This window comes from Cytobacillus citreus (genome assembly GCF_018343665.1).
Lineage (GTDB): Bacteria > Bacillota > Bacilli > Bacillales > Cytobacillaceae > Cytobacillus > Cytobacillus citreus.
In genome coordinates this window covers 92,910-208,252 of the sequence record NZ_JAGYPM010000001.1, presented here as the reverse complement: position 1 = coordinate 208,252, position 115,343 = coordinate 92,910, and the positions used below count along the sequence as shown (strand labels likewise).

106 protein-coding genes, 1 pseudogene and 1 riboswitch (2 of these 108 cut by a window edge) are annotated in these 115,343 nt (G+C 36.3%); of the genes and pseudogenes, 33 read left to right on the top strand and 74 right to left on the bottom strand.

Features of this window, described 5'->3' with window-relative positions; all coding sequences use genetic code 11:
• From addA to KHA94_RS01065, 17 genes are all read right to left on the bottom strand, one after another.
• Positions 1-1,474 carry the 5' end (the start) of a helicase-exonuclease AddAB subunit AddA gene (gene addA / locus KHA94_RS01145; RefSeq protein WP_213100334.1) on the bottom strand. 2,285 nt of this gene lie to the left of the window's left edge, so the window shows 1,474 of its 3,759 coding nt (coding positions 1-1,474); the start codon lies at positions 1,472-1,474; its stop codon lies beyond the left edge, outside the window.
• Complete coding sequence (gene addB / locus KHA94_RS01140; RefSeq protein WP_213100333.1) at positions 1,452-4,967, bottom strand: helicase-exonuclease AddAB subunit AddB; 3,516 nt, start codon at positions 4,965-4,967, stop codon at positions 1,452-1,454. Before addB ends, addA begins: the two co-directional genes overlap by 23 nt.
• Before the next feature lie 303 nt (positions 4,968-5,270).
• Entirely contained in the window at positions 5,271-6,782 is a 1,512-nt protein-coding gene (locus KHA94_RS01135) for an acyl-CoA synthetase (protein ID WP_213100332.1), read from the bottom strand.
• Positions 6,783-7,505: 723 nt separating this feature from the next.
• A complete protein-coding gene (gene fabG, locus KHA94_RS01130) occupies positions 7,506-8,246 on the bottom strand; it encodes a 3-oxoacyl-ACP reductase FabG (protein ID WP_213100331.1) in 741 nt (246 codons plus the stop codon).
• Positions 8,247-8,311: 65 nt separating this feature from the next.
• Entirely contained in the window at positions 8,312-9,208 is an 897-nt protein-coding gene (phaZ, locus tag KHA94_RS01125; protein ID WP_213100330.1) for an intracellular short-chain-length polyhydroxyalkanoate depolymerase, read from the bottom strand.
• Complete coding sequence (locus KHA94_RS01120) at positions 9,205-10,224, bottom strand: 3-oxoacyl-ACP synthase (protein WP_213100329.1); 1,020 nt, start codon at positions 10,222-10,224, stop codon at positions 9,205-9,207. The genes phaZ and KHA94_RS01120 overlap by 4 nt, the downstream gene beginning before the upstream one ends.
• A 57-nt stretch (positions 10,225-10,281) precedes the next feature.
• Positions 10,282-10,458 carry a hypothetical protein gene (locus KHA94_RS01115; RefSeq protein ID WP_213100328.1) on the bottom strand — a complete coding sequence of 59 codons (177 nt, stop codon included), beginning with the start codon at positions 10,456-10,458 and terminating at the stop codon, positions 10,282-10,284.
• Between the two features lie 10 nt (positions 10,459-10,468).
• The gene (locus KHA94_RS01110; RefSeq protein ID WP_213100327.1) at positions 10,469-11,467 is read right to left on the bottom strand and encodes a branched-chain amino acid ABC transporter permease; all 999 of its coding nucleotides are present in this window, start codon (positions 11,465-11,467) and stop codon (positions 10,469-10,471) included.
• Between the two features lie 4 nt (positions 11,468-11,471).
• Entirely contained in the window at positions 11,472-12,332 is an 861-nt protein-coding gene (locus KHA94_RS01105) for a branched-chain amino acid ABC transporter permease (protein ID WP_213100326.1), read from the bottom strand.
• A gap of 17 nt (positions 12,333-12,349) precedes the next feature.
• Positions 12,350-13,057 (bottom strand): ABC transporter ATP-binding protein, encoded by a 708-nt coding sequence (locus tag KHA94_RS01100; RefSeq protein WP_213100325.1) that lies wholly within the window; start codon positions 13,055-13,057, stop codon positions 12,350-12,352.
• On the bottom strand, positions 13,035-13,808 hold the full coding sequence (locus KHA94_RS01095; RefSeq protein ID WP_213100324.1) for an ABC transporter ATP-binding protein: 774 nt from the start codon (positions 13,806-13,808) through the stop codon (positions 13,035-13,037). The genes KHA94_RS01100 and KHA94_RS01095 overlap by 23 nt, the downstream gene beginning before the upstream one ends.
• Before the next feature lie 96 nt (positions 13,809-13,904).
• Positions 13,905-15,143 carry a substrate-binding domain-containing protein gene (locus KHA94_RS01090; RefSeq protein WP_213100323.1) on the bottom strand — a complete coding sequence of 413 codons (1,239 nt, stop codon included), beginning with the start codon at positions 15,141-15,143 and terminating at the stop codon, positions 13,905-13,907.
• Positions 15,144-15,380: 237 nt separating this feature from the next.
• Positions 15,381-18,632 carry an AfsR/SARP family transcriptional regulator gene (locus tag KHA94_RS01085; protein WP_249365260.1) on the bottom strand — a complete coding sequence of 1,084 codons (3,252 nt, stop codon included), beginning with the start codon at positions 18,630-18,632 and terminating at the stop codon, positions 15,381-15,383.
• Between the two features lie 399 nt (positions 18,633-19,031).
• Entirely contained in the window at positions 19,032-19,598 is a 567-nt protein-coding gene (lepB, locus tag KHA94_RS01080) for a signal peptidase I (RefSeq protein WP_213100322.1), read from the bottom strand.
• Between the two features lie 34 nt (positions 19,599-19,632).
• On the bottom strand, positions 19,633-20,253 hold the full coding sequence (locus KHA94_RS01075; RefSeq protein ID WP_213100321.1) for a TVP38/TMEM64 family protein: 621 nt from the start codon (positions 20,251-20,253) through the stop codon (positions 19,633-19,635).
• 117 nt (positions 20,254-20,370) lie between these two features.
• Positions 20,371-21,309, bottom strand: a complete 939-nt coding sequence (locus tag KHA94_RS01070; RefSeq protein WP_213100320.1) for an LCP family protein — start codon at positions 21,307-21,309, stop codon at positions 20,371-20,373.
• Positions 21,310-21,993: 684 nt separating this feature from the next.
• A complete protein-coding gene (locus KHA94_RS01065; RefSeq protein WP_213100319.1) occupies positions 21,994-23,985 on the bottom strand; it encodes a S9 family peptidase in 1,992 nt (663 codons plus the stop codon).
• A 629-nt stretch (positions 23,986-24,614) separates the two neighbouring features.
• On the opposite strand from KHA94_RS01065, the gene KHA94_RS01060 reads away from it, so the two are divergent.
• Positions 24,615-24,986 carry a YhjD family protein gene (locus KHA94_RS01060; protein WP_213100318.1) on the top strand — a complete coding sequence of 124 codons (372 nt, stop codon included), beginning with the start codon at positions 24,615-24,617 and terminating at the stop codon, positions 24,984-24,986.
• Between the two features lie 171 nt (positions 24,987-25,157).
• Here KHA94_RS01060 and KHA94_RS01055 read toward each other — a convergent pair whose 3' ends face one another.
• Positions 25,158-25,733: a competence protein ComK gene (locus KHA94_RS01055; protein ID WP_249365259.1), complete on the bottom strand. Its 576-nt coding sequence runs from the start codon at positions 25,731-25,733 to the stop codon at positions 25,158-25,160.
• A 195-nt stretch (positions 25,734-25,928) separates the two neighbouring features.
• Between KHA94_RS01055 and KHA94_RS01050 the strand changes: the two genes are divergently transcribed.
• A complete protein-coding gene (locus KHA94_RS01050) occupies positions 25,929-26,165 on the top strand; it encodes an IDEAL domain-containing protein (protein WP_213100317.1) in 237 nt (78 codons plus the stop codon).
• An 86-nt stretch (positions 26,166-26,251) separates the two neighbouring features.
• On the opposite strand, the gene KHA94_RS01045 is transcribed toward KHA94_RS01050, so the two are convergent.
• The 3 genes from KHA94_RS01045 to KHA94_RS01035 all read right to left on the bottom strand — a co-directional run bounded on the left by KHA94_RS01045 (position 26,252) and on the right by KHA94_RS01035 (position 28,849).
• Positions 26,252-27,523 carry a M48 family metallopeptidase gene (locus KHA94_RS01045; protein WP_213100316.1) on the bottom strand — a complete coding sequence of 424 codons (1,272 nt, stop codon included), beginning with the start codon at positions 27,521-27,523 and terminating at the stop codon, positions 26,252-26,254.
• A 299-nt stretch (positions 27,524-27,822) separates the two neighbouring features.
• Positions 27,823-28,128, bottom strand: a complete 306-nt coding sequence (locus tag KHA94_RS01040) for an AzlD domain-containing protein (protein WP_213100315.1) — start codon at positions 28,126-28,128, stop codon at positions 27,823-27,825.
• Positions 28,118-28,849: an AzlC family ABC transporter permease gene (locus KHA94_RS01035; protein WP_249365258.1), complete on the bottom strand. Its 732-nt coding sequence runs from the start codon at positions 28,847-28,849 to the stop codon at positions 28,118-28,120. Before KHA94_RS01035 ends, KHA94_RS01040 begins: the two co-directional genes overlap by 11 nt.
• A gap of 141 nt (positions 28,850-28,990) precedes the next feature.
• Between KHA94_RS01035 and KHA94_RS01030 the strand changes: the two genes are divergently transcribed.
• Positions 28,991-29,542, top strand: a complete 552-nt coding sequence (locus KHA94_RS01030; RefSeq protein ID WP_213100314.1) for a helix-turn-helix domain-containing protein — start codon at positions 28,991-28,993, stop codon at positions 29,540-29,542.
• A 79-nt stretch (positions 29,543-29,621) separates the two neighbouring features.
• Here the strand turns inward: KHA94_RS01030 and KHA94_RS01025 are convergent, their stop codons facing one another.
• From KHA94_RS01025 to KHA94_RS00985, 9 genes are all read right to left on the bottom strand, one after another.
• Positions 29,622-30,416, bottom strand: a complete 795-nt coding sequence (locus KHA94_RS01025; RefSeq protein ID WP_213100313.1) for an ABC transporter ATP-binding protein — start codon at positions 30,414-30,416, stop codon at positions 29,622-29,624.
• Positions 30,391-31,401, bottom strand: coding sequence for an ABC transporter permease (locus tag KHA94_RS01020; protein ID WP_213100312.1), 1,011 nt, complete (start codon positions 31,399-31,401; stop codon positions 30,391-30,393). The genes KHA94_RS01025 and KHA94_RS01020 overlap by 26 nt, the downstream gene beginning before the upstream one ends.
• 84 nt (positions 31,402-31,485) lie before the next feature.
• The gene (locus KHA94_RS01015) at positions 31,486-32,505 is read right to left on the bottom strand and encodes an ABC transporter substrate-binding protein (protein WP_213100311.1); all 1,020 of its coding nucleotides are present in this window, start codon (positions 32,503-32,505) and stop codon (positions 31,486-31,488) included.
• A gap of 423 nt (positions 32,506-32,928) precedes the next feature.
• Positions 32,929-33,705 (bottom strand): enoyl-CoA hydratase-related protein, encoded by a 777-nt coding sequence (locus tag KHA94_RS01010; RefSeq protein WP_213100310.1) that lies wholly within the window; start codon positions 33,703-33,705, stop codon positions 32,929-32,931.
• Between the two features lie 106 nt (positions 33,706-33,811).
• Positions 33,812-35,368, bottom strand: a complete 1,557-nt coding sequence (locus KHA94_RS01005; protein WP_213100309.1) for a fatty acid--CoA ligase family protein — start codon at positions 35,366-35,368, stop codon at positions 33,812-33,814.
• Positions 35,369-35,761: 393 nt separating this feature from the next.
• Entirely contained in the window at positions 35,762-36,640 is an 879-nt protein-coding gene (gene rsiV, locus KHA94_RS01000; RefSeq protein ID WP_213100308.1) for an anti-sigma-V factor RsiV, read from the bottom strand.
• 1 nt (position 36,641) lies between these two features.
• Complete coding sequence (locus tag KHA94_RS00995; RefSeq protein WP_213100307.1) at positions 36,642-37,157, bottom strand: RNA polymerase sigma factor; 516 nt, start codon at positions 37,155-37,157, stop codon at positions 36,642-36,644.
• 258 nt (positions 37,158-37,415) lie between these two features.
• Complete coding sequence (locus tag KHA94_RS00990; protein WP_213100306.1) at positions 37,416-38,402, bottom strand: lipoate--protein ligase; 987 nt, start codon at positions 38,400-38,402, stop codon at positions 37,416-37,418.
• An 88-nt stretch (positions 38,403-38,490) separates the two neighbouring features.
• Positions 38,491-39,240: an MBL fold metallo-hydrolase gene (locus KHA94_RS00985; protein WP_213100305.1), complete on the bottom strand. Its 750-nt coding sequence runs from the start codon at positions 39,238-39,240 to the stop codon at positions 38,491-38,493.
• 173 nt (positions 39,241-39,413) lie between these two features.
• Here KHA94_RS00985 and yhfH point away from each other — a divergent pair, with 173 nt between their 5' ends.
• Positions 39,414-39,548: a protein YhfH gene (yhfH, locus tag KHA94_RS00980; RefSeq protein ID WP_213100304.1), complete on the top strand. Its 135-nt coding sequence runs from the start codon at positions 39,414-39,416 to the stop codon at positions 39,546-39,548.
• A 57-nt stretch (positions 39,549-39,605) separates the two neighbouring features.
• Here yhfH and KHA94_RS00975 read toward each other — a convergent pair whose 3' ends face one another.
• From KHA94_RS00975 to hemE, 6 genes are all read right to left on the bottom strand, one after another.
• Positions 39,606-41,765 (bottom strand): YhgE/Pip domain-containing protein, encoded by a 2,160-nt coding sequence (locus KHA94_RS00975; protein WP_213100303.1) that lies wholly within the window; start codon positions 41,763-41,765, stop codon positions 39,606-39,608.
• Between the two features lie 67 nt (positions 41,766-41,832).
• Positions 41,833-42,408, bottom strand: coding sequence for a TetR/AcrR family transcriptional regulator (locus KHA94_RS00970; RefSeq protein ID WP_213100302.1), 576 nt, complete (start codon positions 42,406-42,408; stop codon positions 41,833-41,835).
• Positions 42,409-42,743: 335 nt separating this feature from the next.
• A complete protein-coding gene (locus tag KHA94_RS00965) occupies positions 42,744-44,207 on the bottom strand; it encodes a transposase (RefSeq protein WP_213100301.1) in 1,464 nt (487 codons plus the stop codon).
• A 486-nt stretch (positions 44,208-44,693) separates the two neighbouring features.
• The gene (hemY, locus tag KHA94_RS00960; protein WP_213100300.1) at positions 44,694-46,106 is read right to left on the bottom strand and encodes a protoporphyrinogen oxidase; all 1,413 of its coding nucleotides are present in this window, start codon (positions 46,104-46,106) and stop codon (positions 44,694-44,696) included.
• A 20-nt stretch (positions 46,107-46,126) separates the two neighbouring features.
• A complete protein-coding gene (gene hemH / locus KHA94_RS00955; protein WP_213100299.1) occupies positions 46,127-47,068 on the bottom strand; it encodes a ferrochelatase in 942 nt (313 codons plus the stop codon).
• Between the two features lie 95 nt (positions 47,069-47,163).
• Entirely contained in the window at positions 47,164-48,210 is a 1,047-nt protein-coding gene (gene hemE / locus KHA94_RS00950) for a uroporphyrinogen decarboxylase (protein ID WP_213100298.1), read from the bottom strand.
• Between the two features lie 228 nt (positions 48,211-48,438).
• Here hemE and KHA94_RS00945 point away from each other — a divergent pair, with 228 nt between their 5' ends.
• Positions 48,439-48,945 carry an antibiotic biosynthesis monooxygenase family protein gene (locus tag KHA94_RS00945; protein ID WP_213100297.1) on the top strand — a complete coding sequence of 169 codons (507 nt, stop codon included), beginning with the start codon at positions 48,439-48,441 and terminating at the stop codon, positions 48,943-48,945.
• A gap of 34 nt (positions 48,946-48,979) precedes the next feature.
• On the opposite strand, the gene KHA94_RS00940 is transcribed toward KHA94_RS00945, so the two are convergent.
• Positions 48,980-51,226 carry an AAA domain-containing protein gene (locus KHA94_RS00940; RefSeq protein ID WP_213100296.1) on the bottom strand — a complete coding sequence of 749 codons (2,247 nt, stop codon included), beginning with the start codon at positions 51,224-51,226 and terminating at the stop codon, positions 48,980-48,982.
• Positions 51,227-51,465: 239 nt separating this feature from the next.
• On the opposite strand from KHA94_RS00940, the gene KHA94_RS00935 reads away from it, so the two are divergent.
• Positions 51,466-52,872, top strand: coding sequence for a hypothetical protein (locus KHA94_RS00935; RefSeq protein ID WP_213100295.1), 1,407 nt, complete (start codon positions 51,466-51,468; stop codon positions 52,870-52,872).
• A gap of 109 nt (positions 52,873-52,981) precedes the next feature.
• Here the strand turns inward: KHA94_RS00935 and KHA94_RS00930 are convergent, their stop codons facing one another.
• Positions 52,982-53,623, bottom strand: a complete 642-nt coding sequence (locus KHA94_RS00930) for a phosphatase PAP2 family protein (protein ID WP_213100294.1) — start codon at positions 53,621-53,623, stop codon at positions 52,982-52,984.
• Positions 53,624-53,748: 125 nt separating this feature from the next.
• Here KHA94_RS00930 and KHA94_RS00925 point away from each other — a divergent pair, with 125 nt between their 5' ends.
• Entirely contained in the window at positions 53,749-54,963 is a 1,215-nt protein-coding gene (locus tag KHA94_RS00925; protein ID WP_213100293.1) for a M20 family metallopeptidase, read from the top strand.
• A gap of 23 nt (positions 54,964-54,986) precedes the next feature.
• Here KHA94_RS00925 and KHA94_RS00920 read toward each other — a convergent pair whose 3' ends face one another.
• From KHA94_RS00920 to KHA94_RS00910, 3 genes are all read right to left on the bottom strand, one after another.
• Positions 54,987-55,712: an EcsC family protein gene (locus tag KHA94_RS00920; protein WP_213100292.1), complete on the bottom strand. Its 726-nt coding sequence runs from the start codon at positions 55,710-55,712 to the stop codon at positions 54,987-54,989.
• A 229-nt stretch (positions 55,713-55,941) separates the two neighbouring features.
• Positions 55,942-57,153 carry an ABC transporter permease gene (locus KHA94_RS00915; protein ID WP_213100291.1) on the bottom strand — a complete coding sequence of 404 codons (1,212 nt, stop codon included), beginning with the start codon at positions 57,151-57,153 and terminating at the stop codon, positions 55,942-55,944.
• Complete coding sequence (locus KHA94_RS00910) at positions 57,146-57,886, bottom strand: ABC transporter ATP-binding protein (RefSeq protein WP_213100290.1); 741 nt, start codon at positions 57,884-57,886, stop codon at positions 57,146-57,148. The genes KHA94_RS00915 and KHA94_RS00910 overlap by 8 nt, the downstream gene beginning before the upstream one ends.
• 660 nt (positions 57,887-58,546) lie before the next feature.
• On the opposite strand from KHA94_RS00910, the gene KHA94_RS00905 reads away from it, so the two are divergent.
• From KHA94_RS00905 to KHA94_RS00895, 3 genes are all read left to right on the top strand, one after another.
• A complete protein-coding gene (locus tag KHA94_RS00905) occupies positions 58,547-58,969 on the top strand; it encodes an HIT family protein (RefSeq protein ID WP_213101236.1) in 423 nt (140 codons plus the stop codon).
• A gap of 345 nt (positions 58,970-59,314) precedes the next feature.
• Positions 59,315-60,391, top strand: coding sequence for a 3-phosphoserine/phosphohydroxythreonine transaminase (serC, locus tag KHA94_RS00900; RefSeq protein WP_213101235.1), 1,077 nt, complete (start codon positions 59,315-59,317; stop codon positions 60,389-60,391).
• Positions 60,392-60,520: 129 nt separating this feature from the next.
• Entirely contained in the window at positions 60,521-61,084 is a 564-nt protein-coding gene (locus KHA94_RS00895; RefSeq protein WP_213100289.1) for a tryptophan transporter, read from the top strand.
• A 37-nt stretch (positions 61,085-61,121) separates the two neighbouring features.
• Here KHA94_RS00895 and yhzF read toward each other — a convergent pair whose 3' ends face one another.
• Positions 61,122-61,313, bottom strand: a complete 192-nt coding sequence (gene yhzF, locus KHA94_RS00890; RefSeq protein WP_213100288.1) for a membrane protein YhzF — start codon at positions 61,311-61,313, stop codon at positions 61,122-61,124.
• A 214-nt stretch (positions 61,314-61,527) separates the two neighbouring features.
• Between yhzF and KHA94_RS00885 the strand changes: the two genes are divergently transcribed.
• Together KHA94_RS00885 and KHA94_RS00880 are read left to right on the top strand one after the other, a co-directional pair.
• Positions 61,528-61,896 (top strand): YtxH domain-containing protein, encoded by a 369-nt coding sequence (locus tag KHA94_RS00885; protein ID WP_213100287.1) that lies wholly within the window; start codon positions 61,528-61,530, stop codon positions 61,894-61,896.
• A 379-nt stretch (positions 61,897-62,275) separates the two neighbouring features.
• Complete coding sequence (locus KHA94_RS00880) at positions 62,276-62,851, top strand: HTH-type transcriptional regulator Hpr (protein WP_213100286.1); 576 nt, start codon at positions 62,276-62,278, stop codon at positions 62,849-62,851.
• A 3-nt stretch (positions 62,852-62,854) separates the two neighbouring features.
• Here KHA94_RS00880 and KHA94_RS00875 read toward each other — a convergent pair whose 3' ends face one another.
• Entirely contained in the window at positions 62,855-63,190 is a 336-nt protein-coding gene (locus tag KHA94_RS00875) for a DUF1878 family protein (RefSeq protein WP_338030672.1), read from the bottom strand.
• 206 nt (positions 63,191-63,396) lie between these two features.
• Between KHA94_RS00875 and KHA94_RS00870 the strand changes: the two genes are divergently transcribed.
• Together KHA94_RS00870 and KHA94_RS25805 are read left to right on the top strand one after the other, a co-directional pair.
• Positions 63,397-63,945 (top strand): DUF3267 domain-containing protein, encoded by a 549-nt coding sequence (locus KHA94_RS00870; RefSeq protein WP_213100285.1) that lies wholly within the window; start codon positions 63,397-63,399, stop codon positions 63,943-63,945.
• Positions 63,946-64,165: 220 nt separating this feature from the next.
• Complete coding sequence (locus KHA94_RS25805; protein WP_057774520.1) at positions 64,166-64,348, top strand: hypothetical protein; 183 nt, start codon at positions 64,166-64,168, stop codon at positions 64,346-64,348.
• 315 nt (positions 64,349-64,663) lie between these two features.
• Here KHA94_RS25805 and KHA94_RS00865 read toward each other — a convergent pair whose 3' ends face one another.
• A complete protein-coding gene (locus KHA94_RS00865; RefSeq protein WP_213100284.1) occupies positions 64,664-64,771 on the bottom strand; it encodes a YjcZ family sporulation protein in 108 nt (35 codons plus the stop codon).
• A 255-nt stretch (positions 64,772-65,026) separates the two neighbouring features.
• Between KHA94_RS00865 and KHA94_RS00860 the strand changes: the two genes are divergently transcribed.
• Positions 65,027-65,899, top strand: a complete 873-nt coding sequence (locus KHA94_RS00860) for a peptidylprolyl isomerase (RefSeq protein WP_213100283.1) — start codon at positions 65,027-65,029, stop codon at positions 65,897-65,899.
• Positions 65,900-66,003: 104 nt separating this feature from the next.
• On the opposite strand, the gene KHA94_RS00855 is transcribed toward KHA94_RS00860, so the two are convergent.
• From KHA94_RS00855 to KHA94_RS00830, 6 genes are all read right to left on the bottom strand, one after another.
• The gene (locus KHA94_RS00855; RefSeq protein WP_213100282.1) at positions 66,004-66,192 is read right to left on the bottom strand and encodes a sporulation YhaL family protein; all 189 of its coding nucleotides are present in this window, start codon (positions 66,190-66,192) and stop codon (positions 66,004-66,006) included.
• A gap of 137 nt (positions 66,193-66,329) precedes the next feature.
• Positions 66,330-67,274 carry a 3'-5' exoribonuclease YhaM gene (gene yhaM / locus KHA94_RS00850; protein WP_213100281.1) on the bottom strand — a complete coding sequence of 315 codons (945 nt, stop codon included), beginning with the start codon at positions 67,272-67,274 and terminating at the stop codon, positions 66,330-66,332.
• Positions 67,275-67,392: 118 nt separating this feature from the next.
• A complete protein-coding gene (locus KHA94_RS00845; protein WP_213100280.1) occupies positions 67,393-70,392 on the bottom strand; it encodes an ATP-binding protein in 3,000 nt (999 codons plus the stop codon).
• Between the two features lie 33 nt (positions 70,393-70,425).
• Positions 70,426-71,646 (bottom strand): metallophosphoesterase family protein, encoded by a 1,221-nt coding sequence (locus tag KHA94_RS00840; protein WP_213100279.1) that lies wholly within the window; start codon positions 71,644-71,646, stop codon positions 70,426-70,428.
• 121 nt (positions 71,647-71,767) lie between these two features.
• Positions 71,768-73,024, bottom strand: a complete 1,257-nt coding sequence (locus KHA94_RS00835; protein ID WP_213100278.1) for an ABC transporter permease — start codon at positions 73,022-73,024, stop codon at positions 71,768-71,770.
• Positions 73,017-73,916: an ABC transporter ATP-binding protein gene (locus KHA94_RS00830; RefSeq protein WP_213100277.1), complete on the bottom strand. Its 900-nt coding sequence runs from the start codon at positions 73,914-73,916 to the stop codon at positions 73,017-73,019. Before KHA94_RS00830 ends, KHA94_RS00835 begins: the two co-directional genes overlap by 8 nt.
• Before the next feature lie 172 nt (positions 73,917-74,088).
• Between KHA94_RS00830 and KHA94_RS00825 the strand changes: the two genes are divergently transcribed.
• Positions 74,089-74,274, top strand: coding sequence for a YhzD family protein (locus tag KHA94_RS00825; protein WP_213100276.1), 186 nt, complete (start codon positions 74,089-74,091; stop codon positions 74,272-74,274).
• Positions 74,275-74,441: 167 nt separating this feature from the next.
• Here KHA94_RS00825 and KHA94_RS00820 read toward each other — a convergent pair whose 3' ends face one another.
• The 4 genes from KHA94_RS00820 to KHA94_RS00805 all read right to left on the bottom strand — a co-directional run bounded on the left by KHA94_RS00820 (position 74,442) and on the right by KHA94_RS00805 (position 80,222).
• Positions 74,442-75,233 carry an enoyl-CoA hydratase gene (locus tag KHA94_RS00820; protein WP_213100275.1) on the bottom strand — a complete coding sequence of 264 codons (792 nt, stop codon included), beginning with the start codon at positions 75,231-75,233 and terminating at the stop codon, positions 74,442-74,444.
• A gap of 158 nt (positions 75,234-75,391) precedes the next feature.
• A complete protein-coding gene (locus KHA94_RS00815; RefSeq protein WP_213100274.1) occupies positions 75,392-77,017 on the bottom strand; it encodes a long-chain fatty acid--CoA ligase in 1,626 nt (541 codons plus the stop codon).
• A gap of 421 nt (positions 77,018-77,438) precedes the next feature.
• The gene (locus KHA94_RS00810; protein ID WP_213100273.1) at positions 77,439-78,935 is read right to left on the bottom strand and encodes a coproporphyrinogen III oxidase; all 1,497 of its coding nucleotides are present in this window, start codon (positions 78,933-78,935) and stop codon (positions 77,439-77,441) included.
• 417 nt (positions 78,936-79,352) lie between these two features.
• Positions 79,353-80,222 (bottom strand): Cof-type HAD-IIB family hydrolase, encoded by an 870-nt coding sequence (locus KHA94_RS00805; protein WP_213100272.1) that lies wholly within the window; start codon positions 80,220-80,222, stop codon positions 79,353-79,355.
• 331 nt (positions 80,223-80,553) lie between these two features.
• Here KHA94_RS00805 and KHA94_RS00800 point away from each other — a divergent pair, with 331 nt between their 5' ends.
• Positions 80,554-80,757, top strand: coding sequence for an alpha/beta-type small acid-soluble spore protein (locus KHA94_RS00800; protein WP_213100271.1), 204 nt, complete (start codon positions 80,554-80,556; stop codon positions 80,755-80,757).
• 86 nt (positions 80,758-80,843) lie between these two features.
• Here the strand turns inward: KHA94_RS00800 and KHA94_RS00795 are convergent, their stop codons facing one another.
• Positions 80,844-81,194, bottom strand: coding sequence for a YlbF/YmcA family competence regulator (locus tag KHA94_RS00795; protein WP_213100270.1), 351 nt, complete (start codon positions 81,192-81,194; stop codon positions 80,844-80,846).
• 94 nt (positions 81,195-81,288) lie between these two features.
• Positions 81,289-82,437, bottom strand: coding sequence for a DUF445 domain-containing protein (locus tag KHA94_RS00790; protein WP_249365256.1), 1,149 nt, complete (start codon positions 82,435-82,437; stop codon positions 81,289-81,291).
• Positions 82,438-82,573: 136 nt separating this feature from the next.
• Here KHA94_RS00790 and KHA94_RS00785 point away from each other — a divergent pair, with 136 nt between their 5' ends.
• The 6 genes from KHA94_RS00785 (at position 82,574) to KHA94_RS00760 (ending at position 88,121) form a co-directional block, all read left to right on the top strand.
• The gene (locus tag KHA94_RS00785; protein ID WP_249365255.1) at positions 82,574-83,938 is read left to right on the top strand and encodes a YheC/YheD family endospore coat-associated protein; all 1,365 of its coding nucleotides are present in this window, start codon (positions 82,574-82,576) and stop codon (positions 83,936-83,938) included.
• The gene (locus KHA94_RS00780) at positions 83,935-84,993 is read left to right on the top strand and encodes a YheC/YheD family endospore coat-associated protein (RefSeq protein ID WP_249365254.1); all 1,059 of its coding nucleotides are present in this window, start codon (positions 83,935-83,937) and stop codon (positions 84,991-84,993) included. The genes KHA94_RS00785 and KHA94_RS00780 overlap by 4 nt, the downstream gene beginning before the upstream one ends.
• A 14-nt stretch (positions 84,994-85,007) precedes the next feature.
• Positions 85,008-86,375 carry a YheC/YheD family endospore coat-associated protein gene (locus KHA94_RS00775; protein ID WP_213100269.1) on the top strand — a complete coding sequence of 456 codons (1,368 nt, stop codon included), beginning with the start codon at positions 85,008-85,010 and terminating at the stop codon, positions 86,373-86,375.
• Positions 86,372-87,547, top strand: a complete 1,176-nt coding sequence (locus tag KHA94_RS00770) for a YheC/YheD family endospore coat-associated protein (protein WP_213100268.1) — start codon at positions 86,372-86,374, stop codon at positions 87,545-87,547. The genes KHA94_RS00775 and KHA94_RS00770 overlap by 4 nt, the downstream gene beginning before the upstream one ends.
• A 113-nt stretch (positions 87,548-87,660) precedes the next feature.
• Complete coding sequence (locus KHA94_RS00765; RefSeq protein ID WP_213100267.1) at positions 87,661-87,873, top strand: YheE family protein; 213 nt, start codon at positions 87,661-87,663, stop codon at positions 87,871-87,873.
• Positions 87,874-87,935: 62 nt separating this feature from the next.
• Positions 87,936-88,121: a hypothetical protein gene (locus KHA94_RS00760; protein WP_213100266.1), complete on the top strand. Its 186-nt coding sequence runs from the start codon at positions 87,936-87,938 to the stop codon at positions 88,119-88,121.
• Between the two features lie 60 nt (positions 88,122-88,181).
• Here KHA94_RS00760 and KHA94_RS00755 read toward each other — a convergent pair whose 3' ends face one another.
• On the bottom strand, positions 88,182-88,424 hold the full coding sequence (locus KHA94_RS00755) for a hypothetical protein (RefSeq protein ID WP_213100265.1): 243 nt from the start codon (positions 88,422-88,424) through the stop codon (positions 88,182-88,184).
• Positions 88,425-88,741: 317 nt separating this feature from the next.
• On the opposite strand from KHA94_RS00755, the gene KHA94_RS00750 reads away from it, so the two are divergent.
• A complete protein-coding gene (locus KHA94_RS00750) occupies positions 88,742-88,963 on the top strand; it encodes an alpha/beta-type small acid-soluble spore protein (protein WP_213100264.1) in 222 nt (73 codons plus the stop codon).
• Between the two features lie 104 nt (positions 88,964-89,067).
• On the opposite strand, the gene fumC is transcribed toward KHA94_RS00750, so the two are convergent.
• The 9 genes from fumC to KHA94_RS00705 all read right to left on the bottom strand — a co-directional run bounded on the left by fumC (position 89,068) and on the right by KHA94_RS00705 (position 98,752).
• Positions 89,068-90,441, bottom strand: coding sequence for a class II fumarate hydratase (fumC, locus tag KHA94_RS00745; protein WP_213100263.1), 1,374 nt, complete (start codon positions 90,439-90,441; stop codon positions 89,068-89,070).
• Positions 90,442-90,795: 354 nt separating this feature from the next.
• Positions 90,796-91,110 (bottom strand): YbjQ family protein, encoded by a 315-nt coding sequence (locus tag KHA94_RS00740; protein ID WP_213100262.1) that lies wholly within the window; start codon positions 91,108-91,110, stop codon positions 90,796-90,798.
• 197 nt (positions 91,111-91,307) lie between these two features.
• Positions 91,308-91,517 (bottom strand): sigma-Y antisigma factor component, encoded by a 210-nt coding sequence (locus tag KHA94_RS00735; RefSeq protein ID WP_213100261.1) that lies wholly within the window; start codon positions 91,515-91,517, stop codon positions 91,308-91,310.
• On the bottom strand, positions 91,514-91,861 hold the full coding sequence (locus tag KHA94_RS00730) for a YxlC family protein (RefSeq protein ID WP_213100260.1): 348 nt from the start codon (positions 91,859-91,861) through the stop codon (positions 91,514-91,516). Before KHA94_RS00730 ends, KHA94_RS00735 begins: the two co-directional genes overlap by 4 nt.
• Positions 91,833-92,378, bottom strand: a complete 546-nt coding sequence (gene sigY / locus KHA94_RS00725; RefSeq protein ID WP_213100259.1) for an RNA polymerase sigma factor SigY — start codon at positions 92,376-92,378, stop codon at positions 91,833-91,835. The genes KHA94_RS00730 and sigY overlap by 29 nt, the downstream gene beginning before the upstream one ends.
• Positions 92,379-92,801: 423 nt before the next feature.
• On the bottom strand, positions 92,802-94,838 hold the full coding sequence (locus KHA94_RS00720) for a transglycosylase domain-containing protein (protein ID WP_213100258.1): 2,037 nt from the start codon (positions 94,836-94,838) through the stop codon (positions 92,802-92,804).
• A 550-nt stretch (positions 94,839-95,388) separates the two neighbouring features.
• On the bottom strand, positions 95,389-95,856 hold the full coding sequence (locus KHA94_RS00715; protein WP_213100257.1) for a helix-turn-helix transcriptional regulator: 468 nt from the start codon (positions 95,854-95,856) through the stop codon (positions 95,389-95,391).
• A gap of 671 nt (positions 95,857-96,527) precedes the next feature.
• Positions 96,528-98,531, bottom strand: a complete 2,004-nt coding sequence (gene feoB, locus KHA94_RS00710; protein WP_213100256.1) for a ferrous iron transport protein B — start codon at positions 98,529-98,531, stop codon at positions 96,528-96,530.
• Positions 98,531-98,752: a FeoA family protein gene (locus KHA94_RS00705; RefSeq protein WP_420828137.1), complete on the bottom strand. Its 222-nt coding sequence runs from the start codon at positions 98,750-98,752 to the stop codon at positions 98,531-98,533. Before KHA94_RS00705 ends, feoB begins: the two co-directional genes overlap by 1 nt.
• 333 nt (positions 98,753-99,085) lie before the next feature.
• Between KHA94_RS00705 and KHA94_RS00700 the strand changes: the two genes are divergently transcribed.
• The 5 genes from KHA94_RS00700 to KHA94_RS00680 all read left to right on the top strand — a co-directional run bounded on the left by KHA94_RS00700 (position 99,086) and on the right by KHA94_RS00680 (position 104,817).
• Positions 99,086-100,240 carry a histidine kinase N-terminal domain-containing protein gene (locus KHA94_RS00700; RefSeq protein ID WP_213100255.1) on the top strand — a complete coding sequence of 385 codons (1,155 nt, stop codon included), beginning with the start codon at positions 99,086-99,088 and terminating at the stop codon, positions 100,238-100,240.
• A gap of 160 nt (positions 100,241-100,400) precedes the next feature.
• Entirely contained in the window at positions 100,401-100,943 is a 543-nt protein-coding gene (locus KHA94_RS00695) for a GNAT family N-acetyltransferase (protein ID WP_213100254.1), read from the top strand.
• Between the two features lie 497 nt (positions 100,944-101,440).
• Complete coding sequence (locus tag KHA94_RS00690) at positions 101,441-102,763, top strand: hemolysin family protein (RefSeq protein WP_213101230.1); 1,323 nt, start codon at positions 101,441-101,443, stop codon at positions 102,761-102,763.
• A gap of 246 nt (positions 102,764-103,009) precedes the next feature.
• A complete protein-coding gene (locus tag KHA94_RS26180; RefSeq protein ID WP_213101229.1) occupies positions 103,010-103,411 on the top strand; it encodes a MerR family transcriptional regulator in 402 nt (133 codons plus the stop codon).
• Positions 103,412-103,473: 62 nt separating this feature from the next.
• On the top strand, positions 103,474-104,817 hold the full coding sequence (locus KHA94_RS00680; RefSeq protein ID WP_213100253.1) for a hemolysin family protein: 1,344 nt from the start codon (positions 103,474-103,476) through the stop codon (positions 104,815-104,817).
• Positions 104,818-104,884: 67 nt separating this feature from the next.
• Here KHA94_RS00680 and KHA94_RS00675 read toward each other — a convergent pair whose 3' ends face one another.
• Together KHA94_RS00675 and KHA94_RS00670 are read right to left on the bottom strand one after the other, a co-directional pair.
• The gene (locus tag KHA94_RS00675; RefSeq protein WP_213100252.1) at positions 104,885-106,291 is read right to left on the bottom strand and encodes a sensor histidine kinase; all 1,407 of its coding nucleotides are present in this window, start codon (positions 106,289-106,291) and stop codon (positions 104,885-104,887) included.
• Positions 106,281-106,982 (bottom strand): response regulator transcription factor, encoded by a 702-nt coding sequence (locus KHA94_RS00670; protein WP_213100251.1) that lies wholly within the window; start codon positions 106,980-106,982, stop codon positions 106,281-106,283. The genes KHA94_RS00675 and KHA94_RS00670 overlap by 11 nt, the downstream gene beginning before the upstream one ends.
• A 186-nt stretch (positions 106,983-107,168) precedes the next feature.
• On the opposite strand from KHA94_RS00670, the gene KHA94_RS00665 reads away from it, so the two are divergent.
• Positions 107,169-107,795, top strand: a complete 627-nt coding sequence (locus tag KHA94_RS00665; protein ID WP_213100250.1) for a hypothetical protein — start codon at positions 107,169-107,171, stop codon at positions 107,793-107,795.
• Positions 107,796-107,926: 131 nt separating this feature from the next.
• On the opposite strand, the gene KHA94_RS00660 is transcribed toward KHA94_RS00665, so the two are convergent.
• The 3 genes from KHA94_RS00660 to KHA94_RS00650 all read right to left on the bottom strand — a co-directional run bounded on the left by KHA94_RS00660 (position 107,927) and on the right by KHA94_RS00650 (position 110,849).
• A complete protein-coding gene (locus tag KHA94_RS00660) occupies positions 107,927-109,222 on the bottom strand; it encodes an NCS2 family permease (protein WP_213100249.1) in 1,296 nt (431 codons plus the stop codon).
• A gap of 95 nt (positions 109,223-109,317) precedes the next feature.
• A riboswitch (purine riboswitch) is annotated at positions 109,318-109,419 on the bottom strand.
• A 112-nt stretch (positions 109,420-109,531) separates the two neighbouring features.
• Complete coding sequence (locus KHA94_RS00655) at positions 109,532-110,461, bottom strand: cyclic di-GMP-binding domain-containing protein, MshE-related (protein ID WP_213100248.1); 930 nt, start codon at positions 110,459-110,461, stop codon at positions 109,532-109,534.
• Positions 110,454-110,849 (bottom strand): response regulator, encoded by a 396-nt coding sequence (locus KHA94_RS00650; protein ID WP_213100247.1) that lies wholly within the window; start codon positions 110,847-110,849, stop codon positions 110,454-110,456. Before KHA94_RS00650 ends, KHA94_RS00655 begins: the two co-directional genes overlap by 8 nt.
• Positions 110,850-111,128: 279 nt before the next feature.
• On the opposite strand from KHA94_RS00650, the gene KHA94_RS00645 reads away from it, so the two are divergent.
• Together KHA94_RS00645 and KHA94_RS00640 are read left to right on the top strand one after the other, a co-directional pair.
• Complete coding sequence (locus KHA94_RS00645) at positions 111,129-112,022, top strand: YitT family protein (protein ID WP_213100246.1); 894 nt, start codon at positions 111,129-111,131, stop codon at positions 112,020-112,022.
• Positions 112,023-112,180: 158 nt separating this feature from the next.
• Positions 112,181-113,047, top strand: a complete 867-nt coding sequence (locus KHA94_RS00640) for a YitT family protein (RefSeq protein WP_213100245.1) — start codon at positions 112,181-112,183, stop codon at positions 113,045-113,047.
• Between the two features lie 51 nt (positions 113,048-113,098).
• Here KHA94_RS00640 and KHA94_RS00635 read toward each other — a convergent pair.
• Positions 113,099-113,737: pseudogene (locus tag KHA94_RS00635) on the bottom strand (SpoVR family protein); the annotation flags it as partial.
• Between the two features lie 203 nt (positions 113,738-113,940).
• Here KHA94_RS00635 and KHA94_RS00630 point away from each other — a divergent pair.
• The gene (locus KHA94_RS00630) at positions 113,941-114,537 is read left to right on the top strand and encodes a S26 family signal peptidase (RefSeq protein WP_213100243.1); all 597 of its coding nucleotides are present in this window, start codon (positions 113,941-113,943) and stop codon (positions 114,535-114,537) included.
• Positions 114,538-114,650: 113 nt separating this feature from the next.
• On the opposite strand, the gene KHA94_RS00625 is transcribed toward KHA94_RS00630, so the two are convergent.
• Both KHA94_RS00625 and KHA94_RS25790 read right to left on the bottom strand, forming a co-directional pair.
• On the bottom strand, positions 114,651-115,058 hold the full coding sequence (locus KHA94_RS00625) for a hypothetical protein (RefSeq protein WP_213100242.1): 408 nt from the start codon (positions 115,056-115,058) through the stop codon (positions 114,651-114,653).
• A gap of 139 nt (positions 115,059-115,197) precedes the next feature.
• Positions 115,198-115,343 carry the 3' portion of a hypothetical protein gene (locus KHA94_RS25790; RefSeq protein ID WP_249365250.1) on the bottom strand. The gene runs 61 nt beyond the window's last position, so 146 of the gene's 207 nt are visible here — the last part of the coding sequence; its start codon lies beyond the right edge, outside the window; it ends in the stop codon at positions 115,198-115,200.

Sequence of the window (115,343 nt, the reverse complement as noted above, 5' to 3'; positions counted from 1 at the left end):
CATGAAGCACTTCTTTACGGCTTCTGAAATTTTTAGCGAGGTCTATTCGCAAGCCAGCTTCTTCGCCATCTTTTGTAAACCGGTTATACTTCCCTAAAAATAAATTCGGTTCTGCAAGCCTAAAGCGGTAAATGGACTGCTTCACATCACCAACCATGAAAAGATTGCCCACTTGCTCTGAATCATTTATAACAAGCTTTAATATGGTTTCTTGAACCATATTGGTATCTTGATACTCATCAACAAGTACTTCTTTAAACTGTCTTTTGCAAGCGAAGGCAGCTGCTGATGGTAATAATGCACCATCCTCTTGAATCGTTGATAGTATATTTAGGCAATAATGTTCGAGATCGGCAAAATCGACAATTCCCTTTTCAGATTTAACTTGCTCAAATCGGAGTGAAAATGACTTTACAATTGAAACAAGTGACTCGATATGCTGCTTCATCTCACTCATATCTCGAATAAAGCTCTCAGGCTTACGTGAGAACAGCTCGTCTTGGATATCCTGAATGATTTTTTTAGCTTTATCTCTAAGCTTTTTCGCCTTTTCAATTAATTCGCTGTCATATTCCTCGCCTTTGCAATTCTTTGCTCTTCCTAAGGACCATGATTGCATTGCTTGATAAAGTGTTGACCACGAATCGGTCTTAGCTTGGATAAGCGTATTAACAACATGCAGGTCATCGATGAAATTTTCGGCTCTTGGTGCAGGACCACCAGGAAGCCTTGTCAGCTCAAGTCCATATTCGAGCAATTGTTTTGCTCCATTTAGCTGCAAATCGATATCGTGCAACAGAGATTGAACAAATGGGAGCTCCTCAATTTCTGTTTGTTTATCTATATTATACATCTCTATGATTGAGTCTAAATATTGATCAGGCGAAGGATTTGCCCGTGCAAAATCATACAAATCCCTAATTATTTCCTGTAGAGCAATGTCACTGCGATCATTTGTGAAAGTATCAACTAAGGCAAAGAAGGCCTCATTTCCTTCCTTCCCATACTCCTCTTCAAAAAGCTCTTCAAGCACTTCATCCCTTAAAAGCTGGGCTTCTGTTTCATCAGCAATCCGAAAACCTGGATCAATATCGATCATATAATAATACTTCCTAATCATTTCCAGACAGAAAGAATGAAGGGTAGAGATCGAAGCTTTATTTAATAAACTTAACTGTTTTCGTAAATGAATAGATTTCGGATTTTCGTTAATGGCTTTTTCCAAAGCCTCTCCAATTCTATGTCTCATTTCTGCAGCCGAAGCATTTGTGAAGGTTACAACGAGCAATTCATCCACATTGATTGGATCTTCTTCAGAAATAATTTTATTAATGATACGTTCAACAAGAACAGCCGTTTTCCCGGAGCCAGCCGCAGCAGCAACTAAAATATCCTGTCCTTTGGCCATAATGGCTTTCCACTGATCATCTGTCCAAGTAGCATCAGCCGGCTTAGATGGTATTCGTGTTTTCATTTTCCTCTACCTCCCTTCTCATACTTTCAAGTACCTCATCCTTAGGCTGTGGAACAAGTAAACGATAGTCGTTGCCATCAAGGGATTCATCAAATTGGCAGACAGACTTAAAGGAACAAAATGTACAAGGCGTTTTCTCCTTAAGTTTATAAGGGGAAATATCCACGTTGCCTCCAATAATTTGGTTACCTGTTTTTGTATACATTCCCCGCACATATTTGCGTAAATGATCGAATTCCTCTTTACTAGCAATTTTTGAGCGTTTTGAAAGACTGCCATCCTTCTTTATTCCTGCAGAGATGATGGATGAATCTCCTGTCACCAGTGTCTGATCCATGAGCTTAACGACATTTTCTTCTCCGAGCAAAAGGCCATTCATTTTATACTTTTTAAAGATTTCCTGTTCGATTTCTTCAAGTGTCAGCATTTTTGAAGTGTTAATGATTGGGTTATGAACATGGAAATATAGGACACCAGCCGGATTAGCCTCTGTTCCAATAAGTGCTTTTGAATGGGAGATAATGATGTCTAAATAAGTGAGCATTTGCAGGGCAAGACCGTAATATACCTCGTTGATATTTAAATCTTTTGAACTGGATTTATAGTCTATCACCCGAAGGAACACATCATTTCCATCCTGTGCCTTGTCGATACGGTCAATTCTGCCGACAAGCTCCATTTTAGTCCCATTTTTAAGCGGGAAGGAAAGTGGAGGAAGATCAGCTTTTGGCCCGGGCCCGAATCCAAGCTCTAGCCCAACCGGTGAAAAGCCGCTTGCCTTTGCATGCTCGCTTAAAATAAATGATGCTCTGCTAATAATTTGCTCAAGCTTCCTTTTAATATAGTAATGGCGATTGGAGCTTAACAAAATTTCATTTTGTAGTTTTGGTGCGAGCATTTCAACTGCTTCTTGTGCGAGAATTTCACATTGCTGCCTTGTTAAATCTGTCCATGACAGCCTTTTATTCATAACAGTTTCTGCAATGTATTTAAGTGCAGCATGGAATAATTCACCGATATCAGGAGCTTCCAGACGGAAAATCTGCCGCTCCCTAAGTTTCAGTCCATGCTGGACAAAATGTGAAAACGGACAGCCATGGAATAATTCCATTCGGGAAACACTAGCCTGAATGGTATCTCCATAAAGATCTTGACTAATTTCTTCATTTAATTTTCGTGTTTGATTCTCATAGTTAAGGCTAGAAAGAACCTTTTGGACATTTCTTTTCCAGCTCTCATTATTAAGGTAGAAATTATAAATATCCCACCAGAAATCAAAAATTGGATAATTTCTCTTTTTAAGCTGCAGTTGTGATGTTAAATAGGCGAGTGTCGTATTTAAGTTGGAAACATACTCCAGCTGTTCGATTTCAGGCAACTCAGCGAGGTCTGCTAAATAATGATGCCGATTACATTCCGGCAGCAAATCTTGTATTCTTTTAATATAGGATGAAGGCATTAATGCCTTCCCTTCCTCATTCGCAAGCGGATAGCTTATAAAAAGCCATTCCGATGGAGTTACAAATGCTTTATAAGCGATAAAATCCTCATCGAGAAGACGAGTTCTGCCTGATGGAGCAATTCTCATTCCATTTGAAAGGAGCTTCTCTCTATCATCATCTGCAAATACTCCGTCCTCTGAAAACTTAGATGGAAGAATTCCTTCATTCATCCCAATAATAAAGGCAGCCCTAATATCTGAAAGCCGAGAATTTACCAAATCAGCTGCTACAACTTGATCTAGAGAAGGAGGGACAAGTGAAAAGCGAAGAGTCTCCATTCCAGCATCAAGGATTGAAGCAAACTGCTTAAGTGCCACCTTATCTTCTCCAAGCATTTCTACATATTGATCTAGAAGCTCCATGATGGCATTCCATACTTGTCCATGTTCTCTTGATTTTACTAGATTCCCTTTTTCCTCTTCCGAATTCTTCCATTGTTCTATTTTAGCCGGAACATCCAATTCCTCAAGATATAAATAAACAGCTTCACAAAATTGACGGCCGTATTTTGCTTTGTTTAAGCGCCGTGACAATCTTAGAATTGGACCAGTAATCATATCCCTTAAATCATTAAGCTCCTGCTCAATTTCTTTTTCGGCATCCGTTTGAACGAAGGAATCAAATTCTAATCCCATGATTCTCCGGTAAATCCATCTTTTCTTATTCGTCCATTTATCTCCTTGAATCCCCTTGGCCAAAACATAATTTTCGAGCCTATCCATTTGTTCTCGCAATAAAGTGGCATTTAATTTTACTGGATAAATTAATTCTGTTTTTACTGCTCTAAAAATCGGCTCGTAGCGCCAGTTTCCGTTAATGACCTCAAGCGTGGAACGGATTAATTCAACTAGAGGATGATTCAGCATCGTCCTTTTTTGGTCAATAAAGACAGGGATTTGATAGTCTTGGAAAACCGTTTCGATTAGGTCATGATAGTCTTGTCCATTTCGTAAAAGGATAGCTATATTTCGATATCTCATCCCTTCTTTACGGACAAGCTGATTAATTTTCCTAGCGATTCCTTCGATTTCAGCTCGGCGATTAACAGCTTGGCCAATGTGAACAGCTGTTTCTCCTTTGTAGCGGGCAGCAGGCCTTGTATCAAAATTTGCTTCAAGATGCTGTAGGGACGGCTTTTTCCATCGTTTCTGATCGGAAAGCAATATTTCCTTTATTTGCAGTCCATTTGCTGTAGCAATTTCATAGATTGTCTGACAATTCTCACCAGACATTCTAAATAAATGAAGTTCATCAGGTGAATTTTGCTTAAATGGCCGATCAAGCGTCAGGGTAATGGTTACTTTTTTGCATAGCTTCATTAACTGCTCAACAATCATATATTCCTGAGGGGTAAAGCTATAAAATCCATCAATATATACTTCTGCGTCTTTTAAATAAGCTGATTCTGAAGCTTTTTCAGACAGAAGACGAAAATAATCCTCAGAATCTAAATATTTATTAATAATCGATTCTTCAAATGTTTTATAGATGAGTTCAAGGTCGTGAAGCTTATCCTGAAGGGCATTATTTGATTGCTCCTCTGTTGATAATTGGTCGTGTCTTTCTGCCAGCTCTTCCGGTTTAACACAATACCTTTTGAATTCTGTAATAATTTGTTCAATCTGCTGGATGAAGCCATTTTTATCTGCAGCACGTTGAAATAGCTTTAGCTCTTCCTTTTTTTCATCGATAATTTTTCGAATTAGCATACTAATGCCAACGCTATTAATATGATAACGGTTCATGCCGCCGGTTTCCTGTAAAATTCTCCATGCTAGACGGGTTAATGAATAGACCTGGCAACGGATCATCCCGCCAAGGTCAGGTGTTGTAATCAGCTTGTATTCTGATAAAAAAGTCATTTGTTCTGGCACTAAATAAATGATGGGCGTGCTTCCATCTGGTTTTCTTTTTAGCTCATCACGAATTTCATTCAGACAGTACTCCGTTTTGCCGCTGCCAGAACGGCCGATCAATAATCGCACCGACATACTCAGTCTCTCATCCTTTCTTAGAAAAACTTGGCGTTCGCCAAGTCCTTTTTGGCGAATGCCTTAGTTTTTCTTATGGGATCTTATTAGCAGATATTTAATTGTACACACACTTTACTTTAGTACGTTAATAAACTTAAACTTTCCTATTAGCTAAAAAAAACGAACTTATTCTATGAATATATTATCACAGAAGCCGTAGAGTTTATTAAATTGAGTTCTGTAAGATTAATGGAAACTCTCGACTACACGTAAAAAAGAAAAGCACGAAGAAAAAAATTAATTACTTCATGCTTTTCTTATCTATTTTTCTAATTCAATTTGAATACCAATCCTTTTTAATTCTTTTTTATCCACCTTGCCTACATGAGTCTTGGGCAATTCCCTTAGAATGATTATTGTTCTTGGAATCTTAAATCCTCCTAGTTTAGAACGGCAATACTCTTGAATTTCCTTTTCTGTTAAAGCACCATCACCTTTTAAACTAATAAATGCTGAAACCCGCTCACCCCATTTTTCGTCTGGAAGGCCAATAACTGCAGCTTCATTTACGTCTGGGTGTGCTGATAACCATTGCTCTATTTCTAATGGGTACACATTTTCCCCACCGGTAATGATGATCTCTTTTTTTCTTCCTACGATGTAATAATAGCCCTCTGAATCCTTTTTAGCTAAATCTCCAGTATGAAGCCAATCATTTTTTTTCGTATCCTTCGTAGCTTCTTCATTATTCCAGTAATGGCTGAATGTATGCTTTCCTTTAATCAGCAGCTCACCTGTTTCATTTTCTCTTGCCTCTGTTCCATCTTCTTTTACAATCTTTACTTCATTAATAATCATCGGCTTGCCAACAGAACCTCTTTTCATATCCGCATCCTCTAAAGCAATAAAAAAGTTATTCGGTCCTGCCTCTGTTAGTCCATATCCTTCTTTAAACTGGAGCCCCTTGTTTTTAAATTTTGCATAGATTTCTAGAGGACATGGCGCTCCCCCAGATAAAAAAGTTTTAGTAAAAGGGAAATAAGCATGGCTAAATTCTGGAGTTTCGCTGATCATATGGTACATAGTAGGCACGAATAAGACAATTGTACATTTATAAGAATTTAAATAATCCATTGCTTGGACGGGATCAAATTGATCTGCAATAACTACTTTTCCCCCACTCATGAGTAGTGGAATAGAAAGCGCATTTAATCCACCTGTATGAAATAATGGCAAATAAGTTAATGTAACATCCTTATCATTTAAGTTCCAGCTAATAATTGTATTTATCGCATTCCATATAATGGATTGGTGTGAAAGAACGACTCCTTTTGGTTTTCCAGTTGTACCTCCAGTGTAAATGATAAGAAGAGGATCTGTTTCTAGGAATGCTGTTTTTTCCATTCCTTCTATTTTGTTTTTTACTATTTGCTCATATCGTTCACTATTTGTTTGAATCATTTTAGAATGCTTATTGGTGACTTTCATAACAATATTAGAAAAATCTGAATGGCATCCAATTATTTTAGGTGTGCAATCTTGAAGAATATATTTAATTTCCTCACTAGATAAGCGCCAATTTACTGGTACAAAAATCGCACCTAGCTTTCCGCAAGCAAATAACAAATCAAAATGACTAATATGATTTGGTGATAGTAAGGCCACACGGTCTTCTTTTCCTATCCCTTGATCGGCTAACCAACCTGCTAATCCATTTGCCCGGTTATTAATTTCTTTATATGTAAGCATTTGATTTTTTTCGGCTTCAATAATGGCAATAGAATTCGGTGTTAATCTCGCTCTATTCTCCAGCCAATCAAGTTCCCACCCCACAACAATCGCTCCTTCTTCCAAGATAATTTTATTGTAGGATAGAAGAGTTACATCTTAGTTACACGGAAAAGCGGAAGTGCCTTGCAAAGGAACGTCGACTAAAGACCGCCACGGCGTCCCAAAAGCTCCCCTTTTGGTCGTGCGATGTGTCGCTGACGAAGCTTTCCTTGTGCTGTGGCAAAAATCGACGTCAGTATATCCTGTGCAAGTCCGCCAAGCATATATCTTCTTTTTATAATAGTTTTCTCTTTTTGATTACCGTTAGCTCGGTTTTTCTTCGTTGGCGGGCATCAATCTATCGCTTTGATTACCGCTTGCTCGGGTTTTCTTCGTTGGCGGGCACCAATCTATCGCTTTGATTACCGTTAGCTCGGTTTTTCTTCGTTGGCGGGCATCAATCTATCGCTTTGATTACCGCTTGCTCGGGTTTTCTTCGTTGGCGGGCACCAATCTATCGCTTTGATTACCGCTTGCTCGGGTTTTCTTCGTTGGCGGGCACCAATCTATCGCTTTGATTACCGCTTGCTCGGGTTTTCTTCGTTGGCGGGCACCAATCTACCCAACCAAATTAAATCAATAAAAATATCGCATACAAAAAGAGCACCCCTCGATGCTCTTTTCCGAAATTCCCCCAAACATTCAAATGCATATTTCACGATAATAATTATTACTAAAACACAATTGCCCTAATGGAACCCGTTCAATAGGAGCCTTATTTTTTACTTACATCATGATCCCGCCATCGACATGCAAGACGGTGCCGTTGACATAATCTGATTCGTTTGATGCGAGGAAAAGGTAGGCATTAGCAATATCCTCCGGGTTACCTAGTCGTCCTAAAGGGATCATCATTTGCATTTGTCCAATTACCTTTTCGGGAACTTTAGCTGTCATTCCCGTATGAATAAACCCTGGAGCAACTGCATTTACATTAATTCCTTTACGACCCAACTCCTTTGCCCACGTCTTGGTCATCCCAACTACCCCTGCTTTCGTTGCAGCATAATTCGTTTGCCCAATATTGCCATACACTCCTGAAACAGATGAGGTGTTTATAATTTTTCCTTTTCCCTGTTCGATCATGGCAGGGAGTACCGCTTGGGTGCAATGGAAAACTCCAGTTAGATTTACATCAAGCACGGACTGAAAATCTTCACTTGATAATTTCGAGAGCATTCCATCTCTTGTAATCCCTGCATTATTAACTAAAATATCAATTTTTCCAAATGAATCTTTTACAGCCGTAACCATTTGATCAATACTTTCTCTTTCAGCAACATTTACCTCGAAGAACTCCACATTATATCCCTTGTCTTGCAGCTCCCCAGCTCTTGCCTTACCTAATTCTGCATCATAATCAGCCAGTGCTACAGACGCTCCTTCGCGTGCAAACGTCTCTGCTGCTGCAAAACCAATCCCATTCGCAGCACCTGTAATAATGGCTACTTTTTCTTTAAGTCTCATGTATTTCCCTCCTCAATGTCTAGCTTCAGCGCCTAGGGGCTCGAGGTCAAGGCGCTTCCGCATATCTAACTATCCAAAAATTCCGACATTACTTGAAGCAGCTGCTCCAAATCATCGATGAGTGGTGAATGTCCGCAATCTTTTAATTCGACGAAGAAAGCATTCTCTCCTATGTCATCCACAATTTCTTCATTCATTTCCTTCGTAATCACCAAATCACGATCTCCATAAAGGACGAGTGTCGGAATTTTAATTTTTTCTGCTTCCCCTGTTCCTTCTGTTAGGCCATTGAATTCCTTACTAATGTTAAATGTATTCAATGCATGCAGGATTTCAGCATAATTCCTTTGTGTGAGCATATCATCGATATATTTTTCATATCTCTCAGGATCTGGTTTGTTTTTTGTATAAATGACGGCATCGTAAACCATTCTTAAAAATTCACGATTTTTCGTTGCATATACTTGCTCAGTTGTTACTACCTTGGTTTTCTCGCGTTTTGTTTGATCATACGATTGGACACGCTTCGTTAAATCCGGAAGTCCATTTTCATTTGATTCATAGAGAGGATATCCCCGTGTAGATCCAGATGCAAGCAAAATCATTTTATCGCAAACATCGGGATTATCAGCTACATACTGCATACAAACAGCTCCGCCTAAAGACCACCCAACAATTGTAAAGTTTTTAAGTCCAATTGCTTCTATAAAATACTTAAGATCTTCAGCAAGCTCTTTAATTGAGTAGAATGGTTTATGATAACTTGAAAGGCCAAAACCTCTCTGATCCAAAGCATAAAGTTTATATTTTGGGTCCATTTTTTCTAGAACAACATCCCAATGCTTAGAGGAATTCATATTTCCATGAACAAGAAGAATTTTTTGACTCCCCCCTAATCTTTCCCGATAGCTAATCATTTCCCCATTAGGCAGTTCAACTTCTTTTATCATGATTTCATTCATTCTACTATCTCCTCTCCCCATTTTATTGTGGTAGCACCCCAGGCATAACCTATGCCTGCACTTACTAGAACTGCGACATCACCGTTATTTAATTTTCCCGATTTTTCAGCAAGCTCCAGCGACAATATTTGATCAATTTGACCGATATGGCCATAATCTTCTAAATAGATTGAAGCATCTTCAGAAAGACCTAACTCCTTTAATACATAATCATGTGCTGACTTTTTCATATGGAGCATCCCAACATAGGAAATACCTTTTTCGGAATATCCGCTTTTGTGGACAGATTTACGAATAACATTCAAAAAGTTGCCCATAGATTTTTGCTCTAAACGCGCCTTCATACCTGCAGGATCAAGAACATCTAATTGATAGCGACCTTCCTCCAACGCAGTACTAGTTAAAGGATATTTCGTTCCACCTGCTACAACGACAACATCCTCGGAAAAAGAACCATCTGTCATGATCTCAGTTTCTAAGAGACGATTTTTTTTAAGTCCTTTTTGTAAAATAATCGCGCCACCGCCAGCACCAAGATTATACATAAATCTTGTCCTTGGATTTTTGTAATCTATAAAATCACCATTCCTGTATCCGCCAGCAAGAAGCACTGTGTTAATCTCCTGGTCTGCAATCATAAGGCTTTTCGCTACCTTTAAAGCCATGACAGTCGTTCCACAGCGAAGGGCTGTATCAAAAGCCCATGCATTAAGAGCTCCTATTTCCTCCTGAAGCTTAATTCCAGCTGTCCAAAGTGGATATTCTTTATGTTCTTCCCCAATATAAATGACCACGTCAATATTTAGTGGATCTATATTAGCCTTCTTGATTGCCTGCTTTGCAGCTCTTATACCCATTTCACATGTGTGATCCTCTACACCTGGAATAGTCTTCTTTTTTATCCCCATTTTACCTTCCACAATTTCTTTCGGAATTCCTGCCTCTATAGCAATTTCTTCGCCAGTTATATATTGATCAGGCAAATAGATTCCAGTACTTAGAATACCAATCTCCAATACTTCAGCTCCTTTCTTATCTAATTTCGTCCATCATGGCAAGGCGCCTCCGCTTTTCTATGAATCTCCAATAATATTTTTCATGTAGGACATGGCTTCATCTATGGTTTCAAATAATATTTCTATATCTTCCTGAACATGGGTTACCTTTATTCGCCATTTTTTCTTTCCTGTTTCATCGATGTCTGCTAAATGAAATCGGACAACAAATGAGGCAATCTGTTTTTGCTCCATCCTTCTCCCCCTAACTGGCGATTTTCTCTTCAGCTTTTTTCTCCTCTTTTTTCGTACGATTCAGTTTTATCTTTTTTAATGTACCGACAATTCCCATTGGAAAGAACATAACGGCTAAAATATAAATGATGCCGAAAAAGATTATCCAGCGCTCAAAGATCCAATGGACCTTTGCCAATTCAGTTAGCCAATGATGGGCAAATTCGATGAGACCAGCTCCAATAATCGCCCCAACTAAAGTACCGACTCCACCGATGATTGTCATTAGCAAGGCATCTAATGTTATATCCATTGTGAAAACACTTGTATTAACAAAACGCAGTGACATTGAATATAGAAGCCCAGCAAGCCCGGCCATAACACCAGAAATGACACTCGCAATCACCTTATAATGAAGAATGCTATACCCAAGAGATTCTGTTCTCTGTTCATTTTCACGAATCGCTTGCAGAACTCTTCCTAAAGGAGAACTTGTAAACCTTCTTAAAATTGCAAACACGACTATCATCGTTACAAGACAAATAAGATAAAAATCAGTACGATCCTTAAAAAGATCAGGAATTCGAAATGTAAAACCATCATTCCCATACGTGACAGTTCGCCACTTCTCAGCTAAAACAAGAAATAGACCTGAGAAAGCAAGTGTTAGCATCGCATAAAAATGACTCTTAAGCCGTAATGTTAATAATCCGAGAACAAAGCTTACGATCGCAGTTAAAACAATTGTTACCAAAACTGCTAGAAGAAAGTACGGAATAGTTGGCTCGAATTGCTTCATAAACACACCGATTGTGTATGCACCTATACCAAAAAACATTGCATGCCCAAATGAAACAATTCCGGTATAGCCAAGCAGAATGTCATAGCTCATGGCAAAAATGGCAAATATAAATACCTGTGTTAATAAAATTAGAAGTGTTCTAGATTCATATACAAATGGCAAGACGAGGAGAAAGACCGCTGTTATCACGTACAAAATGTTCATTCTATTGTTCATTGATTTTCTCATCTCCTCACCCCTTCAATCCAAACAAGCCTTGTGGTCTAAAAATCAGTACGACTGCCATTAAAAGCATATTCACTGCTAAAGAAAGTGACGGAACATAATATGCCATAAAGGAGCCTGATACACCTACTAAAATGGCTGCTAAAATAGAGCCTGGAAAACTGCCCATTCCTCCAATTACAACAACGATGAAGGCCAGGATTGCAAATTCTAGGCCCATTTCTGCATAGATAACTCCTGAATAAGGCCCAAGCATAGCGCCGCCAAGTGCCGCCATCCCTGCTCCAATCATAAAGACAAGCATAAATACCTTCTGAATATTAATACCGAGAGCCTGAACCATTTCTTTGTCCATAACCCCCGCTCTTACAATCAACCCTATTTTTGTGTTTTTCAAAATGTATTGAACTAGACCAAACACGAGAATACCAACTGCAATAATAAATACTCTATACTTGATAATAATGACATTGCCAAGCTCCCAGCTGCCTGCTAAATAACTTGGAGGTGAGGCGGATATTTGATTAGGACCCCAGACCACTTTAAGTAGTTCTGACAAAACAAGCATTAATCCTAGAGTGATTAAAATTTGCTGAACATGATTTCCATAGACTGGTTTTATTATCCATCGTTCTGTAAGCAATCCAAGGATAAGCCCTGTCAAAATAGCTCCAGCAATTGCAATCAAAAAGCTTCCTGTTGTTGCGTATATCCATGTCCCGCTATATGCTCCCCATGCAAAAAGCCCTCCATGAGCAAAATTTAGAACATCCATTAAACCAAAGATTAGTGTTAACCCTGCAGCAAGAAGAAAGATTAACATTCCAGTCGCAAGGCCGTTCAATGACAAATTGATTAATACATCCATGACTTCTCCTCCTTCCCTTACGCAATCCCTAAATATTTTCTCCTCATTTCTTCATCTTCTTTTAAAAGATTCATTGATCCTTCGCTTACTGTTTTTCCGTCATCAATAATATAAAACTTGTCTCCAATCGTGCTTGCCATCATGAAATTCTGTTCCACGAGAACGATTGTTGTCTTTTCCTTCATTTGCAATATCGTTTCCATTACCTTTTCAACGACAATTGGAGCCAGCCCCTTACTTGGTTCATCAATTAATAAAAGATCATTTTCATTGATATATGCCCTTGCAATGGACAGCATTTGTTTTTGCCCTCCACTTAAGAGCCCTCCTTGTTTTTTCCAGAATTTTTTTAAATCTGGAAATAGCTCTAGTATCCAATCTAATCTTTCCTTTGTTGCATCATCATTATTTTTCATAGCTACTTTCATATTTTCTTCAACTGTTAAACCTGAAAAAATCCCCTGATCTTCTGGAACATAGCCGATGCCTTTCTGTGCGACCGTGTACGTCGGTAAGCCTTGTATCACTTCCCCCTTATAAATGACCTCTCCCTTTGATGGAGGATTCAGCCCCATAATCGTGCGAAGTGTTGTTGTCTTTCCAGCTCCATTTCTGCCAAGCAGGACAGTTACCTCACCTTCTCGCACTTCAAAAGAAACCCCTTGCAAAATATGATACTGTCCTATATACGTTTCAACTTCACTAAGCTTTAACTGAGTTGACATCGTACAACCCTCCTAAATACGCGGACTGAACAATCTCATTTTTCATGATTTCATTTGGTGTTCCATCAGCAAGCAATTTGCCATTGAATAAAACCATGACGGAGTCTGATAAATCCATAATCATATCCATTTTGTGTTCAATTAATAAAATCGTTCGATCATTTCCACGCTTGATTTTTCTAATAACATCCAAAATTGCCGGCACTTCTTCAACTGACATTCCTGCTGTCGGTTCATCAAGAAGAAGAACCTCCGTATTTAGTGCTAAGAGCATGGCAATTTCAAGCTTTCGTTTCTCACCATGTGCTAAGTTTCTTGCAACAATCTCCTTCTTATTGTCAAGAAGCACGAGTTCTAACCATTCTGCAGCCTTTTCTTCAAATATTCGATATTTCTTATAATGCGCAAGCATTTGAAAACGGGTACCAGCTTGTGATTGGACTGCTAGTCTTACATTTTCTAATACAGTTAAGTTCGGGAAAACATTTGTAATCTGAAAGGAGCGCCCTAGCCCAAGACATGTTCTTTCTGTTGGTGACATTTTTGTAATTTCTTTATTTCTGAAGAAAATTTGCCCTTTGGTCGGTAATAATTGACCACTTAATAAATTAAAAAAGGTCGTTTTTCCAGCACCATTAGGACCAATGATTGATTTAAAGTGATTTTTTGGCACTGATATATTTACACCATCTACGGCAGTATGACCACCGAAAGAAATGGATAGTCCTTTTGTTTCTATGATAGGTTCCACTTTCTTCACCGCCTACTTTTCAAAAATTTATTAATAGAAAGAATGAACTTCGGTAACATAACCGAAGTTCATTCTAAGGAATAATTCCGAAGACCATTAGTTTCTAATCGGCGGTTCTGTCTCTTCTGGGCTCAGTTCACGCATTAATATTGGAACAGGATAGGGTACGCCATCCTTCTTCTCGAGCTTAATTGCATATAGGGTTTGAAGCGCCTGATGATCTTCAGGACGGAAAGTCATCTTGCCTTTAGGTGTTTCAAAGCTCATCCCTTCCATTGCTTTAATTAATGTATCTGTTTTTGCGTCTCCTTCTGTTTTCTTTAATGCCTCAACAATAGCGATTGCTGCACTCATCCCTCCTGGGGTGAATAGATCTGGGACCTCCCCATTAAAGCGTTTTTTATGCTCTTCAACTAGCCATTTGTTGATATCATTACTTGGTAAATCATGATAATAAACAGTGAATCCTTCCATTCCAATAAGCGGCTCCATTGTTGCTAAAGCAGCAATATCTGGTGCACCAGTGGAAATTTTTATTCCTTTTTCCTGAACCTTCATATCTGCAATTTGATTCCATGGAGAGTTTGCACCAGCCCAGATGACAAATAAATAGTCAGGCTTAGAATCGATAATTTTTTGAATATTTGATGTAAAATCCGTTGCAGCCGGATCTGCGTATTCTTCATGAACAATTTCTGCGCCAAGCTTTAATGCAGCTTCCTTAAATGCTTGTACTCCATCCCGTCCAAAGGAATAATCTGGTGCTAGCGTAGCAATCTTAACTCCTTTATCGGCAATTGCCGCAGCACCCGCAACAGCATCCTGTGAGGAGTTTCGAGCTGTCCGGAAAATATATTTATTAAATTCTGATCCTGTAATCGAATCCGCTACGGCTGGTTCTACCACCATTATCTTTTCATACTCTTCAGCAAGCGGCAGTACGGCAAGTGTGTCTCCTGAGCTGGAGGAGCCTACTAAGAAATCTACCCCATTTTCCTCAAGAAGCTTTGTTGCTTTCTGAACAGCGACTTCAGGCTTAGTTTCTGTATCCTCTACAAATACTTCAATCTTTCGGCCTGCTACTTCTCTTGTACCGTTTGTTGCGTAATCAAGTCCTAGTTCGAATCCTTGTAAAGTTTGCTTTCCATAGGATTCCAACCCTCCAGTCTGTGATGCAAGAACACCGATTTTGATCGGCTCACTGTTTTTTGCTTCACCCGGTTCTTTTGAATTATTCTCCTCATTTCCAGCTTTTTCTGAGTTGCATGCACTAGTGAATACCATCACTAGAATCAGAAAGCAAATAAAACCCATTTTACGAGACAGTGCTCTCATCCTCTTTCCCCCTAATGTTTAGTTAAATAAAAGCCTCTCAACTCTAAAGCAATCATATTGAATGAGGGTTACAAATGAGTTACAAATAAAGAAAAGCGGAAGCGACTTGGTCAGCCCCGACAAGCATAAGACAAGCCTCACAGGGGCTAGTCGCTGGAGCTAGACAAAGAAAAGCGCAAGCGACTTTTCAGCCCCGACAAGCATAAGCAAAAAGAAAAAGCAGCCTTTAAGGGCTGCTCAGAATGAGTTCAAAGTATTTCCGGCTTCTATTATCATTTCATACATGTGGCGTGTCGGATCAAGTGGAGAAACTCCAAGTTCCTCTTTTAGAGTTTCACAGCATTTCTGATACCACTTTAGAGCAAATGGGCGATTATTTTTCCTATAATAGCAATACATCATGAGTCTGTATGCTTCCTCCCATGTTCGATCCTTTTCAAGTATTTTTCCGCACCAGTGTACGGCTTTATCATATTCTTCATTTCTTACATAAAGCTGTGCAAGCTTTTCTGCTGCTCTTATAAAATAGACGGCTAACCTTTCTTTTTCATTAATACACCAATCTTCGAATCTTCGTTCTGGCAGATAATCCCCCTTGTATAATTTAAGCCCCTTTTCCAAGTAATCCTTTGCCTTTTCCTGCTCATTTTCTTGTAATCCTGAGGCAATCCATTGTTCAAAGCTATGACTATCTAACTCTAGAACTGCATGTGGATTTAATCCATAAGCAGTCCCATCTCTAATAATAAAAAACGGAGTACCTCTTGCCTTCCTATTTGGTTCAAGTACATTATTTAAAGCATTCAAAGCAACTTTAAAGTCACGAGCAGCACTTTTTTCATCCTGATCAATCCATAGAAGCTGAAAAATTTCATCTTTTGGAATTAATTTATCGTGATTGGTAATAAATAATTGCAGCAATTCTTTTGCTTTCCCTCGCTGCCAGTCCTTTTCTTCTACTTCCTTCTCTCCCAGCCATACTTGAAATTTTCCCAGGGTATGGATTCTTAATGTGTATCCGGGATGAGAATCAAGCTTTGATAAATTCATTTCCTGAAGCAGTTTTGCTACATATCGCGTCATGATGTTCTTCTTCTCTGCCTCAATGAGAATAGGGGCAAATATTTGTAAATCCCTTGGTCCTAAAAACGTCCTTTTATTAAATATATATTCATATTCCCCAGTTTGAACTTCTTTTAATAGAAGAGGGAGATATTCAAGAAATGATGAAGAATCATTTTGACAATAATAAGTGTATGTTTTCCAAAATAGACAGAGCATGTATCCATATTGATCCCCGCACTGATTGAAAATTTTTGTTGATTGATCGATATATGCCAAACCATTTGTGAAGTGTCCGCTATAAACAGATGCTATTCCCATTGATAGCTGAATGAGAGCCGATAACCAAATGTCTTTTACCTTTTCCGTTTCAACTAGAGCTTCTTCCCCAGCAGCGATCGCTCTTTCATATTCTCCTTTATTTCCATATAGAATACATAGTCCCATCAATGGCTCTGCTTTTCCTCTTTCTATTCTTAGCCTATTCATGATTTCAAGAGCTGTTTCATAACACTGTTTGGCTAAATTTTTATCATAGTCATTCACAATTTGAATGGCGTGTCCCATTCTAATCCAGCCACAAGCCTCTACATACAGTGACTTTGTGCTAATCCCATTCTGTATTCCTTCCTGTGCATAGGATTTAGCTTGAATACCATTACCACAAAAAGCCTCTATTAGTGATAGCAGAAGCTCAGTTTCCCTATGAGATTGAGGCAATAATGATTTCTCTGCAGTTACTGTTTCCTTTTTATCATGAACCAATATTTTTTTAGCTTTCTCAAATCTTCCGGTTCTTAAATATAATCTAGCCTCTAAATTGCCATTAAATTGTGGAATGTTCAAAAGCTGTGCTCTTTTAATCCATTTTTCTGCCTTTAAATACTGTCCCGAGTTTAATAGATTCTCTGCAAGAAGCTGATAAAGCTTACCCGTTTCTCCCTCTGATTCAATTTTATTATTTTCTCTTATTTTAATTGCCTGATAAAGAATTCTTTCCGCTTTATTCGGCTGAGTCGTATCAAGATAAATTCTTGCCTGCCCTTCTAGTGCTCTACTTATTTCTAATAAATTATTTTTATCAGCAGCTATTTTGGCAGCTTTGCCGTAACATTCCTCCGCTTCATTGTACATAGAGCGGTAACGAAGAACCTCTCCCTGCAAAAACCAGAGGGAATAGAACCTATTCTTATCATTATCAGAAATGGATATTAAGCGGTCATAAAGATTTTCTAACTTTCCATTTTCTAACATCATTGGTCCCACTTCATTTAGGACAGAAGCGACAGCATCTTTTAAATTGATTTTTTCATAATGGAGCAAAGCTTCTTCCCACCGCTTCCTCCGTTCAAAATATCTCGCAGTAAGTTCATGCAATGCCCGAAAGGCTTCGGGATTCTTTTCTTTTAATTGGCTCTCCAAAAACTCTTTGAATAGGGCATGATACTTAAATTGTTTATCTCCAATTCGATAGATGAACAGATTTTTTTCTACAATTTGCTCAAGTATGGCTAAAGAGCCATTCAAGCCTAATACTGAATCACAAATCTCTTCGTTTAATTCATCGAAAATACTTGTTTGTTCTAAAAACTGCTGCAGAATTGGTGGCTGCTTCGCAAAGACCTCTAGCGCTAAATATTGAAATAAATCCTGAAGGGACTGGGACGGCTGTGCACAAAGACCTGATAGATTTTCATGCTCGGGAAATTGTTGTGCAATCATTCCAATGGCAATAACCCATCCCTCTGTTAACAAATAAATTTGTTCTAATTCTTTTTCTCCAACCTTTACATCATAATAATCACTAAGCAGGAGTTCCGCTTCTTCCATTGTCATAATTAGATCATCTTTCGTCATTTCAAGCAGCTGATTACATACCTTCATTTTTGTAAGCCTCTTCCATGCAGGGCGGCTACGGCTTGATATGATCATATGTATATTTGCTGGAATATGCTCAAGGAGAAGTTCCATCCATCTATTAACTGTATAAGATTGTTCAATCTGATGGAAATCATCAAGAATGAGATATAATTCATCTTCTATCGTAAGCAGTTCATTGATAAATAGTGAAGAAAGCATACTTATTTCTTCTTCCCTTATGTATCTGTCCATATCCTTCATTATCAAAGCCAGATCTCTTCCAAACTCAGTGAAAGAAGCTTGAACCGTGTAAATTAAATAAGATAGGAAAGGAAGAATATCATCATCTGCTGCCGTTATCGAATACCAGCAGCAGGTCTTTTTTTCGTCCTTTACAAAGAGAGCAAGCGCTGTACTTTTTCCATAGCCAGCACTAGAATGAATAATTGTTAACGGATATTTGGAAATCGTTTTCATTTTTTTCGATAGGGCCGCTCTTCTAATAGATTCTTCCTTCACATTTGGAACGATAAGCTTTGTTTTAATTATAGGCATAGATTTATACAAAGTATTCCCTCCCCTCTGGTCATATTTTCCAATATCAATATTTACATTAATTCTCCAATTAGTTTCCTTTTTCCTTCTAATAAAAAGGCGGTGTTAAACTTCCCTGTTGATTTCCGCTGCAGGCACTTAGCGATCGCGGGCGGTCCGGAAGTCTCCTCGTCGCTATCGCTCCTGCGGGGCCTCCCTTTGACTCGCTTCTCCCGCAGGACATTGAATAATCTTCCCCGAATTATCACCGCACGAAGGAAATGCGAATGCATTTTCGAGGATCTCGCGCCTTCCGCTCCAATCAACAACCAAATAGCATTTTCAACACTAAGCTTTAACACAGCCAATAAAAAAGGACCCGATTATACGAGTCCTTGCGAAAATGGAAGTCAATTATATTTATGGTCTAAATTAGAATGAAATATCCATCTCATTTATCGGCCAATATCTTAAATTAACCTTTCCGACTACTTGATCCATAGAGATGAAGCCATAGTGACGGCTATCCCAGCTTTTAGGGCGGTTATCCCCAAGGACAAACAGCTTTCCTTCTGGAACAGTTTCCTCTCCAGTAGCCTCCATTAAAGTGAAGTCAGCTGTGAGCATGCTTCCAAATGCTTCTTCTTGATAGTTTTCACGATACTTTTCAAGATATGGTTCATTTACTTTTTCACCATTAATATAAAGTTCATCATTGCGATATTCAATTTTATCTCCAGGAAGTCCAATGATTCTTTTCACAAAATCTTCTTCCTTATTATGATGAAAAACAATGACATCAAATCGCTGCAGATCTCCAATTTGATTTCCAATCTTATTGACAATTAACTTATTCCCGCTTTCGAGGGTTGGCTCCATTGATACACCTTCAACAACATAATTGGAAAAGAAAAATGTACGAATAAAAATAAAGATGATCATCCCTATCGCAAAGGCCTTTATCCACTCGATACCCTCTTTTTTAATGCTCTCTTTCAACTCTGCTCTCCCTCCTTGTTGAGCTAGAATGTTCTTACTTTTGAAACTTCCTTTCTCTTTCCATTTTAATATTCATTTTTATTTCTATTCTCTTTCCAACATACCAAAGAATAAAAATAATAACACCAACCATTGCGGATCGGATTGGCTGTGTAATGAGTGATTTTATGTCATATCCAACGAAGCTGACTGTAAAAATCATGACCATTTTACCTGTTAATACAGCGAGCAAATATTGGGCTATGCTAATTTTGGATAGACCCGCTACAATATTTACAACTGCGGATGGTGTAAATGGAAAACATATTAGAATAAATAAGGGGCCAAACCCATGTCTTTCCACCCAGGCCATTAGCTTCTGAACCTTTGGATGCTTTTTAAGTACTTGCAGCATCCGCTTTTGACCAAATTTCCGTACAATTAAAAAAACTAACATTGCACCAAGGACGGCCCCTATCCATGATAATAAAAAGCCCAACCATAATCCAAATGCATTAGCATTTGCGATTACAAATAAAAATAGAGGTAGAAATGGCAAGAAAGCTTCAAGCATAGGAAGCAAAATTCCCGGCAGCGGGCCGAATGATCGATACTTTTCTATTAGTTCCATTATATGATCTAGTGTTAACCAGTCCTTAAGTACCTCGAATTCCATTCATGATCTCCTTGTTTATCACTAACTGCTTTTTATTCTTCTAATTAAAGATTGTGCCTCATTACATATTTTTACCTCTTTCTATTTAATTGTACACCCATTTTGGTAAAAAGAATGCTAATTGGCTAAAAATTCATGAATTGCTTGCTTATTTTTTTCAAAGTCGATATCTAAGACTGATCCAATGCCTCCACCTATTCTCTTATTTTGGTAAGTAGAATCCAATGGAATGCGTAAAGTTTCAATATCACGATTATTTTTTGAAATAAGGTCTTTTCCAATATAGAGTATATCCGTTGGATCCATGTTTGTATTTACAAACGGTGTCATAACCCCTACTAATTTAGGCAGCTTTGTGATCGTTTGGAAGCTGGCAAACTGGTTAGCCACCTCTTTTATAACCTTTTGCTGGCGTTCAACCCTGCCAAAATCTCCTTCTGCATCATGGCGGAAACGAGCATAAGCGAGGAGATGCTCACCATCAAGCCTTTGCAGTCCTGGTTGTAATGTAACTCCGATGTTTTCAGACATTGCCTTTTCAACTTCAATTTCAACTCCCTGTGGAAAAGCTTCATCGATTAGATTAACAAAGCCTTCAAAGTCGACGATTGAATAATATTGGAGATCAATATCAAAGTTTTCTTTGATCGTTTGTCTTACTAATTCTGGACCTCCAAAAGCAAAAGCTGCATTAATTTTATTTTTTCCATGTCCAGGTATATTCACATACGTGTCCCTCATGATAGAAATTAATTTGTATGAGTCTTTATCTGGATGATATTGCGCTATCATTATAGTATCTGAACGTGAAGTTCTCTCTCCACGTTTATCGATTCCCAGAAGAAGAATGTTTGTTTCTCCGTTCTTGCCTTTATTGCCATGAAACTCAAATTCTTGCTCAGCAACTCCTGTCTTTTCTTTCGATTGTAATACTCCCTGCTTATATTGAAAATAAGAATAGCCTATTGTACCGAAAAATAGCAGAAAAAGAATAAGAACGAATATTTTCCACTTCTTCTTTTTAGGCTTTTTTTCTTTATATCTTTCTGATCTCATTTTAATTATCCTTTCTTCTATCATTAATAGAAAATTAACCTTCAAATATATATGACTACTTATCTTCTAAAAAAGTTTCCTTCCTTCTAATGGTATTTCTTGGCTAAAAGGAAAATTAAGTTTATTAACTATTAAAGTAATCTAATAATATCAATAAAGTTTCTGCTTTGAAGATACCAAGTTTTTTCAATACTTTATCATTTTCTATAATAATTTGTCCTTTAAAAATAATCATTTCCGTTAGAGGTTACAATTCTTATTTGCTAAAGAAAACTCGCCGATTGGCGAGCCTTGAAAAGGCGAAGACAGAGGCGTAGTTGCACTTATCGCGCTCATACATGCCACGTCCTGTGGCATTCGCCCGACTAGGACATCCTGTCCGTCGTACTTAATTCCTAAAATTGGAAACTACATCGAATCATCTTCTGCACTGGCAATTTATACTTTCTTAACGTGTTAGAAAAACTTGGCGTTCGCCAAGTCCTTTTTGGTGAATGCCTTAGTTTTTCTTATGCGATCTTATTAGCAGATATTTAATTGTACACACACTTTACTTTAGTACGTTAATAAACTTAAACTTTCCTTTTAGCCAAAAAAACCTGTATGGTGTGCGTTCAGAATATGATCTAATAGATAGATCAAAAATCTGACCGCATACCCCACAGGCATGATATTAACAGAGCTTTACTTTAAATAATTATTAAACCAGCCGGTAATATAATTTAGACGGCAAATTCTTAAATTTGGTTTCCCGCTTCTTGATAATTCATGATTTTCTTCTGGAAAACGGATAAATTTTGTTTCTTTCTTACGATGCTTTAATGCAATAAATAATTGTTCTGCTTGCTCAATTGGACAGCGATAATCCTTTTCACTGTGAAGAATGAGGAGCGGTGTTTCCATCTGATCTACATAAGCAAGCGGGGAATGCTTCCAAAGTGTTTCGATATCATGCAGACCGCTCTTTATTTGCCAATCTGTAAAATAATAGCCGATATCACTTACTCCGTAAAAACTGATCCAGTTTGAAATGGACCGCTGTGTTACAGCTGCTTTGAAGCGATCTGTATGTCCGACTATCCAGTTTGTCATGAATCCGCCGTAGCTTCCCCCAGTTACACCTAAACGATCCTTATCAATAAAATCATAGTTAGCTAATGCATAATCAACGGCATCCATAATATCCTCGTAATCTTTGCCGCCATAGTCACCTCGAACTGCATCGACAAATGCCTGACCGTATCCATGGCTTCCACGTGGGTTTATAAATAGAACTGCATACCCGAGAGCCGCCAGACATTGAAATTCATGAAAATATGAATTGGCATACATAGCATGTGGTCCACCGTGAATTTCGAGAACTAGCGGGTATTTGTTCCCTTCTTCGAAATGTACCGGCTTCATGATCCAGCCGTGCATATCCCATTCATCAGAAGTTTTAAAACGGGTAGGCTCTGAATCAGCAAGAACAATCTCAGCTAAGATTTCTTCATTCACATTTGTCAGTTGCTCTAATTCGCCTGTAGAGACATTTAACAGGAATAAATCCCCTGGGTATGATGGCTTGCTGATAGCGACTACAGCACGATCTACTTTTCCACCAGTTGAAAGTCCATATACATGCTGACGATCCAATAATGCTGGATACATTTCACCAGCTAAAGAACCATAGTATACAACGGTATTGCCGTGATCGGTTGCTATGAAATAAAAACTATGACTATCTTCTCCCCATAGTATACCAGGTGTCACTGCACCTTGCTGAAAATCTCCGATTGCATAATCTCCAATTAATAAATCTGAATCACGAGTTAAACATTGGATTTTTTCTGTTTCCATATTATATATCCAAATCTTTGAAAGAGTTGCATTTTCGAATTCTCTTTCATGGCCAACCATTCCCATATATTTTCCATTTGGTGACCAAGTTACATTTCCAAAGTAGCCCGTTCCCTCAGTAAGCTTTTTTAATTCTTTCGTATCTGTATGAATCACGTAAACATTACTGATAAAGCTCGCATCTTTATCCTTACTTAAATCAGCTGTAATAGCGATATATTTTCCATCCGGTGACCAGCTTTGCAGCTGATAATCATGATCCCCTGATGTCAGTAGCTCTACCTCTCCTTTTTGAACATCTACGATTGCAACTTGATTGTATTTCCCAGCCCAAAAACCGTGAGCATCAGATTTATATTTCATTTTATCTACTTCTAGTGGGACTGGCTTTTTATCCTCTTTCTTGTCCTTATCATCAGTTGAAGATAATGATTCACCGTTTTTAATTGCCATATTAAACGCTATTTTTGTGCCATCTGGTGACCACACTGGATTCGATGCACCGTTTGGGCAAGTCGTTAATTGACGTGCCTCTCCTCCTGTTACATCCATCACATAGATTTGACCTTTGCCACTTCTGTCTGAGACAAATGCCAACCTTTTTCCATCAGCAGACCAACAAGGAGAAGAATTCCTGTTTTCCCCAAAAGTCCATTGAACTGGACTATTCTTTTCGTCTACATTTATGTAATACAAATTAGAGCAATATTTATTTTCCTTCTCTAGCATTGTTGTTACAACATAGACACAATCCTTGCCATTTGCAGCTAGCTGCGGGTCAGCAACTGATTTCAGCTGATAAAGATCCTCTGCTCTTATCTTTCTTTTTTCTTTCATCTTTTTTCTCCTTCCTAATTTTAGTTCTTAATTATTTCGACACTAGAAACAATTTTCCTGCTCTTTTTTTATCTTTAACTATGTTAAACTTCCCTGTTGATTTCCGCTGCAGGCACTCGCTTTCCTCTCCAATCAAAAACAAATTCGCATGATCAACACTCAGCTTTAACACAGCCTAATCTTTTGATAATACGGTTCAAGCATGTTTTTGCAATAATAGGAAAAGCTGAGTTCATAATAAATTCGACAAAGAATGTCTCTTGCATTAAAAACACTTTAGCTATAAAATAAAAACAGAACAAATGTTCTGTTTTGGGATATAAATAATTTTTTTCGAGTTAGAGAAATATGTAGCTCCACCGTACAAGAGAGGACGAGGTAAGCTGCGTCAGCGATACAGCACACGACCAAAAGGGAAGCCTTTGGGAGAACGTCGCGTTTTTGTCGACATCTCAGGTCGTAAGCTTGTCTAGTTGCGGCTCCTAAGCAGTCTCCTCCACATTTCGGTCAGTCCGCCAAGAAGGTTACAGAAAATCCTTCTTGGCAGCCTGATTTATGCTATACCTAAGGGTGAGCGGGGCGCTTACGATTTGCTTAATTCATTTCACTTTATAGGGGGAATGGCAATTATGACGAGAATCCCTGAGAAGGATCGAAATATTATAGAACAGGCTATCTATTTGCCAATGGTGCTAACTATTTTAAATCGTGATCTTATCGTTATTAACAAGAGCCCTTTTAAGCTCAAACAGCCTTATTTAAATTTGATTGAGGAAACACTGAAAATTGTTCAAAAAGAACTGGCCGATGTAAAGCGATATATGAACAGAAATAAATTTAAAGTTGAGGAGCTAAAACGGGATGAAGCTTTTACAATGTTTATGTTCTTATATAAAGGCTACGAAGAGCATCATAACTACTTCAATCCCCGCATCCGCAACAAGGTGCAAGAGTTATTGGAATTTTATTTATATAAGCGGCACTCAAAAGCTGAACTTTAGTAAAACTTGGCGTTCGCCACGTCCTTTTTAGCGAATGCCTTAGTTTTACTTATGCGATCTTATTAGCAGATAATTAATTGAAAACGCATTTTACTTTAGTACATTAATAAACTTAAACAATCTTATTAGCTAAAAAAACAGAAGCATGACTATCATGCTTCTGAGACTAGCTTACTCAATTCCTCTCGAAGTATACTTTCCTAATCTTTCCGAAGCATTAATATTCCTGCTGCCATTAATGAAATACCAGCCCTTTCTTTCCGATTCACCAATTCTGCTGGAGAGTGTTGTTTTTAACAATGCAGTCCGTAAAAGCTGATTATTAAATGAATTATAGGAGATCGGAATAGTCAAAGATTGTTTATTTTTAAATATAACATTTGTATTAGCTGTATCTGTAGGACGATGAAAATGAATATGCTCTTGTGAAATCCAAATACATTGTGGGTTGCTCGCTGAAGTAGTTGGAAAAAAATAAATGAAGTTAGTGGAGTCTATCGTAATAGGTGCTTTGTGGGTAATTCCAGTTAATTGTTTTGTGGCTTCTTTTCTTCCTTCATAGCTGCTTCCGAAGAAAAGACAGCTTTTCTTAATAATGTCAAAAGGTTTAAATGGAGACACAAGTTCATCCTCAAACTCCATAATTCTCGAATAAATCTTGCTGCCATATGTGACAGGCATAATAATCATTGTATTCGGATTAATTTCATATTCTTCTATTAATGGCGGGACAATTGGCATATTCATTTTTTCTACATCTCCTCAAAATAGTATTTTCTACCTAATCATACCAGATATTTACCATCAAAATTCAATATTTTCAAAATGTTACTAAATTGTTCATAATTTTACCACTAAAAAATATTTTCTTAAAATTTAAAAAAATCAGTTGAATAAAGAAGAAAAAAACATATAATAGTAAAAAGCGTTGAGGTGATTTTCATGAATGAAAAATCATACACAGAGCTGATGAAAAAAAACGCAATGAAAAAGAAGAAGTTAAAAGAATCCTATGTATTAGACCTTTACATTGACATGCTGCTTTCTGAAGTGCTGTTAACTAGCGAGAAAAAGAAGCTACAAAAGGAAATCGATCATGCTATCGATGAAGGAAACAAAAATAAGTTTAATCATTTATCCAAACAATATATTGAACTAACCAAACGATTCGGAACATAGCTACCAGAGAGCCTAAGCCCTCGTTATCTTAAAACGAGGGTTTTTTATCTGAATAAAGAAAAACAAGCAGGTTCAGACTTCCCTGCTCATTTGGATCGATTCTCAATCTCATATTCTTCAAGGTAGGAAATTCTTTCAAGCATGGTCGGATGACCATATCGGAATATTTTTACAAGTAACGGCGGGTTTACCTGACTTCGTCCTGCACGGGTTAATTCCTGAAATGTTTGTATAGCTGCTTCAGTATCCTTTGTAAGCTCAATGGCATATTTATCTGCTCGGGATTCCTGATAGCGGGAAACAAAATTTGAAAATGGACTTGAGATAAATAAAAGCATGGAGATAATCATTAAAAATAACGGCAATGAGCGAATATCATTAACTGCAGGAATTTTAAACACATTTCCCCATCTGCTAATAACTTGCTCCATTATCCTTGCAGCTAAGTAAAGACCTACTAAGGATAAAAGCAAATAGCCTGCTATTCCGAAATAAATATGCTTCTCTACATAATGGCCCATTTCATGCGCCATAATAAATAAAATTTCATTTTCATTTAACTGATTTAAGGTTGTGTCCCAGAGTACAATTCTCGAATTCGACCCAATTCCGTTAACGTAAGCATTAAGAGCATTTGTTTTTTCTGACATATTTACTTCAAAAACATGTTCAGCAGGGATATTGGCTTTGTCTGCCAGATCCAAAATTTTGGCTTCCAGTTCTTTATTTTTTAACGGATAAAAATCATTGTATAAAGGATCAATGACAACTGGCTGTAAAAACATCATAAATAGTGTGAAGGGAATAGATATTAGCCACGCATAAAGCCACCATCTTTTTCGACTCTTATTAATGAGCCAATAAAGAATAGGTACAATGATTAACATCGTCCCATAATTAATCCAAAAATCAATGAGTTCATCTTTCATCCACCCGCCAAAGCTTTGAGTAGAAATATTATAGCTTTTAGATAAGGAATAGCTAATATAACTCAATGGAAATGTTGCGATAAAAGAAAAGAACGAAAGCCAAATTAGGTATATGGATATTTGAATAAACTTGAATTTTGAAGACTGCTTTGCCCATTTTTTGAAAGCATTCGAAAAACCAAGCAGCATAATGAATAAATAAAAAAGCCATTCAAATGGTGTAGATAGGAAAAATAATAAATTTCTAATTTTAGAATATCCTTCACTTAGCATAAGCTCTCTGCTATTTAAGAATGTTGCAGGATCTGCCCTTGATCCCTCATATTCAAATGCCAAGCTTGTATCCGCAAAATAAAATAAATACCAATAAAAGAATAATCCATATAAACAATAGGCAATCACACCATAAAAGCCTATTTTTCTTGCCATTTCACTCCCCCCTCTTTGTACAACCCTTCATATAGTTAGTTTAGTATAAAAATCAATATTTAGAACATTTTCTTAAGTCCTATCCAAATCCCATATTGTATAGCTTAGACAAAAAGAGCAATAGAAAAACCGATTCTTTTATGAACCGGCTTTTTTCACACATTAAGAAATTATAAATTGCCAGCGCAGAAGATGATTCGACGTAGTTGCCAATTTTAGGAATTAAGTGTAAGTGCAACTACGCCTCTGTCTTCGCCTTTCCAAGGCTCGCCAATCGGCGAGTTTTCTTTAAATATCAGCTACATAATAAATGAATAAAGAGATAAAAAGGCAATAGAACCTAGGACAACAATAATGACATTCGCTCCAAAGTAGGCTGCAATGAAAGCAATTGCTGCTCCCAATATACCAAACCATATATCTTCATTAATATAAAAAATCCCAGGGAAAATGAGTGCCCCTAAAGTAGCAGATGGGACATTCTTCAAAACTCCTTGTACAAATGATGGTAATTCTTTTCCTTTAAAAAGGAAAAAAGGGAGCACTCTAGGTACATAAGTGACAAGTCCCATCCCGACTATCATCCAAACGATCTCACTTCTCACCTTTACTCCCCCTTTGTTTATTCTTTACTCCTTCCATTAGCTCAATAATGACTGCAGATAGAAGTGTAGCAATAACAATTGCCCATCCTGTGGAAAGGGCATTCGTTAAGGAGAAAATTGTATTAAAACATGCGGCTAAAGCGGCCAAACATACAACTTTAACACTTTTTTTCATAGATGGTACTAATAACCCTATAAACATAGCGTAAAGTGCGATTGACATGCTTTCCTGTAACGTTTGCGGAAGGCTAGCACCAAGTAAAAAACCAATTCCGGAACAAATTACCCAGCTCATATAGGATATTAGGTTAAGCCCAAACATATATCCAGTCGTAACAGTGTCATCCCGCATTGCTGCAACAGAAAAGGTTTCATCCGTAATCCCAAAGGAATAGACAGCTTTATTTACAAGTTGATCCTCTTCGCATTTTTCATTTAATGCTGCGGACATTAAAAAATGCCTAATATTCACAATAAAAGTAGTTAAAATGATTTCAAATATTCCAGTCCCAAGCGTCAGCAAGCTGAGTGAGATATACTGTGAAGCACCAGCATAAACGATTAAACTCATTAATACCGTTTCACCAAATGACAGCCCCGTTGTTTTGGCAAGGAGTCCGAAGGTTAAGGCAACAGGTGCATATCCGATTGCAATGCTTACACCTGATTGAAACCCCTTCCTAAATTCTGATTGTGTTTTATTCATTGCCAGCTCCGCCAATGATTGCACCACCCTATTTTATAAATTAGAAATTTCATTCGGAAGTTTACTATAATAGATATAAGGTATGCTATAATAAATTATTAATAAAACATATTATACATATGCATGCTATAGCGCACAACTATTTTGGAGGAAAAAATGGATAATATTCAAAAAAATATTGGAGAAAATTTAAGAAACATACGTAAAACAAGAGGATACAGTCTTGATGCTGCATCTGAAATTACGGGTGTAAGCAAAGCGATGCTCGGGCAAATTGAACGAGGAGAATCGAACCCTACCGTCACGACTTTATGGAAAATTGCAAGCGGACTTCAAGTTTCATTTTCTTCTTTAATAAAGGAGGAACCATCTGATGTTCTCTTAGTAGACTTAAAGTCGATCTCACCGGTTATGGAAAGTAACAGAGACTACCGGGTCTACCCTATTTTCCCCTTCGATCCTCGAAAAAAGTTCGAAATATATATAGTAGAAATTGAACCAGGCTGCAAGCATTCTTCTGATAAGCATACTGAAGGAGTCGAAGAATTCATAACTGTAATGACAGGATTCCTAGAGGTTCACATAGGAAATCAGCAAATCCAAATTCAAACAGGAAATTCCATTCGTTTTTTAGCAAATAAAATGCATACCTATAAAAATATCGGATCAGATATGGTTAGATGCCAAGTTGTTATGTACTATCCATAAGAAAATTTGGAAAGGCATATCACTTTGAGTGATATGCCTTATTAATCGGCAAAATATCAACGTTAACAGTCTTCGATAGTTAGATTAGTACTGCCTTATCACTGCTCATTTTTTCCCCGCGAATTCGCTGGAATTCTTCTAGCAGCTTATCCACCGATAATTTTTGCTTTTGCTCCTCATTTGCTTCGAAAATAATCTGACCTTTGTCCATCATAATTAGCCTGTTTCCAAGATCTAGGGCTTGCTGCATATTATGCGTAACCATTAAGGTAGTAAGATTATATGCTTCTACGATTTCTTTAGTAAGAGCCGTAATAAGCTCGGCCCGAGAAGGATCAAGCGCAGCAGTATGCTCATCAAGCAGGAGAATTTTCGGTTCCGTAAATGTTACCATTAACAGCGATAATGCCTGCCTTTCTCCGCCAGATAATAAACCAACCTTTGCTTGCAGACGATTTTCTAAACCGAGATGAAGTGTTTCAAGCTTCTCTTTGAAAAAATCCCTTCTTGCTTTCGTTACTCCTCTTTTTAAACCACGGGAAGTTGTTCGTGAATAAGCAATAGCTAGGTTCTCTTCAATTGTCATTGCTGGTGCAGTTCCTGCCATTGGATCCTGAAAAACACGTCCAATCAATCTTGACCTTTTAAACTCCTTCACTGTCGTAACGTCTTTTTCATCAATAATGACTTCACCTAAATCAGGGATTAATTTTCCTGAAATAAGGTTCATAAGTGTCGATTTTCCCGCACCATTACTGCCAATTACGGTCATAAAATCTCCTGGCTTTAAATGCAGATTCATACGCTCGAGAGCTATTTTTTCATCAGGTGTCCCTTCATTAAAGACTTTATGAATTTGTTTTAATTGCAGCAAACTGCTCACCACTCTCATTTGCTTTTTGTTTAGATTGAACTAATCGCCGCTTTTTACGCTGATTTTCTCGCTGCCTTTCAACAATTTTTGGCACAACTAAAGCGCAAACAACGATAAATGCTGTTATGAGCTTCATGTCTCCTGTTTCAAGAAAATCAACCCTTAGTGCAAGTGTAACAATAAGTCGATATAAAATCGCTCCACCTATAACAGCTAAAGTGGCTCTTACGATTGTTTTTGCCCCAAAAATGGCCTCTCCGATTATGACAGAGGCTAGACCAATGACAATCATGCCGATTCCCATACCAACATCACTAAAACCGTTATATTGAGCAATAAGTGCACCAGATAGTGCGACAAGAGCATTTGAAATACCCAGACCAATAATTTTTAATAAATCAGTATCTGCCGAAAAGCTGCGAATCATCGTTTCATTATTACCTGTCGCACGAATAGCTAATCCAAAATCCGTTTTCAAAAAACTGTCAATCATGACTTTTACGACAAGAGCTAATAATAGCATGAGAATAAGGATTCCCCATGTTTTGGGCGCAAATCCGGTACCCGCTAACAAGGCATCAAGCCCATTATCAAGTCCTAAACTTTGCCAAAATCCACTTAATTTTGTTATCACTGTTTCTTCTGATAAAAGGGGAACATTTGACTTCCCCATAATCCTTAAATTTATTGAATACAAGGCTATCATCATTAGAATTCCAGATAATAATGGGTTAATTTTCCCCTTTGTATGAAGCAGCCCCGTCATACAGCCTGCCGCAAATCCGCAAAATAAAGCAATAAGCGTTGCTAGAAATGGATTCGTTCCTCCAACAATAAGGACTGCAGCTACTGCAGCACCTGTCACAAAGCTCCCATCCACAGTAAGATCAGGGAAATCTAGTATTCTAAATGATAAGTAAACTCCTAATGCCATTAAAGCATAGATCGCACCTGCCTCAATTGAACCAAAGATAGCTGTGGGCATATAACTCTTCCTTTCTGTCTGATGTGGCAGTAACATGTAGACTGTTTTTGCAATCTTTGCAGAACAAAGATTGCAGCAGTTTACTTATTCTCCTTCATAAAATTCAGCGATTTTCTCCCACTCCTGCTTCACTTCAAGACCTTGTTCTTCAGCAGCTTTCTTATTAATGACTAGCTTCAAGCTGCTTGGAAGCTCAACTGGAATTTCAGATGGTTTTTTATTGCCTTTTAAAATCTCTGCAGCCATTTTGCCAGTTTGGTAACCAAGGTCAAAGTAATTGAAACCGCTCGCTGCAATTGCTCCGCGTTTCATTGAATCTAGTTCACCAACAAAAAGAGGAATTTTCTTGCTATTTGCAACGGAAATGACCGATTCTAACGCAGAAACAACTGTATTATCTGTTGGAATATATATCGCATCCACACGTCCGACTAAAGATTCAGCAGCTTGTTTTACCTCAGCTGAAGTAGAGATTGTAGCTTCGACAACATTTGCCCCCTGCTTCTTGGCAAGTTCTCTAACTTTATCTACTTGTACCTCCGAATTTTGTTCCCCTGCATTGAAAATGACACCGATATTTTTTGCTCCTACCTCTTCAGCAATAAAATTGATTGTTTTTGCTGTTCCTTCTGGGTGATTATCTGTAGTTCCAGTGATATTGTCACCTGGTTTATCAAATGCTTCCACTAATCCTGCTCCGACTGGGTCGGTTACAGAAGTGAAAAGAATAGGGATCTCCTTTGTAGCATTTAGAGCACTAACAGCACTTGGTGTAGCATTAGCGAAAATGAGATCAACTTTATCACCAACAAAGTTATTAGCAATGGTTAGTGTATTATTCATATCTGCTTGCGCATTTTGAATCATATATTCAGTGTTTTCTCCGTCCTTAAATCCTTCATCCTCTAAAGCTTTAATGAATCCTTCTGTAGCTGCGTCAAGAGATGGGTGTTCAGCAAATTGCGTTACGCCTATTTTATAAGTCTTCTTCGCTTCTTTATCTGAAGAATTATCTGTCCCGTTTGTATTTTCGCTTCCACAGCCGCTCAATAAAGCAATTCCTACTAAACTAGCAGCAGTTAACCACTTAATTTTCTTTATCATTTTTTATCCCCCTTTTTTACATGAACGCTTTTACGCTTTGGTGCTTTTATTCACTAAATTATAAATCTATTAATAGCCAAAATTCAAGTACTTTTTACTATTTTCAAAAAATTTTATTAAATAAAAGGCTATGTTAAACTTCCCTGTTGATTTACGCTGCAGGCGCTCGCTTTCCGCGGGCGGTCGCTTTCCGCGGGCGGTCCGGGAGCCTCCTCGTCGCTATCGCTCCTGCGGGGTCTCCCTTTGACTCGCTTCTCCCGCAGGACATTGAATAAGCTTCCTAGAATAATCACCGCACGAAGGAAATGCGAATGCATTTTCGAGGATCTCGCGCCTTCCGCTCCAATCAACAGCAAAATAGCATTATCAACATTGAGCTTTAATTCAGCCAAATAAAAAAGAATACAGCAAAAGCTGTATTCTCTATTTCCCTTTAAAATTTGGTTTTCGCTTTTCTACAAAAGCTGAAAGTGCTTCTATTCGATCTTCTGTAGGAATAATAACTTCGTATGCTTTTCTTTCAATATGCAAACCAGTCTGTAAATCTACACTCATTCCTTGTTTAATAGCAAACTTTGCCTGTTGAAGGGCTAGCGGACCATTTGCAAGCATTTGTCCTGCTAGTTCAAAGCAAGCATTTAAGAGATTTTCTCTATCTGTAACTCGATTTAATAGGCCAATGCTTAAAGCTTCCTCAGAGCTTAGACGTTTCGCAGTTAAAATTAACTCCAACGCCTTTGCTTGACCAATTAATCTTGGCAATCTTTGTGTCCCTCCAGCCCCAGGGATAATAGCAAGACTTGTTTCAGTTAGCCCCATCAATGTTCCTGAAACAGCAATCCGAAAATCGCATGATAACGCTAATTCCATGCCCCCGCCAAAGGCAAATCCATTTAATGCTGCAATCGTCGGCTGTGGAAGCTGATCAATTAATGTAAAAACCTCACCGATTTTATAAATATTTCTTCGTACTTCAACTTCAGATAATGTTTTCCGTTCTTTCAAATCAGCCCCTACACTGAACGCTTTCTCACCAGAACCAGTAAATATAACAACCCGAACAGCAGGATCGGTCCGCAATTCCTCCGTTACTGCTTGAAGCTCTAGTAGAGTATTATAATTAAAAGCATTCATTGCTTCAGGGCGATTAATTGTAACAACTGCAATATGCTCCTTCAATTCAACCATGATAGAACTCATATGCTCACTCCTTTTCGTTTACTCCCTGTTCCAATTCTATATATTTCATGAAAACCCTTTCAAGAATTTTAAAAAAGCCAGACATTTTTCTGCCTGGCCCTACCAATTAATTATTTTGCAAAACTTGAGCTTTCAAAGCTCTCCTTAATATTTTCCCTGTTGTATTCTTTGGAAGTTCTTCTATAAACTCAATGGAAGATGGATTTTTATATTTCGCTAAATGCTCACTGCAATATTCGAGAAGCTGAGCTTCAGTTAAGTCAGGATTTTTCTTGACTACATAGCATTTAACCGCTTCTCCTTGATTCGGATCTGGTACACCGATAGCAGCTGCCTCAACTACATCTGGATGATCATATAATACCTCTTCTATTTCTCTAGGATATACATTATAGCCTCCAACGATAATTAATTCCTTTTTGCGATCAACTATATAAAAATAGCCTTCATCATCCATTCTCGCCATATCACCTGTGTATAGCCAGCCATCTCTGATTGTCGCAGCCGTTTCTTCAGGCATCTTATAATATCCCTTCATCACATTAGGACCTCGGACAATCAATTCTCCTACCTCTCCAACTGGAACCTCCTCCCCAAGTTCGTCAACTACTTTATTTTCTACATTTAGGATTGAAGTTCCAATAGATCCAGGCTTTCTCGGTCTATCAAGCGGATTAAAGCATGTGACTGGTGAAGCCTCAGAAAGGCCGTATCCTTCAGAGATCATGACATTGAATTTTTTTTCAAAGCCATTTAGTAACGCTACAGGCAATGAAGCTCCGCCTGAAATACAAAGTCGAAGGGTGCTTAAGTTTCCACCGTATGCTTCTGCATACTGAAGAAGAAAATTATACATCGTTGGAACACCAGCAAAGACTGTTGCATCATATTTATCAACCATTCGGAAAATTTCCTTCGGGCTGAATTTAGGATCAATGATGATTGTTGCGCCATTCATTAGTGGTGCATTTAAAGCCACCGTTAAACAAAATACGTGGAACATAGGAAGAGTAGTAATGACGCGATCATTCTCGCTCATATTCAAGTAATCACCAATATCCTTCGCATTACTATAAAGATTTTTATGTGTAAGCATTGCTCCTTTTGGTTTTCCAGTTGTACCAGAAGTGTAAAGAATAACAGCAACATCATCATGATCTAGCTCAGGACCTTTATAGCTTAAGCTTCCCGAAGCTACAACATGTGAAAACGATTTCAACTTTGGATAAACGGAAAGGCTTGTTATATCAACATCTGAGCTCTTTCCTTGGGGTGTCTCGCAAATAATATAATTCTCTACTTTTGGTAATGCAAGGTGTATTTTCTCTGCTAAAGGCAGAAGTAAATCAAGCATTACAACAGCTTTCACATCCCCATTTTTAATGATATATCCGATTTCATCAGATGTATAAATGGGGTTGATTGGTATAACAGTTGCGCCAAGACGAAGTGCCCCATAAAAGCAAATTACAAAATGCGGAGAGTTTCCTAACAATAATGCAATATGGTCTCCTTTTTTTACCCCTAATTGTTCTAAACCAGCAGCAAATTTAGTTACAGCCCCATCAAGCTCTGCATATGTACTCATTTGGTCCATAAAATAATAAGCTGGTTTATTTGCCTTATTTTTTGCCGTTTCGTGGAGTTGTTGAGTTAAATTCATTGACCCTTCCCCCTTAATACGAATGAATGATCATTCACTTTATTGGAAAAATATAGCATTCGCTATGTTTTTCCGCGAAAGCTTAGTTTTTCTAATGCAATATTCTTAGCAGATTCTTAATGAATTTCAATTTTACTTTAGTAGGCTAACAAACTTAAACATGACTATTAGCTAATAAAAAATTTTCTAAATATATTATATTGAAAGAAATTTATGAATTCAAGCATAATGGACAAAATAAAGTGAATTCTCTTTTTTATTAAAGTTTATTTTATTGCAGTATAAAGTCCTTGAAAAAAATAGGCATTCACCAAGTACTTTCGATAAATGCCTTAATTTTTCTTCCACTTTAGCCAAAAAAAATGAGAAGAGGACCGCTCTTCTCTTTTACGACTATTTAATATATTCATTGCTGACTAACACATCAGAAATAATCTCTGTAGGAATGACAAACTCTACAATCCCCATAAATCCCGGAGAAACCTCATATTTATCAAAAGAAATAACTAATTTTCCGTCCTTATTAATATAGAAATTCTGATCTTTTTTAATCAATTCAAAGTCCTCAAAATTATCCTCGATACCAGAATCAGCAACCCAGTATATTTTTTCAAAATTAGATTCTTTCATTTGCTCTCGCATTTGTTCTTGAATATTCTCGCTAATGATCTTCACATAGCTATCATCCTTAAACAACATTGGCAAGCTTAATAAGATATCGTTTTTCTTATCAATTGTATCATACTTCATGACTGTAGAAGACGAACCAACTGTATTCACAACATATCGTCCGATTGATAAAATCCGATCGTTATCCGTTTTAACCTCATAACCGCTGTCAACGCCTACATGCCCGCCACCTTCTTTTTCTATCTCCTCTATCTCATCCTTGAATTGCTCATATAGTTCCTGTCCTTCTTTTAAATATTTTTCGTTCAGGCTTTGAGCTAAATCTCCATTTTCTGAATCCGATATTGCTGGTACTTTTATATCTGCCTTGTATTTATCTTCGTCAACCTTAAATTCTGTAAATGTCAGTACTTTTACGATACTTCCAACAATCGGTACTTCTGATAAAGTGTTAGCCATAGCTGGACTTATGTTAATGCCCCCGATAAAAAGAATAGCAGCTGCAGCCGTTCCAGCCATCCATTTATAACCTCTTTTATTTGTCTTCCCTTTCTTTAATGCCCTTTCGACAACGAAATCTAGTTCATCTGGAATTGGGATATTTTTATACTCAGTTTTAAGTTCCTCTAATTTCTTGTCCATACTAATTAGCCCCCTTGATCATTTCGTCCTTCATTTCAATGCGTAATAATTTCAATGCTCTATACAGTCGTGTTTTAATCGTGTTGACATTTTCATTCAGGACATCTGCAACTTCTTCAATTTTCAAATCTTCAAAAAATCGTAAAACAATAATGCTTTTATATTCTGGAGCTAATTGATCCAATGCCCTCTCTAAATCAATATTTTCATAATGGTCCTCTTTTCCTGAACTAATAAACTCCATCGTTTCAGCATCCATAATACTGACTCTTTTGTGCTTCCTTAGAAAATCTAAGGAAGTATTAACCACTATTCTGAAAAACCAGCTTTTCAGCATGTTTAAATCTTGAAGAGAATCATATGATAGAATCGCTTTATGAATCGCATCTTGTACAATATCTAATGCATCCTCAGAATTTCTCACATAGCTGTAGGCCAGCCGATAACAATTCTCTTTGTTATCTCTTATAAATTCAGTAAATAAATCATCATCATTAAATCTTCGTCTCTTTCCCATATCGCAAAAAGGCTCCTTTATTGCTAGTAATTTGTATACACCTATAAGACGCATAATCTATAGTAAAAAGTTTTTTCTTTTTAATTAAGCTACGTTAAACTTCCCTGTTGAGCTCCTGCGGGGTCTCCCTTTGACTCGCGCCTGCAGCGAGAATCAACAACAAAATAGCATTTTCAACACTGAGCTTTAACAAAGCCTGTGATTAAGATTTTTCCCATTATAAAGAGCGTTCCCCGTAAGAAACGCTCCCATGAATGGTTAGTAGATTAAATTAAAAAAATCCTCTTTTGTAATATTTCCGAAATAGCGCTTAATATCAATGTCTGCTAGAGACTTTTCTATTTCAGATTTATCATAACGCAAGCCTGTGAGTCTATTTTCAATATCACCTACATCGAGAACTCCAAAAAAGTCACCGAAAATTTTACAATTTTCAATATTTCCTTTTTCTACATCAAGCCGAACATCAATTTGTCCAACAGGGAAGCGGTGGGAATGCTGCAAATTAAACTTTGGTGATTTCCCATAATTCCATTCCCAATTTTGGTACCTCTCTTTAGATAGCTGATGGATATTTTCCCAATCTTCCTCCGTTAGCTTATACTCTTGAATATCTTCTCCACCAAATATATTTTTTAGAATTAAAGAACGAAACTCTTCGATTGTGATTTTATCCTTTAAGAACTCAGAAATATTCGCTACACGGCTGCGAATGGACTTAATGCCTTTTGACTCAATTTTATCTTTTTTCACTCTTAAAGCCGAAACTACACTATCGATTTCGGAATCAAAAAGAAGAGTTCCATGGCTAAACATTCTTCCCTTTGTAGAAAATTGCGCATTTCCTGAAATTTTTCTTCCTTCTGCTGTTAGATCATTTCGTCCGCTTAATTCTGCATTGACTCCTAGCTTTTGCAAAGCGTGAACAACAGGTTCGGTGAATTTACGGAAATTATGAAAGCTTTCCCCGTCATCCTTTGTAATAAAGCTGAAATTCAAATTGCCTAGATCATGATACACAGCGCCCCCGCCAGACAATCGTCGTACAACGTGAATGCCATTACCTTCAACATATTCCGTATTAATTTCTTCTATTGTATTTTGGTTTTTTCCAATAATTATGGATGGCTCATTTATGTAAAAAAGCAAATAGGTTTCATTAATATCTAAATTTTTTAATGCATATTCTTCAATAGCTAGGTTGATTCTTGGATCTGTTATCCCTTTGTTATCGATAAATAACATTTCTTTCACTCCTTATTAGAAACACTTCATAATTGCATTTTCGTTGTGATTCATATGCAACTTTATTATCAAGATTTAACACATTAATCTAGTTATTCTTTTCTGCTAATGTTATAGACCATTGAAAGGAAGCAATAGAGATAGGCCCATTGTATACTTGTGAAGCCTCTTCCTTAAGCTGTTCTATACTGCCAAAATGAGGTAAATGCGTGAGGAGCATGTGCTTCACCTTCGCCTTGTTTGCCAATTTTCCAGCATCAAAGCTTGTCATATGTCCCACGCTTTTCCCATTCTGATTCCCATAAAAGTTACATTCACACACTAATAAATCTGTACCTTCACTAAATGGGATAAATTCCTCCTTATAAGATGTATCAGATGTATAAACGATTGATTTGCCTTCAGCTTCAATTCTCATTGCATAGCATGGAACAGGATGGTCTGTCTGTAAAAATTGTACCTCAAAAGGACCGATTGTTAAAGTTTGATCAGGCTGATATGCCATACCTTTTGTAATATTTTTATAAGATAGCTTTGAAAATTCAATTTCATCCTGAGAATGTCCATAAATTGGCAGGGACTCTATTTCCTTTCCTAGAATTCCTTGAATTAGCCGAGCATGCTGTAATACCCCGATATCAGCAATATGGTCTGGATGATAATGAGAAACGATTACAGCGTCTATTTCCTCGGGCTGTAAAATTTTTTGCATTTTGGAAAGCACTCCGCTTCCAAAATCAATTAATAAACGATATCCATTATGCTCAAGTAAATATCCAGAGCTTGCCTCATCTGGCTTTGGAAACCCTCCCCAGCATCCAATTACTGTTAATTTCATTAGCATTCCCCCTATGAAGCATAGATCTTTACACTAATTCTAATATACCCAAAGGAGCCTATCTTTTCATTTTTTTATTTTTGTATTGAAACAGATATTGACATACACAATCTGTTATAATACAATAAAATCAAATAATCTTACTAATTAAACAATTTACAGGAGGCTTCAAAATGATTAAAAACATTTTAGATTTCTTTAGAAATTTACCAGCAAAACAATGTGTTGAGTGTGGGAAGCCAATTGAAGAGCAGCATGAATGCTATGGAAATAAATGTGATCATTGTTTAGGTGTAAAAGATCTTTAATACTAGATTCATATAATTAGAAAAACCAGCCGCAATTTTTTTCGGCTGGTTTTAATATTATTCAGTGACAGCAGCAAAGCGTTTTTTATGCATTGCTGAGAAATATACAATTGTTCCAGTGATAAATATCAGCATAAAGATACCTAATATCGCTGCATTTTGCCACATAAAGCTATAGTCCCCGCTCGAAATCACTGCTTTAAATCCAGAAACAGAATAAGTCATTGGCAGGATTGCATTAAATGGCTGTAAGAAATCCGGAATTAACTCAAGTGGGAATGTTCCCGCACTTGTTGTTAATTGTAGGATTAAGATAATGATCGCGATAAAACGTCCTGGATCACCAAATATTGTAACAAAGAATTGAATTAAGGTAATAAAGGTCAGACTCGTAATAATCGCAAATAGGATAAATAAAGGTATACTTTGAACCTCTATATTTAGGCCTACAAGAAGAATAAATACCGAAATTAAAGCCTGAATGACTCCAACTCCCATTAAGATAAGGAATTTACTTGTAAACCAATTTATGCCACTACGCGGTACTCCTGCTGGTTCACGTAATGGGAATACGATGGATAATAATAATGCTCCAACAAATAGTCCAAGTGATAAGAAATATGGTGCAAATCCGGTTCCATAGTTTGGTACCTCATTAATTTTTTCATTATCAACTTCGACTGGGCCAGCCATCATATCATATGTCTTATCATTTGCGTGTACGGATGATGCTTTATCAGCACCTTCAGCAAGTTTACTTGATAATTCTTCTGAGCCATCATATAAAGCTGTGTTTCCACCTGCAAGTTTTCCGGCACCGTCCTTCAACTGCCCTGTTCCATCTTTAATTGCAAGCGAACCGTCTTGTAATTGATCTAGTCCTCCTGCCAGTACAGTAGTTCCACTTGCTAATTTATCTGCACCAGCCTTCGCTTCTGCGAATTTTTGTCCAAAGGTATCCATTCCTGCTTGGAACTCATTTTGTCCCTTTGTAACTTCCTGGGCTCCACTCTCAAGCTTCTGGCTCCCTTGAGCAAGTTGACTAACACCTTGCTGCAGCTGTTTCTGTCCTTCATTTAACGTACCAACATTATTAGCAAGCTCTGAACTACTATTTGCTATCTGTCCAGCAGCACCCGCAAGCTTGCTTGTTCCAGTTTTTAACTGGTTTAATGTAGCTTCTAATTCCAAGCGCTGTGGGGAATTTTCAGGAAGCTGACCGATTAAAACCTGAAGATTTTCTTGTAATTTAGAAAAGCCACCGCTCACTTTTTCTGCTTCTGATTGCCATTGTTGTAAAGATGTTGATAGTGTTTTTGCCCCAGCACCAATCTGTTCTGTTCCAGAAACGATGGCTGGAATCTGTTCATTCACTTTATTTAATCCCTCTTTAGATTGAGAGATTCCCGCAGCCACTTGCTCATTGCCATCTTTTAATTGCTTAGAGGCTGTTTCTAGATTTTCTTGGCCTTCTTGCAACTGACCAAGTCCATCAGCAAGCGCTTTGGAACCAGTTACTAATTCTTTAGAGCCATTATTGATTTGTCCTATACCATCACTAAATTCGATTGAATTCTTAGCTAAGATAGAAAGATTTTCATACAATGCTGAAGAGCCATCCTTTAATTCAGCTGCTCCCTCATTAATCTGTGAAGCTCCATCACTGGCTTGCTCCATTCCATCAGCAAGTTCACTAACTTGATCGAACATTGTTTCGGCAAATGTTTCCATAATATTTTCAGAAAGTGATGCTTTTATTTGTTCTACAGCTGAACTGCCTATTTGAGAGAATAGGAAATTATAGCTTTCATTCGGTACATATTTAAGCTTTAACTTTTCAGGATTTTCATCAAGAAGAGTTGTTGCATTTTCGGAAAAATCCTTTGGTATTTCTATAAGCATATAATATTTTTGTTTTTCGAGGTCCTTATAAGCTTCCTCTTTATCTACAAACTTATAATCAAAATCTTTGCTTTCCTTTAAATTATCAACAAGCTCGTCCCCGAGATGCAGCTCTTTTCCACCAACGGATGCGCCTTCATCCTCATTCACAATCGCAACTGGAAGATCTTCTAACTTGTCGTAAGGGTCCAAAAATGCCCAAAGAAACATCCCGCTGTATAATACTGGAATAAAAAGAATTGCAATAATTGGAATAAGAAGCTTTTTATTCCGAAAAACAGCGAGCAATTCTTTTTTAAATAGATTGTTTTTCAATCTGGTTGCCTCCTTATATAAAATGACCATTTTGTTCATTTAGTCAATCTTTTGCAAAAAATGAGGACTATCCCTTTGATAATCCTTTAAAAATATACTGTTCAAAAAGACTCGCAATTTCTTCCTTCTCTAACGGCCTATGCTGTTTCTCCCAGTCAAAAATAAGAGAAATATAAAGCTTTAGCATAATAAAAGCAGTCAGCTCTGGATCACAGTCTTGAATCTCACCTTTTTCAATCGCATATAAGATCTGATCCTTTAAGTACTTAATGATAGCATCCTCTAATTTTGTCATAACCTCTATAACTGCAGGTGTCCCCATTTCTTTTTCCTCTTGAAAAAGCTTAATGGTTAGCTGATGCTTTTTACGAAATTCTAAAATCTTATAGAGACCACGATGAACTTTTTCATGAAATGAAGGAGTAGAGTTAGTTGCTTCATCTGCAGCAAGCTTCATTTCATTGATAAGTGAGCTAATTATTTCATCGAAAAGCTCTTCTTTATTTTTAAAAAAGGTATAAATGGTTCCTTTTCCAACATTTGCAATCTTAGCAACTTGATCCATGGTAGTCGCCTTGTAACCAAATAATGAAAAAGATTTAGTTGCTGCTTCAATGATCAATTGCCTACGATCGATTGCCATTCCCTCACCTCTAAAAAGCATATTTGACTAAATGAACATTTTGGTCAATTTGTATGTAAAATACTTTAACATAGAAAAAAAGAAAAATCAATACTTAATTATGATATTTTTTCACCTCTATGTAGTATACTTCAACTTTACTTACTGAAACTCCCATAGCTAAAGCAATGGGGTTCTTGAGCGACTAGCTTGTTTCTTCTATACTCTCCTCTATTTTAATACACAAATAGAGTACAACATACAGACACTACAAAGCGTTTGCTCAAGACTTCTACAGCCAAACACCTCAGCGGTGCTTATCGACTGCATGGGCTCGTTTCTAACCCAACATTCCTTTAAATTCCAAAACTACTTATTTTGTTTTGATTACTTGATTTTATTCGTATGATTTCTATGTCATGTAGTTTCTTAAAATGATCATATGCATCTACACATAAATACCTATTAATGCTATCAAGAGATTCCGTTACATTTTTAATGAGATAAGCAGAGTACAAATCACGTTGGACACGTTCATTTCTTATAAGATTCCATCTTTCAGACAATGATTTCTTTTGAAAGGTGTTCGTCTCGTGATGATACTGACTAGCTTTTGCCTTCGAGGTGTTGATCTTTTTCAGTTCTATGCCAAAGATAGATCGCTTTTGTTCTAAGATGGTTATAAGCATAGAGGGAGCTTTCCTAGCTATAGATTTCCCAAACCGTTTCTTTCGGTTGAAACGTCCGTTCTTGTTTCTAGTAGTTTCTTTTGCCCGTTTTTGAAGGGCTTGAAAATTCATGGTTTCAATGAAGAATTCATCACCTTGTTCTATTATTTGATTCGCTAAACAACAATGGTCCTGTTTTCGATAGACGGAATGAAGTCGATTTATTTCTTGAAATGCTGCCTTTAGCTTTCCGTATCGTTTGGATTGCACCCATCTCTTTGAGGAGCGATTAATGGTTCCGTCTTTATTAAACTTCTCTGGATTCATGGCCCTTCGGCTTCGGTCCATGGCCCGTTGAATTAGTCGGATTTCTTTTTGAATATGTATGACACTGGGGGCTAGTTCAACTAAAGATGCTTTAGAATCTGACACAATCGCGGCTGTTTGTGTACCAATGTCAATGCCAACTCTGCCTTTTCCAAGTTTGCCCTTTATTCCAACTTGATTATATTTTTGAGGAGGTGTACCTTCCAAGATCAGTTGAATTTGATATCGAATGGTTCCTTTCATAAAGGTTCGCAGAATCCGTGAATATTTTACTCTACTTTCTAGAGCAAGAAACACATAGTCATCCTTTGGTTTTATTCGAACAGGCAGCTCTAATCCCAGCCAATAAATCTTTCTGTCTTTATAACGAATCCCAGCGGCGTTCGTTTTTCCCTCTACAGAATTCAACTTTCCGAATCCTTTAAAAGACACTTTTGTCGCCATCCCTATTTGTTTCTTTTTAACTGCATGGTGTGCACGAGATGCGAGTTTTTGAGCTGTATGAGAATCAATTAAATGTTTAAATCTAGTTTGCATAGACTTTACATATGTATGGAGTGCGTATTCCTCTAATTTAAATCGTTTGTTCAATTGACGGAATGTAGTGGATCGTAGTTTGCGTTCTGATGGGGTCGATGAAGGAAGTTTACGGGCTTTCTGATAATCCTTAGATTCTTGCATGACTCGCAATCGTTTATCCGCTTCTGCTAAACATGCGTTATAGATTTTTCGAGCAATCTCAAACCTTTTTTCAAGAATATTGGCCTCATGATGTCGAGTTTGAAGAGGAAGTGTTAATACATAACTGGACGTAGAAGAAGCCATGAAGCAGCCTCCTTTCCTTCTCTTGCCTATTATTATATGAAAATCGTTTAATGGATTTTATTGATTATTCACCGCAGTTGGAACCTAAAGACCATTTCTAACATAGTATATCAGATTTACAGATTAAAGAACATATGTTTCTATATAAATCTTCAGATATTTTAAGTACCGCTAACGATTTTGACCTTTTAGCGGTACTCTGTATCTGACCTCACTTTCATCCCACGTCTAAAGACGGGCTATGCCCGGTGTGGGCTTTCTCGTTCGGGAAATCTGTAATAAAGGCTTGAAGTAGCAGATTAAGCCGCTAGCTGATTTTTCGTGTTAGAAAAACTCGGAGTTCGCCAAGCCCTTTTTGGCGAATGCCTTAGTTTTTTTTTATGCGATCTTATTAGCAGAAAATTAATTGAAAACACTCTTTACTTTAGTACGTTAATAAACTTAAACTTTCCTATTAGAAAAAAAAGCTGTCATTCGACAGCTTTTTTAGATATTTAAAAATGATAAAACCTTTTCAACTGCTGCTTCACCTTGATCAATGCAATCTGGTAAACCTAAACCCTCGAAAGAGCTTCCAGCAATAAATACACCAGGAAGTTCGGAATCTATATGTTTTTTGACCTTTTCAATCCGCTCTTTGTGGCTGACGGTATATTGTGGCATTGAATCCTTCCATCTAGAAATGATTGCAAATTCAGGAGCTATTGTAATATTCATTGTTTTATTAAGATCTTCAAGAACAATTTTTATCATCTCATCGTCTGATAAATCGACAACCGCTTCATCTCCAGGCCTTCCAACATAACAACGAATAAGGACTTTTCCTTTTGGAGTGGAATGAGGCCATTTTTTATGTGTCCATGTGCAGGCGGTAATGGTATAATCACTATTTCTTGATACAACAAATCCCGTACCTTCAATATCCTTTTCAATTGCTTCTATTGGAAAGGCAAGAGCAACTGTTGCCACAGAAGTGGATGACATCTCTTTAAATGGTTCGAAAAAACTAAATTGGAAAAAAAGCGATTGCGTTATATGATGAGGAACAGATATCACGATACTATCAGCTTGAAGTATTTCTCCACCATTTAATTCAATCTCATATCCATTATCCTTTTTATGAATTTTTTCAGCCTTACAGCCTTTTAAAACTGATTTTGGGTCCAAGTTCATTTCAATTGCATCCACAAATGATTGAAGACCAGACTTAAATGTCAGAAAAATGCCTTTATCTTTTTTCTCTCTAGCACTTTTTGGCTGACTAGGAGTAGATTTTTTCATACCGAGTATTAAGCTTCGATATTTTTGCTCTACCTGATAAAACTGAGGAAAAGTTGACATTAGGCTTAGCTGATCAATATCTCCAGCATATATTCCTGAAAGAAGCGGTTCAATTAAGTTTTCAACCACTTCGTCTCCGAGTCTTCTCCTAAAGAACTTTCCAAGAGACTGGTCTTTTGCGGGATTTGAACGGGGCAATACAAAGTCTGCAGCTGCCCTCATTTTCCCTTTTAAAGAAAACAATCCGGTAGTAACAAAAGGAGCCATCTGAGTTGGGATGCCCATAATGGATCCACCAGGCATCGGATGGAGACTTTCTTGTACTAATACGTATGATTTACCAGCCGTATTGCTAATAAGTTTATCTTCCATTCCGACTTCCTTAGCCAGACGGGACGCACTAAGTTTACGGGCTAGAAAAGAGTCTGGACCTCTTTCAATTACAAAACCATCCTTTACAACGGTTTGCATTTTACCCCCAAGACGGTGAGTAGCCTCAATTAGCTTGACCTCAAGAGGCAGCCCCTTTTCTCTTGCTTCCTTTTGCAAGTAGAAAGCAGTTGTTAAGCCTGTAATTCCTCCCCCAATGATGACTACCTTTTGCTTTAGCTCCGACACGGTTATTCGCCTTCTTTACTTTAGTTTCTTAATTTGGATAATTTATCTAGAACGACAGTTGCCATTGCATCAATAAATTCCGACTGATCATTAGGCATAGGAGGACGATAGTAGCTAGCGCCTATCTCTTCCGTTACGATTTTACACTCATAATCATTGTCATATAGTACTTCAAGATGGTCAGATACGAATCCAACAGGCGTATAAACAAATGCTTTATAGCCGCCTTTTTCATGCAGCTCTCTTGTTAAATCTTGAACATCAGGTCCAAGCCATGGCTCAGGTGTATTTCCAGCACTTTGCCAGCCAACAGCATAGTTTTTAACTCCTGCTTGATTTGCGATCATTTGAGCTGTTTCTTCAAGCTGATGCGGGTATGGATCTCCCAATTGCAATATTTTTTCTGGAAGACTATGAGCAGACACAATTAAAACTGCCTTTTCCTTTTCATCAGCTGGCATGCTTTCAAAGGTTGCTTTTACTCGATCAGCCCAATACTTAATAAATTTTGGCTCATCGTACCAGCTTTCCACTGAATGGATGACAGGCCCTCCAAGCTTTTCAGCCTCTTCCTTTGCTCTGCCGTTATATGACTTTACACTGAAAGTGGAAAAATGAGGAGCAAGAACGATACTAACCGCCTCTTTTATTCCATCTTCATTCATTTGCTTTACTGCATCTTCAACAAACGGTTCAATATGCTTTAATCCAAGATACATTTGGAAAACATACTCATCTTGTATGTCATTTAAATAAGCTTCAAGACTTCTAGCCTGATTCATCGTAATTTCTGCCAGAGGAGATATTCCTCCTATTGCTTCATATCTTCCTCTTAAATCTTCAAGCATTTCTGGAGAAGGCTTTCTCCCTCTGCGAATATGAGTATAATATCGCTCGATATCTTCTTCCTTGTATGGTGTTCCATAAGCCATTACTAGTAATCCCATTTTCTTTCTTGTCATGTTGTTCACCTCATATAAAACAGTTTCTAGTTTATTATTGCGCCAAAAATTCGCCTGTTTCCAATTTATTTGCTTCCTTAATTAGTAAATAGGGATTACTTGCTTAATTTAGAAGCGGAATATTCATGAACAAATCCCGTTAATCTTCTTAAAGTATCTGGATTAACATCTGGGAATACACCGTGCCCAAGGTTAAAAATGTATCCAGACGATTCCATTCCTTGATCTAAAATAGCCTTAGCCTTTTGCTCTATTATTTCCCATGGGGCTAATAGAATAGCAGGGTCAAGATTTCCTTGAACTGCTTTCGTAATTCCTCTTTCTCTCGCCTCTTTAATTGGAAGCCTCCAGTCTAATCCAACAACGTCCAATGGCAGATCATGCCATTCCATTGCAAGATGGCTGGCACCTACTCCAAACATAATGAGTGGTACATTTTCTTCTCTTAATGCAGTAAATATTTTGTTCATAGTCGGTTTAATGAATACACGATAATCTTCAATATTTAAGGCTCCAACCCATGAATCAAAAATTTGAACTGCTTTTGCTCCAGCTTTAATTTGAGCCTTCACATATGTAATGGTCATTTCGCTAAGTTTGTCCATTAAAGCAAACCAAGCTTTCGGTTCAGCATACATAAATGCTTTTGTTTTATTGTAATTTTTTGAAGGGCCGCCTTCGATCATATAACTGGCCAATGTAAATGGTGCACCAGCAAATCCAATGAGTGGTACATTTAACTGCTCTTGTGTCAAAATTTTTATTGTTTCTAAAACGTAAGGAACATCTTCCTCAGGATTAATTTCACCTAATTTTTCAACATCAGCTGATGAACGAATCGGATTAGAAATGACTGGACCAATTCCAGATTTAATTTCTACATCAACTCCAAGCGCTGGAAGCGGTGACATAATGTCCTTATATAAAATTGCAGCATCATTGTTATACTGATCCACCGGCAATTTTGTCACATAAGCACATAGTTCAGGCTGATGGGTAATTTCAAATAATGAATACTTTTCTTTTATTGCTCTATATTCTGGCTGGGAACGCCCTGCCTGACGCATATACCATACTGGTACATAGTCCGTTTTCTCTCCCTTAGCTGCTCTCAAAAATGTATCATTTATTTTTCTTTCCATTAATATTATCCACCTTTCAAGACTGTCTGCTTAACATTGTAATATATTTATAGTGTAAATTGAAATTTAGACAATTATCCATTCTTACTAACTTTAGCTTTTTCAAAAATGATTGTATAGACAATGAGTGCAAATGTCGGAAATTTGACGAAAATTTGTTTTTCTGGCAAGGATAATTGATTTAAGAGAGAATAAAGTAAAGGTTAAATATACGAAAGGGTGATTAGTATGAATATTTATATGACAAGTGGAACCTTTGACTTTTTAGAAAAAATAAAGGACAAACACCCGGGCGAAACAATTCTTTTAATGCAAAATAACGAAAATGCTTTATTATTACATGAAACACCAAGGAAAACGATTTTCAGCATGCCTCGTTCATTTCAAGTGCTTGAATCTTTAGGTAACCTCGGAGAAGCTAAGTTTGTTGTTATGAATCATTTCCCAATAGTAGAAGAAGATAGACCTTTATTTGAACATCATTTTAAAAATAAAGAAAAACGATTCGAAAGACTTCCAGGCTTAATTGCTAATAGAGTTTTACGCCCTCTAAAATCGGATACATATGTCATTTTAACCTTATGGAAAAATGAACAATCATATAAAGATTGGGAGAGCTCTCAATCTTTCAAAGAATACTTCAATGAAAAAAATTCATCATCAAAACAAGCGGCTTTATTTATTGGCGCACCCTACATCAAAAAATATTTTATTCCCGAAACAAAAACGTTATAGATAGAAAAGGATGAGGTAAAGAGCCCATCCTTTTCTATTGTCCTTCATTTATTTGAGACATCATATACTCTGTCAAAATTTTGGATTGCAGTCTTGCTGCAACAAAAGGCGGTAAAGCTTTTCTGTTTGCTTCAATCGGAACGCCAAGCCACAAATATTGTTTGTCAACAATAATAAAAGGAAAAGGAAACGTCTCTATTATGACTTTATCTGGCTTTAAACTTGGAGGTCGTTCTGATGCGACTAATGTTAAGCCTACTCCATTTCCTCGTCGATTAAAGGCTGAAATCCATTCTTTTGTCAAAGTTCCCCCTATTGGAAGCGATAAAATGATGGAACTTTTTGCTGCAAGAATATCTCCTATTACCATTTCAAGTTTTCTAGCATACATCCACTGTAATCTGGGATGCTGATTCTTAATCCAGTCACCAACCTCATTTGGAAGAACCATCTTATTATTCAAACTCTGGTGCTTAGCAAGCATGCTCCATGTTTTATTATTGTAGACTTTGTTTTGTACAAATGTATAATCGCATACATGTATAAACTTGCCCTTCGTTCTTGTAACCGCTACATTCAACAACCTTGTACTTTCCTTACCAGTTAATAGCATCCCTGCCCTTTCCTGTGGATCACTATCGACCGTATCAAAAATCATGACATCACGTTCACTCCCCTGGAATCGGTGAACTGTCGCAGCAATGATACCTGCTTCCTTAAGATCTTCCCCATATATTTCCTCAAGTAATTGTTCCATAAGAATAGCCTGTGTACGATATGGGGTTACATACCCAATTGACCTCGTACCACCAATATAAGCTTCATGTATGAGCTGAAAGGATAGAAGTAGGTGCCATAAATTCATGCGAGATTTTGAAAATCGATCTGTCATACAATACTCACCTGCACCTGATGAATCTAACATTACAGAAGCTTCGTTCTCGAAAGGCGCTCTTTTCGCAATGTCCCTTTTTAATTGCAATACACTTTTATGATCTCCTACTAGCGAGTGGTAAATATATTTATTCGTGAAGGAAGAAATATCAGGGTGCATTCTGCGCTGTTCTTTAAGAAGAAATAAATGAGGGTGTAGCTTCCCTTCTTCAACCCATTTTGACACACCAGATTTATGGAATATATCCTCTCGAAGCCATTCATTAACAAGAGGGTGTCTTGCAGAAGCAATCGGGGGAAGTTGCTTAAAATCTCCGCATATGATAGCTCGTTTTGCAAGCGTAACAGCAAAGGCTGCTTGTGGAATATAAGCCATACTCGCTTCATCCACGATAACAAGATCAAATTCTTTATCATATATAGCTGAGTCACTCGCTGCTTTCGCTAATGTCGTTCCAATAACCTTAGCTTCTTTTAAAAATTCAAGTTCTTTTTGATGAATTTTTTCTAAAATACTTGCAAGCTTTTTTTCTACATGCAGTAATCTTTCTGTATCTTTTTTACTGAATGAACTTGATAAATCTATTTTCAATAATCGACGTTCCTCTGTAAAACTTAACTTATCTTCTGCTAATCCCGCATGATGTTTTTCAATTAATTGTGTTGCAGTCATAAAGGGGCGATTTTTAATAGCATCTCCTAATTGAGAACCATACCTAAGAAGCTCCCCTCTATTCTTGTATCCCTTTTTCTCTAAAAATAACGATACTTCAGACAGTAATACATCAACTGCCTGATTACTGTGAGATAGAACAAGCACCCTTAAGCCTTTCATATATTTATTTGCGGCAACTCTGGCAAGTGTATAAGTCTTCCCTGTACCTGGCGGACCCCATACATATGTAACAGGATTATACTTAGAACGCAGGATGAGCTCATGGACATTAGATTTAATTTTATCCTCAGGGTGCTTAGCCTTTATTGACGATGCTAATAGCATTTTAATCCTGCTTCTTTTCCGTTTGCTTTCTTTCATTTCTTCCAATCGCTGAAAAAGCTCATGAAGGAGTTCCCATGGATCATAAACTAAAAAGGCTTCTGATAAAGAAACGCCTAAATTCTCTTCAATCTCGATGATGACACTTTTTCCTTCTGATGAAAGAATGCGTCCTTCCGACTTCTTGCTCCCCCATTCAATTTTTACCGAAGAACCAACCGGGATCATTATTGAAGAAACACTTTCGAAAAAATAAGTAAAAGTATTTTTGTTTGAAAGAAGTCTTCCATTGAATAAACGGTATTTCGTACTTCCATCCTTTTTTAAATGCATGATTTCAGCTTTTAATGCCTTTTGCCAATTTTTTATATATTCGTATGTTGTTGTCATTGCAAACTTCCTTTTCCTTAAAAGAAAATGTTTAGAAAGAAAATATAGCATCTTTTTTAATAAAAATCGAATCGACCTATTATGTCTGGTTAATGAATTGATTTCTCCAAAAACAAAACTAATTATTTATGGAAATGTATGATCACAATTTCTAATCTTTTTCATATTCTGTAATACATTTTGGGTCTAGTTATATGCCTAGAATTTAATATAGAAATTGGTGACAAGGAGGAGAATTAATGGGAGTAGAATTAACGGCACTTCACTGGATATATGTACTTTTCATTGTATTTATTATTGGATTCATGGTTATGAGAAGAGATACTACTCTTGTATGTATACTCGGTATTTTCTTAATCGCCATAACTGCAACAGGATCTTTAAGCTCGTCTGTTAGCAGCATTTTCAATAGCTTTATTTTCGCCATTTCAGAACTGCTTCCTACAATTCTCATTATTTCAATCATTGTTGCCATGAGCAGAATACTAACAGTAACTGAAATAAATGATATTATGATTTCGCCCTTTGCGAAGTTAATAAAAACCCCTGCGCTTGCCTACTGGACGATCGGAATAGTAATGATGATGATTTCCTGGTTCTTCTGGCCATCTCCCGCAGTCGCTTTAATGGGAGCTGTCTTACTTCCTGTAGCTATTCGCGTTGGACTCCCTGCTCTTGGGGTAGCTATCGCAATGAATCTATTTGGTCATGGCATTGCCCTATCAGGTGACTTTGTTATTCAAGCCGCCCCAAAATTAACTGCGGATGCAGCTGGATTGTCGGTTGGAGATGTATTAACTGCCAGTATCCCACTTGTAATCGTCATGGGAGCTGTCACAACAATCACTGCATTTTATCTATTAAAACGAGATATGAAACTTGGAAAATTAAATGCTAGTACAGGGCTAGCGCCATATGCTAACGATAACACTTCAGAGAAAAAAGAAAATCAGCAATTTCTCTCCCGCGGTCAAAAGCGTTTCTTCGCCCTCTTAATTCCTTTATTGTTTGCTGTCAATGTCGCCGCAATGTTTATATTAGATTTACAAGGTGGAGATGCTACTGCTTTAGTTGGCGGGACATCCATTTTTATCCTATTAATCATTGCACTTCTGGCTCACAAAAACAAAGGGCTGGAAAAAACAACGAGCTATCTCATTGATGGCTTCCAATTCGGATTTAAGGTTTTTGGCCCGGTCTTCCCAATCGCTGCCTTCTTCTATTTAGGTGATTCAGGTTTCTCAACAATCATTGGCGACTTTTTACCTGAAAGCTCTCACGGAATCGTAAATGACCTTGGGGTTGGATTAGCTGCACTAGTTCCTTTGAGTAAAGAAATCAGCGCCATCACACTGACTGTTGTTGGATCTATTACTGGTTTGGATGGCTCAGGCTTCTCAGGAATTTCGCTTGCAGGGTCTATTGCAAAGCTATTTGCCGCTGCAATTGGATCAGGTGCTGCTACTCTAACCGCATTAGGGCAAATTGCAGGCATCTGGGTAGGCGGTGGTACGCTTGTCCCATGGGCGCTCATTCCAGCAGCAGCCATTTGTAACGTAGACCCTTTCGAACTTGCCCGCAGAAATATTCTGCCAGTTACGATCGGATTAGTTGTAACAACCATTGTGGCGATGTTTTTGATTTAGATTAAAAGGAAGCTGCTTGACAGTGTTATTACACTTTCTTAGCAACTTCTCCGTCTACTATGTAATATTCAATTATGGGTAAAAAACAAATATTTACAATAATTTCCATTTACCTGCTAATTAATTTCCCTTTTACAATTTCATATATAGTTATCCAGATATATGCCCATACAAAGCCTAAAGATAAGCCTGCTGCTACATCTGATGGATAATGGACTTGTAGAACAATCCGGCTTATTCCCATGGCAAGAATGATAATTCCCGCCAAAATTACCACAATCCACTTTGTTCCGTTTGATTTTACAGAGTTCATAATAAAATAAGCAATCAGCATATAGAGGATCATCCCCATCATGGCATGTCCACTCGGAAAGCTTAGGCTTTTTACATTTACTAAGTGTTCCGTTTCAGGACGAGGGCGCCCAACGTAATCCTTTAGCCACATATTTAACAAATTCCCAAGCGAGATTGTTATAGCAAGCACAGCCATACCAGCATAGTCCCTCTTTATTGCCCAAAGTAATCCAATAACGATAAGAGAAATAATTCCGGTTCCAATCGTTGATCCCATAACATTTAATATCTTAAAGAACGGGTAAGATGATTCAGTAAAAAAATTAGTTAGATAGGAACTAATAATGCTATCAAATAGCAGAGGCTCTCCTTCTCTTACAGCAAGAAAAAAATACAAAAAAACGACTATTGCGATCACAAATAATAAATATGCTATTTTAGATTTTCTCATTTCCATTTCTGTAAATTCCTCATTTCTATTACAGGAATTTGCCCTATTCGTGTTCTTATTTTAGATTAACATTTACTCAAAATAAAATGTTATAATAGTCTAAAAATACAAAATAATCGGAGTGAGAAAATATGATGAGTAATTTGTTTGCAAAATTGGAAAAATATTATGATGAAATGGTTTCTATAAGACGATTCCTTCATCAGCATCCAGAGCTCTCATTTAAGGAAGTTAAAACAGCCAATTACATACAAACATATTATGAAAAATTGGGAATTGAAGTTAGAGGCAATGTTGGAGGCAATGGGGTAGTTGCTAAGATTTATGGCAGCAAACCAGGAAAAACAGTTGCACTAAGAGCCGATTTTGATGCATTACCGATCCAAGATGAAAAAGACGTTCCCTATAAATCATTGGTGCCTGGTGTCATGCATGCTTGCGGCCACGATGGACATACCGCTACTTTACTTGTTCTCGCAAAATCACTGCATGAAATGAGAGATGAGCTTGAAGGAACATATGTCATGATCCACCAGCATGCTGAGGAGTACGCACCAGGCGGAGCTATTTCAATGATTGAGGATGGATGCCTTAACGGTGTAGATGTTATTTTTGGCACTCATTTATGGGCATCAGTGCCAACTGGTACTATTCAATATCGCGTTGGCCCGATAATGGCAGCAGCTGATCGCTTCGAAATTACTATTCAAGGAAGAGGCGGCCATGGAGCACAGCCGCACAAAACAAAGGATGCTATTGTTACAGCTTCTCAAGCAGTAGTTAATTTACAGCAAATTGTCAGCAGAAAAGTCAACCCTATCGATTCTGCCGTCGTCTCAGTTGGTTCATTTGTAGCGGATAATGCCTTTAATGTCATTGCCGATAAAGCAAAAATAGGTGGAACTGTACGTACTTTCAGCGAAGACATTCGTGCTAATATCGAAAAAGAGATTGAACGGATTGTAAAAGGAACATGCTACACAGCAGACAGCACCTATCAATACTTATACGAAAGAGGTTACCCCGCTGTTGTTAACCATCGAAATGAAACTGAGTACTTAATAGAGTGTGCAAAAAATATTGATGATGTTACCACTGTCGAGGAGACAGAGCCTCACATGGGAGGAGAGGATTTTGCCTACTATCTTCAGCATGTTAAGGGCACATTCTTCTTTACAGGAGCCAAGCCGGAAAATACAACAGAAAATTATCCGCATCATCATCCTAAATTTGATATCGATGAAAAAGCGATGTTGATTGCTGCAAAAACGCTAGGCTCAGCGGCTCTTCAATATCATACTTATGCAATAAATAATAAAGAAAACGAAGCGCTTAAAATAAATTAAGAAAAGCGTAACAGCCCCCAAGCTCAATCTGGCTTAGGGGCTGTTTTTAATACTCTCATCCGATAGGCATTTTTTGCAGTTTTTCCAAGATGCTCCATTAGATTATTATTTGCATATGCGCCAACCGCCGCTCCAATTCCCGGTAAAAGCTGGAGCATCTTTACGAAATCGATATAGTCACGATATTCTTGTTGAAATTCTCTCCAGTCCATGTCTAAAATTCTGGATTTTCTTTCCTCCCAATTCTCTACTATTAGGAGTGTTTCTCTTCTTTTATCATCACTTGAAAAGGCAAGCTTAAATACATGGAGAATAAATAATCGTTCTTCGTATTCATTTGTATCAAAGCCATATATTGTCGCGGCCTCGAAAAGAAATTTCATTTTGATCGATAAGAGTAAAGGAAAATCAGCTAATCCAAGGAATAATCCTCCTGAGCCTGTTCCAGCCCCTTCAATTACAGCTGTTTTCTTGTGGGAAGACAATTTTTCATAAAACTTAGTGTCTTTTTCTTCTAATGTTCTTCCAACCTCTTGTTTCTTCTTTGTTATGATATTTGAACCAACAAGTGTTGCTTTTACCATGTTTTTAATGCTATCAGTGATAATTTGATGAGCCTTTTCCGGTATAAGACTATTTACTTTTGTCTGTGCTTTTTTTGAAAGACGATTTAGAAAACCAGATTTCTTTATCAATGAAAACTTCCACTCTTCTAATTCACGTAAGGCTCTTAATTCATATTCATTCATAAGCTAACCACCCTTTTTTATTCATAATATTTATCGCAGATTAACGGGCAGTAAGACCCCCACTACAAGGTTGCGAGAGAATCAAAGAAACCTAAGTGGGGGATCAACTGCCCGTAAAGGCCCGATTGGTTCAACTAACCATCAGTGGGGGCTGAAAGAACCGCCCCCACTGATGGAAGTTTCACTTTATTACGTTTTTTCAGATGATTAGATTCATTTCATACGTATTTTATTTCAAAAGCTTTTTTTGAATATATACATTTGAAAAGAAGTACGAAAGTCCAAATCCAGCTGTAAGGGAGATGATCGCCATCTTCCAATCACCTTTAATAAAAATGGTGATCGTTAATAATACAGTCTGACAGTATAATACAGTTGTAAGAAGTCGCTTAAATGACTGTAATTTTAGTTGCTTATTTACAGGGTATAGCTCAATCCATAGCTTGTTTGAATGGTGATTCCACAAAGGCACTAGCTGAAAGCCAGTTAGGTAGACAATCAGCAGTACAACTAAGACTTGACCCAAACCAAAGGAAAAGAAATATACAATTCCTGCACCAATAAGTGTTAAACGAATAAATAAACCAAAATAATCACCAGCCCGCAAGAATGTTCTAGTATACAGATGGCTGAATGTTACATTCTGTGCAAACGGCAGCTTACTAAATACCCAATCGAGCCATTTCCGTCTTTTCACACGTTGTCTTAACTTCGGGACATCAGTAAATAAATTGGCTAGCCTGTAAAAAGAAGTCATTCTTCTTTCTTCCACTTCAATTAAAAACTCCCATTTCATCCCTTTTTCTTTTGTATTCTTATCATAATAGATCAGCATAATTAGTAATAACGCTGCTTCAGGAAGAAGGTATATTAATCCCACACCTGAGAAAAGAAAGTATAGAAAAACAGCATTGACTGCATATCTTATAAATGAATCGAATACATGCACTTTTGTTTCGACATAATATTGAACCTTCCAGCGAATGAGGAGATTTAATACCTTCATTAGTAGAATGGCAATCAGAAACGGGACATATTTTTTAAAATCGCCATCATTTACTCTTGCATACAAAGGCATAAAAACACCAAGCCCAATAAAAAGCAAATATGCATGTATGATAAAGCTTACAATTATAGAGCGCGTAAAATAGCCTTTAAGCCTGCTCTCAAGCGGGAGAAGGTAAATCTTATCTGCTTCAGTGAGGAAGGTATTGATCGGACTATAGGTTAATATTAATGCAATAGCCGTCGCCATAATAATAGCAGCTGGAAATTGTTCTGGAATGGTTTTTAACCACTCCTGATAATAAAAAGCAGCTGTTCCAAGTAAAAAAATCATTGCAATAACAATATGCCCATTAAAAATATAGCGTGAGTAACGCGCGATCTCTTTCAGCCACGAGTTAAAACGCTCTTTCCAAAGCTTCTTCTCATCAAACATAATCTTCTTCCTTTGTCAGCTGGATATAAATATCATCAAGTGTTGCATCCGGCATTGTAAATTGTTCCCTTAGATCAGATAAAGTCCCCTTTGCCCTCACCTTTCCTTCATGCAAAATGACAAATCGATCACAATACCTTTCAGCGGTTGCTAAAATATGAGTGGACATCAAAATCCCTGCCCCGCTCTCCTTCATTTTTTTCATCATATCAAGTAAAGACTGGATTCCAAGAGGATCAAGTCCTACAAATGGCTCGTCAACAATATAAAGGGAAGGTTGAACTAAAAAAGCACACATAATCATTACTTTTTGTTTCATTCCTTTTGAAAAGTGTGCTGGAAACCATTTCAGCCTTTTTTCCATCCGAAACTCTTTTAGTAGCTTTTCAATCCTTTCTTTATATTCATCCTCTTTTAAACCATATGCCATTGCCGTTATTTTTAAATGCTCTTCAAGTGTAAGTTCATCATATAAAATTGGCGTTTCGGGAACAAATGTAAATTGTCTTCGATATTCTTCTTTATCTTTATGAAATATTTTCTTATTTATTGTTATTTCCCCACTATGAGGTTCCATTAATCCAATTACATGCTTTATCGTTGTACTTTTCCCTGCACCATTTAGACCGATTAATCCCACGATTTCCTTAGAATTAACCTCGAAAGAGATATCCTTTAGCACTGGATTCCTCGTATATCCGCCCGTAACATTATTTAATTGCAAAAGCGTCATAATCAACGTCCTTCCTTATTTACTAATTCTATTGTAAAAAACGAGCTAGCAACTTGTCCAATTTTTGAAAAACTTAATATTCTTCTTGCCATATATAGGCGAATGAAAAGGGTGAAATTTCTTTTAAAAAAATGCATATGAAATTCTGCAACGGGTATTCTATTCTATGAAGGGGAAACAAGCCATTTGATAACTTAAAGAATTATCAAAATTGAAATGAGGTGTCTATCGCAGACAATAACATTTCAATATAAGCTGATAGCTTCCAACGTTCCTAATGATAAGGGGATGGTTACATTGGGCAAAGTACTAATTAACCAAAAAGATCTAAAGCATCTGATCGCCTAAAAGGCGCTCTAAACATACACTTTGAAATGAGGTGTTTGTTAAAGACAATTGCCTGCTTTATACGTTGAAAAACATATAAAGAAACAAGGGGATGGTCAGCTTGAACAAAGATCACAACTCTCTAGAAGTAAACACAATCATAAATAAATGAGGTGTTTATCAAAGGGAAAGACCTGAAATAGAAACGTATATATAGAAGCATTCCCCTTCACGAAGGCGGGATTCCACGCGAATCCTGCCTTTTATCCTTTTATCAATTATGTTAGTATAGGGAAAAATATGAATTATTTCTTTGGAGAAGGAGTGTTTATGGTGAGCGATTGTATTTTTTGCAAAATTGTTAATGGGGAAATACCATCAGCAAAGGTATTTGAAAATGAGCATGTATTGGCTTTTCTTGACATAAGTCAAGTGACAAAAGGACATACCTTAGTCATCCCTAAATTACATAACGAAAACATTTTTGATTTGCATGCTGAAACAGCACAAAACATCTTTAAAGTAGTTCCTCAAATTGCCAATGCAATAAAAAAAGAATTAAAGCCACTTGGAATGAACATCCTACAAAACAGCGGCAAACACGCTGGACAAGAGGTTTTTCATTTTCATATGCATTTAATCCCGCGCTACGAAAGTGGTGATGGCTTTGGTGCCGTATGGAAAACACACAATTCTGATTATACCCAGCAAGATTTACAAAACATGGCAAAAGAAATAAGCAAACAAGTAAATTGAAAAAGCTGAAGTGACTTCAAACAATCAAAAGAACGGATTGTTCCTATGATGATGATTCTAGAGCAAGACAGGCCCACGAGAAAGATGTTTTTTGAAGCGATTGGTTAAAAATTTTTACTTAATTTCAAAAATGACTTTTCTAATCTTTATTGGAAAGGTCTTTTTTTCATTACAGGCCCTTCTACCCCATTTTTCAGCAGGCAATATTAAACGATCATTAATATATTTTCAGAAAGTTCATAAATGCTTCTGTACAAATCTATATTTTTTGATACCATTATAATATCTTTTATCTCATTACAGCGTTAAGGTGAAATTAGCTAGAAACTATTAGGAGGAATTATGATGCAAAGAGCTCTTAATTTTAATGCAGGACCTGCTGCTCTGCCAGTATCAGTGTTAAAAGAAGCTGAAAAAAATTGGCTGAATTATAACAACAGTGGAATGGCGGTTATGGAATTAAGTCACAGAAGCAAAGATTATGAGGCTATTCATCAAAAGGCTCAAGATTTATTAAGAAACATCCTTTCAATTCCTAACAACTATGAAATTCTCTTTCTTCAGGGTGGAGCAAGCTTGCAGTTTTCCATGGTTCCAATGAATCTCTTAACTGAAGGAAAAACAGGCAACTATGTATTGACTGGAGTTTGGTCTGAAAAAGCATTACAAGAAGCTGAAAAAATCGGATCTACCTATATTGCTGCTACAAGTAAGGAACAAAAATATCGTTCAATTCCTGATGAAATTTCAATATCTAAAAATGCAGCCTATCTTCATATCACTAGTAATAACACGATATATGGCACTCAGTGGAATCAATTCCCTTCCAATGAATTCATCCCTTTAATAGCCGATATGTCTAGTGATATTTTAAGTAAACCATTGGATATTGAAAACTTTGACCTAATCTATGCAGGTGCACAAAAAAATCTCGGTCCTTCAGGGGTAACAGTTGTCATTATAAATAAGAAGCTATTATCAAATTCGATCGATCGTTTACCGACCATGCTGAATTACAATACATACGCAAAACATAATTCACTTTATAACACTCCTCCAACACTTGCGATTTACTTGTTAAAGCTTGTTCTTGAATGGGTGGAGCAAGAAGGCGGATTAAATATCATTGAGAAAAGAAACGAAGAAAAGGCAAAGATACTATATGATTGTATTGATGAAAGTGAAGGCTTCTATATTGGTCATGCTGAAAAAGAAAGCAGATCTAAAATGAATGTTACCTTCAATCTTAATAATGACGACGTTTCACAGAAGTTTCTTCAACAAGCAAAAGAAGCAGGATTCATCGGACTTAACGGCCATCGATCTGTCGGAGGGTGCAGAGCCTCCATTTATAATGCCATTCCTGTTGATCAAGTTTGCCAGCTAGCCGAATTCATGAAAGCTTTCAAGAACAATAATTAGCAGAAAATAAATTCTTCATTTTTTTTTATGTATGCTATAATAATTAAAAGTTTCTCGCTGTAGGCACTAAAGAGCACTACAGGGGAAATGAAAGTAAGAGATGAGAAAAGCAGAGGAGAGATGAGAAAAATGAATACAAAAAACCTTGTAGCCCTATCCCTATTGGTGGGAATGGGTGCAGTTTTACACGCAGTTGTTCCAGGCTTTTTCCTTGGAATGAAACCTGACATGATGTTAACGATGATGTTTTTGGGAATTGTGCTTTTTCCAGATAAAAAGAGCGTCATGCTACTTAGCTTGGTAACGGGGCTAATTTCAGGATTAACTACGACATTTCCAGGTGGTCTAATTCCAAATATCATTGATAAACCGATTACTGCATTTGCATTCTTAGGTTTATTCTTAGCCTTAAAGAAGTTCCAAAAATCAATCGTGAGTGTAGCAGCGTTAACAGCAGTGGGAACGATTATTTCTGGAATCGTATTTTTGACTTCAGCCTTTTTGATTGTTGGTCTTCCTGGCCCATTCACTGCTCTATTTGCAGCAGTTGTGTTACCTGCAGCAGCAGTCAATACAATCGCAATGGTAGTTCTTTACCCAGTTGCTTTAACAATTGTAAAGAGAACTAAACTTAATAAGCCAACAGGCACCATTTCTCAAAATAACAGTTCAGACCATAAGCATATGGATTAATAGTAAATAAAAACCCGCATTTTGCGGGTTTTTTTGTTTATTGGAAACTAGACATGATGATACCAATTAACAAAAAAGCTATACCTCCTGCAGCAAGGGAAACAGCTCTCTTTTTTAAAATATATTTAGGCGGGTATACTCCTGGTTTCGTTATCGCTAGTATGAAGTAAATGCCTCCGGCAATCAGTACGGCCCCAATCGTAAAAACTCCTGCTGTTAGACCTGCCATATGGGACCCCCTCCCCTCTCTTTCAAAAATGAAATAGCCGCGATATATCCCTATTATTTAACTTTATGCTTTCGTTTCTATACATATGTAAATAGAAGGTACTCTAAATTTTTGGTAATATGAGTGAATATTATTAATATCTTCACAATCATAAGAAGAAATTATTTTGTACATATTGTAAAATAAATATATATGCATAATTGAGGTGAGTTTAATGAAGGGAAAATCATGGATATTAGGATTTTTTATTGGGGGAGCAGCAGCAGGAATTAGCGCCTTATTAACAGCACCTAATTCTGGTAAAGAAACAAGGCAATATGTTAGAGAGCAAAAAGAAAGTATTCAAAAACAAATACTTGATTTAAATAAACAATTAATTGAATTGAAAAACTCAACAATTAAAGCTTCTAAGGAAGGGAAAAATACCATTTCAGCCTTTTCTTCAGAAGTAAAAACCTCCATTCAAAAATGGAAAGATGATATTTTACCTCACCAACAGGATCTTCAAAAGGAATTACATTCCATTGAACTTGCAATATTAGATCTTGAAAAAAATATAGAAGCCAAGATTATCAAAAAATAACTTGGCGTATGCCTTAGTTTCACTTATGAGATCTTTTTTAGCAGAGACTTTATCGAAACTTTAATATGCTAATAAACTCAAAATTTCCAATTAGACTAAAAAACTCCTTCTTTTATGATAAAAAAGAAGGAATTTTTCTTTTTTAGCAGAAAATAAATATATTAATAAAGCGACATTAATTTTTTATTGTAATGATAATAATCGTTGCTTTTTGTCTAAAAGACTTCTTTAAACATAAAAAAGATACTCAGCATTCCAAGATGAGCATAAAATAATGAACTCGCCAAATAATTTCTAAAAATTTAGTAAATTTTTTCTTTATTAATTTTTATTTTATTGGCATAATGAAATTAGAGAATTAGAAAAGTAGGTGAATAGAATGTCAGATAAATTGTACACAATGAAGGAAGCGATGCTTTTTAGCCAAAGAATCGCACAATTAAGTAAAGCACTTTGGAAGTCTATTGAAAAGGATTGGCAGCAGTGGATAAAACCTTATGATTTAAATATTAATGAACATCATATATTATGGATTGCCTATCATTTAAAGGGGGCTTCGATATCTGATGTTGCAAAATTTGGAGTGATGCATGTCTCAACCGCTTTTAATTTTTCCAAAAAGCTAGAAGAGCGGGGATTTTTGCAATTTTCTAAAAAGGAAAATGACAAGAGAAATACTTACATTCAACTTACTGCTGAAGGTGAAGAAGTATTATTAAAATTAATGGAGATCTATGATCCTGACAAACACGCTGCCTTTTCAGGAGCAAAACCTCTAAGAGAGCTGTATGGAAAATTCCCAGATATTATTGAAATCATGGCCATCGTAAGAAATATTTACGGGGATGACTTCATGGAAATATTTGAAAAATCCTTTGCGAACATTGAAAATGATTTTATTGAAGACGAAGGAAAACTTTATAAAAAAGATATTTCCCTTCAAGAATCTGTCTAGCCCTTATAGATAATTTTGGAATTCCTTCATAAGAGGCAAATATAAGCTTTGCTTTATACAAGCTTTTACAACCTCCTTAGGTTCAAGTCTTGGATGCAAATGTTGTGTAAATTTATTAAAAAGCGGATGAAAATATACAAACCCTTCCGCTTTCTGTTCTTCTAATTTTTTGCTCAAATCTTCACAAAGGTAAATGAATGCGCTAACTTCTTTTTCAGCTAACGAATTTTTTATAACCAGTTTATAAAATTCTTGATTGTTATTTTCTATTATCTTCAAAAGCAGCTTGTTCTGATATTCTAATCTATCTATTTTTTCTAATAAATAATGTATGTCCACGATTTAATCCCCCACAAATGCATCAAATTTAATTAAAATCCAATTTATTATTGGTAAATTGGATTACTAATGCAACCACTTTTATTCTTAATGATCTTTCGACAAAATCTATGTTTTTTTCCTATTGATTTTTTTATTCTTTCGTCGTAAAGTAACTTAGTAAGTTTGAAGAAAGAATAAAAATTTCTCCTTTTGGAGGTAGGGATATGATGAATTCTTGGAAGACGATTAACTTTTCAAAACAATATGGGTCTCAAAGACTTTTTATTTTGTCTTCCTTAACAATGCTGCTCACATTTATTCTTGCTTATGTACCAGCACAATTTTTATTTAAAGCTAAAACATTACAAGACAATTATTTTATTTTATTGCTATTCGGTCTATGGTTAATCTATCCGCTTCATAAACTGTTTCATTATTTGCCAATTGCGCATCATTCAAAAAAAATTAAAAAAATGTTAACCATTCGATATGGAATTTTTCCAATCATACAGATAAAGGTTTTTGAGCCAATTTCAAAATGGCAATTCATCATTGCTTTATTTATGCCATTTGTCGTTATCAATTCTCTAATAGCTTGGGCATGTTTTATATTTCCCCATTACGTACATTATTTTACCATTTTGCTTGCCTTTCATGTGGGTATTTGTTTATCTGATATTATATGTGTTAAAAATGTACTTTTCGCACCAAAAAGCTCATATATCGAAGAAAATGATGATGGATTCGAAATATTACTTCACAAAAACCATTAATTTTTATGAAAAGGTATCCTAAGTGGATACCTTTTTCACCCCAAATAAAGATAATCTAGAATATAATAAATTTTAAATGAATCTGAAAGACTATCTTTTTTAATAGAATTTTGTTATTGTAAATAACATACAATCGTATTAGGCTGTCTGAAATGCTATTTCCAAAATATGCTCAGACCCTATCCTTTTTCTTCACAACTGTTAAAGGAGGGAATCTTCGGTGATCTCCATTTTCTTTATTATTTTTGCCATTTTTATTTTATTTAATATTAACAAGATGACATATTCTCTATGTCTTCAAAAGGATATCCCTGAGGAGCGGCAGCCTAAGGTTTACAGAACCATTAATATTTTAGTGACTATCCTTTTAATATCCTCATTTGTTGAAAATCTTTATCGTTAAATAGATAAGCGAAAGCGCGACGTCTTCCCAAAAGCTCCCCTTTTGGTCGTGAGAGGTGTCGCTGACGAAGCTTTCCTTGTCCTGTCGCATTGTCAGTACGTCCTGTACATCGGGGGCAGGCGTTCCTCCTAAAAGAACTCCACTTTTAGTTGAGCGACGTATACGCTGACGAAGAATTCCTTGTGAAGCTAGACATTTCTTTAACTCGAAAAAGATATACTTACTTATACTTGAACAAAAGCGACGAGAAGCTATTTCCCGTCGCTTTTTTACATTTTCATTTTAAGGATGGATAAACCTTTATGTCGCAGTTTTTTAACACCAAGAAGCACCGATAATGATTAATAGGATAAACAATACTACAACTAAGGCAAATCCTCCACCGAAACCAAAGCCAGCACCCATGAGGCCCCCTCCTTTCATGTAGCTAACGCATACTATTCATCAAATACTTTATTCGAATGGGCAAATACCACGACTATTCCCAAATCTAGACAAATGACTTTCATTGCAATGAAAATGCTTCAATGTATAATATGTTTTTTAAAAAAAATGGAAATAGGTATTTACACACTTTTTCATTTGATAAAATAGATATCATTTTTGTTCTCTAATCCATTTGTGGTATAGTAAGTTTTGTGAATCTAATATTGAAAAATATTTTTAGGAGTGTTCAATATGAAGAAATGGATTATTACCCTAACTCTAACTGCTGGGGTTCTAGGTTTAAGTGCATGTAGTGGGAACAACGGAAACGGATCAGACGTAGTTGCTGAGTCAAAAGCTGGTAATATTACAAAGGACGAGCTTTACGATGCAATGAAAGAAAAATATGGCGAAGCCACACTTCGTGAACTTGTCTATGAAAAAGTTCTATCTGAAAAATATAAGGTGTCTGATAAAGAGGTAAATGAAAAAGTAGATCAGCTTAAGGAACAGCTTGGTGACAATTTCGAAATGGCTCTAATGCAGTACGGGTATACTGAAGAGGAATTTAAAGAAGTGATGAGAACCGGCTTAATGCAAGAAAAAGCGGCCATTAAAGATATTAAGGTGACCGATAAAGAAGTTAAAGAATACTACGATAACTATAAGCCTCAAATCAAGGCTAGACATATTCTAGTTGAGGATGAAAAAACAGCAAATGAAGTTAAGAAAAAACTTGACGAAGGTGCTAAGTTTGAGGATTTAGCAAAGGAATATTCTAAAGATCCTGGTTCTGCAACAAATGGCGGTGACCTTGGCTGGTTTGGACCTGGAAAAATGGTTCCTGAATTTGAAAAAGCTGCATACGCTTTAGATGTTAATGAAATCAGCGCTCCAGTCAAATCTGAGCATGGCTATCATATTATTCAGGTAACAGAGAAAAAAGAGAAAAAATCATTTGAAGACATGAAAAAACAAATGGAATATGAAGTTAAGGTTTCAAAGCTTGACCCAGAAAAAATTCAAAAAGCGATGGAACGTGAATTAAAAGATGCCAATGTAAAAATTAATGACAAAGATTTAAAAGGCATTATTGAAACTTCTAATGACACTGAGTCTAAGTAGTTAGAAAATCTTAGGGGCACCAAGTCCTTTCAGTGGTTATTCTTAACACTCAATAAACATTGAAAACAGGTTCCATTAATCGGAACCTGTTTTTCAATTAATCATTAACCTATTGAATGCTCACCAGATTTTCTTACTTCCCTTTCCTTTTCAATCCTTTCCATGTAAACCCTGCCTTCAAGCTCGATACTCTCATTTTCAACTTGACGTTCCTCTCTCCCCGCCCGTATCGCCATATAAGCACTAAGAAGAATTCCTGCAGCCACAAAGTATACCCAAATAGGGATCAACATTTTTTATCCTCCTCCTTCAGAATGTTTGTCCATTCTTTACTAAAATATTTTATGCCTCCGCAATAGAATTATGAATCTGCTTTAGAAAACAACAAAAAAATCACCATCCTAAATGGAATGGCGATTTTTTCATAAGGTTATTTATGAAATATAGGTTTATAAAATGATCTATTCTCCAATGCAAAGACTCTTTCTGTGAATTCACCTGGTTTCACACGTTCAAGAGCACGGTCAAGCATATTCATCTTCGCATCCAGATTATCAATATAATGAAGAATTTCAGCCTCTTTAATTAGAGGAGGTTTAGGGCTTCCCCATTCAGCTTTCCCGTGGTGGGAAAGGACTAAATGCTCGAGGATAATCACTTCCTCTCCCATAATCGAAAGCTCTTCAGCAGCTTTACCAATTTCATTAACCATGATTGTTATATGTCCAAGTAAATTTCCCTCTACTGTATAAGTAGTCGAGATTGGCCCTGAAAGTTCGATTACTTTTCCCAAATCATGTAAAATGACGCCTGCATATAAAAGATCAGTATCAAGACTTGGATAAAGGCCTGCGATTGCCTTTGCGAGATCAAGCATTGAAACGACATGGAAGGCAAGTCCTGAAACGAATTCATGATGATTTTTCGTTGCAGCTGGATATTCAATGAATGATTCCTGATGCTTTTTTAATAAATGACGTGTAATTCTTTGTATATTTGGATTCTTCATTTCAAAAATATATTGAGTAATTTTACTCATCATTTCTTCCGTACTGAGAGGTGCTGTTTCAAGAAAATCTGAAAGCTTAACAGAGTCACTTGAGGACGCCGGTCGTATTTGTCTAATTCTGAGCTGGTTACGTCCGCGATAATTCAATATATCACCAGAAACTTTAACAATCGTTTCTGGAATAAAATTCTTTTCATCACCATCAGAGACATCCCAGAGCTTTGCTTCAATTTCTCCACTCTGATCTTGAAAAATAAGTGTTAAAAAGGGCTTTCCATTGCTTGCTATTCCTTTAACAGCATTTTTTATTAGGAGAAACTGTTCAATATGTTCTCCCACTTCATAATAGACTATACCTTTTGACATATATGTGCCGACGCTCCCTTCTATTAAAATAGTATATCACACTGGGCGAGTAATTCCGAAGGTAAAAGGGTGGTATTCCCTCCTCTTTTTTCACGTTAATTAGCTCTTTATCTCCCTTTTAAATAGGCAAACCTTCCTTGTTGTTAACGAAAGCAACTTGATTTTCTTTAAAATATGGAAGCATATGCTTATGGCACGTAAAGAATATGATTTGGCGGCCAGATAAGCTTTTTAATAGATTGACTACTTTCTCTGTTCTTACATGGTCAAAATTGACAAAACTATCATCAATAATGATTGGGAAAGGAAACCTTCCATAAACAGTAACAGCAAGTGCTAGTCTAAGTGCTAAAAACAATTGTTCAGTAGTTGCTTGACTTAGTTCATTTGCTTCAAATACCAATCCATGATCATTTTCAAGCAGAAAACCAATGCCTTCCTTTTTTGGATATATTCGAACATATTTATTGTCTGTTAAAAACTGAAGGTACTCCTCGGCTTTTTTCAGCATTTGGGGTAATCTCTCGTTTTTAAAGCTTTCAATTGTTCGATCAAGGATATCCTTCGCTAGGGCAAATTTAGCCCATTCCCTTGCCTCCCCTTCAAGCTCTGATTTCCTTTGCTTATATAAGTGTAAAAGCTCTGCAAAGGTTCCACCTTCTTCTAGCAGTTGAACTTCATATTTTTTCTCGGCAAGTCGATTTTGTAATAACGGAATCGTTTCTTTGAGGTCAGCGCACACCTGTGATTGTTTGCTTATTAATAGGCCCAAATCTGCTATATTCATATATTCTTTAAGCTCTGCATCAGTAAAAGGCGATAGCTTTAGTTGTCTGCGTATGCCTTCGATATGTTCATCCAGCTTGGCCTTTTTATCTGCCAGCTTACCTTGTTCCCTATATTGCTCTTCAGATTCTGAATTTGCAGACTGAAAAAGCTTTTCTCGCTCTATTTGAAAATGCTCGTATTCCAGCTTATTTCTTTGAAGCTCCTCTTCAAGCTCAGAAAGCTTTGCTTTTCTTCCTTCTAGCTTAATTTTTTTCTCTGATTCCTCCTTAAAACGATTTCTTAACAAGTATGCCATTTCTTGAATATTTGCAGGGATTGTATCTAATACGGAATGAGATAAATCCACTATGCTATTTTGTATTTCTGTAATTCTTATTGAAATCGAATTGAGACGTTCAAATGTTACTTTCCGCTCACGATAAAGTTTTTTTAGCTGTTCAATATACAAAAAGGCATCCTCAATATGGGAAAGGGCTAAATCACGTGGCAAAAAGAGATTATCGCCGAGTTCAACTAATACATTTTCATGTTTAAGTATTTCTTTTTCCCAAGATTCAAAATCGATAATGACCTTTTCATATTGTTCATTTCTTTGTTCCCACAGGATTTTTAATTGATGTGTCCGCTCTAATACCGTATTATCTTTTTCGAGTCTATCTTCAACTTTTGCCGCATTAAACATACTTGGCTCATTTAACTTTTGTAAAATATGCTTTTTTCTATTTTTTAATGAAGTTATTTCTTCATAAACGAAACTATTTTTTGCTTCAGTCGATTTCTTAAAAAACATACTTACTGCGTAGATAATCCCTAGTATGCCAATGGCAATTATAGGCCAGCTTGCTTCCATTACTCCCCAGGCAATTAGTGCGAAAAAAAGGATACAAAATATAGATGATTGAAATTTCTCTTGGATTCTTTTTCTTCGTAATCTTTCTTTTTCACTATTTTGTGTTTTATAAAGAAAATCAAGCCTTGTATCAATCTGTTTAAGCTCTTGTTCTAAATCTTGCATTTTTTCAGTAGATCGTAATTCTTCTTCAAGCTCCTTCCTTTCTGGTTCAGGAAGTTGCTGACTTTCTAATAATTTCAGTTGTTCTTCAGTTTCCTCAAGCCTTTGTTTCTCTTCATGAAATCTTTCATCAAGGTCAAGCTTCCTTGACTTTAGTCGTTTAGATTTTTCATGAGCAGCAATAACCTTTTCCTTCATAAAAACACTCGTATTTATAGATAAGAGCTGCTCCTCATTAAGGTTTAAATGGAGCTTTTCTCGAAGAACAACCTCATCTTGTTGAATCTCATAAAGCTTATCTTGAAGCTCTTTCTCCTCTTGCTTGAGTTTTTCTAATAAAGATAGACTTTCGACGGCAGCTTGAATCTCATGCTCCTTATTTAGTAGACGGACATCAGGAAGGTTAATTTGAATTTCTTCCTCAATCATATTAATCCCTTTTGTTATACTGTTGATCTGTCCTTCAAGCGGCTTCATTAACTCTTCAAGACGATCTAATCTTGAAATACCATCAATCGGGAAATATATATCTTTATACTGGATCAATTCTTCTTTTATTGCATGTTCCTCTATAATTAATGGATGAATTTTTCTCCAAGTTTCTAATTTCGAAAGCTGATTCTGAAGCAGTAATTGCTCTCTTTGTTTTTCATTAATCTCTTTTTCTAAACTTTCTTTTTCATTAAGAAGAACCCAGTATTGCTCATTTTGCAGTTCAGCTTTTTTTAATTCATTGTGCAGCTGTTTAAGTTCTTTAAGCTTTACATTAATATTTGGCTTTTTGCCATTGGGTTTGAAGCGGATCTCCAGTTCTTTTTGCAAAGTATTTTCCGCACGGAGCAGCTGATCTGTTCCTAAAGCACCAGTAGAAAACAAAAATCTTCCTAAATCCTCGCTTCTCATCTGATGAACATTTTGCAGCCCATGAATATTAAAAGAAAATATCGATTGAAAAAGTGATTTATCCACATGGAATAATAGATTCTTTAGAAGCTCCTCTTCTCCCCTTGTCCCATCTTCTAGAATAACACTTACATCACCAGCTGCCTTTCCCTTTATACGTTCAATCACAGCTCTCCCTTCTTCTGGGAAGTAAGCAGTTATCTGCCCACCGTACTTTGTTCCTTCTTTCGGTTCATATCTAAGCTCTGATTGCTGCTTAGTTGGAAAGCCAAATAAAATACTATGGATAAACGACATAATCGTTGACTTTCCTGCTTCATTTTCTCCAAATATAACTTGGAGTTCATGCAAATTAGAAATCTTTAAATTAGAGAGCTTACCATACCCATATATATGAATATCTGTTATTCTCACGTTTTCACCTCCACTATTATCTAGTTGCAGCTTTTACTGTTTAAACAAAAGATTTACTAATAGGGTCTCAGCCTCTTTAGCAAGCTCTATTGTTTCTTCTTCTGAAAATGGATTCAAATACTTTTTGGCTGCGGGATGATTATACAAGGCTGAAATATGGCTATCGAGCATATCATACTGATCTGAGTTGCTAAAAAGCTCATTAAAGAAATCAGATTCTCTTGCTAACTGATCACGATTCCAATTTATTTTTTCGGTAATGGATATTTTTGAAATCCATACAAACTCTTCTTCATCCTTTTCTTCCTCCTGCAAGGTTTCTAATAACTCTCCATTCAAAATGCTCTTCATTTCTTGAGCAGGGAGATAAATATTATCAATAAATAAAGACAGAATGATTCCCTTATTGTCTTTACGGTTTTCTTCGATTAAATTTTTGCAAAGATGGAATATTTCCTGGAATGATGAAGCCTTAGAAGCTTCGATTGTCTTTTCCTCCCAAATAACAGCGGATGTCTCAATAAATTCAAAATCTGCTCCTAAATCCGATAAATGAACTAAATAACAGCCTTTTGAACCAGTTTCCTTCCTATTCCGTCCTTGAATATTGCCAGAATAAACAACCGGAGGCTTCAGATTTAAAATATTACGTTTATGTATATGACCAAGCGCCCAGTAATCAAAATCTTTTTCATACAAATCATTTAGTGTGAAAGGGGCATATTTATCATGGTCACTGCTTCCTTCTAAATTTCCATGAAGGATGCCAATATGGAAATCTGCTCCTTGTTTTTTTGAATAATCGTTAATCATCTGATTATACACATGCCTTTTTGGATAGCTAAATCCATATAAATGAACAGAGGCTTCCTCATTTTTTGAAAATCTCATAACCTCTACCTCGTGTGCGAAAATATAAACATTATCAGGCATTGATATATGTGTCCAATTTCCTTCCATATGATCATGGTTTCCATGGACCACAAATACAGATATATTCTTCTCTGCTAGTCTCTCCATCTCTTTACGGAATCGTATTTGGGCACGTATACTTCGATCCTCTCCATCAAATAAATCTCCTGCAAAAATTACAAAATCCACCTGATGAATAAGGGCTGAATCAACAATTTTAGTCAGTGCTTCGAATGTACTTTCTTGAAGCTTTTTAAAAAGGCTAGGGGGTAAATGGTTCAATCCTACCATTGGGCTGTCCAAGTGCAAATCGGCTGCATGGATAAATGTCACCTTTTTCATATATGAATCCTCTCGATCTCTTTTTTTCCATTTTAGCCGATTTTTCATGCGAATGCACGTTCTTATATAATTAAAATTTCTTTCACTAAAAAGCTCTGCGAATTGCAGAGCTTTTATGTCTTTATTCATTTTTCGTCAGCTGAATAGCCTTTTTAATATCTTTAAAGGAATTCGATTTTCCGTACATAAGTACTCCGCCTTTATATACCTTCGCACCAAAAACGGCAAGAATGATAATGGTAATAATCAGAATGGCAATCCCGATCATTGGCTCCCATACTGGCAGCGTTAGCATCCCTACACGCATAAACATCAGCATTGGCGTAAAGAAAGGAATATAAGAAGCAATCGTAATAAAGGATGTATCTGGCTGACCAAGGCCAAACATAGCAATCATAAAGCCAGCTACTACAAGCATTGTCATTGGCATAATCATTTGCTGAACATCTTCAATACGGCTAACGAGTGAACCAAGAAACGCTGCTAATGTTGCATATAGGAAATAGCCGAGCAAAAGGAAGACAAGAGCATATATGATCGTCGAAATTGGTATATCGTTGAATCCGAAAAATTCGAAAAAGCCACCTTGCATCGATTCTAAATTCTTTTTGACGAAATAGAAGCCGACGACAAAAAGAATGACCATTTGCGTTAGACTTAGCAATGCTATTCCGATAATTTTGGCAAACATTTGCTTAACAGGTGAAACACTTGAAATAAGAATTTCCATGACTCTTGAAGATTTTTCAGTTGCTACTTCCATTGCAATCATATTTGCATACATGAGAACGGCAAAATAGATGATGAATAATAGAACATAGACAAGCCCTCTCGCTTGATTCAATTCCTCTTCGGTTTTTGCATTTTCCTCAAGTGCCGTTTTACTAAAAGAAATTGGCTCATAGAGTTTGTTTAATTGATCCTGTGTTAAATTAATATGTGAAGCTGCCAGTTGGGTCTTCATTTGCTGCAGGTATTGCTGAAGCTCAGATGGAAGCGAAGTATCTGCAATACTTCTTGCCTTATAAGCTGCTTCAGGCAGCTTCTCTTCATTGAATGATAGAATTAGCAGTCCTTCATATGCATTTTCTATTACAGACTTCTCTGCTTCTTCTACTGTCCCCTTAAACGACTCAATAAGGATGCTGCTGTTATTCAACTTTAGCTGCTCCATTAATGGATTTATCAGCTCACCGGTTTCATCAATAACAGCTATCTTTTCTTCATTTTCATCACCTTTATTAAAAAGGTCCATTATTCTTGACATATTTGTCAATCCAGCAACAAGCAGTAAGGTAATTAATGTTGTAATAATGAATGATTTCGATTTAAGCTTTGAGAGATAAGTATGCCATAGAATAATCCAAAAATTACTCATAAGAAGCACCTACCTTTTCAATAAAGATATCATTTAATGAAGGCTCTTCGAGGACAAATTTTCGGATAAACCCTTTTCCAACAATCTCTTTTAATACATCCTCTGCTATTTCTTCACCCGAAATTTGTAAATGAATCCCTTCAGTTGTTTGACGTGCATTTGTCACACCAGGGTGGCTTTTAAGAAATTCCAGATCAAAATCGGCATGGATAACTAAATTCTTTTTCCCAAATGCACGCTTAATTTCTTTTAAAGTCCCTTTTACAACTGGCTTTCCTTTATGCATAATGCATAAATGCTCACACATTTCTTCCACATGCTCCATCCTATGCGATGAAAATACAATCGTCGTCCCTTTATCCTTCAATTCCAAAACAGCATCCTTCAACTGCTCGACATTGACAGGATCTAAACCGCTGAAAGGTTCATCAAGTATTAATAATTTCGGTTTATGAATGACCGCTGTAATGAATTGAATTTTTTGCTGATTCCCTTTCGACAGCTCTTCCACCTTTTTATCTGCATATTCAGGTACTTTAAAGCGGTTTAGCCAATAATTCAGTTCTTTTATTACATCTTGTTTTTGCATTCCTCTTAATCTTGCCAAATAGACAATTTGATCCTTTACCTTCAGCTTTGGATATAAGCCTCGCTCTTCAGGTAAATATCCGATCAGTGGACTCGTTGAATAATCAATCGAATTTCCATTCCAGGTGATTTTTCCTTCACTGGCATCAATCAACCCAAGAATCATTCGAAAGGTTGTTGTCTTTCCGGCACCATTTGCACCAAGGAAACCGAACATTTCCTTTTCTGGGATGGAAATAGAAAGATCATCAACAGCTGTAAACTTTCCAAATCGCTTCGTAACATGCTCAAGCTGTAATCCCATTGTTTAACTCCTCCTTTACTTTCCATATGTTTTTACGAATAAGTATTTAAAAAGGTTCAAAATTAATCTATTTTTCTCATTTTTATCCAAAATAATAATGCTTTGCACATTGATAGAAATTATGTAAGAATAATAGTAACAATCTGAATTTTTTATATGGAGGGATAACGAAATGAAAACATACAAATTAACGGTTTTTGAAAAAAATGGTGAGAAGCTTCTTGATGAATCATTTCAAGCTGGAGATGATCATGAGGCAAAAGGAATGGGAGAAAAAATGTTACAAGAAAAAGGTTTTGATGAAAAGACATTTCGGTGCACATCACCTGCTGGAAAACTAATATTATTTCACTCCTAGAAAAATGTTTAGTGCCTTCAGAACAATCTAAGGACAATTGTTCCTGCTCTTTAGAACTTTCCTTGTAGAGCAAGACAATTCTCTAATATGGATCATGCTTTTTTTAAAGCTAAAACAGGGAATTCCGCTTTTGGAACTTCCCTGTTTTTTCAACTTTACCTGAAAGATTAATGACCTTTATAAACAGGTCTTCTTTTCTCTAAAAATGCTTGTATGCCCTCCTGGTGGTCTTTTGTTTGTCTCATTTTAGATTGGCCTTCCTTTTCAAGCTCTAATACTTTAAGCAATTGAGGCAAGTTTTTTTCAGCATATATTTTTTTCGTTTCTATCATAGCCTTTATCGGGCTATTCAGCAGTTTTTGCAGTAATCCCTCTATGGCTTCTGTTAATTGCCCGTCTACAATCATTTGGACTAGCCCTAAATGATAGGCATCATCTGCTGTTAAGGGCTTTCCTTCCCAAATCAAATGCTTTGCCTTATCTTCACCAAGTCGCTTTTCCAAAAAGAAATGACCGCCGCCATCCGGAATTAATCCTATCCCAATAAAATTCATGGCTAGTTTGCTAGCTTTATCTGCTACTATGTAATCAGTTGCTAAAGCAATACTAAGTCCGAGACCTGCTGCTGCACCTGAAATAGCACTTATCGTTAATTTCGGCATATGGTAAAGGGCTGTTACGACTTCACTAATACTATCCATCACTGCTGGGAACACACTTTCATCTGCTTCAGCAAGCATTGTCTTTATATCACCGCCAGAACAGAATGCCCTCCCTTTCCCAGATAAAACAACGATATCTACTTCATCCAAGCTGCTAATCTCCTTCAAGATCGAGGCTAATCCCTTAAGCATTTCGATATTAAGTGCATTTAATGAATCTGGCCTATTTAATTCTACAGTAGCAACTCGTCCATTGACATGTAAACGGACTGTATCTGTTACAAATTTCATTGTCAAAATATTCCCTCCCTTTATGTTCTAACCTCATTATAATGAATAATATTATTTTTAAAAACCTTTTATATCAAAAATTCAAAAAATTCATTATGTTTTTCTCGGTTTGAATGACAAAAATGGAAAGCAGCCGGAACTTTTCTTACGGCTGCCTTCATCTATTACTTTTTTTCTTCTGTAAGATCCTTCTGAACTTGATCTCTTAAAGCCATTTTTAGAAACTTTCCAACTGAGGTTTTCGGAATTTCTTCGAGAAATAATATTTCATCAGGAAGCCACCATTTAGCAAACTGAGGTTTCAGGAATTCGTAAAGCTCCTGTTTTTCGATTTTTCCTTTATAGGCATCCTTTAATACAATACACGCAACAGGACGCTCTTGCCATTCCTCGTGCGGTACTGCAACAACCGCTGCTTCAAATACTGCTTCATGCGCCATTAAAGCATTTTCTATGTCAACAGAGGAAATCCATTCTCCTCCGCTCTTAATCAGATCCTTTGTTCGATCTACAATTTTCATAAAACCTTCTTCATCAATCGTGACAACATCCCCTGTAAATAGCCAACCATCCCGGAATGCTTCTTTGGTCCTATCGTCTTTATAGTATTCAGAAGCAATCCATGGACCACGGATCGCAAATTCTCCCATCTCTTTTCCATTCCACTCTACTTCTCCGTCCTTGCCGACAATTTTCATTTCTAAACCAGGTACGAGTATACCTTGCTTCGCTCTTATCTCAAGGCGTTCTTCATAGGAAAGCTCCTCCTGATAGCTTTTCAAAGTTGAAATGACTACAAGTGGGCTTGTTTCGGTCATTCCATACGCATGCATGAAAGGAATATTATGTTTTTGTTCAAATGCTTTAATCATCCCTTTCGGAGCAGCTGAACCACCGCAAAGAACACCTCGTAAAGAACTCATATCATAGTTATGTTCATCCAGCTCCTTTAAAAGCCCTAACCAAATGGTTGGAACTCCTGCTGTAATCGTAACCTTTTCTTCCTGTATTAGCTCGGCTAAAAGCTTTGGTGTGAAATATGGCCCAGGCATGACCAAGTTCGTACCAAACCAAACAGACGCAAACGGCAATCCCCATGCATTCACATGAAACATCGGAACAACCGGCATAGCAATATCCTTTTCACTGACACCTGCACTATCTGCCATACCTAACGCCATGCTGTGAAGAACAATGCCGCGATGTGAATAAATAACACCTTTCGGATTCCCTGTTGTTGCAGAAGTATAACACATTCCAGCAGGCTCATTTTCATCAAGATCATCTGGATACTCGTATTCTCCACTAGCTTCCTCTAGTAATTTTTCATAGTGATAAACTGGTGATAGCGTCGTTTCAGGAAGTTCTGGCTCATCCGTCATAATAATGAATGCCTTAACAGTCGGCAACTTATCCTTACAAGCCTCAATTAAAGGAACAAGATCTGGATCTATTAAAAGTACTTTATTCTCGGCATGATTAATAATGAATACAATATGCTGTGGTGAAAGCCGAATGTTAATCGTGTGAAGAATAGCACCACTGCATGGAATAGCAAAGTAAGCTTCTAAGTGGCGATGATGATTCCACGCCATGGTCCCGACCTTATCTCCTCTTTCTACTCCAAGCTTTTGAAGACTTTCGGCAAGCTTTCTCGTTCGTTCCGCTATCTGCTTATATGTAAATCTCTGTATCCCGCTTGCTGTTCTGGATACAACCTCTTTCTTTGGAAAAAATCTTTCTGCCCTCTTGATCATTTGCGTCATTGTCAAAGGTGTTTGCATCATCATACTGATTCCTCCCCTTATTAAAAGCAATTACATTTCATTCAATGAAGTTTATGATCTTTTGTACCTAAATCATTCTATTTATTTTGAAAAAAACCTTTATTTTTGTTTCAATTTTTTAGAAAAACTTGGCGTTCACCAAATTCTTTATGGCAAATGGCTTAGTTTTTCTTATACGATCTTATTAGCAGATATTTAATTGAACACACACCTTACTTTAGTACGCTAATAAACTTAAACTTTCCTATTAGCCAAAAAAATAAGACTTCCCTACCTATGTGGCAGGGAAGTCTTATTTTTCAAGATATGTTCATGACTTGTACTGAAATTCCCTGGGGGGTTGTGGAGTAAGCATCAATTTTAAGATGTTTTATTAATCACTTTTTCACGTACACACCATAGGCTTTAAGCCATCAACTTGAAGCTACTTATTAAATAATTCATTTAGTATTTCTATCTTTTCTTCTGTATATTTTTCATAGCTATCATTATAAGATTTCGGATCTTTTGGATTGGCAAAATGAGTAATTTTTCTTGTTAGTGGATCGACAAATTTACTGGCTGCCCCACAGCCTAGGCCGATGATCGTTTGTTGTTCTTCCATAATCATAATATTATAAATGCTCTCTTGATTAGGAAGCGAGTATCCAACATTCTCAAGATTGCCAAGAATATTCTTTTGTCTGTATAGATAATAAGGTGCATATTGATGCTCTTTCGTCCAGCTCTCTGCCATTTCCATCATTTTTTCAACTTCTCTTCGATCTGCTACCTTATATTTTTCCTTATTTTTCGTCATCTCAGATGCACGTTTGAAAGAAAGTGTATGAACAGTGAGTGATTCAGGCATCAGCTTTTCGGTTTCACTAAGGGAATAAGCAAATTCTTCTGTACCTTCTCCAGGCAGTCCAATAATTAAATCCATATTGATATTGTTCATTCCCATATCTCGTGCTAAATAAAACTTTTCAATCGTTTCTTCAACAGTATGATGCCTTCCAATCGCTTTTAAGGTTTCCTGGATATATGACTGCGGATTGATGCTGATGCGGTCTATATGCCATTTTTTCAATACTTCTAGTTTTTGAGGTGAAATCGTGTCCGGTCTTCCCGCTTCTACAGTTATTTCACGGATGTTTTCAACATCAGGGAAAGAAGCATACATTTCCTCGTAAAGCATATCCATTTCTTCTGCCGTAATACTTGTTGGTGTACCGCCACCATAATATACAGTTGTAATTTTAACCTTGTTCTCTTTCAACCATTCTCCAACTTTTCGCATTTCATAATGGAGACCGCCAAGGAATGAGCTTACGGAGCCTTGTCTGCCATTAATAGCATAAGCTGGGAATGTGCAATAAGCACACTTTGTCGGGCAAAAAGGGATCCCAATATAAATGCTTACCTCATTTTGAAGCTCGTAAAGATCAGGAACGACAGCTAACTGTCGATCAACAATCTGCTGCATAAGCTGGATTTTTTCATCAGTGATTAAATAATCCTGTCTTAATTGTTGATGAGCAGCAGATTGAGGAGTTTTCAATTGCATATGGCGATGGAGAAGTTTAGTTGGCCGCACACCAGTAAGAATTCCCCATTTTTGTATGATACCTGTCCAATCTTGAAGTACTCTCAAATATACATGAGAAACTATGGTTTTTATTAGCTTAAAATGCTCTTTCTCTGACTCAAAAGAAGGAACTAAAGTTTCATAGAATGCTGCTTTCTCATTATCCTCACGATCTATAAGGGTTGCATGAACTTGAATAGAATCTCCAATTTCTATCTTAAATTGAATCTTTAAGTCTGCATCATTCATAGGATCTAGAAATACATAACATTCCTCAAAAAATAAATTTGCAATTAATTGAAGCGGGCGATGAAATCGTTCATCTTGTATGCCATAAATCGAGATTTCCATAATAATCACCTTTTGTTCATTATCTTGTAACTAAAATTCATCAAAAAAGATGGAATATTTTCGTTTTCATTTCTTGAAGACAATAAATAAGCTGTTTCGAACTTATATCAGTGTACAAAAATGGCTAATTAAGGTCAATGATATTTCTAGAGGTTAGACTTAGATGTAGGATTTAATAGGAAAGTAACATTAGAAAAACTTGGCGTTCGCCAAGTCTTTTTTGGCGAATGCCTTAGTTTTTCTTATGCGATCTTATTAGCAGATATTTAATTGTACACACACTTTACTTTAGTACGTTAATAAACTTAAACTTTCCTATTAGCAAATAAAACTTGAGGATAAATTAATCCTCAAGCTTATTTGGCTAATGGGGAAGTTTAACTTATTTAACATCCTAAAATATACTTCTTTTTCATTCTACTTTTTCAATATATTCATTTTACGTAAAAATTCGATTGGCTGTTGTTTTCGGAAATGCTCCTTAACCATATAAGTAACACCGTGCTGGTTATTCGGGCGAGTTATCCAATCAGCCGCTTTCTTCAATTCAACTGGCGCATTCCCCATCGCTACTCCAAGCCCTGCGGCTTTAATCATGTCGAGATCATCGATGCCATCTCCAATTACGACCATTTCGCTACGTGAAATCTCTAAATAATCTCCTAAATATAACAATCCATTTAGTTTAGAAACTCCTGCAGGCATAATATCAACATGAAGATTATTCAATTGAAAAATATCGATCTCACTAAACATTCCTTTTATAGCTGTCTTTGCATCCTGTAAATCATTTTCTTCCTCAAAATATACTTCAATCTTCGGTGGGGTGACTGGCTCATCGAGAATCGTATCGCTTAAAGAATCAACAAATTGCTGGGAATAAAAAATAGGATCACCTGATGAAAAAACAGTTTTAGCTAATAAATTGTGATTTAGCTTTGATTTATTTGCAAGTGAATACTTCTCATGCACTAATCTGATTTGGCAGGAAAAGCCTTCAAGCAGGCGGACAATATCATAAGTAACATCTTCTGTAATCCGCTTAACAAAGATTGGTTTATCTCGCGAACTGGCAATATATGCTCCACTATGAGCAATAATCAATGAGTTTAATTTAAGCGCCTTTGCTACCTTTTTCGCTGATGGAAAGCTTCTTGAGGTAACCAACGTTACATAAATTCCCTTTTGCTGTACATATTCGATTGCATCTTTTGTAGATTTATGAAGTCTTCCATTCGATTGAAGAAGAGTACCATCAATATTTATGGCTAAAAGTCTGTATATCATCGTAAAGCCCCCTATTCGTGGTGTAAAAATGTTCTATTACACATTTATGAAAATATAAAAAGGAATAGAACAATCGTAGGACAATGTACGATTTTTATTTAAGCAAGCAATAGCATAATATATGTCGGCGAAATATTGATCCGTTTTCTGATCTATCCTCGTCCCGAGCTCAGAAAGATTACTTAAGAACAAGCTCCCTAGGTACGCCGAGTCTATTTAGTTAAATTTTCCTAGACGTGAAATAATTACCAACATAATCATTGTATAAATATCAATATTCCATTAAAAACTATTATTGTAACATTTTATTACACCAAAGGAGATGATTTACATGGCAAGAAGCAACAATTCAAATCAGCTAGTAGTACCAGGAGTTTCTCAGGCAATTGAGCAAATGAAGTACGAAATTGCAGCAGAATTCGGTGTAAACCTTGGCCCAGAAACATCTTCAAGAGCAAATGGTTCTGTTGGTGGGGAAATTACGAAGCGTCTTGTGCAAATGGCTGAGCAACAGCTCGGCGGCGGCAGATTTTAAAACCAATTTTTAATGCTATAATAATTTAAAAAACCGCTCCTATATATAATATAGAGCGGTTTTTATCATTAATTAACTTATCAGCATTAACCTAATGGACCATATAGCTCTTCAAGAGGCTTCATAATAATTTTATTCATTTCAGCTATCATCATGCTCATACGCTGTTCAGCTTCCATAAGCTTAGCAATTTTTGCATTTTGCTGAGCAAGCGCTACAGTTCTTTGAGCCTGATCCACTTCTTCCTGAGTAATGTCCTGACCCATCATTTGCTTCTGCTGAAGGTGCATTTGTATATTTCGAAAATTATCAAACATTGCTTTAGCAGCTGGATCTGCATTTAATTCATTATATGTTTGCTTTAAAAATTTATATTCATTACTTTGTCTAACGGTTTTTTCCAATTCGTATGCTGAATCATATAAGTTTACTGCCATGATTTCCACTCCTTTTTCTATTTGGGCAATTCACTTCACTTTAACAAATTATGCTATTAAAAGCGAGACGTGAATAAGAAAAGCGCAAGCGCCTTTATATGAATAGGGCTATGATTCCTTGAAAAAGTCCGATTATTCCCCCGAGTAAAGCTCCTAAATACGTAATCATCTTTAATTCGCTTTTGGTAATGGAGAGAACCATTTCCTCAAGCCGCTCAACTGAAAAGGTTTCTACCTGATCTCGGACAATTTCCTGTAAACGAAGTCGTTTCATTAGCTCATCTACCCGATTTGAAAGCCAATCAGAAAGAAGCTTAACAGTATTTGAGGCTAGCGTCTCAATGATTTCTGTTCGGTAAGGATCGGCAAGATTAGAAATAGGCGCTTGGAAATAATGATCTAACTTAATTACTTTATTTACGCTGTTTTTAATAAATGAGAGGACATTCTCTTTTTTAAATTGTTCTTCTATCTTTACAGCTTTCCATTCTAGTACCTTCTCCCACTCGTTTTTCAATAAAGTGGTGATAATGTCAGCAGTTCCTTCATTTTTTAGGAATTTAATAATTTCTGGTTGAATTTTGTCAGCAATATTTATGTTGCCCATTAACATTTGCATCATGCTTCCGAGAACTCCGCTTCTTTCCTTAAGGAAATCATCCGCCATCCTTTGAATCCTCAAGTACCCTTCATAGCTTGAAAAATAATCAATTCCCTTTTGAAGAATAAAAGTGCTAATACTAGGAATTTTCTCATTTACTTTTCCGATTAAATCTCCAGGAACAATATGTTTCAATGGCTGCTCTCGGTAATTCTCCATTAAATTTTCATATTTTTGCGCAATTGCCTCATTCAACCGTTTTTCTGTTTTACCTTGTACATCCATAACACCAAATTTCTCTAGCAATTCAGCAGGAGATTTAGTTGTTTTTAAGAAATTAGCCATTTCCTTCTGAACAACACCTGTAAACTCCTTTTCAAAACCTTCATTTAAAAATTTCCTTTGAATACTTTCTGGAGTAAGGAGATGATTTACAACCATTTTTCCCATTTGTTCTGCCAATTCATCTCTTCGCTTTGGAATTAAGCCCGGGGTAAATGGGACTCTCCATTTCCCTACATACAAAGTTTTATATGGCCTAAAAAGCATTTTTATCGCAAGTGCATTTGTAACGCCACCGATAATGGCTCCAATAATGACCATTAATATTATTGTAAGCATGATTTGCATTCGATTAAACATCTGCCTTCCATCTGGACTTGCGCACCAATTTAACTTTATTTACATACGATACTTTATCAGCTTTTGCCTATTTTTCATTATTAATGACTTACTTTTCTAATTTGCTAACCCATTCTTATGTAAAAGAGGAATGATCATGACTTTATCATTATTACCTATTACGATTGTTCCGATTAAATCGTTTCAAAATTCTTTAAAAATTAGCCACTCTTTAATAAATTTTTGGAAAATAAATACGACAAAATCATTAGTTATTGCTGTAGGAGGCAATCAAGTCGAAGTAGCAGTTGAGGGAGCAGCAATTACGAAAGACGAAATTCACCTGGATGAAAATTTATTTTATGAGCTTTTGATACCTCTTCAAGAAACACAGCTAATCTCAAGCTATTCACATAAAGTAAACTCTCTTTTCCTTGGACCAGTTATTGGATTATTAACTGAAATAAACGATTCAATTAAAGAGGAACCCTATTTTCCTTCCATTCAGAACTTTTGCAGAGAAATGCACAATCAAGTATCAGAAATAGGCGGTATTTTCTTTGTATTTCAATTACATGATTATTTTGAAGGGAAAATCAGCGGTTATTATATTCAAAATGAAATGTGGCAGAAATCTACTGTCCCCCTTCCAGATGTCATCTATAATCGAATACACTCACGCAGGCTAGAAGCGAGTCCTATTTTTCAAAAATTCAAGGCTAGTACGATTGTTAATAATATTCCATTATTTAATGATCAATTTTTATCTAAAGATAAAGTTTACGAATATTTATTTTCTGAGGAATATATGCAGCCTTATCTTCCAGAAACTGTTTCTGTCACAAAAGACATGTTAGAAGAAATGATTAGAAAATATGATTCTTTATTTATTAAACCAATCCATGGGAGCCAAGGTAGAAATATCATAAAAATTTCAAAAGAAAATAACCATATCATTTCAGAAATATCCACAGGCATGGGGCTTGATAAAAAATCCTTGTTTCAAGACTTCGATCAACTATTTATGTGGATAAAGCCATTTCTTAAAAAAAGATCATATCTTGCACAGCAAGGTATAAATCTAATGAAATATAAAAATAAACTGCTTGATTTTCGCATCCTTTGCCATCGGAATTATCAAAATGCATGGGAAGCAACTTCTGCTGTAGCGAGAATTTCCGCCGATGAGCAATTTGTATCAAATATTGCAAGGGGCGGAGAAGTTATGAGTCCATTACAAATCCTATCTCAATTATCAAATAGAAAAACAGCTATCCAGCAGCTTACACTAATAAAGGAGCTTGCTGTAGAAGTTTCTTCCATTATAAGCCAAAATGCAGATGGTTTCATTGGTGAACTTGGCATTGATATCGGAGTTGATGAAAATGGAATGCTATGGATTATCGAAGCAAATGTAAAACCGTCAAAGAACTTGGACGTTTATGACAAGAAGGTTCGACCATCAGCCAAGGCACTAATTGAATACATGACTTTCTTATCATTCTCAAGGAGGTATGAATGATGCTTTCATTCGGACTGTTAACATTACACACAAATAATGAAAAGACATATTTCAGGGAAATTGCCAAACGTGCACACCTACTCGATATTGAATGCTTCCGTTTTATCCCCTCTAATATAAATCCAAATTCAGAAAAGGTGCACGGTGACAAATTTAACCCACATACAAATGAATGGATGCAAAGTGAATTTTCTATACCCAAAATCCTCTATGACCGCTGTTTTTACGGGGATGATACTCATTCGAAACAATGTAAAGCGATTGTAAAATGGTTAAAAACTAGAAATGATCTCCTTTTTTTAGGCTATGGACTTCCAAATAAATTAGATTTATACAATTCTCTTGTAAACTCGAAACTGTCACCATATTTATTACCCTCAAAGCATGTAACTTCAGGTGAAAGTATCGTTCAGCAGCTTATTCCTCATAAGCCAGTCATGATCAAACCGATTAGCGGCTCACAAGGTCGAGGAATTTATTATTTAGAGAAAAAGAATAATGAAATAATTGTGAAAACAGATAAACAAAAAAATTCAATAACTCGAACATTTCCATATGAAGATAAAGCAATTGCATGGATTAATTACCTTATCAAAGATCGCAGTTATCTTGTTCAGGAATACAAGGAGCTCACAAATGAAAGCAATCAGCCCTTCGATATTAGGATTCTGCTACAAAAGGATGAATTTGGAAATTGGCATGAAATTGCAAAAGGAATACGAACTGGAAAGCTGAATGGCATAGTTTCTAATGTAAGTGCTGGTGGAACCATTTCCCCAATCGAAACTTGGCTTGATTCATTATCTGTTACAGGAAAAGATTATCTAGGTCAAGAGCTGAGCGACATTCTTAATAGCTTGCCCATTATTCTGGAACAGAATTTCCCCCCACTTTTTGAATTAGGTGTAGATTTGGGTGTAAGTAAAGATCATTCCATTTGGATTCTTGATATTAATTCGAAGCCTGGTCGAAAAGTTGCTTTAACAATCAATCCTTTTCTAGAGGAAAAATTATTTACTGCACCCCTTCTTTATGGGAAAACATTAGTAAAATAAAAGGAGACGTTAAAATGAGAAAACAATATCAGGTAGAAATTCTTCATGACATCTCCCGAAAGGTCCGTATTCCAAAAGATTTTTACCATAAAAAAAAATTATCGAAATTAGCGTTTGGATCTCACTCAATTGATATATTAATTGAATATCAACCAAGCGGCAGAAATGTAATTAGTTTAAGTAAAGATGTAGCAGATCAACTTAAATTCCCCAATATGAACGTTCCACTTCATCTATTCACTGATAATGAAACCTTATTCCTTGGCCCGCTTGTAGGTATATTCACATCAGGCTTTACATTCTTTCCAATGAGACCGATAGGAGAACGCAGTTTGTTTTTTGCTAAATTGCTTTCTGTCAAAAAGTCAGTAGGTGCCTTGCCCTTTGTTTTCGGTGAGCAGCATATTAATTGGGAAGATGGAACAATAAAGGGGTTATTTTATCAACAAGATGGCTGGGAGATTTATGAAGTTCCCTTTCCTAATGTGATTTATGATCGTCTGCCAAATCGTAAAAGTGAACGACAGACCGAACAGAAAAAAGTTAAAGAACGGTTGCAAATAGAATATTTAATTCCATGGTATAACCCTGGCTTTTTCAATAAACTTGATGTATATGAAAGGCTTCTTCAAAATGAAAAAATTTCAATGTATTTACCAGAAACACATGCCTTTTCGTCTTTTTCAGGAATAGAAAGAATGCTTGGAGAATACGGTCATGTTTATATAAAGCCAGTAAATGGAAGTCTCGGGCTAGGAATTCATCAAATTTTATACAATAAAGCAGATGGTTTCTATTATTGCCGCTTCCGTGATCATCTTGGAGAAAATAAACTTCAAAAGTTTAGCAGCTTGGAGTCGTTAATGAACCAAGTCTTTGTAGGAAAAAAACTGAATCGAATGCTTATCCAGCAGGGGATTCATTTGCTTCGAACAGAAGGACGCACATTTGATTTTCGAATTCATACAAATAAAGATGACCATGGCAATTGGGTTGTTACAGCAATGGCTGCTAAGGTTGCGGGGGCAGGAAGTGTTACAACACATGTCAACAGTGGTGGAGTAATAAAAACAATTTCCGAAGTATTTACTTCCACGGAAGAACAAATTCTGGCGGAATCAAAATTAGAAGAAGCTGCCCTTTTATTGAGTAAAGCTCTAGAAGAGAATATTGAGGGAATCATTGGTGAAATTGGTTTTGACCTCGGACTTGATCGAAAAGGGGACGTTTGGCTATTTGAAGCAAATTCAAAACCTGGAAGATCCATTTTCAAACATCCTCAGCTGAAGGATTTCGATTTTCTCACTAGGAAACTTTCACTTTCTTTTGCAGTTTTTCTTGCTGAAAGAGCTATTACTAGTCCAGAGGAAGTTTTTAAATGAATTTATATTATTCCTTAGAGAATAAAGAATGGTTTACTCATTCTAGCGAAAGGCTCGTGACGATTGGCAGCCATCTGCATCCAGTAAAAAAATATCAAACAATTCCAGCCGAAAATCTTCTTGCCTTTAACATCGACATAAATAATTCCATTCCACTAATCGGCATACTAACAGGAAGAAATAAGGATAATAACGTCATAGGGAATGGACAATTATTTAAAGAGCTGCAGAAAGAAATCCTAAAAAACGGCGGAATTTCCGTCGTTTTCACTCCTCAGAATATTTCTGATAGTCTAAATGGGTTTATTTTCGTCCCTAATGAGGATAAATGGTTTCCTGTAAAATCTCCTCTTCCCCATGTTGTCTATAACCGTGTTCCCTTTCGAAAACAAGAAAAATCTATTTCATTTTATAAAACCTATCAATATTTTCAAAGTAAGCAAATTCCCTTTTTTAATGCCTTTTTTCTTAATAAGTTTGAAGTTAATCAATTGTTATCTCGAGACCCTTATCTTCAACCATTCATTCCTGAAACCATTATTGCTGCTGAAGAATCCTCACTTCTACTGCTTCTTAACAAGCATAAAAGCCTATATTTAAAACCAGCGCTTGGATCAAAGGGAAGCGGTATCTATCAGATTTATTTGAATCAGGATGGATCTATCAAAATGAATGGCTTAAAAAATTGTTTTACATTTAAAGATTTCCTTTCATTTTGGGGAGAGTGGGGTCCGAAGCTTATGGAAAAGACGTATATCGCTCAAGAAGCAATTACTCCATTATTATATAAAGGTAAGCGCTTTGATTTCCGTGTGCTCGTTCATTTTTCAAAAAATAGATATCAGCCGACTGGAATTGGCATTAGACAATCTCAGAAACAGGAAATTACTACACATATACCTAATGGTGGTCTTTTAATTCCCTATCATCATATTCAAACGAAGGAACATGATCAGTTTTTTGCAGATACAGCACATCGGATCGGTCTTCTTTTGTCTGAAGAAATGGGTTTTTTTGGAGAATTTTCAATTGATGTTGGTATATCTTCTAACGGGAAGTATGTCATTTATGAAATTAATTCAAAGCCAATGCGATTTGATGAAGAAGAAATCGAGAAGAAACGAATTCATTTACTTACTGAGCTTTTCTTTGAATTCGCTGGTTTAAGATAATCTCTTCAAGTAAGCCTGTTTTTAAGGAATTAAACTGGATTAAAATTGTTACAATTTTTTTTCTTGGGTTGTTTGACAAGATTGGGTAAAATGGTATTAAAGGGGGCAGCGATATGTTAACACATTTTCAATACAAGCCATTATACGAAAATAAACAATTACCAGGCTGGAAGTTTTCATTTTACTATAATAAGCAAATGTTTAATGGGATTTATCATCAAAATGGAAAAATTGAATGGACATCCGCTACTCCAAATGGAGAAGATGAAATTAAGCTGATGGAACAAATTCATGAATTAATGCTTTTCCATGTTTATGATCAATAATTTAGTATATTTCGGAACCTTCTTTGAAAAAATAGATTAAACGGCCAAAGGAGGAATCAACATTGTCTAAAAATAAAAAAGTACAAGCCGATTCACATCATGAGGGCAGAGACAAGTCCTTTATGGATATCGATCGAATGATAAACGAAGGAATGTCTGGAGGGTCTGTCCATATGAGGGAAGAAACGGCGAACATTGAGGAAGCTAGAGAACTTTATGATGAAGAACCACCATTTAAAGCCGAGTAAAAACAAATATATAATAACAAAAGAAAGGAACCCTTCTCAAGTAAGGTGTTCCTTTTTCGTTTATTCTTTAATTAGTCTCACTTCATTTATTCCACAAACAGTGCATTTTAATAAATGTGGGCATTCTCTATTTTCATAATCTGCTGGGTAGCCATCCTCCATTTTCATTTGATCAATAGGCATGTATGGACTGTAATCATCATAATAATCCATGATCCTGCCATTATCCATTAATGCATTTCCACATGAAGAGCAAGCTATTTTAATTTCTTCAAACCCATTGCAAATTGGACAAAAAGCCATATCTCTTTCCTCTCCATTCAAAATAATTAGAAAATAGCTGGATGCCTTTCAAGACTTAAGCTTAAACTAAGCTTCCGTTAACTTATAGCGTTCGTTTCTCTTTTTAAAGTTATGTAAATTTCATTAGGAAACAATTCCCACACTTTTTTTAAGAATAAACTTCTCGAAAACAAACATAATAGAGAGTAAACACAGCGACTTGCAGCTTTCTACTAACCGCTGGGTTAAACCACTTAGAGGTAACAAGTTCAACTTGTGTCGGTGCAATTCCGGCTAGCCCAACCAATATTAAAAATAATATGAGGAGATGAAACATTATGAATAACCAAACATCTAACAGAAGCAATTCCTCAAACCAATTAGTTGTACCTGGAGTAGCACAAGCACTTGACCAAATGAAGTTTGAAATTGCAAATGAATTTGGTGTAAACTTAGGTGCTGATACTACATCTCGTGCCAACGGATCAGTTGGAGGAGAAATTACAAAACGCCTAGTGCAAATGGCTGAGCAACAACTTGGCGGTTTTCAACAACAATAATTTGTTTAATATAATTTAATATGATATGGCTTGGCCCCCAGTAAATGGGGGCCTTTTCATTGATGTAAAGAATGCTTCCTGCAATAATCTTTACGATTATTAAATTACACCATCTTTTTAGGATCAACCCATTCATCATACTGCCCATTCGTAACATACCCGGACTTTAAAGCAGCTGATTTTAATGTACTATTTTCTTTAAAAGCTAGCTTGGCAATTTCAGCAGCTTTTTCATATCCAATATGTGGATTTAGCGCGGTAACAAGCATAAGTGACCTTTTCACATGTTCGTCTATTACCTCTTCATTTGCCTCTAAGCCTACCATACATTTCTCATTGAATGATCTCATTCCATCAGCTAATAGACGAATACTCTGGAGGAGGTTATAGATAATGACTGGTTTAAAGACATTTAGTTCGAAGTTTCCTTGGCTTGCCGCAAATACGATCGCTGCATCATTTCCAAGGATTTGACAGGCAACCATCGTCAATGCTTCACTTTGTGTTGGGTTTACTTTCCCAGGCATAATTGAACTACCTGGTTCATTTGCCGGTATCGATAATTCCCCTATCCCACTTCTTGGTCCACTCGCTAGCCATCTTACATCATTGGCTATCTTCATCAGGTCAGCTGCTAGAGCTTTTAATGCTCCATGGACATGAACAATTTCATTATGACTTGTCAGTCCTTGGAATTTATTAGCTGAAGAACGAAATGGGTGACCAGTTAGATTGGCAATTTCTAAAGCCACTTCATTACCAAATGATTTATGGGCATTAATTCCTGTCCCAACAGCCGTTCCACCAATCGCTAAATCGAGGAGATGGATCATCGCCTCTGAAATCATTCGTTCGTTTTTATCTAACATGGCCCTCCAGCCGCTTATTTCCTGCCCTAATGTTAATGGTGTAGCATCTTGGAGATGAGTTCTCCCGATTTTGACAATATGTGCAAACGCTTTTTCCTTTTGATTGATCGTCCCTTTCAATTTTTGAAGTGATGGAATAAGCTTTTCTGCTATCTCGATAAAAGCAGCAACATGCATGGCTGTTGGGAATGTATCATTCGAGCTTTGAGACATATTAACATCGTCATTTGGATGGACACTATCTCCTTTTTCTTGTAGCAGTTCATTCGCCCTTCTAGCAACCACTTCATTAATATTCATATTTGTTTGCGTTCCGCTCCCTGTTTGCCAAACGGCTAGTGGGAAATGTTCATCAAACCTTCCTTGTAAAATCTCTAGAGTTGCTTGAGTAATCGCAATCTTTTTTTCCTCTTGCAGTTTTCCAAGCCTATGATTTACAATGGCTGCTGCATTCTTTATTTTCGCAAAAGCATAAATAACCTCCTTAGGCATTTTTTCAATCCCAATTTTAAAATTATCTTTACTTCTTTGTGTTTGTGCTCCCCAATATTTATCAGCTGGAACTCTCACTTTCCCAAGTGTGTCTTGTTCAATCCGAAAACCAGTCATTTAATACCTCCTTAGAAATTGAAGTTTCACTATATATTCTATTCCCTATTTTTCAATTTTTATGGGCATAAAGTGAAACTTCCATCAGTGGGGGTCTTACTGCCCGTTAATCTGCGATAAAAAAAACTGCTTTGCAATTAAGCAAGCAGTTTTAGTGTTTTATAACTGTATAACCTATAAAATAACCAAGTACCATAATACTAGCTATCGCTAATGTAATTGAGAATTGTTCCATCTTGAATCCCCCATAAAAATATAAATTTAATTTATACCATAAAAATAACATATTAATTAGGGGAATTTTCGAACAAATAGCAACATTCCGTGACAAGAAAGTGAATATTTTATGAACATTTAGTCTACAATTACTGCTGTTCCATAAGCAATAATTTCTGAGGCATTTTGCATGACTGCAGCCGATTGCAGACGCATGCCAATGATTGCATTTGCGCCTTTTGCTTTAGCATCCTCTACCATACGCCCAATTGCTTTTTGTCTTGCCTCTTCCATCATTTCTGTATATTCACTAATTTCTCCACCTACAATTGTCCTTAAGCCGGCCATAATGTCTTTACCAATATGCTTGGATTGAATACAGCCTCCTCTTACAAAGCCTATTATCTCCTTTACCTCTTTCCCTGGTATAGAATCAATAGTTACGATAATCATTACGACTCTCCTCCAATTTTTCTTTCTTTCTCTCCATGATTAAAATGATAAAAATGATGATTATTAGAAATGCATAGATCGCAAAAATGAATATTGCTGCTTTTATATTTATAAACAACATTACAAACCCAAGTAGCTGACAAATAGTGCTTAGTAATAGAAAAAACTGCTTAAATTTTCTCACTAGCCTTCATCCTTTAATTCTGTTTTTTGCTACTTTTATGCCAAAGCTTCCTCACAAAGTAAAGATAGACAAGGGTTGGCATTGGTGCCTGTATCAATCCAAGAATACCCCATAACCAATAATTATGCCCATGCTTTCTAGCATTTGAAAATAAAAAGATACTTTGACTTATGAGAATGACTGCAACAACAATGAGTAATGGGACAGAAATTTCTTCATTCATGTTTCCTTCACCTGTTTAACATGCTGAATCGTAAAGTATACGGCAATAAAAATTGTTACTAGTCCTTGTATAGTAAAAAAGACAACCGGAATACTATATAAAGCAAACAGTATGGTACTCAATACAAGCATGGCAACAAGGGTAAACAGTGTTACATCGAATATAAGCTTTTTTCTTATATTCTTTTTTTCTTCTACTACTAAATTTTCAAACCATTCAATATTAGGTGTATAAACTAGATCACTTTTTTCAACGGATTCTAGGCCCAGCTCAATTTCCTTTATTACTTCAAATAATCCCTCATCTATTTGCTCGTTATCTCTCAAGTCTCTCTGTTTCGTCATTTAGCCTCAGCTCCTTTCTTACAGCCAAAAGCCCATTATGAACTCTTGATTTGATTGTCCCAGGTGACAGCTTCATCATTTCCCCAATTTCATCATATGAATAGCCATAATAATGTCTTAAAATAATCGGAATGCGCACGTCATTAGCAATCTTCCCTAATGCGGACAATGCATCATTCCACTCTTCATTTCGGCTTTCCATTTGCCATTTAAGCTTGCGAAAATTTTCCTCTTCCTGCTGCCAGCTTTTTTCTCTTTTCTTTCTCCGTTGCTGATCAATATATAAATTAGTCGCGATGGAAATGAGCCATGAGGAAAACTTCGATTTATATTGATATAAATGAATTTTCTCTATACATCTTGCCATCGTTTCCTGTGCTAGCTCTTCAGATAAATCTGGATTCAACGTCACCTTAATTAAATACTTGACCAAGAATGGATAATTATGTTGAAAAAGCGTAGCAAAGGCGCGCTTATCTCCTGACTTTGCGCTTTGAATGAGCACTATCTCCTCCATCTGATTTAGTTCCTCTCTTTCCTTACATCCCGCTTCTTCCATTCAATACTTTAATTGTTAGACGGTTAACACCTTAAATTCGTTCACTTATGATAAAATTTTTTTAAAATCCTTGACTATGTTAAACTTCCCTGTTGATTTCCGCTGCAGGCACTTAGCGATCGCGGGCGGGTCCGGAAGCCTCCTCGTCGCTATCGCTCCTGCGGGGTCTCCCTTTGACTCGCTTCTCCCGCAGGACGTTGAATAATCTTCCCCGAATAAACACCGCACGAAGGAAATGCGAATGCATTTTCAAGGATTTCGCGCCTTCCGCTCCAATCAACAACAAAATAGCATTTTCAACACTAAGCAATAACACAACCACATCCTTTATAAACAACATTTTACCAAAAAAAGCACGGCCCCATAATAGGACCGCACTTTCTAATCATTTTTTTCACCTTTATTTTTCTTCTCTTTCTTTTTCAATTTTTTCTTTTCTTTTTCTATCTGCTTTTTCAGTTTGTCAGTATTTTTCTTAATGCTATTTTTATATTCCTTAATTTGTTCTTCTTGCTTTCTCTTTTCAATCAATGGCGCAATATGGGGAACTTGAAAGGAAACTGACTCTTCGTTATTTAATGCTTTAGACATTATTTCTCTAAAAATTGGAGCAGTTCCCTCTCCACTTGTTGTTGTTAAATAATGGTTACTATCCGTTCTGTCATATCCTACCCAGACCGCTCCTACAAGCTGGGGGGTGTATCCAACAAACCATTGATCTTTTATCCCGTTTACACCATCAATCGGTACTTGGGTGGAGCCTGTTTTTCCCGCTACTTCTCTTCCAGGAATTTGTGCAGCTTTCCCTGATCCATGTTCAACGACTCCAAGAAGCATGGTCGTGATTTTATCTGCTACTTCTTTCGTTGTAACCCGTGTTTTTTTACCATCCCATTTTGCGATTTCTTTACCATTTGAATCCAAAATTTTTGTAATAGAGTGGGCTTCATATTTTTCTCCTCCATTAGCAAAAACAGTGTAAGCTTCCGCCATGTTTAATGGGGACACACCTTTGTTTGTTCCACCAAGAGCAAGTGCCAGATTATTATTAATTGCCTCTTCCGGTATCCCGAATCTCTTGGCAGCATCAATTCCTTTTTCAAGTCCAATCTCATTGAGAAGCCATACAGCAGGAATATTTAGAGAGTCCATTACTGCTTCGTACATTGGAACTTGGCCACGGAATTGAAAATTATAATTATTAGGCTCATAATCACCGAACTTCATTTTTTCATCTTTTAATTCATCCGTAATATCCCAGCCATTTTCAAGTGCAGGTGTATATGGGACTATCGGCTTCATTGTTGAGCCTGGCTGTCCAACAGGATGGATTGCCCGATTATGGCCAAGCAATGTATGCTCACCTCTGCCTCCAACAAGTGCACGAACTCCCCCGCTTTTTGGATCTATGAGAATGGCTCCACTCTGAACGATTTGATCCTCTTTCCCTTCAGGAAACATCGAGTCATTCAAATAAGTGTCCTCAACTGCTGTTTGCATAGATGGGTCTAGCTCTGTGTAAATACGATAACCGCCTGTTAATAAATCATCGAGCGTAAGTCCGTACTTTTTCATCCCTTCCTCTAGTACATAGTCAACATAGTAGGGATATTTTCCTTTAAAAGGATCATCACCTTTATCATCAAAAACTAGCTGTTCATTTTTAGCTTCTTCATATTGCTCCTTCGTTATAAAACCGTTCGTTTTCATTTGCTGTAAAACAATATCCCTGCGTTCTATCGCTTTTTTCTCATTCTTATATGGATTTATTGAAGATGGAGCTTTAATCAAACCTGCTAATAGAGCAGATTCACTTATGGTCAGATCCTTGACTTCCTTTCCAAAATACTTCGCTGCAGCCCGTTTTATCCCCCATGATCCTTCTCCAAAATAGATTTGATTTAAATACATTTGAAGAATTTCATCTTTTGAATATACTTTATCAATTTCTCTTGCAAGAAAAATCTCCTCTATTTTACGTTTATATGTTTTTTCAGAAGAGAGAATAGCATTTTTCGTTAATTGCTGTGTGATTGTGCTCCCGCCTTCCACAATTTCACCAGCTTTTAAATTTTTAAAAAACGCCCTTCCTATACCAATAAAATCTATGCCATTATGCTCATAAAAACGGTGATCTTCAATTGCAATTACTGCATTTTTCATATGGTCAGGTATTTCTTGAATGGATACCCCTTCTACTTTATTAGATGTAATTTTGCTTGCAACTTCACCATTCACATCATAAATGATCGTCGATTGATCAAGGCCATCATTTAATGCACTAATGTCTGCATTTTTTGAGAAATAATAAAAAAAGCTCAAAAATGCTAACACTGCCGTAGATGCAGATAATATAGCAATCTGAGTCATATGCTTCTTCTTCCAAAACTTCTGGAACTTTTTAATATAATTACTCATATTACCTCCAAAACAATTCATAGCTGTATGATTCAATAGTTGTTCAATAAAGAATTCGAAGATATAAGGAGATTTATGAGGGTAAATATTTATAATTGGTTATTTCTGCAAAAAAAAGATTGTATTAAAACTCGGTGATGATAATGCTATTTTGGCTAATAGGAAAGTTTAAGTTTATTAAAGTACTAAAGTAAAGTGTGTGTTCAATTAAATATCTGCTAATAAGATCGCATAAGAAAAACTAAGACATTCGCCAAAAAGGACTTGGCGAACGCCTAGTTTTTCTAATTGTTGATTTTCGCGGCAGGCGCGAGATCCTCGAAAATGCTAACACATTTCCTTTGTGCAGTGATTATTCTAGGAAGCTTATTCAATGTCCTGCGGGAGTATGAGTCAAAGGGAGACCCCGCAGGAGCGATAGCGACGAGGAGGCTTCCGGACCGCCCGCGACGCTTTAGTGCCTGCAGTGGAAATCAACAAAGACGTTTAACATAGCAAAAAAGAGGCAAAGTAAAAAGAGGCAGCTACTCTACTTCACTTAACCCAATTTTTACAATCCCCTGTTTTTTTCACTCACTAATTCTGAAAATCTTTCTTTCGAAGAAGCCTCATCAAAACTGCTAAAAATACGGAAATGATCTTCATCAATAATCCGAAAATGCTGACTAATCATATTTTGCTGAAGCACCAAGCCATTTTGTTTATCTACTTCTCTCCACCATATTTTACCGCCCATTGTTTTTTCTTTACGGTAGTCAATCCCTTCACGAGCAATTATTTCTAGAACCTCGAGGGGCTCATTTCCAAATAAGAAACGTACTGTTTCTGTTTCCCGAAATAAAGCACAAATCGTTACGACTGTAGACCATCCTGCCTCTACTCGGCCTTTTTCAATTTGTACGAGAGTCTTCTTGGATACACCTATAATTTCTGCCATTTTGTCCTGTGTATACCCTGCCTCTGTACGAATAAGACGTACTTTTTCAGATACTCTAAAAATAATTTCATCTCGAGTCAATGTCTGCCTCATCCCTTTAAAATATTGTGTACAATCGCACGTCCTTCAATTATAAAGATGTAATTGAGAATTGACAATTAGAAAAACTTTACATTTGCCAAGTCCTTTTGGAAAATGCTTATTTTTCCTTTGCTAATCTCCTTTGCGGTGACATAAACTAAATTTTATTTTACTTTAATACATTAATAACTTGAATGCTCCTACAAGTTAAATAAACTGCTGTGTAGATAACAACAGTTTATTTAGCAAATGTCTATGGTTACCTATTATTTACTTTTTGACCATCTGAGATTGTGCTGCATGAACTTGAACAGGATTTTTTCAGTGAACAGCTTGAACATTTTCCATGCTTGGACTTTTTAATAAAGTGAAACATCCATCAGTGGGGGTTTTTTTCATCCCCCACTGATGGTTAATTGCGGCCCACAGGAAGTGGGTCACGCAGACGTTGCCACACGATGTGGCGCTTTTAGTCTGTGTTCATTTTACGGGCTTTTACGGGCAGTTGTCCCCCACCTATCTTCCTCGCTTCTCTCTCAATCTTGAGGTGGGGGTCTTACTGCCCGTTAATGCGGGATAAAATTGAATAAGGCCCAGCTCGCATATCCGAAAATCAATACTCCGATTATAATATTTGCTGCCATTGTCATCCCCCCTGAATTTAGCTTACTTTATACAAGACCAAGCAGCTTTCCTCCCTGATAAATCACGAAAGAAAGAATATAGGCAATTATTAATGCATATCCAATCGAAAAGACGGTCCACCTTTTCGAACCTGTTTCTTTATAAATCGTTGCAGTAGTAGCAAGACATGGAATGTACAATAAAATAAAGATCATGAAGCTGTACGCTGATAGAGGGGTGAAATAATTAGAAAGCAGCCCCTGTAAACTTGCTTCATCTGGAACAAAATAAATAATATTCATCGTAGAAATAATTGCTTCTTTTGCCAAAAATCCAGTAATAAGAGATGCCCCCGCTTGCCAAGAATTAAATCCGATAGGTTCAAATAATGGAGCTATGAATCCACCAATCACTGCTAAGTAGCTATCATCTAAAGCTACATTCATTCCGCTAGGGCCTGCATAGGATAAGAGCCAAATAAAAACAGAGCCAGCAAATATAAATGTTCCGGCTTTCTTAATAAAGCCTTTTCCCTTATCCCATGTGCTTCTCCATAAAGCTCTGAACTGCGGCAAACGATATGGAGGCAGTTCGATAACAAATAATGATGTCTCACCTTTTAAGATAGTGGTAGAAAAAACTTTAGCTAGAATAAGGGCTACAGCAATCCCTAATACATAAATCGATAGAACAATTAAGGCTTTTTGTTGAACAAAAAATGCACCGACAAAAAGAGCGTAAATAGGCAATCGTGCAGAACAGGACATTAACGGTGTTAACAATATCGTTAAGAGCCTTTCCTTCGGTGTTTCAATCGTCCTAGCAGCCATAATGCCAGGTACATTACATCCGAATCCAATCATCATTGGGATAAATGCTTTCCCATTTAAGCCTACTGCTTCCATCAAACGATCCATTACAAGGGCAACCCGTGCCATATATCCTGAATCCTCAAGTAAAGAGATGAAAAAGAAAAGAATAAATATTTGTGGTACAAAGACAAGTACTCCCCCTACACCTGCTACAATGCCATCAAGAATTAATGCATGAATGAAATCAGAGGCTCCAACATAACTTAACAAGCTTTCAATTCCCGAAGCAATAGGACCAGTTATTAATCTATCTAGGTAATCAGATAAAGGAAATCCAAGCCAATCAAAAGTTAGCATAAACATTAAATACATAAGTAAAAAGAAAATCGGCAAACCTAATATTTTATTTGTGACGATCGCATCAATTTTTTCAGACAATGGCGTCTTTGTTAAATTCCTTTTAATAGCTGAATCAGCAATAATCCAATCAATTTTCGCTTTTCTTTTTTGAAAAATGAATAGCTCCAAGGAAGTCTGATAGTTTGTGTTTATCGTGTTTTTAATTTGCTGCAAAAATAAATTGAGCCTCTCTTCACCTATTACACTATACAAATATTGTTTCACATATTGATTCCCTTCAAAAAGTTGAAGAGCTAACCAGCGAACAGAATAGTTCTGTTTTCCTTCCAATAATTCTGCTAGCTTTCCTATAGCTTCCTCAATTTCTGTCCCATAATGAACGAGAGAGGCGTTTGGGGTTGGGATACCCCCTTCTGTAATAGTCGCCGCAAGATCTGTACAGCCCTTCCCTGTTCTAGCAACAACAGGAGCAACAGGTATACCAAGTGTTTGCGATAATTTCACTGGATCTACATGAATCCCTCTTTTTGAAGCAACATCCATCATGTTTAACCCAATAATAGTAGGCTTTCCATATTCTAAAAGCTGGATCGTTAAATACAAATTCCTCTCTATTTGAGAAGCATCTAGAATATTCAGCATTTTATCAACTTTTTCTGTTAATAAAAATTGTGTTACAACCCCTTCATCCTTTGACAGTGGATTAAGTGTATATATTCCAGGCAAATCAATTAATCTATCCTTATTGTTCTTAAAAATTCCTATCTTTTTTTCTACCGTAACTCCGCTCCAGTTCCCCACATATTCATAGGAACCAGTTAAATTATTAAAAAGGGAGGTTTTCCCTGTATTCGGATTCCCAATAAGAGCAATATCCATTATAATTTCTCCACTTCAATTTGGATTGCTTCTTTTCTGCGAATGCCAATACATTGTCCACAAGATTCGACCATCACTGGGCCGCCAAAAGGCATGACACATTTCAAACATACTTCAGATCCCTCTGTAATTCCAAGGTCTAACAAACGGCGGCGTACTAATAGATCAGTATTAGATATATGAAGAATTCTACCTTTTTCACCTTTTTTTAATTTTCCAATCAAGACAATCACCCATTTTATTTATTTGTGTATTAATTGAGAATGATTATCTTTATATATAACAAGACTAAAGAATAAATACTGTGACAAAAATCACAGATTCTTAATGAAAATGTGACAATCAATTTTGACTTACACATTTATATCAGCTATTTAAAATACGTACTATTCCATATTTTTCAATTCTTCACTTTGTGATATTTTTTGACAAAGAAAGAGTAGGCTCGAAGAACTGTTTTTTAATTCGTTTTATTTCGACAAAGGAAATTTCCAAAAAAGCTAGAAGTTTATATAAATATGAAAGATATTTTTTAATGAGGAATGGAGAGAAAAATGTTAACACGGACAAATAGAATTGTAGTTGAGCTTTTACAAAGTGAAAAGGAAAAAATGCTGACTGACTGGGAACAGAAAATATTAGTTTCGTCTAATGATCCTTTTAAAGATAGAATGAAGGAAAATGGTGAAGTATTATTTTACCTTCTTACACAATGCTTTACGAATAAAAGGGATGATTTAAATAAGATAATTCGCTCATTTTCAATTTCAATTGCGGATCAACGTGTAAAAGCAGGAATGAATATTGGAGATTTTGTTTACAATGTAAATCTTGCCCGCTCCATCTTCCAAGAAAGTCTAAATCAAATGAATCTTGAATGGCAGGAAATTCTGGAATATACGCAAAATATCCAATTTTGCTTTGATCAGTTTTTATATTTTTCTGTATCCTATTACAGTGATGTAAAAAACCAGATTATTGAGGAAAAAACTAAGTTTATCGATACGAGCCATAAAGATCGACTTACGTTGTTAGGGCAGATGACCTCTAGTTTCATCCACGAGTTTCGTAACCCACTTACCTCTGTACAAGGCTTCATTCAATTGCTAAAGGCTGAAAATCAAAACATGAAGTATTTAGATATCATTTCGATTGAATTAGAGCAATTGAATTTTCGTATTTCACAGTTCCTCTTACTATCTAAGAAAGAATTGATTGGCAAAGAGAAAGTTTGTTTTTCATTCAATGAAATCATTGAGGAAGTATTAGTTTTCCTATATCCAAGTATATTAGATGGCAAAGTTAAAATAGTTAAACATCTCGACGAGGAAATACATCTATGGGGTTATGAAGACGAAATCAGACAGGTTCTAATTAATATTATTTTTAATGCAATTGACGTATTACACACGGATACAACAGACCCTCTGATCAAAATTATCAGCCATTCCTTAGATAATTCCTATATAAAGCTTGAGATCGCTAATAATGGACCTAAAATACCACCGCATCTTGTCCAGTCAATCTTCGAACCATTTGTTACGACAAAATCACTTGGGACCGGGCTTGGGCTATTTGTTTGCAAAGAAATAATTGAGAAGCATAAAGGCACTCTTGAATGTGAAACACAGGAAGAGTTAACCGTTTTCAGTATCACTCTTCCTATTGCCGAATCGAATACTATTAAGCCCGACACTATTAATGTTTAAGTCAACTTGTTTTTTCTAGATCAACCGACATTTACACCTAATGAGAGAATATGATATTGAATCTGAATTTTCCTTTTTTTGAATAATTTTGTGTACATTCACAGGTTTTCGTTTTATGATTGGATATACTTCTAATTATTGCAAAAAAGGAGAGTTTACTGTGTTTGTATTAAAAGTAGATCAAGATATTGAGCTGCAGCTATTTCAACTCCATCATTCTGAAGAGCTTTATCATTTAGTCAATTCCAATCGAAACCATTTAAGACAGTGGCTTCCATGGGTTGATAACATGACATCTCCCATACAATATCATTCGATTATCCCTATGTGGCTAAAATCACTCGCTGAAAATAACGGTTTTAATGCCGGAATTCGTTATAATGGCGAGCTTGTTGGCTGTGCTGGTTTTCATCAAATTGATTGGAATAATAGACAAACAAGTATTGGCTACTATCTTGCTAAAGGATTTGAAGGCAAAGGCATTATGACGAAAACCGTACAAGCTCTTGTCAATTATGCCTTTTTAGATTTAAATCTGAACAGGATTGAAATCCGCTGTGGTGTTGGAAATAAAAAGAGTCGAGCAATCCCGGAAAGATTAGGGTTTGTACAGGAAGGAATTATTCGTGACGGTGAAAACCTTTATAATCATTTTCACGATCTTGTCGTATACGGAATGCTTGCCCGTGATTGGAAAAGCTAATGAAAACTCGCCGATTGGCGAGCCTTGGAAAGGCGAAGACAGAGGCGTAGTTGCACTTATCGCGCTCATATATGCCACGTCCTCCCAAAAGCTTCTCTTTTGGTCGTGCGATGTATCTCTGACGAAGCTTTCCTTATCCTGTGGCATTTGCCCGACTAGGACATCCTCGTAAAAGCTATCGCTTTTCCTTCGTGCGATGTTAATCGCTATCGAAGCCTTCCTTGTCCTGTCCGTCGTACTTAATTCCTAAAATTGGCAACTACATCGAATCATCTTCTGCGTTGACAATTTATACTTTTTTAACGTGTAAAAAATAAACTTTGCAAAAAGAAGGGCCCTTGAGAGAGGATCCTTCTTTTTTTGTATATTGTGGATCATTGCGCAACTATTAGCTTAAAGGGATAAGTGCAGGAAATGTTTTTCAAATAAAAAAATATAGTTTCGGGAAAAGTACTTTTAGGGAGGTGAAAATGCCTTACATACTTTGTGAGGATTTTATGATGTTACTCAATATTTTTCTTCTTTTCATTTTAATTGCCTTAACTGCCTTTTTTGTTGCATCTGAATTTGCAATGGTGAAAATACGGTCATCTCGTATTGATCAATTAATTGCTGAGGGTAATACGAAAGCACATGCAGCTAAAAAAGTGACTTCCAACCTTGATGAATATTTATCCGCTTGTCAGTTAGGAATCACGATCACTGCTTTAGGTCTAGGCTGGCTTGGTGAACCAACGATCGAAAGGCTATTATGGCCTGTATTTGAAAAGTTCAAATTACAGCCTTCGATTACCCAAATTCTCTCATTTATTATCGCCTTTTCTGTTGTAACATTTTTACATGTTGTCATTGGCGAGTTAGCTCCAAAAACATTTGCCATTCAGAAAGCAGAAGCTATTACTCTAAGCTTCGCAAAGCCATTAATTTGGTTTTATAAAATTATGTTTCCATTTATATGGGCATTAAACAATTCAGCTAGATTTGTAGCCGGATTATTTGGATTAAAGCCAGTTTCTGAACATGAAATAGCTCACTCTGAAGAAGAATTAAGAATTATCCTTTCAGAAAGCTTGAAAAGTGGCGAAATAAATCAATCTGAGTATAAATACGTAAACAATATCTTTGAATTTGATAATCGCATCGCTAAGGAGGTCATGGTACCACGAACCGAAATCATCAGTTTAGATGAGAATGCCACTCTGTCTGAAGTTCTAGAGGTGATCATGAACGAAAGATATACAAGATATCCAGTAACTGGTGGAGATAAAGATACAATACTTGGCCTTATCAATGTTAAAGAAATCCTTACAGACTGTATTCGAAAAAAATGCCAAGATGAAAAGCCAGTCATTCAATATATAAAACCTGTAATAATGGTGATTGAAACAATCCCTATTCACGACCTGCTTCTAATGATGCAAAAAAATCGCTCTCACATGGCGATATTATTTGATGAGTACGGAGGGACTGCTGGACTAGTAACTGCTGAGGATATCCTTGAGGAAATAGTCGGTGAAATTCGTGATGAGTTCGATACTGATGAACTTCCATTCGTGCAAAAGATTGACAAAGACCATTATATACTAGACGCGAAGCTCCTTATTTCAGAAACCAATGATTTACTTGGAACGAATCTGGATGAAGTTGAGGTAGATACAATTGGCGGTTGGATTCTTACCCAAAAATTTGATCTGGAAAAGGGGGATGCCATTGAACATGAAGGGTTTCAATTCATCATTAAGGAAATAGAAGGCCATCATATTCTATATATTGAAGTTAAAAAAGCAGATGCAGATTCACCAATGGATCTTAAATACTAAATGTATAGTTATTTTTACTAGCTACTTCATTTTTTTGAGATCCATTTTGATTTGCCTTTGGTTATTATCTGAAAATTGAAATCATAATTGCCGTTTTTTAAAAATAAATTAAAGTAATTAATCTTATCAAAACTGTTACGTTTGACTGTATGGTTTTATGTAACATATAATAATTTTAGGAAGCTATACTCAAGAAAAGTGAATAAAATTCTTATATTGGGGTGATTTGATGGGGCAGTTTATCGTATTGGCGAATTAGCGAATATTGCAAACCTTTCGAAACGAACTATTGATTATTATACAAATATGGGGCTAATTCAAGCCAAGCGGACAAAATCAAATTATCGAATGTATTCCGAGGAAGTCCTTATAGATCTTAGATTTATAGAGGAATGCAAGAATATGCATATTCCGCTCGATGAGATTAAGAGAAAGCTAGAATTAAAGTCTAATACCATTATGCATACAAGGGATGTAGAGAGGCAAATTGATGCAGTAACCCAGCAAATTAAGCAGCTTCATAACGAGATAACTGTATTGCTTCCATTAATTAGTCGCTTGGATGAAGAGCAAAAAGGTGACCTCTCTAAAAAGCTTAATACAGAAGGAACAACATTAATCAAGTCCCTTGTAAGCTTAACTAGTTAATTTATTTTCCATATTATCAGGAGGTGACTCCTTACCCGAATATTCGGGCTAAGGGAACTTATTTGGACATATTAAACTTGGTTATTATTGCCATTTTAATTGCTTTGACGGCATTTTTTGTTACTTCAGAATTTGCCATTGTTAAAATTAGAAGTTCAAGGATTGATCAGTTAGTTGAAGAAGGAAATAAAAGTGCAATACAAGTAAAGAGAGTGATTAGCAATCTCGACGAATATTTATCAGCCTGTCAGCTGGGAATTACGATTACTGCGTTAGGGATTGGGTGGCTTGGAGAAGAAACGATTACTCATATTCTCCATTCATTATTTGGCGAACTAAATATTCCAAGTTCCGCTTCACATATCCTTTCTATCGGCCTTGCCTTTGTATTGATTACCTTCTTACATGTCGTTGTAGGAGAGCTAGCACCTAAGACGCTTGCCATTCAGAAAGCTGAATTCGTTGCCTTAATGACAGCAAGGCCATTAATTTTGTTTTATAAACTAATGTATCCATTCATTAAGATGTTGAATGGCTCAGCACGTTTTATTACTGGATTATTTGGCTTAAAGCCTGCAAACGAACACGAACTAGCTCACTCAGAGGAAGAACTTCGCATTATTTTATCTGAAAGCTATCAAAGTGGTGAAATCAACCAATCAGAGTTTAAGTATGTAAATAAAATCTTTGATTTTGATGACCGAATTGCGAAAGAAATAATGGTTCCTCGAACAGAAATCGTTTCTTTCTCAAAGGATGATACATTAGAAGAATTTTTAGAAACTGTTTATGAAGAAAAGTTCACTCGCTATCCTATTATTGACGGCGATAAGGACCATATTATCGGAATGGTTAATATTAAGGAAGTGATGACTGACTTAATTAAAAATAGGCAAGTCACTTCGAATAGGCTCGAAGATTATACACGCCCAATAATACGCGTAATTGATACGATACCAATTCATGATCTTCTTCTTAAAATGCAAAAAGAAAGAATTCATATGGCGATCCTAATGGATGAGTATGGAGGTACTTCTGGACTTGTGACAGTTGAAGATATTCTTGAAGAAATTGTAGGGGAAATTCGTGATGAGTTCGACATGGATGAGGTTCCTGAGGTTCGTAAAATAAGTGAAGACCATTATATAATCGATTCCAAAGTGCTTGTAAGTGAAGTAAGTGACTTACTTGGTATTGATATCAATGATGAAGATGTAGATACAATCGGTGGATGGATTTTAACGGAGAATTATGAAGCTAAGCAAGGAGATGTAATTCCTTTAGACTCTTATGCTTTCAAGATTGTGGATATGGAAGACCATCATATTAAATATATAGAGGTAACAAAGCAAAATAAAGATGAGAAGTCACAACCACTTCCGTTAACAGAATCACAAGTTGTTTAAGATGTCACTAAATTAAGAAAGGGTGTCTCCTATGTCGATTTTTCGGCCTAGAGACACCCTTTCTTTCTTACTTCATAGGAATGCGAATTGTAAATTTCGTGCCTTCCCCTTTTATACTGCTAACTTCAATATTTCCATTATGCAGATGGACAAGCTGCTTTACAATGGATAATCCAATCCCAAATTCACCAAAAGATTGTCCAGTTCTTGAGACATCGGCTTTATAAAAACGATGCCAGATAGACTCAATTTCTTCTGGATCAATCCCTATGCCCGTATCCTCAATTTCTATGATTATTTTCTCCTCATCCTCTTTCCCTTTTAGGAAAATTCGACCATTTTCTGTGAACTGATTACTGTTCTTAACGATATTAATTAAAATTTGGATAAGTCGATCGTAATCAGCAAATACCATTATGTGATCATCACATGAGACAGTTATTTGATTATTTTTTTCCAGCGTCTGCATGATTAATTGATCTTTTACAATCTCAAGCACTTCAGCTAAGTTTATTTCTACTTTATTAAGCTTTAGTTGATTGGAACGAATCTTTTCATAATCTAGATTTTCATTCACAAGGCGTATTAATCTTTTTGCTTCACGATCAATTAAATCCATCCCTCTTCCAATATCCTCTTCTGTAATTAATTGATTTTTTATCCCTTCAGCAAGACCGCTAATTGTTGTTAGAGGCGTACGCATTTCGTGGGACACATCCGCAATAAATTTCCTCCGTCTATTTTCCAGCCGCTCAATTTCCTCATTGGATCCCTTTAATTTTTCCGCCATTTCATTAAAATCTTTAGCGAGATGTCCAATTTCATCCATGGAAGTATCCGGAACATGAACATCATAATTTCCAGCTGATATCATCGAAGTGGCATTACGAATATCCTTAATTCGTTTGATTAAACTTTTGGAAAATACAAGACTTATTAAAATCGATGCCGATAATGAAATAACAATCGTGTACAATAAGAATTTATTTAATTGGCTGATCATTTTCATTGTCCCTGTAATAGGTGACAGCAATAGGATTCCCCCTGTCAACCTATCGCCATCCATAAGCGGTATAGCTACAAGCGACACTTCCTGACCAAATCTTTTAATATCATGCTTTACTGACACTTTATTTCCTTTTGATATCTCTTTCCACTCACTCTCAGTTAACTGTATTAATGGCGAACTTTGTAATTTGGGATAAACTACTTTTCCCTCATTATTAAAAAGGAGATATTTTATATGTCTTGTATCTAGCAGCTGACTATACTCAGCCAGGAATTGATCTTCCCCTTCCATGCGAACAGTCAATTCCTTCAATATTTGATCCCCGTACGCTTCTAGCTCCTCAACCTTGTTTTGAAAAATATAACTTTCTACAAATTGTGAAAATGACAGAGTTAAAATGATAAAGGCTAGAATGAGAATACTAATATGACTAATTAGGAGCTGGTAGAAAAATTTAATCTTCATTACCAGCCACCGTTTCATCAAATTTATAGCCGATTCCCCATACCGTTTGGATAAATGGCTGCTGAGGCGTTCCAATCTTTTTTCTTAAGCGTTTGATATGGACATCCACAGTGCGCTCATCCCCATAAAACTGATATCCCCAAACACGATCTAATAGCTGCTCCCGTGAAAAAACCTGCTTTGGATTTTTCACAAAGTAATAGAGCATATCAAATTCCTTAGGGGTTAGATTTGAAAGAAGCTGGCCGTTATAATAAACCTCTCGTGAATCCTTACTAATTCTAAAATATTGGCTTGTAATAACATTTCCCTCATCCTTCTCTGAGGCTTCCGTTTGATAACGTCTAGTAACTGCTTTTATTCTTGCCATAAGAGCGAGGGGGCTAAATGGTTTAGTTACATAATCATCTGCTCCCATTTCAAGACCTAGTACTTGATCAGAATCACTGTCCTTTGCTGTTAGCATAATAATCGGCACTTGACTGAGCTCTCTTATTTTTCTGCAAAGTGTTACTCCATCCATAATTGGAAGCATCCAGTCAACAATAATTAAATCCCATTTCTCCTTATTAAATCGCTCGAAGCCCTCTTGACCATTATGAACAAATAATCCTTTATAGCCTTCTTTCATAAAAAACATTTCTAGCATGGAACATACACTTTCATTATCTTCCACAACAAGTATTTTCATAAATGAATGCACCTTCCTATATTGAATCCCATTATCTTATATTTAAACGAACTCTCCTCTATTTTACAATAAATATTACTTTCTCGTTTTTACCTTTAAAAGCAGCCCAATTTTTCCCACATTTGTTTATGATTTTTGGACATGATATACCCGTAGACTATTATTGTCAAAAAGGAGAGCAAAATAATGAAAAAGAATATCATGATTCCATGTACAATAATCTTCATGCTATTTGGATCAATCCTATGGCAAGCTCCACGTACAACCTACGCAGAACAAAACACAGAACTGGAACAACATCATCATGACTTTATTACAAAAGAGGATTTTCAACGTCTTTTGGACAAAGGCTATTCGAAAAAGGATATTCTTAAAGCCGCGCATATTGCCAAATACGCAAATAAAAAAACGGACGATGTCTTAAAAATCTATAAAGAAAACGATTCCTCCTGGAAAAAAACCGCAGAGCACTATGGACTTGATATGAAAAAGCTAAAGGAAGAGTGCCATGAGCATAAGGAAAAATTTTTAGAAGAGCATAAAGAAATCGTTATCGAAAACGTAGCCGAATTCTCTGGGAAAACAAAGGGAGAAATTCAGGCTTGGTTAGATGAAGGCATTCCCTTCAGATTTATTTTGGTTGGTGCGGCAATGGCGAAAGCAAGTAATAAGGATTTAGCAGAAGTAATCAAGTTAAAAAAAGAAGGACTATCGTTTAAGGATATTAAGCAAAAGCTCAATATTGATAGCGAAAAAATGCGTGATGAAATGAAGGCATTAATGAAAAATATTAAAGATGATATTAAAGATTGACATTATGATATTTTTTTCATAAAAATTGCTTTTTGGATTTGCTGGCAAAAGTTCGGAATACTTTACGAACACTTGGCCCACGGGCATTCTATTACGGAAAAGACTGCCTAATCAAAGGCAGTCTTTTCACCCTATGAAAGATAAATAAAATATCCAATAAATGCAATACATAATCCGTACATAATAGGGTGAATTGCTTTTGCTTTACCTAATGCAAGCATGGTAATAGGATATAGTACGAACCCAAATGCGATTCCAGTTGCTACACTAAATGTCAATGGCATCATTAGAATCGTTGCAAAAACTGGAATGGCAATTTCAACTTTACCCCACTCGATATTCTTAACCTCCATTGCCATCAATGCACCTACAATGATTAGTGCTGGCGCGGTAACCTCTGCTGTAACGACACTTAATAACGGAGAGAAGAATAACGCAATAATAAAACAGCCCGAAATTATCACAGATGTGAAACCAGTTCTGCCTCCCGCAGCTATTCCTGCTGTGGATTCTATCATTGAGGCAGTAGTGGATGTTCCTAAAATAGCGCCGATAACCGTTGCGCTTGAATCAGCAATAAGTGCTTTTCCAGCATTCGGTATTTCATTATTTTTCATTAGTCCAGCCTGGCTCGCAATAGCAATCAGTGCACCAGCTGTATCAAAGAAGGCGACAAATAAAAAAGTAAAAATAACGGCTATCATACTCGGAGTAAAGATTTGATCAAGATGTAAAAAAACTTCTCCAAATGTTGGCTCAAGACTTGGAATGGCACCAATTATTTTTTCTGGTTTATCAATGATCCCAGCAAACATACCGATGATTGCAGAAATCGCCATACCTAAGAAAATAGCTCCTTTAACTCCCCTTACAATCAGGATAACAGTTAGAATAAAACAAAAGATCGCTAACATCGTGCCTGCCGATTTTAAATTTCCGATTGAAACAAATGTGCCTTCATTCCCAACAATAAGACCAGCATTCTTTAAACCAATGAAGGCGATAAAAAAACCAATCCCTGCTCCTATTGCATGCTTTAAATCTTTCGGAATTACATTGATTATTTTTTCACGGATTTTTAGGAGACTTAAAATAACAAATAAAATACCTGATATAAAAACTCCAGTTAGTGCGGTTTGCCACGGAATGCCCATACCTATACAAACTGAAAAAGTAAAAAAGGAATTCAGCCCCATGCTTGGCGCTATTCCTATGGGGTAATTTGCCAGCAGGCCAATTAATAAAGAGCCAATAATGGCTGATAGGGCTGTTGCCGTAAACACAGCACCCTTATCCATCCCCGCTTGGCTTAAAATGATAGGATTCACAATTAATATATAAGACATTGATAAAAAGGTCGTTAAGCCTGCTATTGTTTCCTGTTTATAAGACGTACCTCTTTCTTGGAACTGAAAAAACTTTTCCATTGCCCCTTCTCCTTCTTATAAAAATGAAAAAAGCCTCGCATTGAGCGAAGCTGCAAAAATACATGGGAGAAAAATAGCCTTCTAAATATTTTAGTTAGCTAAATTCATTCCTCTGTAGTCAAGCTATTTACGGCAGCTCGGTAGAAACGTCCAGTCCTTATTACTAGACATATACAGGTCAAAATAATTCTAAAATAATATTTTATTCATTCTAACACCATGAATAAACCCCGTCAATTTAACTATTTTTTCTGATATATGAAAGGCGAAAGGACTGCTCAATTAATGAACAGTCCTTCATAAATCTTGCTATACTGCTTGATTTTCTTGATTAGCGCTTGAAAATACGACATGCTTTGGAAGCTTGGAAAGAACTAATTGAAAATGGCCTTTTGAAGTATGAACGGTAATGTTCATGCTTTCGTCTTTATCCAAAGAGAGGATTGCATTTTGTTGGACTATTTGCGGTTCCATATCTAATTCAATTCCATAGTTAGACATATTTACTAAGTATATTCCATTATGTAAATTTAAAAATTCACTGACAGAAGCTTTTGCTAATTCATCTATCTCTGTTAATTCCTCTTCAGCATAGATAGACGCAATCTCCAAGAAGATCTTTTCATCCGCAGCAATTGCTGTAAGCAGGAGTTCTTCTCCCTTTATTTCTTGAGTTACTAGCCAATCCACCTTCAATTCAGAAGTGACTGGGTTCAATTCTATGTAAGCTTGCTCATCAATAAAACGAATCATATTTTTCACGAATAATGACAAATATTGAGCATACTCTTGTTTTTCTGTTTCGGCTAAATGGATAATATTTTTAACGATAGCATCAATATCACCATTCTTAATAGCTTCAAAGCTTTCATCAGATAAACTATACATTCTTTTATAATCATTTAATGCCTTTGAGAACGCATCCATCGTCATATAATTTTGATCAACAATGGCTTGAGCAAGTAATAAATGATTGTTTTTTTGCACATTAAGCATATATTCCACTTGTTCATTGGATAAAAACCCTAGTTCAACTGCAATTTCTCCAAACCGTTTATCCTGTTGCTTTTGCCTTTCATGAACTGCTTCAACTTGAGCAGTAGTCAGCAGGCCTTCATCAACTGCAATAACACCGAATTTCACATGGGTTGTTTTTTGAAGCTCTAGAGCTGCTTTAAGCTGTTCGGAGGTAATCATCTCCTTATTTAATAAATAATGTCCGAAGTATTGACTAAACATGGGTAGGATCCTCCTTTTCGCCTTTAATAACTTTTTCAATAATTGAAGTAACAGCTTCAAGCGTGATTGGCTTTTGGATAAAATCGTATGCACCTCTATCAAGTGCTTTTTTCAAATGCGACTGTGTCCCAGCAGAGGAAGCCATGACTACTTTAATATTTGGTTGTTCTCTCATTATTTCCTCTAAAGCCTCAATACCATCTTTTCCTGGCATGACAATGTCCATAAAAATCAAATCAGGCAGAAAAGAACTAGCCTTTTGAACAGCCTCTACTCCATTTTCAGCTTCTTCGATTTCCTTACACTTACATACTTCTAATATATTTTTTAGTTTTTTCTTTATTAATGCAGAATCATCACAAATTAATACTTTCAATTGATTTTGCATGATGAGTCACTCCTAACTTTGTTGATATAGGATAAAAGTTCTACATTTTATAACAAATCCCTTTCTGAAATGAAAAATATATTCATTTATTACTAATTTTTTTGTAACATTTTCGACATGAGTAAACACTCCAACAACTGAATAAAAACAAATAGTGTTATAATAAAATGGTAATATAAGAAATTAAATGACATAACTCGATTAAGTAAAGGTGATTTTTCGAGAATTTTTTCAAATAAAGTATTACGAATCGCAATCATAATATTTTGGAGGAACTCTATGACTGAATCAAATGAAACTGTGCCCGCTCAGACTATTCATAAAGGCTTAACAAAAGCCAAAATCGCTAAAATCATATTTTTTATATGTGTTGGCTCTGTTTTAATGGGTGTGAGCATCGAAGAATTTTTAGTACCAAATAAAATTCTGGATGGAGGCATTACTGGTATTTCCATCATACTTTCGCATTTAACTGGCGTTAATCTGGGCTTATTTATCTTCATTTTGAATATCCCCTTTTTCTATATAGGCTATAAACAGATTGGTAAAACCTTTGCTCTTTCCACTTTATTAGGGATTACTGTCCTTTCCGTTTCAACTACCCTTCTTCATGATGTTCCCGTTTTTACAAAAGATCCCCTTCTTGCAACCGTTTTCGGAGGTGTAACTTTAGGTGCAGGGGTAGGAATTGTCATTCGATATGGTGGTTCCTTAGATGGTACTGAAATATTAGCGATTATTGCGAATAAAAGACTGCCATTTTCCGTCGGTGAAATTGTCATGTTTTTCAATGTTTTTATTTTTATATCTGCAGGGTTTGTTTTTGGCTGGAACCGTGCCATGTATTCTGTTTTAGCTTACTTCATTGCCTATAAAACCATCGATCTTGTGATGCAAGGACTTGATGAATCAAAATCGGCTTGGATAATAAGTGAAAATCACCAATTAATCGGAGAGGCAATATTAGCTAGACTGGGCCGTGGAGTTACATATTTAAATGGAGAAGGGGCATACACTGGAGATAATAAAAAAGTCATTTTCTGTGTGATTACTCGTTTAGAGGAGGCCAAACTAAAGTCAATAGTGGAGGAACTTGATTCTAATGCATTCCTTGCAGTAGCTAATATAACCGAGGTTAGAGGTGGACGATTTAAGAAGAAATCGATACATTGATATCAGCAAGGGTACCTCCATATGATTTGTGCACCTTTGCTTTATTTTTGATAAAGATTATTTATTACTTGTCGAAAAGCAATTTATAAAGCCTTATCATTTGATATTTCATCATAAAAACTGTATATTTTTTTATTTGGAAGAAAGGAAAGGTGAAAATGGGAAAAACGCATAAGAAAGAAAGTAAAAAACATATTATTTACCGTTACATCATGTTATTGGTTGGCGCTTCATTAGCTGCCTTATCAATTGAATTGTTTTTAATTCCTAATTCCATCATTGATGGAGGAATAATCGGGATCTCCTTGCTTGTGAACCATCTAACAAATATTAGTTTTGGAATTCTTGTATTCCTTTTTAATGTTCCTTTTCTATATTTTGGATATAAACAAATTGGGAAAAACTTCACTTTTTCTTCTCTTTTTGGCATTGTTGCATTAGCTATCATTGAACCTCAATTGCATCATCTCTCTGCATTTACTCAAGAACCATTATTAGCTACCGTGTTTGGAGGATTATTACTCGGTATAGGGGTTGGCACTGTGATCCGTCATGGCGGAGCTTTAGACGGAACGGAAATTCTCGGAATCTTATTGACGAAAAAGCTTCCTTTTTCTATCGGGGAGTTTGTCATGTTTTTTAATATCTTCGTATTTAGCTGGGCAGGCTTTGTATTAGGATGGGAGCAAGCGATGTATTCAATCATAACCTACTATATAGCTTCGAAAATGATTGATACGGTTGTTCAAGGATTTGAAGGCGATACAAAAGCCGTCATCGTTGTTTCTGACCATTATGAAGAAATCTCTGACGCTATCATCGGACGCTTGGGCCGCGGTGTAACGAAATTAAAGGGCAAGGGCGGCTTTAAAGACAATGATAAAGATGTAATCTACGTTGTGGTTACCCGCTTAGAAATATCCAAGCTTAAAAGCATCGTCGGCGAAATCGATCCAAATGCTTTTACAACAATTATGGATACGCAGGAAGCCCATGGAAGTAAATTTAAATCTGCGATCCATTAGTAGATGACAAAAAACAACGACACTCAATAAAATGTCGTTGTTTTTTGTATTTTATAGATACTTCCGATGAATCCCTTTCCCATCATACGAAAACAACATATTCTTTCCTTCTACAATCGTTTCAATATGGACACTTCTGCCCCATAGCTGATGGACATATGGGAGAACTTTTTCTAAATATTTGAGGTCAAGCTCAACGCCTTCGAACCAGTGCTTTAAATATAGCTCTCCATTTTTTAGATAATCCCCGTCATTGACTGTTAAATATGGAAAACCCCCGTTTACGCGCATATTGACAAGCTGATCACGGACATTCTCCCATTGCTTGTCAACAACCTTGTAATCCTTCCCCTGTTTCTGGAAAAAATACATATCTTCCTTCATGACAAGGTCCTTTGTTAAATAATTGCGTAAGAAAGATATATCTGACTCGATTTCACGCACTTCGAACATTTTTTCCCTGCCTGTTCCAGGTTCCACTCCACGCTTTTTCATCTTGTCTGTCGGATTATTATATCGTTCTTCTATATCCTCAAAGATCTTTAAGCCTATATAATATGGATTTATGCTTGTTCTTGACGGCTGGACAACACCAGCATTAAGCTTTGCAAATTCTAATGACTCTCCACTCGTTAAATCCATTTCTCGTAAGATCCGCTGATGCCAGTACAATGCCCAGCCATCCTTTCGTAAAGATGTTTTATTTAAAAGAACAAATGTTCATCGCATTTTGAAGTATTACAACTAATGGGTATTAAAGCTTCGGAAGTTTAAGTACAATCCTTCATATGATTTGAATACAAGGTTATTTTCTGAATTCACAAAAAATCCAAACTTACAATAGAGGTTTTTACTATTATTACTGTAAAATAGATACAAAAGGGGGTATTTAAATGAAATACAATATGTTACTCATTATTTTTCCACTTGTAATGGTTGGCTGTTCCTTTAGTACATCGACAGAATCACTTACAGATGAGATCATAACCCCAGATATTGAAAAAATTGAAGATGTTGGTTCCGAAATGATAACACATCACCATATGTACGATAATATGGATAGAGGAAATCATGATTATGTAGATAAAACATTGGTGATTGACCCAAATGAGTCAGAAATTTTTAGAGGAGATGTTGTTTTCTTCATTAATGAGGATGGAGAAAAAGACTTATCAAGAGTGGTTGCACTTCCTAACGAGACAATTAAAATAAGTAATAGTCAGATCTTTATTAATGACAAGAAATTAGATACCTTTTATGGAAAAGCACACAGAGTTGGTTTAGATAAGGATAGCTATTTTAAAATGATGGATAAAGAAGGAAATGACTACGATAAAGAAGTTATGAAAAAGGTATTTGATTATAATTTAAAAGAAAAAAAACTTGCTGAAAACGAATATTATGTGATCAGCGATGATTGGTTAAGAGGTAATATGAAGGTGTTAAACAGAGAGACAGTTATTGGTAAAGTTATTGGTTACACTAAATAATATATTATTTAGGCATCGGATAATTCGATGTCTTATTTTTTTAATTTAAAGCTTTTTTCATTAAGCACAAAAGGAAATTGTAATCCGCTTTTGTTGAAGAATCGCTCTTTTAGCTAAATTGCAGAAGTGGTTTTAAATTTTTTAAATCCCCAACTACACAACCCAAAAATTAAACCCGATGTAAAGAAAAACGAGTGAAATAACATTGCTTCTGAAGAAAAAGGATTTATACCACCAAAAGATAATGTGATAAATAATGTTGGTATAAAAAATACCAACATGCAACCAATAGGATAGAGTAGTCCTTTAAATTTTTTTGTCCTCTTATCAATAAAATAAATAACTCCTAAGTAAATAGGAACCGAAACTAAGAAGAACATAATACCACCCCAAAATAAAACAGATACCATATCACCGCCTAATGATTGCTCCCAAACAATTTTTAATGTGAGGGTATAAGCGAAAAAGCCTCCAATAAAAGACAATAACGGGGTAAATACATATAAGTAAAAATTCACCATTTTATCTCTTCCCTTCAGGAATACAATTTATATTGTTACGTTAACCTGCTTCAGTATTATAATAAGTTTCTTGAAAAAGAGTGATAATCCTTCTTGGATTTACGCACCCATTAGATAAATTAAAGAGGTTAAAAAAGGATTATACCCTAACATTCCCCCTTTTCTGACTATTGTTTTTTATTTTTAACATCGAGTTAGCATTCTGAAATTCATATGGCACTTTCAATTCTTTAACTGTACAGCCATTATCAATCAGATTACTTACTAATTGATCTAAATGCACAT

What these genes read in the sequence shown, in the direction of transcription:
- addB (WP_213100333.1), bottom strand. Translation starts at nt 4,967, where the DNA reads ATGTCGGTGCGATTATTGATCGGCCGTTCTGGCAGCGGCAAAACGGAG.
- fabG (WP_213100331.1), bottom strand. Translation starts at nt 8,246, where the DNA reads ATGAGACTTAAAGAAAAAGTAGCCATTATTACAGGTGCTGCGAATGGG.
- phaZ (WP_213100330.1), bottom strand. Translation starts at nt 9,208, where the DNA reads ATGAATGAAATCATGATAAAAGAAGTTGAACTGCCTAATGGGGAAATG.
- KHA94_RS01115 (WP_213100328.1), bottom strand. Translation starts at nt 10,458, where the DNA reads ATGGAGCAAAAACAGATTGCCTCATTTGTTGTCCGATTTCATTTAGCA.
- KHA94_RS01110 (WP_213100327.1), bottom strand. Translation starts at nt 11,467, where the DNA reads ATGAGAAAATCAATGAACAATAGAATGAACATTTTGTACGTGATAACA.
- KHA94_RS01105 (WP_213100326.1), bottom strand. Translation starts at nt 12,332, where the DNA reads ATGGATGTATTAATCAATTTGTCATTGAACGGCCTTGCGACTGGAATG.
- KHA94_RS01100 (WP_213100325.1), bottom strand. Translation starts at nt 13,057, where the DNA reads ATGTCAACTCAGTTAAAGCTTAGTGAAGTTGAAACGTATATAGGACAG.
- KHA94_RS01090 (WP_213100323.1), bottom strand. Translation starts at nt 15,143, where the DNA reads ATGAGAGCACTGTCTCGTAAAATGGGTTTTATTTGCTTTCTGATTCTA.
- KHA94_RS01075 (WP_213100321.1), bottom strand. Translation starts at nt 20,253, where the DNA reads ATGGAATTCGAGGTACTTAAGGACTGGTTAACACTAGATCATATAATG.
- KHA94_RS01070 (WP_213100320.1), bottom strand. Translation starts at nt 21,309, where the DNA reads ATGAGATCAGAAAGATATAAAGAAAAAAAGCCTAAAAAGAAGAAGTGG.
- KHA94_RS01065 (WP_213100319.1), bottom strand. Translation starts at nt 23,985, where the DNA reads ATGAAAGAAAAAAGAAAGATAAGAGCAGAGGATCTTTATCAGCTGAAA.
- KHA94_RS01060 (WP_213100318.1), top strand. Translation starts at nt 24,615, where the DNA reads ATGACGAGAATCCCTGAGAAGGATCGAAATATTATAGAACAGGCTATC.
- KHA94_RS01055 (WP_249365259.1), bottom strand. Translation starts at nt 25,733, where the DNA reads ATGAATATGCCAATTGTCCCGCCATTAATAGAAGAATATGAAATTAAT.
- KHA94_RS01050 (WP_213100317.1), top strand. Translation starts at nt 25,929, where the DNA reads ATGAATGAAAAATCATACACAGAGCTGATGAAAAAAAACGCAATGAAA.
- KHA94_RS01045 (WP_213100316.1), bottom strand. Translation starts at nt 27,523, where the DNA reads ATGGCAAGAAAAATAGGCTTTTATGGTGTGATTGCCTATTGTTTATAT.
- KHA94_RS01030 (WP_213100314.1), top strand. Translation starts at nt 28,991, where the DNA reads ATGGATAATATTCAAAAAAATATTGGAGAAAATTTAAGAAACATACGT.
- KHA94_RS01020 (WP_213100312.1), bottom strand. Translation starts at nt 31,401, where the DNA reads ATGCCCACAGCTATCTTTGGTTCAATTGAGGCAGGTGCGATCTATGCT.
- KHA94_RS01015 (WP_213100311.1), bottom strand. Translation starts at nt 32,505, where the DNA reads ATGATAAAGAAAATTAAGTGGTTAACTGCTGCTAGTTTAGTAGGAATT.
- KHA94_RS01010 (WP_213100310.1), bottom strand. Translation starts at nt 33,705, where the DNA reads ATGAGTTCTATCATGGTTGAATTGAAGGAGCATATTGCAGTTGTTACA.
- KHA94_RS01005 (WP_213100309.1), bottom strand. Translation starts at nt 35,368, where the DNA reads ATGAATTTAACTCAACAACTCCACGAAACGGCAAAAAATAAGGCAAAT.
- rsiV (WP_213100308.1), bottom strand. Translation starts at nt 36,640, where the DNA reads ATGGACAAGAAATTAGAGGAACTTAAAACTGAGTATAAAAATATCCCA.
- KHA94_RS00995 (WP_213100307.1), bottom strand. Translation starts at nt 37,157, where the DNA reads ATGGGAAAGAGACGAAGATTTAATGATGATGATTTATTTACTGAATTT.
- KHA94_RS00990 (WP_213100306.1), bottom strand. Translation starts at nt 38,402, where the DNA reads ATGTTATTTATCGATAACAAAGGGATAACAGATCCAAGAATCAACCTA.
- KHA94_RS00985 (WP_213100305.1), bottom strand. Translation starts at nt 39,240, where the DNA reads ATGAAATTAACAGTAATTGGATGCTGGGGAGGGTTTCCAAAGCCAGAT.
- yhfH (WP_213100304.1), top strand. Translation starts at nt 39,414, where the DNA reads ATGATTAAAAACATTTTAGATTTCTTTAGAAATTTACCAGCAAAACAA.
- KHA94_RS00970 (WP_213100302.1), bottom strand. Translation starts at nt 42,408, where the DNA reads ATGGCAATCGATCGTAGGCAATTGATCATTGAAGCAGCAACTAAATCT.
- KHA94_RS00965 (WP_213100301.1), bottom strand. Translation starts at nt 44,207, where the DNA reads ATGGCTTCTTCTACGTCCAGTTATGTATTAACACTTCCTCTTCAAACT.
- hemH (WP_213100299.1), bottom strand. Translation starts at nt 47,068, where the DNA reads ATGACAAGAAAGAAAATGGGATTACTAGTAATGGCTTATGGAACACCA.
- hemE (WP_213100298.1), bottom strand. Translation starts at nt 48,210, where the DNA reads ATGGAAAGAAAAATAAATGATACATTTTTGAGAGCAGCTAAGGGAGAG.
- KHA94_RS00945 (WP_213100297.1), top strand. Translation starts at nt 48,439, where the DNA reads ATGAATATTTATATGACAAGTGGAACCTTTGACTTTTTAGAAAAAATA.
- KHA94_RS00940 (WP_213100296.1), bottom strand. Translation starts at nt 51,226, where the DNA reads ATGACAACAACATACGAATATATAAAAAATTGGCAAAAGGCATTAAAA.
- KHA94_RS00935 (WP_213100295.1), top strand. Translation starts at nt 51,466, where the DNA reads ATGGGAGTAGAATTAACGGCACTTCACTGGATATATGTACTTTTCATT.
- KHA94_RS00930 (WP_213100294.1), bottom strand. Translation starts at nt 53,623, where the DNA reads ATGGAAATGAGAAAATCTAAAATAGCATATTTATTATTTGTGATCGCA.
- KHA94_RS00925 (WP_213100293.1), top strand. Translation starts at nt 53,749, where the DNA reads ATGATGAGTAATTTGTTTGCAAAATTGGAAAAATATTATGATGAAATG.
- KHA94_RS00920 (WP_213100292.1), bottom strand. Translation starts at nt 55,712, where the DNA reads ATGAATGAATATGAATTAAGAGCCTTACGTGAATTAGAAGAGTGGAAG.
- KHA94_RS00915 (WP_213100291.1), bottom strand. Translation starts at nt 57,153, where the DNA reads ATGTTTGATGAGAAGAAGCTTTGGAAAGAGCGTTTTAACTCGTGGCTG.
- KHA94_RS00910 (WP_213100290.1), bottom strand. Translation starts at nt 57,886, where the DNA reads ATGACGCTTTTGCAATTAAATAATGTTACGGGCGGATATACGAGGAAT.
- serC (WP_213101235.1), top strand. Translation starts at nt 59,315, where the DNA reads ATGCAAAGAGCTCTTAATTTTAATGCAGGACCTGCTGCTCTGCCAGTA.
- KHA94_RS00895 (WP_213100289.1), top strand. Translation starts at nt 60,521, where the DNA reads ATGAATACAAAAAACCTTGTAGCCCTATCCCTATTGGTGGGAATGGGT.
- yhzF (WP_213100288.1), bottom strand. Translation starts at nt 61,313, where the DNA reads ATGGCAGGTCTAACAGCAGGAGTTTTTACGATTGGGGCCGTACTGATT.
- KHA94_RS00885 (WP_213100287.1), top strand. Translation starts at nt 61,528, where the DNA reads ATGAAGGGAAAATCATGGATATTAGGATTTTTTATTGGGGGAGCAGCA.
- KHA94_RS00880 (WP_213100286.1), top strand. Translation starts at nt 62,276, where the DNA reads ATGTCAGATAAATTGTACACAATGAAGGAAGCGATGCTTTTTAGCCAA.
- KHA94_RS00870 (WP_213100285.1), top strand. Translation starts at nt 63,397, where the DNA reads ATGATGAATTCTTGGAAGACGATTAACTTTTCAAAACAATATGGGTCT.
- KHA94_RS00865 (WP_213100284.1), bottom strand. Translation starts at nt 64,771, where the DNA reads ATGAAAGGAGGGGGCCTCATGGGTGCTGGCTTTGGTTTCGGTGGAGGA.
- KHA94_RS00860 (WP_213100283.1), top strand. Translation starts at nt 65,027, where the DNA reads ATGAAGAAATGGATTATTACCCTAACTCTAACTGCTGGGGTTCTAGGT.
- KHA94_RS00855 (WP_213100282.1), bottom strand. Translation starts at nt 66,192, where the DNA reads ATGTTGATCCCTATTTGGGTATACTTTGTGGCTGCAGGAATTCTTCTT.
- yhaM (WP_213100281.1), bottom strand. Translation starts at nt 67,274, where the DNA reads ATGTCAAAAGGTATAGTCTATTATGAAGTGGGAGAACATATTGAACAG.
- KHA94_RS00840 (WP_213100279.1), bottom strand. Translation starts at nt 71,646, where the DNA reads ATGAAAAAGGTGACATTTATCCATGCAGCCGATTTGCACTTGGACAGC.
- KHA94_RS00835 (WP_213100278.1), bottom strand. Translation starts at nt 73,024, where the DNA reads ATGAGTAATTTTTGGATTATTCTATGGCATACTTATCTCTCAAAGCTT.
- KHA94_RS00830 (WP_213100277.1), bottom strand. Translation starts at nt 73,916, where the DNA reads ATGGGATTACAGCTTGAGCATGTTACGAAGCGATTTGGAAAGTTTACA.
- KHA94_RS00825 (WP_213100276.1), top strand. Translation starts at nt 74,089, where the DNA reads ATGAAAACATACAAATTAACGGTTTTTGAAAAAAATGGTGAGAAGCTT.
- KHA94_RS00815 (WP_213100274.1), bottom strand. Translation starts at nt 77,017, where the DNA reads ATGATGATGCAAACACCTTTGACAATGACGCAAATGATCAAGAGGGCA.
- KHA94_RS00810 (WP_213100273.1), bottom strand. Translation starts at nt 78,935, where the DNA reads ATGGAAATCTCGATTTATGGCATACAAGATGAACGATTTCATCGCCCG.
- KHA94_RS00805 (WP_213100272.1), bottom strand. Translation starts at nt 80,222, where the DNA reads ATGATATACAGACTTTTAGCCATAAATATTGATGGTACTCTTCTTCAA.
- KHA94_RS00800 (WP_213100271.1), top strand. Translation starts at nt 80,554, where the DNA reads ATGGCAAGAAGCAACAATTCAAATCAGCTAGTAGTACCAGGAGTTTCT.
- KHA94_RS00795 (WP_213100270.1), bottom strand. Translation starts at nt 81,194, where the DNA reads ATGGCAGTAAACTTATATGATTCAGCATACGAATTGGAAAAAACCGTT.
- KHA94_RS00790 (WP_249365256.1), bottom strand. Translation starts at nt 82,437, where the DNA reads ATGTTTAATCGAATGCAAATCATGCTTACAATAATATTAATGGTCATT.
- KHA94_RS00785 (WP_249365255.1), top strand. Translation starts at nt 82,574, where the DNA reads ATGACTTTATCATTATTACCTATTACGATTGTTCCGATTAAATCGTTT.
- KHA94_RS00780 (WP_249365254.1), top strand. Translation starts at nt 83,935, where the DNA reads ATGATGCTTTCATTCGGACTGTTAACATTACACACAAATAATGAAAAG.
- KHA94_RS00775 (WP_213100269.1), top strand. Translation starts at nt 85,008, where the DNA reads ATGAGAAAACAATATCAGGTAGAAATTCTTCATGACATCTCCCGAAAG.
- KHA94_RS00770 (WP_213100268.1), top strand. Translation starts at nt 86,372, where the DNA reads ATGAATTTATATTATTCCTTAGAGAATAAAGAATGGTTTACTCATTCT.
- KHA94_RS00765 (WP_213100267.1), top strand. Translation starts at nt 87,661, where the DNA reads ATGTTAACACATTTTCAATACAAGCCATTATACGAAAATAAACAATTA.
- KHA94_RS00755 (WP_213100265.1), bottom strand. Translation starts at nt 88,424, where the DNA reads ATGGCTTTTTGTCCAATTTGCAATGGGTTTGAAGAAATTAAAATAGCT.
- KHA94_RS00750 (WP_213100264.1), top strand. Translation starts at nt 88,742, where the DNA reads ATGAATAACCAAACATCTAACAGAAGCAATTCCTCAAACCAATTAGTT.
- fumC (WP_213100263.1), bottom strand. Translation starts at nt 90,441, where the DNA reads ATGACTGGTTTTCGGATTGAACAAGACACACTTGGGAAAGTGAGAGTT.
- KHA94_RS00740 (WP_213100262.1), bottom strand. Translation starts at nt 91,110, where the DNA reads ATGATTATCGTAACTATTGATTCTATACCAGGGAAAGAGGTAAAGGAG.
- KHA94_RS00735 (WP_213100261.1), bottom strand. Translation starts at nt 91,517, where the DNA reads ATGAATGAAGAAATTTCTGTCCCATTACTCATTGTTGTTGCAGTCATT.
- KHA94_RS00730 (WP_213100260.1), bottom strand. Translation starts at nt 91,861, where the DNA reads ATGACGAAACAGAGAGACTTGAGAGATAACGAGCAAATAGATGAGGGA.
- sigY (WP_213100259.1), bottom strand. Translation starts at nt 92,378, where the DNA reads ATGGAGGAGATAGTGCTCATTCAAAGCGCAAAGTCAGGAGATAAGCGC.
- KHA94_RS00720 (WP_213100258.1), bottom strand. Translation starts at nt 94,838, where the DNA reads ATGAGTAATTATATTAAAAAGTTCCAGAAGTTTTGGAAGAAGAAGCAT.
- feoB (WP_213100256.1), bottom strand. Translation starts at nt 98,531, where the DNA reads ATGGATATTGCTCTTATTGGGAATCCGAATACAGGGAAAACCTCCCTT.
- KHA94_RS00700 (WP_213100255.1), top strand. Translation starts at nt 99,086, where the DNA reads ATGTTAACACGGACAAATAGAATTGTAGTTGAGCTTTTACAAAGTGAA.
- KHA94_RS00690 (WP_213101230.1), top strand. Translation starts at nt 101,441, where the DNA reads ATGATGTTACTCAATATTTTTCTTCTTTTCATTTTAATTGCCTTAACT.
- KHA94_RS00675 (WP_213100252.1), bottom strand. Translation starts at nt 106,291, where the DNA reads ATGAAGATTAAATTTTTCTACCAGCTCCTAATTAGTCATATTAGTATT.
- KHA94_RS00670 (WP_213100251.1), bottom strand. Translation starts at nt 106,982, where the DNA reads ATGAAAATACTTGTTGTGGAAGATAATGAAAGTGTATGTTCCATGCTA.
- KHA94_RS00665 (WP_213100250.1), top strand. Translation starts at nt 107,169, where the DNA reads ATGAAAAAGAATATCATGATTCCATGTACAATAATCTTCATGCTATTT.
- KHA94_RS00660 (WP_213100249.1), bottom strand. Translation starts at nt 109,222, where the DNA reads ATGGAAAAGTTTTTTCAGTTCCAAGAAAGAGGTACGTCTTATAAACAG.
- KHA94_RS00655 (WP_213100248.1), bottom strand. Translation starts at nt 110,461, where the DNA reads ATGTTTAGTCAATACTTCGGACATTATTTATTAAATAAGGAGATGATT.
- KHA94_RS00650 (WP_213100247.1), bottom strand. Translation starts at nt 110,849, where the DNA reads ATGCAAAATCAATTGAAAGTATTAATTTGTGATGATTCTGCATTAATA.
- KHA94_RS00645 (WP_213100246.1), top strand. Translation starts at nt 111,129, where the DNA reads ATGACTGAATCAAATGAAACTGTGCCCGCTCAGACTATTCATAAAGGC.
- KHA94_RS00640 (WP_213100245.1), top strand. Translation starts at nt 112,181, where the DNA reads ATGGGAAAAACGCATAAGAAAGAAAGTAAAAAACATATTATTTACCGT.
- KHA94_RS00630 (WP_213100243.1), top strand. Translation starts at nt 113,941, where the DNA reads ATGAAATACAATATGTTACTCATTATTTTTCCACTTGTAATGGTTGGC.
- KHA94_RS00625 (WP_213100242.1), bottom strand. Translation starts at nt 115,058, where the DNA reads ATGGTGAATTTTTACTTATATGTATTTACCCCGTTATTGTCTTTTATT.